108 protein-coding genes, 1 pseudogene and 1 riboswitch (1 of these 110 only partly in view) are annotated in these 114549 nt (G+C 57.2%); of the genes and pseudogenes, 53 read left to right on the top strand and 56 right to left on the bottom strand.

Annotated features, from left to right (window positions below):
- The first annotated feature begins 6 nt into the window (after positions 1–6).
- A complete protein-coding gene (locus ACCW71_RS07395) occupies positions 7–711 on the top strand; it encodes an acyl-homoserine-lactone synthase (protein ID WP_436370540.1) in 705 nt (234 codons plus the stop codon).
- On the opposite strand, the gene ACCW71_RS07400 is transcribed toward ACCW71_RS07395, so the two are convergent.
- Positions 628–1371 (bottom strand): helix-turn-helix transcriptional regulator, encoded by a 744-nt coding sequence (locus ACCW71_RS07400; RefSeq protein WP_436370541.1) that lies wholly within the window; start codon positions 1369–1371, stop codon positions 628–630. The genes ACCW71_RS07395 and ACCW71_RS07400 overlap by 84 nt on opposite strands.
- Before the next feature lie 1220 nt (positions 1372–2591).
- Here ACCW71_RS07400 and ACCW71_RS07405 point away from each other — a divergent pair.
- On the top strand, positions 2592–2777 hold the full coding sequence (locus ACCW71_RS07405) for a hypothetical protein (protein WP_436370542.1): 186 nt from the start codon (positions 2592–2594) through the stop codon (positions 2775–2777).
- 740 nt (positions 2778–3517) lie between these two features.
- On the opposite strand, the gene ACCW71_RS07410 is transcribed toward ACCW71_RS07405, so the two are convergent.
- Positions 3518–4207: a type 1 glutamine amidotransferase domain-containing protein gene (locus tag ACCW71_RS07410; RefSeq protein WP_436370543.1), complete on the bottom strand. Its 690-nt coding sequence runs from the start codon at positions 4205–4207 to the stop codon at positions 3518–3520.
- Between the two features lie 163 nt (positions 4208–4370).
- Here ACCW71_RS07410 and ACCW71_RS07415 point away from each other — a divergent pair, with 163 nt between their 5' ends.
- A complete protein-coding gene (locus ACCW71_RS07415) occupies positions 4371–5288 on the top strand; it encodes a LysR substrate-binding domain-containing protein (protein ID WP_436370544.1) in 918 nt (305 codons plus the stop codon).
- 240 nt (positions 5289–5528) lie between these two features.
- Here the strand turns inward: ACCW71_RS07415 and ACCW71_RS07420 are convergent, their stop codons facing one another.
- The 4 genes from ACCW71_RS07420 to ACCW71_RS07435 form a co-directional block, all read right to left on the bottom strand.
- Complete coding sequence (locus ACCW71_RS07420; RefSeq protein WP_436370545.1) at positions 5529–6731, bottom strand: MFS transporter; 1203 nt, start codon at positions 6729–6731, stop codon at positions 5529–5531.
- A gap of 180 nt (positions 6732–6911) precedes the next feature.
- Complete coding sequence (locus ACCW71_RS07425; RefSeq protein WP_436370546.1) at positions 6912–7652, bottom strand: nitroreductase family protein; 741 nt, start codon at positions 7650–7652, stop codon at positions 6912–6914.
- 83 nt (positions 7653–7735) lie between these two features.
- Positions 7736–9079 (bottom strand): glycoside hydrolase family 10 protein, encoded by a 1344-nt coding sequence (locus ACCW71_RS07430; RefSeq protein ID WP_436370787.1) that lies wholly within the window; start codon positions 9077–9079, stop codon positions 7736–7738.
- Between the two features lie 135 nt (positions 9080–9214).
- On the bottom strand, positions 9215–10705 hold the full coding sequence (locus ACCW71_RS07435) for a PLP-dependent aminotransferase family protein (RefSeq protein WP_436370547.1): 1491 nt from the start codon (positions 10703–10705) through the stop codon (positions 9215–9217).
- Positions 10706–10816: 111 nt separating this feature from the next.
- On the opposite strand from ACCW71_RS07435, the gene gabT reads away from it, so the two are divergent.
- Positions 10817–12103 (top strand): 4-aminobutyrate--2-oxoglutarate transaminase, encoded by a 1287-nt coding sequence (gene gabT, locus ACCW71_RS07440; RefSeq protein ID WP_436370548.1) that lies wholly within the window; start codon positions 10817–10819, stop codon positions 12101–12103.
- 84 nt (positions 12104–12187) lie between these two features.
- On the top strand, positions 12188–13597 hold the full coding sequence (gene gabP, locus ACCW71_RS07445) for a GABA permease (RefSeq protein ID WP_436370788.1): 1410 nt from the start codon (positions 12188–12190) through the stop codon (positions 13595–13597).
- Between the two features lie 320 nt (positions 13598–13917).
- Here the strand turns inward: gabP and ACCW71_RS07450 are convergent, their stop codons facing one another.
- The 4 genes from ACCW71_RS07450 to ACCW71_RS07465 form a co-directional block, all read right to left on the bottom strand.
- On the bottom strand, positions 13918–14208 hold the full coding sequence (locus ACCW71_RS07450) for a type 1 fimbrial protein (RefSeq protein WP_436370549.1): 291 nt from the start codon (positions 14206–14208) through the stop codon (positions 13918–13920).
- Positions 14209–14596: 388 nt separating this feature from the next.
- A complete protein-coding gene (locus ACCW71_RS07455; RefSeq protein ID WP_436370550.1) occupies positions 14597–15034 on the bottom strand; it encodes a bleomycin resistance protein in 438 nt (145 codons plus the stop codon).
- A 209-nt stretch (positions 15035–15243) separates the two neighbouring features.
- Positions 15244–15915: a hypothetical protein gene (locus ACCW71_RS07460; protein WP_436370551.1), complete on the bottom strand. Its 672-nt coding sequence runs from the start codon at positions 15913–15915 to the stop codon at positions 15244–15246.
- Positions 15916–16091: 176 nt separating this feature from the next.
- Positions 16092–17003 carry a LysR family transcriptional regulator gene (locus ACCW71_RS07465; RefSeq protein ID WP_436370552.1) on the bottom strand — a complete coding sequence of 304 codons (912 nt, stop codon included), beginning with the start codon at positions 17001–17003 and terminating at the stop codon, positions 16092–16094.
- A 98-nt stretch (positions 17004–17101) separates the two neighbouring features.
- Between ACCW71_RS07465 and ACCW71_RS07470 the strand changes: the two genes are divergently transcribed.
- Positions 17102–18160 carry an SDR family oxidoreductase gene (locus ACCW71_RS07470; RefSeq protein ID WP_436370553.1) on the top strand — a complete coding sequence of 353 codons (1059 nt, stop codon included), beginning with the start codon at positions 17102–17104 and terminating at the stop codon, positions 18158–18160.
- Positions 18161–18205: 45 nt separating this feature from the next.
- Here ACCW71_RS07470 and rluF read toward each other — a convergent pair whose 3' ends face one another.
- The 4 genes from rluF to ACCW71_RS07490 form a co-directional block, all read right to left on the bottom strand.
- Entirely contained in the window at positions 18206–19078 is an 873-nt protein-coding gene (gene rluF, locus ACCW71_RS07475; protein WP_436370554.1) for a 23S rRNA pseudouridine(2604) synthase RluF, read from the bottom strand.
- A 93-nt stretch (positions 19079–19171) separates the two neighbouring features.
- Positions 19172–19642: a GNAT family N-acetyltransferase gene (locus ACCW71_RS07480; protein WP_436370555.1), complete on the bottom strand. Its 471-nt coding sequence runs from the start codon at positions 19640–19642 to the stop codon at positions 19172–19174.
- 148 nt (positions 19643–19790) lie between these two features.
- Entirely contained in the window at positions 19791–21764 is a 1974-nt protein-coding gene (locus tag ACCW71_RS07485; protein WP_436370556.1) for an autotransporter outer membrane beta-barrel domain-containing protein, read from the bottom strand.
- A 177-nt stretch (positions 21765–21941) separates the two neighbouring features.
- Entirely contained in the window at positions 21942–22832 is an 891-nt protein-coding gene (locus ACCW71_RS07490) for a MurR/RpiR family transcriptional regulator (RefSeq protein ID WP_436370557.1), read from the bottom strand.
- A 485-nt stretch (positions 22833–23317) separates the two neighbouring features.
- On the opposite strand from ACCW71_RS07490, the gene ACCW71_RS07495 reads away from it, so the two are divergent.
- Together ACCW71_RS07495 and ACCW71_RS07500 are read left to right on the top strand one after the other, a co-directional pair.
- Positions 23318–25444, top strand: coding sequence for a TonB-dependent siderophore receptor (locus ACCW71_RS07495; RefSeq protein WP_436370558.1), 2127 nt, complete (start codon positions 23318–23320; stop codon positions 25442–25444).
- A gap of 43 nt (positions 25445–25487) precedes the next feature.
- On the top strand, positions 25488–26579 hold the full coding sequence (locus ACCW71_RS07500; RefSeq protein WP_436370789.1) for an ABC transporter substrate-binding protein: 1092 nt from the start codon (positions 25488–25490) through the stop codon (positions 26577–26579).
- Here the strand turns inward: ACCW71_RS07500 and ACCW71_RS07505 are convergent.
- The 5 genes from ACCW71_RS07505 to ACCW71_RS07525 form a co-directional block, all read right to left on the bottom strand.
- Complete coding sequence (locus tag ACCW71_RS07505; RefSeq protein ID WP_436370559.1) at positions 26568–27551, bottom strand: XdhC family protein; 984 nt, start codon at positions 27549–27551, stop codon at positions 26568–26570. The genes ACCW71_RS07500 and ACCW71_RS07505 overlap by 12 nt on opposite strands.
- Entirely contained in the window at positions 27548–28114 is a 567-nt protein-coding gene (locus ACCW71_RS07510) for a nucleotidyltransferase family protein (protein ID WP_436370560.1), read from the bottom strand. The genes ACCW71_RS07505 and ACCW71_RS07510 overlap by 4 nt, the downstream gene beginning before the upstream one ends.
- 86 nt (positions 28115–28200) lie before the next feature.
- A complete protein-coding gene (locus ACCW71_RS07515) occupies positions 28201–30555 on the bottom strand; it encodes a xanthine dehydrogenase family protein molybdopterin-binding subunit (protein WP_436370561.1) in 2355 nt (784 codons plus the stop codon).
- The gene (locus ACCW71_RS07520) at positions 30552–31544 is read right to left on the bottom strand and encodes an FAD binding domain-containing protein (protein ID WP_436370562.1); all 993 of its coding nucleotides are present in this window, start codon (positions 31542–31544) and stop codon (positions 30552–30554) included. The genes ACCW71_RS07515 and ACCW71_RS07520 overlap by 4 nt, the downstream gene beginning before the upstream one ends.
- The gene (locus ACCW71_RS07525; protein ID WP_436370790.1) at positions 31541–32005 is read right to left on the bottom strand and encodes a (2Fe-2S)-binding protein; all 465 of its coding nucleotides are present in this window, start codon (positions 32003–32005) and stop codon (positions 31541–31543) included. Before ACCW71_RS07525 ends, ACCW71_RS07520 begins: the two co-directional genes overlap by 4 nt.
- 459 nt (positions 32006–32464) lie before the next feature.
- Between ACCW71_RS07525 and ACCW71_RS07530 the strand changes: the two genes are divergently transcribed.
- Positions 32465–33358 carry a LysR substrate-binding domain-containing protein gene (locus ACCW71_RS07530; RefSeq protein ID WP_436370563.1) on the top strand — a complete coding sequence of 298 codons (894 nt, stop codon included), beginning with the start codon at positions 32465–32467 and terminating at the stop codon, positions 33356–33358.
- A gap of 7 nt (positions 33359–33365) precedes the next feature.
- Here ACCW71_RS07530 and ACCW71_RS07535 read toward each other — a convergent pair whose 3' ends face one another.
- From ACCW71_RS07535 to ACCW71_RS07550, 4 genes are read right to left on the bottom strand one after another with little or no spacing between them, the layout of a single operon-like run.
- Complete coding sequence (locus ACCW71_RS07535; protein ID WP_436370564.1) at positions 33366–34205, bottom strand: metal ABC transporter permease; 840 nt, start codon at positions 34203–34205, stop codon at positions 33366–33368.
- Entirely contained in the window at positions 34205–35065 is an 861-nt protein-coding gene (gene sitC / locus ACCW71_RS07540) for an iron/manganese ABC transporter permease subunit SitC (protein ID WP_436370565.1), read from the bottom strand. The genes ACCW71_RS07535 and sitC overlap by 1 nt, the downstream gene beginning before the upstream one ends.
- Positions 35066–35067: 2 nt before the next feature.
- A complete protein-coding gene (locus ACCW71_RS07545; protein WP_436370566.1) occupies positions 35068–35883 on the bottom strand; it encodes a manganese/iron ABC transporter ATP-binding protein in 816 nt (271 codons plus the stop codon).
- Complete coding sequence (locus ACCW71_RS07550; RefSeq protein WP_436370567.1) at positions 35880–36794, bottom strand: metal ABC transporter substrate-binding protein; 915 nt, start codon at positions 36792–36794, stop codon at positions 35880–35882. Before ACCW71_RS07550 ends, ACCW71_RS07545 begins: the two co-directional genes overlap by 4 nt.
- Before the next feature lie 93 nt (positions 36795–36887).
- Between ACCW71_RS07550 and ACCW71_RS07555 the strand changes: the two genes are divergently transcribed.
- From ACCW71_RS07555 to ACCW71_RS07575, 5 genes are all read left to right on the top strand, one after another.
- Entirely contained in the window at positions 36888–37211 is a 324-nt protein-coding gene (locus tag ACCW71_RS07555) for a hypothetical protein (RefSeq protein ID WP_436370568.1), read from the top strand.
- A 32-nt stretch (positions 37212–37243) separates the two neighbouring features.
- Positions 37244–37537 carry a hypothetical protein gene (locus ACCW71_RS07560; RefSeq protein WP_436370569.1) on the top strand — a complete coding sequence of 98 codons (294 nt, stop codon included), beginning with the start codon at positions 37244–37246 and terminating at the stop codon, positions 37535–37537.
- Between the two features lie 258 nt (positions 37538–37795).
- Entirely contained in the window at positions 37796–38041 is a 246-nt protein-coding gene (gene ycgZ / locus ACCW71_RS07565; RefSeq protein ID WP_436370570.1) for a regulatory protein YcgZ, read from the top strand.
- A gap of 176 nt (positions 38042–38217) precedes the next feature.
- Positions 38218–38511 carry a hypothetical protein gene (locus tag ACCW71_RS07570; protein ID WP_436370571.1) on the top strand — a complete coding sequence of 98 codons (294 nt, stop codon included), beginning with the start codon at positions 38218–38220 and terminating at the stop codon, positions 38509–38511.
- Between the two features lie 163 nt (positions 38512–38674).
- The gene (locus tag ACCW71_RS07575; protein ID WP_436370572.1) at positions 38675–38929 is read left to right on the top strand and encodes a biofilm/acid-resistance regulator YmgB/AriR; all 255 of its coding nucleotides are present in this window, start codon (positions 38675–38677) and stop codon (positions 38927–38929) included.
- 423 nt (positions 38930–39352) lie between these two features.
- Here the strand turns inward: ACCW71_RS07575 and ACCW71_RS07580 are convergent, their stop codons facing one another.
- Complete coding sequence (locus ACCW71_RS07580; protein WP_436370573.1) at positions 39353–39571, bottom strand: hypothetical protein; 219 nt, start codon at positions 39569–39571, stop codon at positions 39353–39355.
- A gap of 304 nt (positions 39572–39875) precedes the next feature.
- Between ACCW71_RS07580 and ACCW71_RS07585 the strand changes: the two genes are divergently transcribed.
- Both ACCW71_RS07585 and ACCW71_RS07590 read left to right on the top strand, forming a co-directional pair.
- Entirely contained in the window at positions 39876–40892 is a 1017-nt protein-coding gene (locus ACCW71_RS07585) for a substrate-binding domain-containing protein (protein ID WP_436370574.1), read from the top strand.
- Between the two features lie 118 nt (positions 40893–41010).
- The gene (locus ACCW71_RS07590) at positions 41011–41406 is read left to right on the top strand and encodes a (R)-mandelonitrile lyase (protein WP_436370575.1); all 396 of its coding nucleotides are present in this window, start codon (positions 41011–41013) and stop codon (positions 41404–41406) included.
- Positions 41407–42165: 759 nt separating this feature from the next.
- Here ACCW71_RS07590 and ACCW71_RS07595 read toward each other — a convergent pair.
- Positions 42166–42507, bottom strand: coding sequence for a hypothetical protein (locus ACCW71_RS07595; RefSeq protein ID WP_436370576.1), 342 nt, complete (start codon positions 42505–42507; stop codon positions 42166–42168).
- 619 nt (positions 42508–43126) lie between these two features.
- Here ACCW71_RS07595 and ACCW71_RS07600 point away from each other — a divergent pair.
- Positions 43127–43456: pseudogene (locus ACCW71_RS07600) on the top strand (SDR family oxidoreductase); the annotation flags it as partial.
- A 58-nt stretch (positions 43457–43514) separates the two neighbouring features.
- On the opposite strand, the gene ACCW71_RS07605 reads toward ACCW71_RS07600, so the two are convergent.
- The 3 genes from ACCW71_RS07605 to ACCW71_RS07615 all read right to left on the bottom strand — a co-directional run bounded on the left by ACCW71_RS07605 (position 43515) and on the right by ACCW71_RS07615 (position 45508).
- On the bottom strand, positions 43515–44255 hold the full coding sequence (locus ACCW71_RS07605) for a YoaK family protein (RefSeq protein ID WP_436370577.1): 741 nt from the start codon (positions 44253–44255) through the stop codon (positions 43515–43517).
- A 212-nt stretch (positions 44256–44467) separates the two neighbouring features.
- Positions 44468–44797, bottom strand: coding sequence for a DHCW motif cupin fold protein (locus ACCW71_RS07610; RefSeq protein ID WP_436370578.1), 330 nt, complete (start codon positions 44795–44797; stop codon positions 44468–44470).
- 18 nt (positions 44798–44815) lie between these two features.
- The gene (locus ACCW71_RS07615; RefSeq protein WP_436370579.1) at positions 44816–45508 is read right to left on the bottom strand and encodes an aspartate/glutamate racemase family protein; all 693 of its coding nucleotides are present in this window, start codon (positions 45506–45508) and stop codon (positions 44816–44818) included.
- A gap of 244 nt (positions 45509–45752) precedes the next feature.
- On the opposite strand from ACCW71_RS07615, the gene ACCW71_RS07620 reads away from it, so the two are divergent.
- The gene (locus ACCW71_RS07620) at positions 45753–46073 is read left to right on the top strand and encodes a hypothetical protein (RefSeq protein ID WP_436370580.1); all 321 of its coding nucleotides are present in this window, start codon (positions 45753–45755) and stop codon (positions 46071–46073) included.
- Between the two features lie 114 nt (positions 46074–46187).
- Here the strand turns inward: ACCW71_RS07620 and ACCW71_RS07625 are convergent, their stop codons facing one another.
- Positions 46188–47741, bottom strand: coding sequence for a methyl-accepting chemotaxis protein (locus ACCW71_RS07625; protein ID WP_436370581.1), 1554 nt, complete (start codon positions 47739–47741; stop codon positions 46188–46190).
- Between the two features lie 257 nt (positions 47742–47998).
- On the opposite strand from ACCW71_RS07625, the gene ACCW71_RS07630 reads away from it, so the two are divergent.
- The 3 genes from ACCW71_RS07630 to ACCW71_RS07640 all read left to right on the top strand — a co-directional run bounded on the left by ACCW71_RS07630 (position 47999) and on the right by ACCW71_RS07640 (position 56155).
- On the top strand, positions 47999–49261 hold the full coding sequence (locus ACCW71_RS07630; protein WP_436370582.1) for a DUF2254 domain-containing protein: 1263 nt from the start codon (positions 47999–48001) through the stop codon (positions 49259–49261).
- 160 nt (positions 49262–49421) lie between these two features.
- Complete coding sequence (locus tag ACCW71_RS07635; protein WP_436370583.1) at positions 49422–51413, top strand: BCCT family transporter; 1992 nt, start codon at positions 49422–49424, stop codon at positions 51411–51413.
- Between the two features lie 218 nt (positions 51414–51631).
- Complete coding sequence (locus tag ACCW71_RS07640) at positions 51632–56155, top strand: ATP-dependent helicase (protein WP_436370584.1); 4524 nt, start codon at positions 51632–51634, stop codon at positions 56153–56155.
- Here ACCW71_RS07640 and ACCW71_RS07645 read toward each other — a convergent pair.
- Complete coding sequence (locus ACCW71_RS07645) at positions 56139–57053, bottom strand: LysR family transcriptional regulator (RefSeq protein WP_436370585.1); 915 nt, start codon at positions 57051–57053, stop codon at positions 56139–56141. The two genes, ACCW71_RS07640 and ACCW71_RS07645, sit on opposite strands and share 17 nt — an antisense overlap.
- 95 nt (positions 57054–57148) lie before the next feature.
- On the opposite strand from ACCW71_RS07645, the gene ACCW71_RS07650 reads away from it, so the two are divergent.
- The gene (locus ACCW71_RS07650) at positions 57149–58003 is read left to right on the top strand and encodes an aldo/keto reductase family oxidoreductase (protein WP_436370586.1); all 855 of its coding nucleotides are present in this window, start codon (positions 57149–57151) and stop codon (positions 58001–58003) included.
- Between the two features lie 39 nt (positions 58004–58042).
- Here ACCW71_RS07650 and ACCW71_RS07655 read toward each other — a convergent pair whose 3' ends face one another.
- From ACCW71_RS07655 to ACCW71_RS07675, 5 genes are all read right to left on the bottom strand, one after another.
- Complete coding sequence (locus ACCW71_RS07655; protein ID WP_436370587.1) at positions 58043–59542, bottom strand: alpha/beta hydrolase; 1500 nt, start codon at positions 59540–59542, stop codon at positions 58043–58045.
- A gap of 593 nt (positions 59543–60135) precedes the next feature.
- Entirely contained in the window at positions 60136–61587 is a 1452-nt protein-coding gene (locus tag ACCW71_RS07660; protein WP_436370588.1) for a sugar porter family MFS transporter, read from the bottom strand.
- Positions 61588–62533: 946 nt separating this feature from the next.
- Positions 62534–63505 (bottom strand): ParB family protein, encoded by a 972-nt coding sequence (locus tag ACCW71_RS07665; protein ID WP_436370589.1) that lies wholly within the window; start codon positions 63503–63505, stop codon positions 62534–62536.
- Between the two features lie 7 nt (positions 63506–63512).
- Positions 63513–64712 carry an AAA family ATPase gene (locus tag ACCW71_RS07670; RefSeq protein WP_436370590.1) on the bottom strand — a complete coding sequence of 400 codons (1200 nt, stop codon included), beginning with the start codon at positions 64710–64712 and terminating at the stop codon, positions 63513–63515.
- A gap of 1556 nt (positions 64713–66268) precedes the next feature.
- Positions 66269–67198 (bottom strand): RepB family plasmid replication initiator protein, encoded by a 930-nt coding sequence (locus tag ACCW71_RS07675; protein ID WP_436370591.1) that lies wholly within the window; start codon positions 67196–67198, stop codon positions 66269–66271.
- Between the two features lie 459 nt (positions 67199–67657).
- Here ACCW71_RS07675 and ACCW71_RS07680 point away from each other — a divergent pair, with 459 nt between their 5' ends.
- Complete coding sequence (locus tag ACCW71_RS07680; RefSeq protein ID WP_436370592.1) at positions 67658–69028, top strand: aldehyde dehydrogenase family protein; 1371 nt, start codon at positions 67658–67660, stop codon at positions 69026–69028.
- A 3-nt stretch (positions 69029–69031) separates the two neighbouring features.
- On the opposite strand, the gene ACCW71_RS07685 is transcribed toward ACCW71_RS07680, so the two are convergent.
- Positions 69032–70210, bottom strand: coding sequence for an NAD(P)/FAD-dependent oxidoreductase (locus ACCW71_RS07685; protein ID WP_436370593.1), 1179 nt, complete (start codon positions 70208–70210; stop codon positions 69032–69034).
- A gap of 134 nt (positions 70211–70344) precedes the next feature.
- Between ACCW71_RS07685 and ACCW71_RS07690 the strand changes: the two genes are divergently transcribed.
- Positions 70345–70683, top strand: coding sequence for a hypothetical protein (locus ACCW71_RS07690; RefSeq protein WP_436370594.1), 339 nt, complete (start codon positions 70345–70347; stop codon positions 70681–70683).
- Here ACCW71_RS07690 and ACCW71_RS07695 read toward each other — a convergent pair whose 3' ends face one another.
- Positions 70684–71232 (bottom strand): helix-turn-helix domain-containing protein, encoded by a 549-nt coding sequence (locus tag ACCW71_RS07695; RefSeq protein WP_436370595.1) that lies wholly within the window; start codon positions 71230–71232, stop codon positions 70684–70686.
- 110 nt (positions 71233–71342) lie between these two features.
- On the opposite strand from ACCW71_RS07695, the gene ACCW71_RS07700 reads away from it, so the two are divergent.
- The 5 genes from ACCW71_RS07700 to tssD all read left to right on the top strand — a co-directional run bounded on the left by ACCW71_RS07700 (position 71343) and on the right by tssD (position 74087).
- Positions 71343–72011 carry an AzlC family ABC transporter permease gene (locus tag ACCW71_RS07700; RefSeq protein WP_436370596.1) on the top strand — a complete coding sequence of 223 codons (669 nt, stop codon included), beginning with the start codon at positions 71343–71345 and terminating at the stop codon, positions 72009–72011.
- The gene (locus ACCW71_RS07705) at positions 72008–72331 is read left to right on the top strand and encodes an AzlD domain-containing protein (RefSeq protein WP_436370597.1); all 324 of its coding nucleotides are present in this window, start codon (positions 72008–72010) and stop codon (positions 72329–72331) included. Before ACCW71_RS07700 ends, ACCW71_RS07705 begins: the two co-directional genes overlap by 4 nt.
- 402 nt (positions 72332–72733) lie before the next feature.
- Positions 72734–73093, top strand: coding sequence for a tlde1 domain-containing protein (locus tag ACCW71_RS07710; protein ID WP_436370598.1), 360 nt, complete (start codon positions 72734–72736; stop codon positions 73091–73093).
- Complete coding sequence (locus tag ACCW71_RS07715; RefSeq protein ID WP_436370599.1) at positions 73093–73587, top strand: hypothetical protein; 495 nt, start codon at positions 73093–73095, stop codon at positions 73585–73587. Before ACCW71_RS07710 ends, ACCW71_RS07715 begins: the two co-directional genes overlap by 1 nt.
- A 2-nt stretch (positions 73588–73589) precedes the next feature.
- Positions 73590–74087: a type VI secretion system tube protein TssD gene (gene tssD, locus ACCW71_RS07720; protein WP_436370600.1), complete on the top strand. Its 498-nt coding sequence runs from the start codon at positions 73590–73592 to the stop codon at positions 74085–74087.
- A gap of 89 nt (positions 74088–74176) precedes the next feature.
- Here the strand turns inward: tssD and ACCW71_RS07725 are convergent, their stop codons facing one another.
- Entirely contained in the window at positions 74177–75208 is a 1032-nt protein-coding gene (locus ACCW71_RS07725) for an AI-2E family transporter (protein ID WP_436370601.1), read from the bottom strand.
- A gap of 37 nt (positions 75209–75245) precedes the next feature.
- Between ACCW71_RS07725 and ACCW71_RS07730 the strand changes: the two genes are divergently transcribed.
- The 6 genes from ACCW71_RS07730 to ACCW71_RS07755 all read left to right on the top strand — a co-directional run bounded on the left by ACCW71_RS07730 (position 75246) and on the right by ACCW71_RS07755 (position 79983).
- A complete protein-coding gene (locus ACCW71_RS07730) occupies positions 75246–75563 on the top strand; it encodes a hypothetical protein (RefSeq protein ID WP_436370602.1) in 318 nt (105 codons plus the stop codon).
- A gap of 161 nt (positions 75564–75724) precedes the next feature.
- On the top strand, positions 75725–76912 hold the full coding sequence (locus ACCW71_RS07735) for a M20 metallopeptidase family protein (RefSeq protein ID WP_436370603.1): 1188 nt from the start codon (positions 75725–75727) through the stop codon (positions 76910–76912).
- Between the two features lie 18 nt (positions 76913–76930).
- Positions 76931–77779, top strand: a complete 849-nt coding sequence (locus ACCW71_RS07740) for a substrate-binding periplasmic protein (RefSeq protein ID WP_436370604.1) — start codon at positions 76931–76933, stop codon at positions 77777–77779.
- A gap of 6 nt (positions 77780–77785) precedes the next feature.
- Positions 77786–78511 (top strand): ABC transporter permease, encoded by a 726-nt coding sequence (locus ACCW71_RS07745; RefSeq protein WP_436370605.1) that lies wholly within the window; start codon positions 77786–77788, stop codon positions 78509–78511.
- Positions 78512–78520: 9 nt separating this feature from the next.
- The gene (locus tag ACCW71_RS07750) at positions 78521–79207 is read left to right on the top strand and encodes an ABC transporter permease (RefSeq protein WP_436370606.1); all 687 of its coding nucleotides are present in this window, start codon (positions 78521–78523) and stop codon (positions 79205–79207) included.
- Positions 79204–79983 carry an ATP-binding cassette domain-containing protein gene (locus tag ACCW71_RS07755; protein ID WP_436370607.1) on the top strand — a complete coding sequence of 260 codons (780 nt, stop codon included), beginning with the start codon at positions 79204–79206 and terminating at the stop codon, positions 79981–79983. The genes ACCW71_RS07750 and ACCW71_RS07755 overlap by 4 nt, the downstream gene beginning before the upstream one ends.
- Positions 79984–80055: 72 nt before the next feature.
- Here ACCW71_RS07755 and ACCW71_RS07760 read toward each other — a convergent pair whose 3' ends face one another.
- On the bottom strand, positions 80056–80742 hold the full coding sequence (locus ACCW71_RS07760) for a ZIP family metal transporter (RefSeq protein WP_436370608.1): 687 nt from the start codon (positions 80740–80742) through the stop codon (positions 80056–80058).
- Positions 80743–80881: 139 nt separating this feature from the next.
- Positions 80882–81454, bottom strand: a complete 573-nt coding sequence (gene mntP / locus ACCW71_RS07765; RefSeq protein ID WP_436370609.1) for a manganese efflux pump MntP — start codon at positions 81452–81454, stop codon at positions 80882–80884.
- A gap of 270 nt (positions 81455–81724) precedes the next feature.
- On the opposite strand from mntP, the gene cybB reads away from it, so the two are divergent.
- The 3 genes from cybB (at position 81725) to ACCW71_RS07780 (ending at position 84629) form a co-directional block, all read left to right on the top strand.
- Positions 81725–82249 (top strand): cytochrome b561, encoded by a 525-nt coding sequence (gene cybB, locus ACCW71_RS07770; protein ID WP_436370610.1) that lies wholly within the window; start codon positions 81725–81727, stop codon positions 82247–82249.
- 339 nt (positions 82250–82588) lie between these two features.
- A complete protein-coding gene (locus tag ACCW71_RS07775; RefSeq protein ID WP_436370611.1) occupies positions 82589–83572 on the top strand; it encodes a DUF1852 domain-containing protein in 984 nt (327 codons plus the stop codon).
- A 25-nt stretch (positions 83573–83597) separates the two neighbouring features.
- The gene (locus tag ACCW71_RS07780) at positions 83598–84629 is read left to right on the top strand and encodes a methionine synthase (protein WP_436370612.1); all 1032 of its coding nucleotides are present in this window, start codon (positions 83598–83600) and stop codon (positions 84627–84629) included.
- A 127-nt stretch (positions 84630–84756) separates the two neighbouring features.
- Here the strand turns inward: ACCW71_RS07780 and ACCW71_RS07785 are convergent, their stop codons facing one another.
- Entirely contained in the window at positions 84757–85530 is a 774-nt protein-coding gene (locus ACCW71_RS07785) for a COG4705 family protein (protein WP_436370613.1), read from the bottom strand.
- A 609-nt stretch (positions 85531–86139) separates the two neighbouring features.
- Between ACCW71_RS07785 and ACCW71_RS07790 the strand changes: the two genes are divergently transcribed.
- From ACCW71_RS07790 to ACCW71_RS07820, 7 genes are all read left to right on the top strand, one after another.
- Complete coding sequence (locus ACCW71_RS07790) at positions 86140–87390, top strand: diguanylate cyclase domain-containing protein (protein WP_436370614.1); 1251 nt, start codon at positions 86140–86142, stop codon at positions 87388–87390.
- Positions 87391–87488: 98 nt separating this feature from the next.
- Positions 87489–88607, top strand: coding sequence for an alkene reductase (locus tag ACCW71_RS07795; protein ID WP_436370615.1), 1119 nt, complete (start codon positions 87489–87491; stop codon positions 88605–88607).
- Positions 88608–88623: 16 nt separating this feature from the next.
- Positions 88624–88944, top strand: coding sequence for an ArsR/SmtB family transcription factor (locus ACCW71_RS07800; protein ID WP_436370616.1), 321 nt, complete (start codon positions 88624–88626; stop codon positions 88942–88944).
- 25 nt (positions 88945–88969) lie between these two features.
- Positions 88970–89089: riboswitch (TPP riboswitch) on the top strand.
- Between the two features lie 136 nt (positions 89090–89225).
- Positions 89226–90164, top strand: a complete 939-nt coding sequence (locus ACCW71_RS07805; RefSeq protein ID WP_436370617.1) for an FAD-dependent oxidoreductase — start codon at positions 89226–89228, stop codon at positions 90162–90164.
- Positions 90154–90351 (top strand): sulfur carrier protein ThiS, encoded by a 198-nt coding sequence (thiS, locus tag ACCW71_RS07810; RefSeq protein ID WP_436370618.1) that lies wholly within the window; start codon positions 90154–90156, stop codon positions 90349–90351. Before ACCW71_RS07805 ends, thiS begins: the two co-directional genes overlap by 11 nt.
- A 2-nt stretch (positions 90352–90353) precedes the next feature.
- The gene (locus ACCW71_RS07815; protein WP_436370619.1) at positions 90354–91112 is read left to right on the top strand and encodes a thiazole synthase; all 759 of its coding nucleotides are present in this window, start codon (positions 90354–90356) and stop codon (positions 91110–91112) included.
- A gap of 9 nt (positions 91113–91121) precedes the next feature.
- Complete coding sequence (locus tag ACCW71_RS07820) at positions 91122–92090, top strand: ThiF family adenylyltransferase (protein WP_436370620.1); 969 nt, start codon at positions 91122–91124, stop codon at positions 92088–92090.
- A 17-nt stretch (positions 92091–92107) separates the two neighbouring features.
- Here ACCW71_RS07820 and ACCW71_RS07825 read toward each other — a convergent pair whose 3' ends face one another.
- Genes ACCW71_RS07825 through ACCW71_RS07835 form a run of 3 tightly spaced genes read right to left on the bottom strand, consistent with a single transcriptional unit; the run spans position 92108 to position 94225 of the window.
- Positions 92108–92521: an ASCH domain-containing protein gene (locus ACCW71_RS07825; protein WP_436370621.1), complete on the bottom strand. Its 414-nt coding sequence runs from the start codon at positions 92519–92521 to the stop codon at positions 92108–92110.
- A 10-nt stretch (positions 92522–92531) separates the two neighbouring features.
- The gene (locus tag ACCW71_RS07830) at positions 92532–93311 is read right to left on the bottom strand and encodes a molybdate ABC transporter permease subunit (RefSeq protein ID WP_436370622.1); all 780 of its coding nucleotides are present in this window, start codon (positions 93309–93311) and stop codon (positions 92532–92534) included.
- Entirely contained in the window at positions 93308–94225 is a 918-nt protein-coding gene (locus ACCW71_RS07835) for an extracellular solute-binding protein (protein ID WP_436370623.1), read from the bottom strand. Before ACCW71_RS07835 ends, ACCW71_RS07830 begins: the two co-directional genes overlap by 4 nt.
- A gap of 532 nt (positions 94226–94757) precedes the next feature.
- On the opposite strand from ACCW71_RS07835, the gene ACCW71_RS07840 reads away from it, so the two are divergent.
- The 6 genes from ACCW71_RS07840 to ACCW71_RS07865 all read left to right on the top strand — a co-directional run bounded on the left by ACCW71_RS07840 (position 94758) and on the right by ACCW71_RS07865 (position 101162).
- Positions 94758–95027, top strand: a complete 270-nt coding sequence (locus ACCW71_RS07840; protein WP_436370624.1) for a hypothetical protein — start codon at positions 94758–94760, stop codon at positions 95025–95027.
- Positions 95028–95495: 468 nt separating this feature from the next.
- Positions 95496–96086 carry a fimbrial protein gene (locus ACCW71_RS07845; RefSeq protein WP_436370625.1) on the top strand — a complete coding sequence of 197 codons (591 nt, stop codon included), beginning with the start codon at positions 95496–95498 and terminating at the stop codon, positions 96084–96086.
- A gap of 56 nt (positions 96087–96142) precedes the next feature.
- A complete protein-coding gene (locus tag ACCW71_RS07850; RefSeq protein WP_436370626.1) occupies positions 96143–96814 on the top strand; it encodes a fimbrial biogenesis chaperone in 672 nt (223 codons plus the stop codon).
- 54 nt (positions 96815–96868) lie between these two features.
- Positions 96869–99403, top strand: a complete 2535-nt coding sequence (locus ACCW71_RS07855) for a fimbria/pilus outer membrane usher protein (RefSeq protein ID WP_436370627.1) — start codon at positions 96869–96871, stop codon at positions 99401–99403.
- A gap of 16 nt (positions 99404–99419) precedes the next feature.
- Positions 99420–100523: a fimbrial protein gene (locus ACCW71_RS07860; protein WP_436370628.1), complete on the top strand. Its 1104-nt coding sequence runs from the start codon at positions 99420–99422 to the stop codon at positions 100521–100523.
- A 111-nt stretch (positions 100524–100634) separates the two neighbouring features.
- A complete protein-coding gene (locus tag ACCW71_RS07865; protein ID WP_436370629.1) occupies positions 100635–101162 on the top strand; it encodes a sterol desaturase family protein in 528 nt (175 codons plus the stop codon).
- Here ACCW71_RS07865 and crtB read toward each other — a convergent pair.
- The 6 genes from crtB to ACCW71_RS07895 form a co-directional block, all read right to left on the bottom strand.
- Positions 101101–102030 (bottom strand): 15-cis-phytoene synthase CrtB, encoded by a 930-nt coding sequence (gene crtB, locus ACCW71_RS07870; protein ID WP_436370630.1) that lies wholly within the window; start codon positions 102028–102030, stop codon positions 101101–101103. The genes ACCW71_RS07865 and crtB overlap by 62 nt on opposite strands.
- A complete protein-coding gene (locus tag ACCW71_RS07875; protein WP_436370631.1) occupies positions 102027–103505 on the bottom strand; it encodes a phytoene desaturase in 1479 nt (492 codons plus the stop codon). The genes crtB and ACCW71_RS07875 overlap by 4 nt, the downstream gene beginning before the upstream one ends.
- Positions 103502–104662, bottom strand: coding sequence for a lycopene beta-cyclase CrtY (crtY, locus tag ACCW71_RS07880; RefSeq protein WP_436370632.1), 1161 nt, complete (start codon positions 104660–104662; stop codon positions 103502–103504). Before crtY ends, ACCW71_RS07875 begins: the two co-directional genes overlap by 4 nt.
- Complete coding sequence (locus ACCW71_RS07885; RefSeq protein ID WP_436370633.1) at positions 104649–105941, bottom strand: glycosyltransferase; 1293 nt, start codon at positions 105939–105941, stop codon at positions 104649–104651. The genes crtY and ACCW71_RS07885 overlap by 14 nt, the downstream gene beginning before the upstream one ends.
- Before the next feature lie 9 nt (positions 105942–105950).
- Positions 105951–106859 carry a polyprenyl synthetase family protein gene (locus ACCW71_RS07890; RefSeq protein WP_436370634.1) on the bottom strand — a complete coding sequence of 303 codons (909 nt, stop codon included), beginning with the start codon at positions 106857–106859 and terminating at the stop codon, positions 105951–105953.
- Between the two features lie 219 nt (positions 106860–107078).
- The gene (locus tag ACCW71_RS07895) at positions 107079–107609 is read right to left on the bottom strand and encodes a YtfJ family protein (RefSeq protein WP_436370635.1); all 531 of its coding nucleotides are present in this window, start codon (positions 107607–107609) and stop codon (positions 107079–107081) included.
- A gap of 170 nt (positions 107610–107779) precedes the next feature.
- Between ACCW71_RS07895 and ACCW71_RS07900 the strand changes: the two genes are divergently transcribed.
- Positions 107780–108010: a hypothetical protein gene (locus ACCW71_RS07900; protein ID WP_436370636.1), complete on the top strand. Its 231-nt coding sequence runs from the start codon at positions 107780–107782 to the stop codon at positions 108008–108010.
- A gap of 42 nt (positions 108011–108052) precedes the next feature.
- Here the strand turns inward: ACCW71_RS07900 and ACCW71_RS07905 are convergent, their stop codons facing one another.
- From ACCW71_RS07905 to ACCW71_RS07915, 3 genes are all read right to left on the bottom strand, one after another.
- Positions 108053–108727 (bottom strand): pirin family protein, encoded by a 675-nt coding sequence (locus ACCW71_RS07905; protein WP_436370637.1) that lies wholly within the window; start codon positions 108725–108727, stop codon positions 108053–108055.
- Positions 108728–108862: 135 nt separating this feature from the next.
- Positions 108863–110593 (bottom strand): DUF2534 family protein, encoded by a 1731-nt coding sequence (locus tag ACCW71_RS07910; RefSeq protein WP_436370638.1) that lies wholly within the window; start codon positions 110591–110593, stop codon positions 108863–108865.
- A gap of 56 nt (positions 110594–110649) precedes the next feature.
- Positions 110650–111057 carry a DUF2946 domain-containing protein gene (locus ACCW71_RS07915; protein ID WP_436370639.1) on the bottom strand — a complete coding sequence of 136 codons (408 nt, stop codon included), beginning with the start codon at positions 111055–111057 and terminating at the stop codon, positions 110650–110652.
- Positions 111058–111267: 210 nt separating this feature from the next.
- Here ACCW71_RS07915 and ACCW71_RS07920 point away from each other — a divergent pair, with 210 nt between their 5' ends.
- Positions 111268–112209, top strand: a complete 942-nt coding sequence (locus ACCW71_RS07920; protein WP_436370640.1) for a D-2-hydroxyacid dehydrogenase — start codon at positions 111268–111270, stop codon at positions 112207–112209.
- A 12-nt stretch (positions 112210–112221) separates the two neighbouring features.
- Here ACCW71_RS07920 and ACCW71_RS07925 read toward each other — a convergent pair whose 3' ends face one another.
- The 3 genes from ACCW71_RS07925 to ACCW71_RS07935 all read right to left on the bottom strand — a co-directional run.
- Positions 112222–112704: a glutathione peroxidase gene (locus ACCW71_RS07925; protein WP_436370641.1), complete on the bottom strand. Its 483-nt coding sequence runs from the start codon at positions 112702–112704 to the stop codon at positions 112222–112224.
- A gap of 86 nt (positions 112705–112790) precedes the next feature.
- On the bottom strand, positions 112791–113417 hold the full coding sequence (locus ACCW71_RS07930; protein ID WP_436370642.1) for a LysE family translocator: 627 nt from the start codon (positions 113415–113417) through the stop codon (positions 112791–112793).
- A 213-nt stretch (positions 113418–113630) separates the two neighbouring features.
- Positions 113631–114549: the 3' end of a pyrroloquinoline quinone-dependent dehydrogenase gene (locus tag ACCW71_RS07935; RefSeq protein ID WP_436370791.1), read on the bottom strand. Its footprint extends 1139 nt past the window's final position; 919 of the gene's 2058 nt are visible here — the last part of the coding sequence; the start codon falls outside the window, past its right edge; its stop codon occupies positions 113631–113633.

The raw sequence follows: 114549 nt of genomic DNA on the forward strand, positions 1-114549 counted from the left end.
CTATAAATGATAAAATTTTTTGACGTAGATTATAATGCATTAAATAAAAACAGAGCAACTGAGCTATTTTCATTAAGAAAAAAAACATTCAAAGATCGCCTTAACTGGGAGGTGCGCTGTGAACAAAATATGGAATTTGATGAGTATGACAACACGAACACCACCTATATATTTGGTGTCTATGAAGGGGTTGTCATCTGTAGTTTACGGTTTATCGAAACAAAATTCCCCAATATGATCATCAATACGTTCAAACCCTATTTTGCACAAATGCGTTTGCCTGAAGGGAATTTTATTGAAGCCAGCCGTTTATTTATCGATAAGGAACGTATTAAAGCGCTTAATCTGCAACAACACCCGGTCAGTTTACTGCTTTTTTTATCAATGATTAATTACGCAAGAAGTCAGGCCTATGAAGGCATTTACGCGATTGTCAGCCATCCGATGCTGATTATCTTTCAGCGCTCCGGCTGGCAGGTTTCTGTGGTTGAAAAAGGGCTTTCAGAGAAGCGTCAGAATATTTATCTGATCCATATGCCTGTGGATGAGCATAACCAGTCTCTGCTGACAGAACGCATTAACAAAAAATCTCTCTTACCGGATAACGAATTAAACAGGTGGCCATTTTCATTCCGTATCAGGGAGAACCGGTCTGATGAGCTTCAGCTCGACGCCAAGCCTTATGGCGTGTTTGGCATTGGTAACGCCTAGTTTTTTGACAGCATTACCTACATGATATTTTACTGTGGTGAGCTTGATCCCCAGGATAAGGGCGATTTCCTGATAGGATTTCCCCATGCTTGCCCAGTAGAGTATTTCATTCTCACGTTTAGAGAGTATTTCTTTTTGGCTTTTTTTAGCAGCCTGATTGGCATCGTTGATTTCCTGATAAAGAGTGGTCAGTTTTTCATGTGCTTCTAATAACAACATTTGCAGATCATTTTTCTTTTCGACCACCCTTTTTTCTATATCATCGTCGCAGCTCTTGTCCATAATGATCGACAGAACAACCAGATTGTGGTTATGGTCGTGAAGTACAAAGGTATACCCATTAATGACATTATAATTCTTAGCCATATCAAAAATTTTGGGCATTTTTAAACCCGAACTGATCATAATGTTTTCATCCCACAAGAAGGGAGTAAAACGATAGGATGCAGTGATCAGCACCGGATCGATAAACTGAAATTTATTCTCAGTATAAAATTCAAACCATTCTGTTCTGTTGGAAATGATAGCGAAATCATTCGGGTTTTTCTTACTCATGATGGCATAAGCGTATTTAATATTATTAAAATCTTTTAGATTTTTTTCCAGAAATTTTTTCACGGATGCATTAATAAACGCATTGTTGAAAAATGAATTGGACATCCAATTGTCTCCTTGATAAAAGCCATCGTAATCGGGCGATTATAGCATAAAACCCTGCCATTGGATAATAGTCTGGCAAGCGATAAATAGCCGCTGGATAATTACTTAACTATACTATTATCTGATAGTGGACATGATATACAGCTTTCCCCGGCATGATAATGCACGTCATTAACTAACGGGCATCCGTTTTTCCATGCCAGAGAGAAAAGAGAAGTGGCCTTCACTATTTACTTTATCAAGGCTGAATCATATAACCCTGTTAGCCTGTTATAAGATCCATTTATTTTGAAGGAAGTTATCGTTTAAATGCCAATATATTTTTACCTGAAATTAACAGCGCGACAGGCGGTTTATTGGAAGACAGGAATACGGAAAAGGTCTCACTCTTTTATAAAAGAGTGAGACTAAATTGACAGATTACTGACTATTAGCAATAATGCTAAAAATTTCCCTGGTGTTGGCCAAATTGGCGCCTGATCCTTTAAGCGGGATCAGCTTTTTCATTCATACTGCTTTATTCTTCTGTAGGAACAATAAGGTTTTTTATTAATGAATGATAGTTAGACTAAAGTACAGTCTTACACTGTACCTTTCGGGTCAGCCCTCTCGATTCCATCTTCCGAAACGGTTTTAAAAACTGACCCACCCGGCACGTCCGGTCAGTCAGCAGTGGCGCATTCCTGCTTCTCGCCTGTCGCTTATATGCCTGACATTGCCACAGGCTCCGGCGGCCACATCGCTGATAAACTGCCTGAATCTCCCAGCTTTTCAATAATCTATGCCGCTCCCGCTTACTCAATACGGCCTGAACCAGCAGTCATGCTGGCCAGAGACCCCTTAACTCTAAACAATGTGTATTCTGGCTTTCCGAGGAGGGAGCAACGTTACCGCACAGCAGTCTGCCGTCGATGCCTTGTTCCCAGGCGATAGTGTTGTGTTAAAGGGAATTGAACAATCTTTCTTCAGGACCAGAGGCGCATTTGAATAAAAATTGACGATTTGAGGCGTAATCGGGGATCTGATACTTCAAAAATGAAGCTTTGTGAGGACCAAAACGAGGCAACAATTCTGACAATAAGATCACTTTTCTGAAGCGAGTGTCAGAACAGAGCAGCCTGATGGCTGCAAACTGAAGCCCGACCACTGCGCAGCTTCATAGTAGCTAGATTCAGAGTAGCAGCACACATCAACCTGTTTCGATGGCGCACCGCTTCCTTATGAAGCCCGATAAACCATTGGCTGAGATAGAGGCGCGTCTGAAACACCCCATCATGGAAAAATGCTTCCCTATGCTGCGCTATTCCGGCCTGATGCAGGGAGATCCGCTTGATGCGCCAGCGGCGCATGCAATGATAAAAGCCCTGACTGAAACAGTCAGGGCTTTTAGGGTACAGCTGATTTAGGATTTACCATTAACTAACTTAATTGATAATAACTGCTTCGGTACTGCTATTTATGAACAGGTCCTGCGGATAATAATGAACATGGTAACGAAATGTCATTAATATTGACGGTTTTCACCGCCTGATAGTCTTTCAGGAGACAAAGACAGGTCAGGCCCGTATAAACCTGCACACCCCCGTCGCGATATAAACTTTTTGATGCGTTGCCTTACTTTCATTACGACGTTTAAACCGCAATCGTACTCTGTCGTAACGTAACGTTCAGAACTACGAGGCCTTACATCATCGCGACGCGATACTCAACTTCAACACTGATTTGTAACTTCGTTTACTACGACTCCATTAACAGGGTTATCAGTAACTTACTAACAGTCTCTAACAAACAATGTTTAACAGAACCACCGACAAATTAAAAAAGGATAAATTTATCAGTACCCGTTACGCAAACACCAGATTATTTCTGATGTATCAGCCGCGTTTTTCTCGCTGCTGATGGATATCACTCTACGCATATAAAAACCGTTGTCAACACTGGTTTTAAAGACATGTTTATATTTGCAGTAGAGAGGACGGGAAATAACGCTGCGTTGCTGAACTGTCCCCCGAATTATTATTTCAGTACCGGAAGAGTAGAGCGCAGATATATTGCTTTGCAATAATTTACCAGGTGATTATTCAGGGAAGACGTCTGTTAGTAAGAAAAAAGGCACCCGCAGGTGCCTTACACGGAGCACAGACTATCAGGCGCTCTTGTTGGTCAGGCTGGCTAACAGAACCTGTGCGGTCTCAGCTGACGATCCAGGGTTCTGGCCGGTAATCAGCAGACCATCCTGAAGGGTATAAGATTGCCAGTCATCGCCACGTGAATAGAGGCCGCCATTTTGTTTCAGCACATCTTCCACCAGGAAAGGCACCACATCAGTCAGGCCAACCCCCTCTTCTTCGGTGTTGGTGAAGCCGGTAACCTTTTTCCCCTTAACCAGTGGCGTACCATCGGCGTTTTTCACATCACGCAGCACGCCTGGCGCATGGCAGACCAGCGCAACCGGTTTTCCCGCCTGAAGGGTCTGCTCGATCAGCGCGATAGAGTGTTTGTCATTTGCCAGATCCCATAGCGGTCCATGACCACCCGGATAGAAGACGGCATCAAACGCATCCTGAGAAACTGTGCTCAGCTGAACGGTTGAAGCCAGCGCCGCCTGCGCAGCGGTGTCGCTCTTGAAACGTCGGGTGTCATCAGTCTGTGAATCGGGCTCGTCACTTTTAGGATCCAGCGGCGGCTGTCCGCCTTTGGGTGAGGCCAGAGTAATATCAGCACCCGCATCCAGGAAGGCGTAATAAGGGGCTGCGAACTCTTCCAGCCAGAAGCCGGTTTTCTTGCCGGTGGTGCCTAACTCATCATGCGAGGTCAAAACCATTAAAATTTTCATTTCCGCTCCCTATAGAGTCTGTCGAACTGGCTCAGGTTTGAAATATTTAAGCAGCGGCCTGCAAGCACCGCGTTCTCTGTTGACCCGGTCATCATGGCGGGTCCCGACATATTTCTGAAATTTATTTCTTCAATTTCAGCTATTCACCAGGCATTATAGCTCAATGAAATACGATCTGAATTTATTGCCCGTTTTGCTGGTGATGATGGAAGAGCGCAACGTCACCCGCGCCGCTGAACGGCTTGGCATTACCCAACCGGCGCTCTCTAATGCGCTGAACCGGCTGCGGGAGACGCTTAACGACCCGCTATTTATCCGCGAGCGCTACGGTATGCGCCCGACGCCAATGGCCGAGGAGATGGCCGGGGTGGTGGGTGCCGCGCTCGCTTCTATCGACAAGGTTATTCTCGGCCAGCAGGATTTTAACCCGCAGCACGCTACCCGGCTCTTCACGCTGGCACCGAACAGTTATGTCGAATTTGTCATGATGCCGGTGATTGTGGCGCGCCTGCGCGAAAGCGCCCCCGGCATACGCATCCGTCTGACCCCATTCGGTAATGACGTAACGGAAACCGGCGTCATCTCCGGCAATACCGATATGGTGCTGGGCCGGATCGTGGAGCCACCCGATAATCTGGTGGTGCAGCACCTGATGGATGAGGGACTGGCCTGCGTGGTGCGTGCCGATCATCCACGGGTAGGCGACACGCTCACTGCGGAGCAGTATGAGCAGCTCAGACATGTCAACGTGCTGCCACCGGGCCGGATGCGCGCCGGTTTACATCAGGCGCTGGAGCAACGTGGTCTGCGCCGTCAGGTTGCCGTCTCGGTGACGCACTTTCTCGCCGTACCGGAAATGATAGCGGTCACAGACTACTGCGCCACGCTGCCGCGTCTGATTTGCCAGCATCTGTCACGGGATGCGCGGCTCAGAATCGTTCCTGCGCCGGTTGATCTCGGCACTTTTCCGGTCGAGATGGGCTGGCACGCGCGTTACCGCGACGATCCCGCGCATCGCTGGTTCAGGGCGCTGGTCACGGAAATCGCGCAGTCGCTGTCGCATCCGCCAGACAGCCACTAGCGTGATCACTGTTTTCATAACATTGAGAACCTTTACCGGGCGGGATTCAGGACGAGAAAGGTGTTGAAATATGCTCAGAAAGAGCAGATACACGCTCTCTGACAAAGGCTTTTACGCCCGCCAGCCCCCCCCCGGACACTATCCATGGGCGCTAAAAAAGAAGCCGCAGCGTTATCCGCTGCGGCATCCTGACCAACCTGACTGACAAGCATCAGCCTGTTGGGCCAGCTTTTTACAGCGTCAGGCAAGACGGGCGGCGGGCGTCGCCCCGCTTCGCCACCATAAAATCAGGGCGGCCAGCGCAATCACCCCCAGCACTGCAAAGGCGGTGCTGTAGGAGTAGCGAGCGGCGATCATCCCCGTCATCGCCGGACTCAGCGCCGCCCCCGCTCCCTGCATCAGCATCACCACGCTTTGTCCGGCATTGACATGCCCGGTCCCGCGCAGCAGTGAGACGATATATCCCGGTACTGCCACCCCCAGAATACCGGCGGCGATCCCATCCAGCACCTGAACCGGTATCACAAACATCGGTCCGGCAAACTCCGCGGCGATCAGCGCGCGCAGCGGTAAAATGATCAACGCCACCATAATAAACTGGCGATAACCCTGGGTTTCAATGTGCTTTGCTACCCACAGCGCGACCGGAATCATCACCAGTTGTGAAATCACCACCGTCGCCGCGGCGTAGAGGCCAGGGCTGACCGCCGCCTGCCCCCCGGCGGAGGCGACGCGCATGCTCAGCATCGGCAGCAGCGCGGCATTGGCCAGATGAAAAAGCAACAGGGTGATCCCGACAATCATCAGCGCCGGTTTGCGCACCAGCATCATTAAACTCAGCGCCGGACCACGCTCTTCGTGCTGCTCATAACCGCGCGCCACCTCGTTGTCGATCTCATCCCCGCGAATCGCCAGGGTCGCAAAAGCCGCGAAGATCGCCATCATCGTCATTAAGATAAACACCGAGCCCATACCCCAGTACCATGCCGAGAAGCCCGCCAGCAGCGCCGCAATAGTATTGCCGCCATGGTTAAAGGCTTCGTTACGCCCCATCTGCTGGTTGAAGCCGCGCTGACCGGTGAGTCCCAGGGTGATCCCCGCCACGGTCGGTCCGATAAACGCCGCCGCAACCCCTGAGACAATCTGCGAGACCATCGCCGTCCAGGTCTGATTGCTGTACCACAGCAACAGCGTAGCCGCGGTGATCACCAGACAGCCCAGCAGCACAATCATCTTTTTATGCCGGGTGGCATCGGCAGCGACACCGGCGGGCAGCGTGGCGAGCAATCCGGCGATACCGCCGCAGGTCATGACCAGGCCAATTTCATCAGGTCGCCAGTGTCGCTCGGTGAGAAAGATCCCCAGAAATGGCCCCAGACCATCGCGGACATCGGCCAGAAAAAAACTCATTAAACAGAGCGCTGTAAGAGAACGCTGAGACATGTTATTTCCCTGGAAGGTCAGTGTTTAAAAGCGTTAGCGCTTCGGTTGAAAAAGAAAGTATGTGTTACCACACAGAAAGTGACATGGCGTTATAGTAACAAAATGAAAAAAGGCCAGCCGTGAGTTGTCACGGCTGGCCTTTTCAGGATGGGTAGCGCCCGCTACGGCAACAGGCTGATTTTATTTATCGTTGCCAAAGCCCTGCTTCAGCAGCGCGGGCAGCACATCCGGGAAATAGATGTTTTTATAGTAGCCGCTGACGCTTTCGCTCCAGCTCTCACCGTCGCTGCGACCGATATTTTTCCAGTGCTGCACCATCTCATCGTTGTAGGCGGCAATCTGCTGCTCCAGCCCCTGGGTCTGATAGGTCTCATCATGGCGGAAGGTGGCCAGTGGCAGACGCGGTTTCTGATGAGCAGGCTCATCCACATGACCAATCACCACGCCCGCCACCGGGAAGGTCAGCGGTGGCAGTTCCAGCAGAGAGATCATCGCTTCGGGATCGCGGCGAATACCGCCAATTGGCACAATACCCAGGCCTTCAGCGCGCGCCGCGGCCATTACTGACCCTAATGCAATGCCGATGTCCGTGGAGCCAGAGACGATACTTTCAATACTCTGATGAGCAATCTGCTGCTGATCAATGGCGGCCATCGCTACCGCTGATTTATGCATATCCAGCACAAAAGTAATAAAGACCGGCGCTTTGGCGATCCACGGCTGACCACCCGCAATGGCGGCAATCTGCGCACGGCGACCGGCGTCGCGCGTCACAACCACCGAGACCTGCTGTGAGTTTACTGAGGTCGGGGCGCGATAGGCGGTGCTGATAATCCGCTCCAGCACCGCTTCGTCGACAGGCTGTTCAGTAAAGCTACGTTCACTTTTATGGCTGGTAAAAATATCAATCAGTTCACTCATGGTTCCTCCCATTGAAAGCGCAAGAATAGCAGTAAGCCGCAGAGAAAAACTTAACCGCACTGGTCATGCTGTCGCCTTGCAGATCAGTTTCCCCAGCGGCTTTTCAGATAGCCCACCGCCTGCTGCGTCTGCGGCTGATTCAGGTAGCCCTCCCTGAACAGAATGGTGCCGTCGATATTGGGATGGGATTCATTGAGATCAAGCTGCTTTTTCAGCTCCGGCACGCCGCCCTGACGGCTCCAGTCCGGTTCAATTTTAGAGGGCTCCCCCACTTTATAGAGCGCCAGACCAATATAGAGCCGGGTGTTGGTCGGCTTCACCACCGCTGCCCACCAGTTCGCCAGCACGTCATAACGCGCAGCCTGGCGCGAGAAAGGCCAGTAAAGCTGCGGCGCGATATAGTCCAGCAAACCCTGCTGCACCCAGCGGCGGGTATCGGCGTAGGCTTCATCGTAGGCCGCCGCACCGCGGGTGTCGGAGCCAGCGGGATCGTGCGACAGATTGCGCCAGACCCCTGCCGGACTGACGCCAAACTCCACCTCCGGCTTCAGCTGCTTAATGGTGTGCGACACCTGCTCAATCAGCTGCTGGGTATTGTGACGACGCCAGTCCGCTTTGCTGGCAAACCCCTGACCATAGCGGCTGAAGGTCTGGTTATCATTGAGTAACGAACCGGCAGATTCGGCATAGAAGTAGTCATCAAACTGCACGCCGTCGACCGGGTAACGGGTCACCACCTCCGCCACAATGCTGGTGATCCAGTCACGCACTTCCGGGATGCCGGGGTCCAGCACATAGCGATCGCCCGCGGTGCGTATCCAGTCGCGATGCAGCACAAAAACGCTGGCCGGATGCAGCGTCAGCGTGCGGTTCAGCTCACTGACGGTCGAGGGTTTGGTATTGACCGCCACCCGGTAGGGGTTAAACCAGGCATGCACTTTGATGCCGCGCTTGTGCGCCTCATCCAGCATAAACTGCAATGGGTCATAGCCCGGATCTTCACCGATTCTGCCGGTCAGCATATCTGACCAGGGCAGGATTTTTGAGGACCAGAGCGCGGTGGCGTCAGGCTTCACCTGAAAAAAGACGGTGTTAATACCCAGGCTTTTCAGCTTATCCAGCTTGTCGATCAGTGATTTCTGCTGCTGACTGATGCGCTGGGCCGCTGAAAGGCCGTTGACCGAGGTGACCGGAGGCCAGTCGAGACGCGACACCGTGGCTAACCAGACGCCCCGCACCGGCTGCTGCACCTGTGGCTGAGCGGGCTGGCTGGCGGCGGGCAGCGGCTGTTTCGCCACCGGCGGAAAGGGCGTTACCAGCGAGCGTGGCGGTTCGGAAGCACAACTGACCAGCAGCAGCGCCGCGGTCAGCGCAGCGATACGCTTAACCACAGCCCTGGCCGGGTCAGTAAGAGGATAAAAGGCGATGATAAACTCCAGTAATCTCTGGTCGGGTCGCGAAGAGGGATATTTTCGGTGACTCTGATTAAATGTCAATGTGTTAGCCAGCCAGAAGCGGCGCGGCCGCAATGCCCGTGGCCGCGCGCAAAGGCCCCACTCCGGCTAACGCTGCGGGTTCAGTGCCACGCCAGCCAGTGACAGGCAGGCTTTCAGGGTGCCGAAGGCGTCCTGACACTGTCGCTCATTGACGCAGGCGTAGCCGAGCAGCAGCCCGCGCTGGCCCTGAGGATGCATATAATATTGCGACAGCGGCCGGACTTTAACGCCGCGCTTGAGTGCCTGCGCCGCTATCGCGACATCGTCGGTTCCTTCGGGCAGCGGCATCACCAGATGCAGCCCGGCTTCATGATTAAAGGCGGGTAAAAAGGCGGGCCCAAGGTAGCGCTCAATCAGCCGGCAGAGAAACTGCCGCCGCTGGCGGTAGAGCAGACGCATCCGGCGAATATGATCCATGTAGTGGCCCAGCCGGATAAACTCCGCCAGCGCCCGCTGGATCAGCAGATGGCCGCCGCGATAGAGTTCCGCTGCGGCGATGCGCAGCGGCTGCGCCAGCGGCTTTGGCACCACCATGTAGCCGATGCGCAGCGCGGGATAGAGCGTTTTACTGAAGGTGCCCATATAGATCACCGGCGCGTCCGCCTCCAGACCCTGTAACGAAGGATGCGGCTGACCGGAGAAGCGGAACTCACTGTCGTAGTCATCCTCCACAATCAGGCTCTGATGGCGACGCGCCAGCGTCAGCAGGGCCTGACGACGCGCCAGACTGAGGTGGACACCCAGCGGATACTGGTGTGACGGTGTCACGAAAACCAGCTTCGGCGGTGGCCCGCTGTCAGGCACCAGCCCCTGCTCATCCACCGGCATAGCCCGAATCTTCAGGCCATTCATCCGCAGCAGGTTCCGGGTGCCCCAGTAACCCGGCTCCTCCATCCAGACCCGGTCGCCGGGATCGCACAGCACCCGCGTCACCAGATCCACCGCCTGATGCACACCTTCGGTAATCAGAATCTGATCGGCGTCGGCGCGTACCGAACGCGCCACCCGCAGATAGTCGACCAGCGCATGACGCAGATCGGGACAGCCTCCGCCGCTGCTGTAGACCAGCCGGTGCACGTCAGGCTCCCGATTTAAGCGGGCCTGAATCTGACTGAACAGCTTATGGGGAAACTCTGTGACATCGGGTGCGCCGGGCACAAACGCCCCCCACTGCCAGGGGGAGGCGTTGGCGTGGCCGAGCAGACTCGCGCCACGCTTCGACAGCGTGGCGGGCCGCTGCGCACTCGCCGCCTGAAAATCTTCAATCGCATCGCTTTGCAGACAGCTCTCCGGCAGCGTCTCCGCAATCCAGGTGCCGCTGCCGGTGCGGGCGGTCACATAGCCCTGCGCCATCAGGCTCTCATAGACATGCATAACGGTGTTGCGCGACACGCCCAGCTCACGCGCTAGATCGCGCGTCGGGGGTAAACGGCCACCGCGCGGGAACACCTCTTCAATAATCGCGGCCTGCATGCAGCTCAGCAGGCGCTGATGCAACGAACCCGTTTGCAGAAACTGTAACCGCGCTAATAGATGATCTGCGTATAACAGTCGCAATTGGCTCCACCTTTCCTCTGACAATTGGCTCTGGCAACTCACCTCGCCCCACGCATAAATAAGCGTGTTTGTCGGGAATTGTAAATACGAAGTTCTACAGAGGTGGATGAAATGATCGAAAAAAATAGTCTGTTGCAACAGCGCAAAGCTCAGGCCCTGCCAAAAGGTATCGGTACGCTCTGCGACTGGGCAGTTGCCCGGGCCGAAAACGCCACCTTGTGGGATCAGGCGGGTAACAGCTGGATCGACTTCGCCGGTGGCATCGCGGTACTGAATACCGGCCACCGCCACCCGCGCGTTGAGCAGGCAATTGCCGAACAGTTAACAAAGTTCACCCATACCGCCTTTCAGATTACCCCGTACGAAAGCTACATCGCCCTGGCCGAGCGCATCAATCAGCAGGTGCCAATTGCAGGTGATGCCAAAACCGCTTTCTTTACCACCGGCGCGGAGGCGGTCGAAAACGCGGTGAAAGTGGCACGCGCCTATACCCGCCGTCACGGCATCATCACTTTTGGCAACGCCTTCCACGGCCGTACCTTTATGACGATGGCGATGACCGGCAAAGTGGCCCCTTACAAGCGCGATTTTGGTCCGATGCCGCCCTCGGTGTTCCATGCCCGCTACCCCAGCGCCGTGCAGGGGATCAGCGTGGAAGCCGCGCTGACCAGCCTTGAGGATCTTTTCACCCAGGATATTGCGCCGCACGACGTGGCGGCGATTGTGCTCGAACCGGTTCAGGGCGAAGGCGGCTTCCACGCCGCACCTGTTGAATTCATGGTAAAGCTGCGGGAACTGGCTGACCGTCACAACATTCTGCTGATTGCCGATGAGGTGCAGAGCGGTTTTGCCCGTACCGGCAAGCTGTTCGCGATGGAACATTACCCGGTGAAGGCTGACATCATCACTATGGCGAAAAGTCTGGCGGGCGGAATGCCGCTGTCAGCGATCGCCGGACGTGCGGAGGTGATGGACGCGCCCGCGCCAGGTGGCCTGGGCGGCACCTACGCCGGTAACCCGCTGGCTATCGCCGCCGCCCACGCGGTGCTGGATGTGATTGATGAAGAGCAGCTCTGTCAGCGCGCGGTGACGCTCGGTGCGCAGCTGGAGGCGGAACTGCGCCAGCAGCAGCAGCTTCACCCCGATATTGCCGAGGTGCGCGCGCTGGGATCGATGGTGGCGATGGAGTTTTATCAGGCCAGCACCGCCCAGGCGGTACAGAAGCTGGCGATGGAGCAGGGACTGTTGCTGCTCACCTGCGGTGCCAAGGGGAATGTGATCCGCTTCCTCTATCCGCTCACCATCCCTGACGCGCAGTTCAGCCAGGCGCTGACCATTCTGACCTCGGTAATTAACCAGTGCGTCGCATCCGCCGGACACCCCGTCGTCCCGGCCTGACCTCCCTGGCGCGTTAACGCAAGCCCCTTCCCTGTTCGTCCGGTCTGAAAGACCGGACGCCGACCCGGAGACGTTTACATGACGATGACTCAGAGTGCGAATGAAGATTCGCTGGCTCAAAACCTGAAACCGCGCCACGTGCGTATGCTCTCGATTGCCGGAGTAATTGGCGCCGGGCTGTTTGTTGGTTCCGGCCATGCTATTTCTGAAGCAGGCCCGGCAGTGCTGATCTCCTATGCAGCGGCCGGTGTGCTGGTGGTGCTGATCATGCGGATGCTGGCCGAGATGGCCGTCGCCTCACCCGATTCCGGCTCTTTTTCGACCTACGCGGATCAGGCGCTGGGCCGCTGGGCGGGCTTCACCATTGGCTGGCTCTACTGGTGGTTCTGGGTGCTGGTTATCCCGCTGGAAGCCAATGCGGCGGGAACCATCCTGCACGCCTGGTTCCCGCAGGTGGCGATCTGGCAGTTCACCCTCGCTATCACTCTGATTCTGACCATCACCAATCTGCTCAGCGTCAAGAATTATGGCGAGTTTGAATTCTGGTTTGCGCTGATCAAAGTGGTGGCGATTATCCTGTTCCTCGGCGTGGCGGGGGCGGCGGTGTTTGGTCTGCTGCCCGACAGCCACACCAGCGGCCTGTCGCATCTCTATGATACCCACGGCTTTATGCCCAACGGCCTCGGCGCGGTGATGGCTGCCATCCTCACCACCATGTTCTCGTTTATGGGCACCGAAATTGTCACCATTGCCGCCGCGGAATCAAAGAATCCCGGCAAGCAGATTACCCAGGCGACCAACTCGGTGATCTGGCGTATCGCCCTGTTCTATCTGCTGTCGATCTTCTTTGTGGTGGCGCTGGTGCCGTGGAACACTCCCGGTCTGGTTGAACAGGGTTCGTGGCAGACGGCACTTCAGGCGATGAATATCCCCAATGCCCGGCTGATTGTCGACCTGGTGGTCTTAATGGCGGTGTGCAGCTGTCTTAACTCCGCGCTCTATACCTCGTCGCGTATGCTCTACTCGCTGTCACGGCGTAAAGACGCCCCGGCGGCGGCCTCACGAACCAACCGGAGCGGCACGCCGTGGATTGCGGTGCTGCTCTCAACCGCGGCGGCGTTTCTGGCGGTGATTGCCAATTACCTGGCACCGAGCGTGGTGTTTGAGTTTTTGCTGGCGAGTTCCGGCGCGATTGCCCTGCTGGTCTATCTGGTAATTGCCGCCTCACATCTGGTGCTGCGTAAAAAGCGTGAGAAAGCAGGGGAAGCCCTGAGCTACCGGATGTGGCTGTTTCCCGGCCTGACCTGGGTCACTATCCTGTTTATCGTTACGGTGCTGGTGGTGATGTTATTTGATGCTCAGCATCAGGCTGAATTACTGGCAACCGGCGGTTTAACCTTGCTGATTATTACCACCAGCCTGGTACTGCGGCGTAAAAAAGAGCAGCGGCCGGGTGCTAAGTACTTTACTCAGCGATCGTCCGACCCCTCCTGACTGAATTGAGGCGGCTCTGCCGCCTCTATTTTCCTGCCAGCAAGCCTGCCTTTAACGACAATCACCTTTTCACCACGCTTTCATTATTCAGCGACTAAAAAGAAACAGAACGTCGACAGCCCGCGTTATTAGCGGATGACTGGTAAAGAGATCCCTGGTGCTGGCAAAAATAAAAGATAAAAGGTTTCTAGCGCAGACGTTAATTTAACGTCGCACTTAGCAAAATTATAATGATATGGGTGGCGACAGGCTCCAGCCACTTGCTTTTTATCATGGCGTCGCTTCAGCGACAGCCATCGCAGTAAGAGCAGCGATACCGTTTAAAGATAGTTAACGAAAATAAGCCCTTTGGTTTTCTCAGGGTTAATCCAGCTAACTTTTACCTCGATAGGTAAACCTTCCAGCGATTCCTGCTTCAGCAGATCGGCGGTGGTACTGACCATCTTGCCGCTGGCAGGATTGTAACAGTTAAATATAACCGGGTTTTGTACCACATTCATGTCGCATGAACCATTCGTCACCGCGCCCCTGAATGTTATCTGCCCGGAACTGCTGGCACTGACCGGGCCGGCCAATAGGGCTAATAGCACTAAACAGATATTTCTCATCATACTTTCTCCTTGTTAGTTATTCCCTGTTATCGGCATACCTCGCCAAAGATTCAGCAGCGCGGCGATAATTAAATGTAAATAATGGATTATTTAAACTGGTGAAGTGAATTTAAGCTAAATTTATGCGAGCAATAACCGCTGTCTCGCCAGTTAATGCGATGAAAAGATGAGAGATTGAATAAGACTTCCCCACCTCATTAGTGAAACAGGTAATTAAGGAAGCGTGAGATGAGAAAAGAAGAGGCTTACCCCACTGCCAGCAGGGAATAGAGCGCAAGCAGATTAACAGGCGTTAAATAATATTGACTGCACATTCAAAATAAAAATTGAGTTAAGTCGGGAAGTTTAATTAAGTGATAGCGAACGCTAATCTGACTCAAATCTGATATTAACTATCACTGTCAGATGATTCCAGATACTGACTGAAGCGCAGCAGATACCCGTCCGGGTCCTGTACCAGAAACTCCCGCTGACAGACGGTGGTTTCGCCGATCGCGTAATGGTTATCCCCAAGCGGGCGATAGAGCGGCACCGCGTGCTGTTGCAGACGGACTCGCAGAGCCTGAATATCCTCCACTTCGATCTGAAAATTGACGCCGCGACCCAGCGGCCAGTTGAGTTCAGCGGTGTTCCAGCCCTGCGGATGATATTGCTCAATCATCAGCTGCGCCTCGCCCAAACAGAGATAAGCGAAGTCCGGCTGCTGACGCTGGATCATCCGGGTAAAACCCAGCACCTCGGTATAGAAATGTAGCGAAACGGAGAAATCCGTTACGGTCAGTTCAGGGACCATAGGATTCCAGTAAGGTTGTTGATTATTGCTCATTCGCCACTCCGTTATTGCTACTTCACTTCAGGACCGCGCGGCGGGCGGGTCCGGCATCCGGCGACTGGGGTCAGCTGAAAACAGCCGCAGCGCAGGAGAGCGCTGCGGTGAACCCAGTCTGGCCGCAACTCGCTGGAACGCAGCGCCAGAGTGCCCGGCGACGCGCGCAGCCTGTCAGTGATTCAGACTGAAAGAAGGGTGTTCGGGCGCTATCTTTTTGCCAGATAGCGCCTGTCGTCACGCGCCTGTAACCGCGCTTCCGCCGGGGTTGGGAAAATGTAGTGAAACAGATCGCGATAAAAACTGAGGTGCCTGATTAATCCTTCCTGAATCGCTTTACTGATCTCTTTGATCAGGAACGCCTGGGTAGTATTAAAGTTAGCCACGCTGAAAAAGGTTTTGTCATAGACGTTGACTACCCCTTCCCATTTCATCACCCGCTCATCACCCGGCCCGACGTCCGAGGCGATAAAGATCCCTTTGTGGGACTTCACGCCCTGCTTGCTGACATAGGTGGTTAAGGCGTCATAACCGCGCTTGTTGCGCCAGCGGCAGAATTCGTAAGGCACTTCGTAACGCGGCAGGACAAACTCCGGGCTGCGGAAGTGTTCGTCACAGATCAGCCCATCCAGTGTGACGGTGAAGTGCAGGAAGTCATGGAGGAAATCGAACTGGCGGGTTTTGGTCAGCTGAACGTTGATGGTGTAGCGACCGGCCTGCACATACCAGTAGTTGGTGAAGCCGGTCACCAGAATACAGAACGCCTGCCAGTCACTGAGTCGTCGATCCCCCGCCAGCCCTCTGAAACGGCTGATCATCATCCGTGACTTGGGATGCTGATACGCTTTCAGCAGCGGATCGTTCATACCTTTCAGTAACATCAGGCGCACTCCTTGATAGATTGCGCTTATCCTGCCACGCCCTTATCAGGCTGAAAAGTGTCGTTGTTCTGAAAGGCGATGTCACCCCCGGCGGGCGGGCGTGTCAGAGCTTTGCCAGGGTCTTTAAAGTTTCAGGATTCTGCTGCACCATGCGAATCAATAATAGCGCCTGAGCATCAGGCCGGGCTCTGCCCTGCTCCCCGCAACGCCACCAGGACCTCGCTTAACAGCGCCACCAGTCGCCGGACTTTATCAGGGATAAAACGGGCATCGGGGTAAACAGCATAGAGATAGCGGTCGGGAAGCCGCCAGTCCGGTAACACCCGAATCAGCCTGCCGGAGGCCAGTGCCTCAGCGCCAATCAGCGTCTGTAACCCGCCAATCCCAAGCCCCGCTTCCAGCGCCTGCATTAATGCCTCACTGTTGTTAGAGCGGAACCCGCTGGCCACCGCGACAGAGACCCGCTCTGTTGCCGAGACCAGGTGCAGCGGCGCATCCGGTGCCACGCCGCTAAAACGTATATGTGGATGATGTTCCAGGTCAGAGGGAGTTTGCGGCAGGACGTTACCTGCTATCCAGTCGGGAGAAGCCACCAGCACGGTTTCAACCGTGGTCAGTGAGCGGGCAGCCAGCGTGGCGGGTGGCGATTCGCTGAGACGGATCGCCACATCAACCCCCTCGGCGATGAGATCGGACAGGCGATCCTCCAGCGCGATATTCAGACGCAGCGCGGGATGCGCCTGCTGAAAGGCGATCAGCTGCGGCATTAACCGCTGCCCTATCCCGCTCGGCAGCTGAATATGCAGTTTGCCATGCAGCCGCGGCGACGCCGGCCTTAACTGCTGCTCCAGCTCCTCCATCGCGCTGAGCAGTGGTCTCACCTGTTGCAGATAGTGCTGACCCTGCTCCGTCAGCGCCATGCTCCGCGTCGTGCGATGCAGCAACACCACCCCCAGCGCCTCTTCCAGCGAGGCGATCTGCTGGCTCACCGCCGACTGCTTCATGCCGTTTTGCCGAGCCGCCGCCGAAAAAGATCCCGCTTCCGCCACCCGGATAAAGGTCTGAATCGCGTTCAGCTTGTTCTGCATTTATTCATTTTCCTGATAAGCGTTAGCCGGATAAGGGGATTTAATCAGAATTAGCGGCGAGTGAGAATGCGGTTTCTCTCTTTAATAAGGCGGTTAGCATGAAAATGACGCAGGGTAAAAAGGTAGCGCTGGTGGCGGGCGCCAGCGGGATTGTTGGCCAGCAGCTGAGTCAGGCGCTGGTAGCCGATCAATGGCAGGTCATCGCGCTGACGCACCGCTCTGACTATGCCGTCAGCGGAGCAGAGGTTATTGCGGTAGATCTCTGCGACCGGCAACAGAGCAGGCAGCGGCTCGCCTCGCTCACTCACGTCACTCATCTCTTTTACAGCGCCTGGCTTAACGCCGCGGACTGGGGGGAGATGGTCGGGCCGAATCTGACCATGTTGCAGAATCTGGTCCGGGCCATGGAAGAGATTGCCCCTCTTGAGCATGTCAGCCTGATGCAGGGCTATAAAGTCTATGGTGCTCATCTCGGACGGTTTAAAACCCCGGCACGGGAGAGTGATGCTGGCGTGCCGGGCGCCGAGTTTAACGCCGCGCAGCTGAGCTGGCTGACCGCGCAGCAGCAGGGCAAACGCTGGCACTGGAGTGCGCTGCGGCCTGGCGTTGTCGGCAGTGACCGGCCGGGCAACAGCATGAATCTGGCGCTGAGCCTGGCGCTCTACGCCTCACTCTGTCGCGCAGCGCGGCTGCCGTTTCGCTTTCCTGGCTCGCGGGAAACCTGGCACAGCATGGTCGATTTTACCGATGCCGCGCTGCTGGCCGACGCCACGATCTGGGCCGCGCGCAGCGCTGAGGCGCACAATCAGGCGTTCAATGTTAATAATGGCGATCTCTGGCGCTGGAGTGAGCTATGGCCGGTGATAGCAGACTGGTTTGAACTGGAGATTGCGCCGCCGGTTGCGCTTTCGTTCCGGCAGATATTTCACGACTACCGGGCGTTGTGGCGGGAAATGGCCGCGGCCAGCGGGCTGGTTCAGCACGACATCCTGGCGTTAAGTGACGGGAGTTTCGCTGATTTTGTCTTCGGCTGGAACTACGACATGTTTGGCGACGGCAGCAAGCTGCGACGGGCGGGTTTTCACGGCTATCGGGCTTCAGACAGCATGTTTTGCGATCTGTTTGCCCGCTTCCGGGCGGCCCGCATTATTCCATGATGATCCGCAGAGAGCGCAGCTCGCGCTCTCTGCGTCAGGTCGGTATCAGCGCCCTTTCTTCTTACGGCCCGGCTGGGCGAAGCGCTTGCGTGACGCGCCGTGGGCGTCCGCTTTTTCCGCCGGTCTGGCGCTATTCTTCTGCGGTTTTTTGGCCGCGGCCGCTTTGGCTGGCGCTTTCTTAGCCGGTTTATCTTCCGAAGAGGAATTTTCCAGCAGCTTAAACAGCTCGATCAGTTCGTCATCGGTGAGATCGCGCCATTCACCCAGCGGCAATCCCTTGAGATTGACGTTCATGATGCGGGTGCGTTCCAGTCGGGTGACTTCATAGCCAAAGTGCTTACACATGCGGCGGATCTGACGATTCAGCCCCTGCACCAGGGTGATGCGAAAGACAAACGGCGCTTCCTTTTTCACTTTGCACTTTTTGGTCACCGTGCCCAGCATCGGAACGCCTGCCCCCATCCCGGCGATAAACTCATCGGTGATCGGCTTGTCGACCGTCACCACATACTCTTTTTCGTGGTTGTTACCGGCGCGCAGAATTTTATTCACCAGATCGCCGTGGTTGGTCAGGAAGATCAGGCCCTGAGAATCTTTATCCAGCCGGCCAATCGGAAAGACCCGCTTGCTGTGGTTGACGAAATCGCTGATGTTGTCACGCTCGCCCTCTTCCATCGTGGTGATGATCCCTACCGGCTTATTCAGCGCAATCAGCACCAGATCCTCTTCATCGCGCGGTTCGATCAGCTGACCGTTAACCTTCACCACATCGCCTGCAAATACCTGCGCGCCCACAGTGGCGCGTTTACCGTTAATGAAAACGTTGCCCTGCTCGATATAACGATCGGCGTCGCGACGGGAGCAGATGCCGCTCTCGCTGATGTATTTATTGAGACGAGTTGATGAGTCAGTCAGCATGGTTCCTCCAAAAAACGCGGACTATACCTTACCGGCGGGGGCTTGCGAAGTCTTTGCGCGGGAAACTTTCTCCGTTTGCCGCACCGGCCGCCGCTACAGATCGATCGCCATATCCACGCAGCGTAACGCGCAGCCCGCCAGCTTCGAGGGATAGAGGTTCTCCCCCAGCGGCCGGAAGCCCTGGCGCTGATAAAAGCGGGCGGCGTTTGGCGTTGAAGAGAGCGTCAGATGATGAAAACCGCGTTGCCGCGCCTCCGCTTTGATGGCGTCAAGGATACGGCCCGCCAGCCCCTGACCGGTGAACTCAGGCAGAGTGAAGATCGCCTCGACACTGGCGGCGGCAAGATCGAGTGCGCCGGTCGCGACCGGTTCTCCCTGCGGGCTATCAATCACGAAAAACGGGTTTTCACGGATCATGGCGGGAAAGCTGGCGGGCATCCGGTCAGGTGTCCAGGCCGCCAGCACCTCAGCGGAATAGACCGCCTGACAGCCGTGGCGTATTGCCAGATTTCGGATGTTCCATAACGTATACGCCTCTGCGGGCGACGCCTGTCTGACGATCATGATTCCCTCCGGTTATGATAACGTGCGTCACAGGCAGATTATCACACCCGTTAGCCACTGGCTGCGATTCAGGCGGGGATCGCTCCGCTGCCCGCAGGCCAGCCGCCGTTGAAGGGTTGAGGCGGCTGGCTGCATAGGGTCAGCAGCGTCAGAAGCGGGCGTTAAGCCCGACATTCCATGTCACCTGATGATAATCACTGTTGCCGGCGACCGTCGAAACACCGGCAAAGGCATTGACGCTCTGCCCCAGCGGCACGCTGGCCCCTGCCGCCATATCAATCCAGTTATCATCCCGTGCGGCGCCGCGGCGGGTAAAAGCGGTGCGGGTCGATTTGAGTCCGGCGGTCACGGCGGAGTCGCTGTCACCAAACTGATGGTTATAGCTGACCTCGGCCCAGGGGTTGATCGGCAGCGATTTACTGTCGATCCGCCAGCCCAGCGAACCAACCTGTGAGTGCAGTGTCTGATCGCCAAAGCGCATCGCGCTGCTGCTGTTACCCTGCTCCTGATAGCCACCCACCCGCGTGTAGTCGAGCGCGTAGCTGGCAACCGGACCGGTGGTGACATAACTTCCCAGCGGCAGATCCCAGCCGGTCTGCAACCGCATCCCCAGCACTTTGCCGCTGCTGCTGCCCTGCGCGGTGCGGGTTGCCGGCCCCAGCCGGATCTGACGCTCAATCCCATCAAAATCGAGATCCGCATAATGGGCGTCAGCGTTGATCCAGCCGCCCTCCAGATAGTTCAGCTGACTCCAGAGCGCCACCAGATTACCGCGCAAATGATAGTCGAAGCGCGATGAGGGCTGCTGGCGCTGCGAGGTGGCCGAGAGCATCGCGCCCGCCTGCCACCGATCGGTCAGCTGATAACCCACGCCCAGAGTGCCATTGGCGCTGGTAGAGTCGCCCTGCTGCAAGCTGTCGCCACGAAAATCGCGATGCTGTCCGGCGTACCCGCCGAAGACAATAAACTCACCGGCAGCGGCGGGCTGCTGGCGCTGCTGCTGGAGATGGCCTTCCAGGGTGTTCCGCGCGTCGCGTACCAGCATTGACGGTGCCTGGCTCAGCGCCGCCACCTGCAACGGCGCATTGAGCACCGACTGAATATAATCAGCGATCAGCGCGTGAACCGCCGGGCTGGGATGAAGGCGATCGGCAAACAGATATTGCTGCGCCTGAGAGAATCCCGGCGTCGCGGAGGTGCAGTCCATAGCGGAGACACCGGGCGGACAGGCCATTCCGGCGGTGTTGCTGAGACCATACAGCGCCGGATTATCGATCACCTCATTGAACAGGCCATTAATGTCGACGCGCGCAATATTGCCGCGCGCCGCCACCAGCCCCTGCTCTTCGGTCTGGTTATAGCGATCGGTCAGCGCGGCGGCCTCACGGCTCAGCAGCTGCCAGGCGGCGATCAGTTGTTGCGCGAGGGCATCCCGGATCAACGGAATGGAGGAAACCTCTGCCGCCGCCTGGGTAAGCGCGGTTTCTACCGCCTGCTCGCGCGCCGCCCGGTCGGGCGTCGGGGCGGTGCTCAGTGACTGAAACAGGGCGGCAGTGGCCGGTTCCGCCGCAGGACCCAGCACCTGCAAAATCGCCTGCAACAGTGCCGGGGTCGCCCCCACGTTAGGGACCGTCGGCACAACGACCGTACCGGCTCCGGCATCCAGCAGCTGGCTGACCTGCGACGCCGCTGCACTGGCGCTATTATCAACCACCTGAACCGCAGTAAGCGGGGAGATGGCCGCCGCCGCTAAATCATTCCCGCCAATCCAGTGAATATAGAGCCCGTCGGGATCGGCCCGCCCGCCGTGCGTCGCCAGATACTGCGCCACCTGATCCTGACTGTTATAGAGCGGATTGAGCGCAGGCACCGCCACCGCGCCGCCCGCCGCGTAGTTGCTTCCGCCCTGTGACGAGGGCTGTAACGTGTCGCCCAGCGACTGCGCGATGATGTCGTCATACAACGGATGGGTCGCTCCATCATAGGTAAAGCGACCCACGTTCCCGCCATCACTCAGGCTATCGCCAAAGACGGTGAGATCGTTCCAGGCCACGGCTGGCAGCGGCGACAGCAGGCTCAGCGTCGCACAGCAAACAAGGTAAGGCGCGTGAAGGGGTTTCATCAGCAGCTCCGCACAGAGTAACAAGGATTAAATAAGCAAAATATCAACCGGGGAAAACAGAGTAAGCGTAGTCGGCAGAGGGAAAGCGCCAGTCAAAAGGCGCGATCTGGCTCGCAAAGCGGAGAAATTTGACTTAAGGAGACCGCGTTATCGGGCAGCGCGGCCAGAAATACGAAATTACTTTTTGCCCGTGGGTTTCAGGCCACGATAGAGATCCTGTAAGCGCTTCATGGTTTTGACGGTTCGCTGCGGTAACGTCGACGCCACCGAGAGGATCACCATTTCCAGACAGACCATGATGGTGCCGTGCAGCGGAATGCGTCCGTTCTCCCCGCCGCGCGGCACATTGATCACCACATCCGCTGCGCGGGCGAAAAAGGAGTCGGTGGCGTTGGTCAGCAGGATAACCGGCACCCCCAGCCGTCTGGCCTCGCGCAGCACGGTGGTCCCTTCGCGATGGGCCGACTGCTGCGCCATCATCACCAGCACATCGCCGCGCTGCAACGCCAGCAGCTGTTCCGCCAGGGCAATACTGGCGCGATTCAGGGAAAAGGCGGGCAACCCGATGCGATTCAGCAGCCGCACGCTGTAGTCCGCCAGAATACCGGACGCATTGATACCGAAAATGGCGACCTGGCGCGCCTCGCTCAGCAGCGCCACCGCGTCCGCCATCGCCACCCGATTCTGCGGCTGCGACAGAACCTCACAGGCGCGCCGATGGCCCTCCAGCACAAAATCGATGGAGCTGTTTACATCGCTGGTCACTTCACTGACGGTAGTGATCATCTTCTCTTCGGAGGTCAGCGAGGGGCCAAACCACGCCTGTAGCGTCTGTTTGAGATCGCGCAGGCCGCTGAAACCCAGCGCCTGAATCGCGCGGATCACCGTGGCGTCGGAGGTGTTGTTCGCGGCGGCAATCTCCAGCGCGGTGCTCTCCAGCACGCTCTCCCGCTGTTGATCGATATAACGCGCCACCGCCAGCAGGCGCGGTGAGAGCTGCTTTTCGCGGGCGCGGAGGCGTTCCGCGACCACATCGACCCGGCTTCTGGCTGGTCTGGTCTGTTTCATCATCATCCTATGCTGGCTTCAAAAGGGTCGCGCCATTTCGCGGGCAGCGGGTCAGTAACCACCGCTGATTTTGCCGTGCGACAGTCGATCAGCCTGTAGTAAACAGGCGATCAGGTTTTCTTTTCCCCCACTAACAGGTGGGATTTTACAGGGCATCCCGGCGCAGAGAGATAAATATCTTCTTTTTTTTCAGTGAAATATGAAGAAGTTCCGCTGCCTGACGCCAGTGCAGAGGGCCATCATCCCATGTAGTGTTTTTCAGCTTATTTCTGTTTACTACTACATTAGCTGATGTTTGAATGATTCTCAATTACAGATGAGAAGCATTGTCGTCCGGCGAGTAATGCCGGGCACAGGGTGAGGATGCCAGACGCTCAACTTATCTGTCTGAACCACTGCACAGGCAGATGGTCGCCAGGGTAGCCCTGTCGCGCTGAACGTTTCTCAGCCGGGGGCATGATTAGCTTAAGAAACTGCATAAAAAAATGAAAAACCGATCAGACAACCGACCTCCGGTACACCCCTCTGCCCTGCTGTTCGCAATTTGCAGCAGCGCGCTGCTGCCCCAGGCGAACGCGGAAACCACCAGTACCACACCCGACCTCACCGTGACCGCCGAGGCCAGCCCGGAGGGGAACTACAGCGCCAGCCAGAGCAGCGTGGCCAGTAAAGCGTTGACCGCGCGGGTCGATGAAGCGCAGTCGACCAGCACCGTGACGCAGCAGCAGCTGGCGGACTTTCAGGTCAGCTCGCTGGCAGACGCGATGCGTTTTGTGAGCGGGATCAGCGAGGCAAACACCCTGGCCGGCACCGAAGATGGCTTTGTCCGGCGCGGCTTTGGCAGCAACGCCGATGGCTCCATTTACCGCGATGGCATCCGCAGCAGTCAGGGGCTGAATCTGGACGCCACCACCGAACGGGTCGAGGTGCTGAAAGGCTCCTCCTCGCTGCTGTATGGCATTCAGAATCCGGGCGGGGTGATCAACGTGGTGAGTAAAAAGCCGCAATACCGCTGGCACTCCAGCGTCAGCGGACGTTACGCCAGTGAAGGCGGCGGGGCTGGCACACTGGACGTAACCGGTCCGCTGGGGAACGGCTTCGCCTTCCGGCTGATCGCCGAGCAGCAGAATCAGGATTACTGGCGCAGTTTCGGCAGTGACAAACATACGCTGCTGGCACCCTCGTTGCAGTGGTATGGCGAACAGGCCAGTTTTCTGATCGCCTACTCCGATTACCGCTATGACATCCCCTACGATCGCGGCACCGCCTTTATCGACGGGAAGCCCATCGCGATCGGTTACAAAGATCGGCTGGATGACAAAGCCAATCACGCCTGGGGCCACAATAAAAGTCTGAATAGCTACTACGACTGGCAGTTCAATGATGAGTGGCACACCCGGCTGACCCTGGGCTGGAACCAGCGACGCTATGACAATAATGAAGTGCGCGTCACCGCCGTCAACGCCAGCACCGGCGTGGTGACACGGCGGGCCGACGCCAATCGCGGCTTCAACCACAAAACCAAATATGTCAGCTGGGATCTGCTGGGCAACCCGGAGATTCTGGGAATGTCACACGCGCTGGTGGCGGGCACCGACTATGAGATGAACCAGACCTATCGCGCCCACCAGTATCAGGGTAAGGTCAACCGCGACTTCAGTTTTTTCGATCCCACTTATGATCGGCTGTCGCCGGTCACCGACCAGAGCACCGAAAACAGCGCTAACGCCAATAACCTGAATCGCATTCACAGCCGGTCACTCTACGCCAAAGACAGCATTTCCCTGTCATCCGACTGGATTGTGGTGCTGGGTGGCCGTTATCAGCACTACGAACAGCGCGCCTCACGCGGCGTAAATCCGCAGGTCGAAACCCTGAACGATGCGGGCAATAAGTTTCTGCCGCAGGCGGGGGTGATCTACAAACTGACGCCCGACCTCTCTTTCTATACCAGCGTCAGTAAATCCTTCACGCCTTCCACCGACGTGGATGATGACGGCAACGTCGGCAAGCCGGAACAGGGCACCAGCTGGGAGGTCGGCAGTAAATGGCAGCTGTCACCGAAACTGTTCGCCTCGGTGGCGCTCTATCGGATTGATGAAAAGGCGATGTCACTGAGCATTAACGGCAGCACGCGCGCCATCGATAAAGCCCGCTCAAGCGGTGCCGAATTTGAGCTGAACGGTGAGATTGCGCCAGGCTGGGATCTCAGCGCCAACTACAGTTATGACCAGGCGGAAATTGTTGAGGATCGTGTGAATCCGGCCAATAACGGCAACCGTTTACAGAATGCGCCGCGCCATGCCGGCGCGCTCTATCTCAGTCATGATGTGTCGATCACCGGCCTGCCCGGTACGCTGCGGCTCGGCGGTGGAGCGCGCTACGTCGGCAGTCGCGCCGGCGATCCTGACAACAGCTTTACCCTGCCCGACTACGTGGTGGCGGACAGCTTTGTGGCGTGGAATAACCGGCTGTTCGGCGAGAAAACCGAGCTGCGTCTTAACCTGAACAACCTGTTTGATAAGCACTACTACAGTTCAAGCGGCGGCAATCTGCGCGTCCGTGAAGGTGAAACCCGTAATCTGATGGTGCAGGCCCGTGTTGAATTTTAATCTGTTACGCAGCAGGCTGCGCACGGCGCTGCTGCTCGCGCTGATGATCGCCACAGGCGCAGAGGCGCGCACCCTGACCGACATTACCGGTCGCCAGGTGACGATTCCCGATCATCCGCAGCGTATCGTGCTGGGTGAAAGCCGGATGCTCTACAGCCTCGCGCTGCTGACGCCCGGCAACCCGCTGCAACAGATTGCGGGCTGGCCGCTCGATCTGAAGAAGTATGATCCCCAGACCTGGCAGCTTTTTGCCCGCCAGTTCCCGCAGATGCGCGATATTCCGGCGCTGGGTCTGGATGGCGTCAATGACCTGAATCCTGAGCAGGTGATCGCGCTGAAGCCCGATCTGGTGATCCTGCCGCAGCTGGCGCGCGGCAGTGAAAGCGGTGCGCAGCTGGAGAGGATGCTCGCCGCGGCGCATATTCCGGTGCTGAAGATCGACCTGCGGGTGCAGCTGCTGAAGAATACCGAGCGCAGCATCACCCTGCTGGGCGAGGTCATGAATCAGCCGCAGCGGGCCGCCGACTTTAATCGCTTTTACCGCAGTCATATGCAGCGTATTGCCCGGCGGCTGGCCAGCTATCATGGCGCGAAACCGACCGTGCTGTTGCAGCTGCATCTCGGACGGCGCAGTGAATGCTGTGTCACCTCGGTGAATGGCAACCTCGGGGAGCTGCTGCGCTTTGCCGGGGGCGATAACATCGCCAGCCCGCAGGTTAAAGGGGTGTTTGGACGGCTGAGTGAAGAGAGCGTGATCGCCGCGCAGCCGGACTACTACTTTGCCACCGGCACCGGCAGCGCCGATGAGGCGGGCGCGCTGAAGCTGGGTCCGGCGGTGACACCGGCGCAGACCCGCCAGAGCCTGCTGGCGCTGACCGGTCAGCAGAATGCGTTGAAACAGCTGACGGCGTTGCGGGACGGTCACGCCGGGGCGATCTGGCACAACTTCTATCTCAGCCCCTGGCATGTGGTCGCCACCGAATTTTTTGCCACGACGCTCTATCCGCAGCTGTTCAGCGATGTCGATCCCGAACAGACACTGCGGCAGCTGTTCCGTGATTTTCTGCCGATCCCCTACTCCGGCAGCTACCTCTATCGGCTGGCACCCGAGGCAACGCCGGGGTCAGGCCGCTGACGGCCCGCGGTTTTTTACCCGCACGATGTCAGCCATCACCGACAGCGCAATCTCAGCCGGGGTTTTGCTGCCGATGGGCAGGCCAATGGGCGCATGAATACGGTCGAGTTCCGCGCCATCCATACCGCCAATCTGTTGCAGCCGCGCCCGGCGTTTTTCGCTGTTTTTCGCCGAGCCCATGATGCCGATATAGAACGCCGGGGTGGCGATCGCCTCCATCATGGTTAAATCGTCGATGCGCGGATCGTGGGTCAGCGCCACAATCGCGACGGCGGCATGCGCCCCGTTCAGCTCCAGCCAGCGCGCCGGATGCTGCGCCACCAGGGTGACGTTATCCGCGCCGCTGAAGTGCTGCTCCAGCTCGGGCAGCATCTCAGGGCGATGTTCACAGACCCGCACATGAAAGCCCAGTATCTGCCCGAGGCGGATGCACTCAAACGCCACGCTGGAGTAACCCGCCACCAGCAGTTCCGGGATCGCCCCTACCGGCAGGAGAAGCTGCTGCTCGCTGACGCTGATGGCTGGCAGCACCCGGTCGGTGGCGAGCGTTTCCCACCGGGCACGCTCGCCAGGTCCAATCAGTTTGACCAGCGGCTGCTGTCCGCTCAGCGCCCGTTGCATCGCGCTCAGCAGCGCCAGCGTGGTCTCATCGGGCGGCAGGCACTCAATCACGATCTCCAGGCTGCCGCCGCAGGGCAGGCTGACGTCAGGACGCAGCCCGCCCTCGCCGTAACGCACCCGCTGGCTGCTGGCGCGATAAGCACCGGCCGCCAACTGCGTCAGAAAATCCTCTTCGATACAGCCCCCCGACAGCGAACCGCAATATTCACCCGCCTCGTTCACCGTCATCAGGGTGCCGGGGGCGCGCGGCGAGGAGCCATAGGTGCGCAGCACGGTACAGAGCCAGACCCGCTGACCCGCCTGGCTGCTGCGCAGTGCCGCGTTAATAACACGTTGATCCAGCGTTATCATGAAAATTCCTTTAGTAAATGCAGATCAGCGGGGAAATCAATATCACACAGGCAGCCGCGATCGCTAAGCGGCAGCCGCATCGCCAGAGACTTCACCTGCGCCTGCGGCCCGGCGTCACCCTGTAAGGTGCTCAGCATCGGGTAACAGCTGCGCTGAAAACCCACCGGATGGCCTGGCTGGCCATCGACCCACGGCCTGACGATGGTGGCCTCCGCCAGCGCGGCGCTGACGGCACGGTAGCTGGCTGGCGTAACAAATGGCATATCGCCCAGCGCAATCAGCCAGCCATCATAATCGCGACTGGCCCTGACCCCCGCCGAGATAGACTCGCCCAGCCCGTGGCTGTCGCACAGCACCAGGCTGGCCGGCTCCGGCAGCGCCTGAAGCGCCGGTTCGTCCGGGCGCGTCACCACAAACAGATCAAGCCCGCTGGCGGCGGCCTGATTCAGGGTGCGCTGTAACACCGGCTTACCGCCGAGATCGGCCAGCAGCTTGTGCTCACCCGCCTGCTGGCGAAAACGACGGCTCATTCCGGCGGCCAGCATAACCAGGGCTATTTTCAATCTCGCTCTCCGACAGAAGGTGAAAAACGGGCGCAGGCATCAGCCCGCGCCCGCATAGCGGCACATCATGCAGCTGACCGCCAGGGTCAGATGATTTTATCGAGGGTAATCGGCAGATCGCGTACCCGCTTGCCGGTGGCGTGGAATACCGCGTTGCTGATCGCCGCCGCGACGCCGACGATCCCCAGCTCACCCACCGCTTTACCGCCCATGGTGGTCGCCTCAAAATCGGGCTCGCCGACGTTGATGGTGGTGATGCTCGGAATATCGCCGTTGACCGGCACCAGGTAATCCGCCAGGTTGTTATTGATCACCCGGCCGTTACGCGGATCGACGATCCCCTCTTCCATCAGCGCCTGGCCGACACCCATGATCATCCCGCCAATCCACTGGCTGCGCGCCAGTTTAGGGTTGTAGAGACGACCACTGTCGAGCGCCGCCACCATCCGTTTTACCCGGATAGTGCCGAAATCCTCATCCACCCGCACTTCCACAAACTGTGCGCTCCAGCTGTGGGCAGAAAAAGCCTCCGGGCGGCTCATGTCGTTAAGGTTGCGCACCATCCGGTCACGCTCACTTTGCGACATATCTTCCGGGAAGGTGCCACCTTTTACCGCCAGACTCTCCGCCGGGGCCTGCGCCGCCAGCTGCGCGAAGGAGACCGCCCGATCGTTGTGCTTAACACCGTCCGCCGTCAGCGTTAACTGCGACAGCGGCGTGCCTTTCAGCGGTGACGCGGGCAGTTCGCTGGCCAGCCTCAGCAGCTGGTCGCGCATTCTTTTGGCGGTATCGTTCACCGCGGCGGTCACGTTGCCCGCCAGCTGCGATCCCCCGGCCACACCCGTGCGCGGCAGTTCGGTGTCGCCCAGTTGTACCTCGATGGTGCTGGAAGCGACGCCCAGAATGTCGGCGGCGGTCTGCGCCAGAATGGTGTAGGTGCCGGTGCCGATGTCCGCACCGGCGCACTGCACCACAAATTTGCCCTGCGGCGTCAGGATGATCTTCGCTTCAGCCGGCAGCTTGTTGACCGGATAGGTGCCGGAAGCCATGCCCCAGCCAATCAGCTCGCGTCCCTCGCGCATGGAGCGCGGCGCCATGATGCGCTGATCCCAGCCAAAGGCTTCAGCCCCTTTCTGGTACGCCTCTTTCAGACGGCGCGAACTCCACGGCAGATCAAGCTGATAATCTTTATCCGCCCAGTTGCGCAGCCGCAGTTCCAGGGGGTCGATATTCAGGGCGTAGGCCATCTCATCCATCGCCACTTCCAGACCAAAGGCGCTGGGGTTTTCGCCCGGCGCGCGCATCCAGCCTGGGGTAACGGTATTGATTGGCCGGACCTGATGCTGCGCGGAGACGTTGCCGACCGCGTACATCCGGGCGGTCACTTTGCTACAGTTCTCGGCAAAGACGTCAATCAGCGAGGTTTCGCTGAAGCTGCGCTGGATAATCGCCTGAATCTTTCCGTCACGTGATGCGCCCAGCTCCAGCTGCTGAGAGGTCGCAGGGCGACCGCCCAGCCCGGTAAAGGTCTGCGGGCGGGTCAGCGAGACTTTGACCGGACGGTTCAGCGCGCGCGACGCGACGCTGGCCAGCGCCACGTGGGTATAGGGCACCGGCTTAGAGCCAAAGCCGCCACCGACATAGGGTGAGATAATCCGTACGGCTTCAACCTCAATGCCCATCCACTCGGCAATTTCCCGCTGCGCCCCCGCCACCCACTGGCTCGGCTCCCAGACTGTCATCCGGCCATCCTGCCAGTAAGCGATACAGGCGTGCGGCTCCATCGGCATATTGTATTCGCGCGGCGTGGTGTAGCGCTCATTCACCCGCACCTCCGCCTGCTGCATCGCCGTCTGCGCATCGCCCAGATCAATATCCTGCTTCGAAACCGGCTTCGGCTCGACGCCCTCGTCGGTGGCGAAAATCAGCGCCGGTGTGGTTTCATACTCAACCTCCACCAGCGAGGCGGCATAGGTAGCCTGCTCAAAGGTCTCCGCCACCACCAGGCCGATGTTCTGACCGTTATGGATAATCACATCATCCTGAATCGGGGTGTAGGTCGACTGCGCCGCGCCGCCGTCGGCAATCGCGACGGGTTTGTTGATTTTCAGCGAGTTCAGATGGGTATAGACCGCCACCACTCCGCTTGCCTGCTGCGCCTGCTCAACCGACATGCGGCTGATACGGCCGCTGGCGACGGTTGACTGGATCACCACGCCATAGAGCGGGTTTTCCGGCTGATGTTCGATGGCGTAACGCGCCTCGCCGGTGACTTTGACTTTGCCATCCCCGCGCGAACGCGCCGCGCCCAGCCCTTCCAGCGGGCTGGCGGTTTTCGGCTCCGGGGTGGCGGTGTCGCTGGCGCTCTGCGTCTCCACCGCCGACGCTGCTGCCGTCGCCCTGAACAGATCGCGGCGCGCCTGGTCGTTTACATCACTCATGCGGTCTCTCCTGCTGCCATCAGCGCACGCGCAATCACGCGCGGGGCCAGTTTTACTTTATAGGCGTTATGGGTCAGCGCCTGAGTCTGTTGGGTGATCAGTTCTGCCGCCTGGAACACCGTCTCTTCACTGAACGGCTGGCCTTCCAGCGCCTGCTCGACCGAGCGAACCCGCCAGGGTTTGGTCGCCACTCCGCCCAGCGCGATATGGACATCACGCATCACGCCGTTCTCCAGGGTGAAACCGGCGGCGGCGCTGGCGGCGGCGAACTCATACGAGCTGCGGTCACGTACTTTCAGGTAGTGGGAGTGGCGCAGAGAGGCGGTCTGCGGCACCTCGATGGCCACGATAATTTCATCGTCGCGCAGATCATGCTCACGGTCGGGAGTGTCACCCGGCAGCAGGAAGAAATCATCAATCGCCACGCGGCGGCTTTCGCCCTGCGAATTTTGCAGTAGAACAATGGCGTCAAACGCCACCAGCGCCACCGCCAGATCGCCGGGATAGACCGCGATGCAGCTCTCGCTGGCACCCAGAATGGCATGGTTGCTGTTGACCCCATCCCGTGCGGCACAGCCGGAGCCAGGATTGCGTTTGTTACAGGCGGAGAAGGTGGCCGGATCGCGGTAGTAGGCACAGCGGGTGCGCTGACGTAAATTGCCGCCCAGCGTCGCCATATTGCGGATCTGGGGTGAAGCGGCCTGCCATAAACTGCCGTAGATCGCCGGGGCGTTCTGCTGACAGTCGGGGTGTTCGGCCAGCTGGCTCATGGTGGTGAGCGCACCGGCGCTGATTTTATCTTCATCAAACCGCAGGGTTTTCAGCGCGCTCAACCCGCTGATGCCAATCAGCTGCGGCGGCGTGAAAACGCCGCACTTCATCAGGTCGAGTTGGGTGGTGCCGCCCGCCAGGATCTGGCTGCCAGGCTGCTGTTTCAGCACAGCGGCCTCTTCCGGCGACTGCGCAACTTTCCAGCTGAACTCATTCATGCGGACTCCTTCGCCATCTCAGCCGCGGCTTGTTTGATCGCGTCCACAATGTGCGGATACGCCCCGCAACGGCAGAGGTTGCCGCTCATATATTCGCGGATCTCATCGTCCGAACCCGCATGTCCTTCTTTAATACAGGCGACAGCGGACATAATCTGTCCTGGTGTACAGTAGCCACACTGGAAGGCGTCGTTTTCCACAAAACAGCGCTGCACCGGATGCAGTTCGCCTTCGGTGGACGCCAGCCCTTCTATGCTGGTCACTTCCGCGCCTTCCGCCTGGGCCGCCAGCGTCAGGCAGCTCAGCACCCGCTGACCATTGACCAGCACCGTGCAGGCGCCGCACTGTCCCTGATCGCACCCTTTTTTGGTGCCGGTCAGGTTAAGATGCTCACGCAGCGCGTCGAGCAGGGTCACGCGGGGATCGACCTGCATCTGCTGCGGCTGACCGTTGACCTGCATTGTTAGCGATATTTTTTCCGACATTGTCTGCTTCCCATTGTTGGAGGCTGAAAGATGTAATTGTTATGGGTTGGTTCTGGACGGGATAGTCATCGGGGAAAAAGCGGATAACCCTAATCTTTACACGTCTATCTCTGCCTTAAGGTTTAGCAGCTTTTTGACAATCTGGCGGGCAAGCCGGTAAAAAGTCAGCCTTATCCGAGGCGCAGAGCGGCCTGAACAGACGTCAGAATCAGTCGTGAATCGCCTGATTCCATTGAAATAGCTGGAAAAAATTATCAGGCGCTTATCGGCGCGATTAAACAGGCTTATGTGCTGATTTCATCAATGAAGGCGCAAAAGGTGAAACGACGGAGCGACCAGTCGGGTCAGATTGCAGCGCAGGTGACGCAGCCTGTCTGACCTTCATCAACGAACCTGCTGCGGCTGTTGTCTCAGGTTCAACCGGCAAGAGGATCTATGCTGAAAGAAAATTTTACCGACCTGCTCTATCTGATGGCGGTGGCGGAGGCGCGCAGTTTTACCCAGGCGGCGGCGAAGCTGGGGGTATCGCAATCGGCGCTGAGCCATGCGATTCGCGGTCTGGAGGAGCGACTCGATCTCCGTTTGCTGACCCGCACCACCCGCAGCGTCGCCCCTACCGACGCAGGTGAGCAGCTGATTAAAAATATCGCTCCACTGCTCAGCGCCATTGAGTCGGAACTGGTCAGCGTCACTGACCGTCAGGGTGCCCTCTCCGGCACCATCCGCATCAACGCCGGCGAGCATGCGCTGACCTCAACCCTGTGGCCGCGGCTTAAACCCTTTTTGCAGCGCTATCCGGGGGTGAAGGTGGAACTCTCGGCGGATAACAGCCTGACCGATATTGTCAGCGGACGGTTTGACGCCGGGGTGCGGCTGGGTGAGCAGGTGGAAAAAGATATGGTGGCGGTGCGCATCGGCCCGGACTGGAGCATGAGTGTGGTGGCGTCACCCGACTATTTCGATCAGCATGGCATCCCGATGACGCCTTACGATCTGCATCAGCATAACTGTATCAACATGCGGCTGCCGACGCTGGGCGGTCTCTATCACTGGGAATTTATGCGCGAGGGTAAACCGGTTCGGGTCAAAGTGGAGGGACAGCTGATCTTCAATTATCTCTCCTCGCGCATCGATGCGGCGCTTTCCGGTATGGGGATCGCCTGTGTGCCGCAGGATAGCGTGGCGGAACATCTTGAGAGCGGGCGGCTGGTGCAGGTGCTGGCCGACTGGTGTGAACCCTTTGCGGGCTACTACCTCTACTATCCCAGCCGCAGGCAGCACACCCGCGCTTTTGCGCTGCTGATTGACGCGCTGCGCTACCGCGGCTGAGGCAGGATCAACGGACGCTGCGTCGCTGACGTTCCAGCCGACGGGTTTTGCGGCCTGTCAGCACCAGCGTGACCATAAACAGCAGGGCAAACAGCACCACGATGGTGGGCGCTGGCGCGCTGTCGATAAAGAACGAGAGATACACGCCGCTCAGCGACACCAGCACGGCAACCAGCACCGCCACCAGCAGCGCGTAGCCAAAGCGGCGGGTGAGCAGCACGGCGATGGCACCGGGCGCGATCAGCAGCGAAATCGACAAGATAATCCCCACCGCTTTCAGCGTCGCCACGATGGTCAGCGACACCATGCAGAGCAGACCATAGTGAAGCCAGCGCGCAGGCAGACCACAGACCTGCGCCTGCTGCGGATCGAAGCTGAACAGCATAAAATCACGCCATTTCGCCGCGATAACCACCACGATCAGCACGGCAATCATCAGGGTCTGAACAATATCGGCTCCGGTGATGCCCAGCATATCGCCAAACAGAATGTGGTCGAGATGGACCTCTGGCCGGACGGCGATATAGAGGATCAGGCCCACGGCAAACATGCCGGAAAAGACAATCCCCAGCACCGTATCCTGCCTGATACGACTGTTGTCCTGCACAAAGCCACTGGCCAGCGCGCAGAACAGACCTGCCAAAAACGCGCCCGCCGCCAGCGGCGCGCCCACCATCCAGGCGAGAACGATGCCGGGAAACACTGCGTGACTCATGGCATCGCCCATCAGTGCCCAGCCTTTCAGCACCAGAAACAGCGACAGCAGCGCACAGGGAACCGCCACGATAAGCGCAATCAGCAGCGCGTGGTTCATAAAAGCGAACTGAAAAGGTTCAGATAGCCACATCAGACAGGCTCCTTTGCCACACCACTACGGGCGCGACGGCGGTTGGCCAGCAGGCCATGTTTCGGCGCGAAGACGAAAGCGAGCAGGAACAGCAGGGTCTGCGCCACCACGATAATGCCGCCCGTTGCGCCATCAAGATAGTAACTCGCCCAGGCACCAAGGAAGCTGGTGACGCTGCCGATTGCCACCGCAATTATCAGCAGGCGCGGGAAGCGATCGCTGAGCAGCCAGGCGGTCGCGCCGGGCGTCACCACCAGAGAGATCACCAGAAACGCACCGACGGTTTGCAGCGCCGCCACGGTGGAGGCCGCCAGCAGGGTAAAGAAGAGGATTTTCAGACGTTCCGGCCGCAGACCGATGGCGCGTGCGTGATTTTCATCAAAGAAGGTCACCATCAGATCTTTCCATTTGAAAAACAGAATCAGTATCGACAGCCCGCCAATCAGCGCCAGCTGAAGAATGTCGGCCGGGGCAATCGCCAGAATATTGCCGAGCACAATGGTCTGAATATTCACCGCGGTGGGATTGAGCGACACCATAAACAGCCCAAGCCCAAAAAAGGAGGAGAAGATCAGGCCGATGATCGCATCCTCTTTCAGTCGGGTGCGCTGATTCAGCAGCAGCATACTTCCCGCCGCCAGCCCGCCGGAGAGAAAAGCCCCCAGCGCAAACGGCAGCCCCAGCATATAAGCGCCTGCCACGCCGGGTACAATGGCGTGCGAGAGCGCATCTCCGATCAGCGACCAGCCTTTAAGCATCAGATAGCAGGAGAGAAAGGCGCACAGGCCGCCCACCATCGCCGAGACCCACATCGCATTAAGCATGTAGTGATAGCCAAACGGCTCAAGCAACAGTTCCATGCTCACTCTCCCCTATCAGGTGAAAGAGGCGCGGCAATAAAAGGGCGCTCATCATCGCTAATACTCCTCTCATCCAGCCCTTTCACCGCCACATGCCTCAGCATGCCGTCGAACGCACGCGCCAGGTTAGCGGCCGTAAAAGTGGTCGCGGTCGGACCGCTGGCCACAATGGTGCCTTTCACCATCACGGTGTAATCGCAGAATTCGGTGACGGATGCCAGGTTGTGGGTTGAAACCAGCAGGGTTTTGCCTTCCGCCCGCAGCTCACCCAGCAGACTGATGATTCTGGCCTCGGTCTGCACATCCACGCCGGTAAAAGGCTCATCCAGCAGGATCACGCTGCCCTGCTGCGCAATGGCGCGCGCCAGAAACACCCTTTTCTTCTGTCCGCCGGAGAGCTCACCAATCTGACGATGGCGATAAGCCAGCATGTCGACCCGCGCCAGCGCCTCGCTGACGATCTGCCGATCGTGTGACCGGGGACGGCGCAGCAGGCCCATATGACCGTAGCGGCCCATCATCACCACATCTTCCACCAGCACCGGAAACGACCAGTCGACCTCTTCCGACTGCGGCACATAGGCGATCAGGCTCTGACGCAGCGCCTGTCGGGTCGGCATGTCCAGCACCGAGATGCTGCCGCTGGCCAGCCGGACAAAGCCCATCAGCGCCTTGAACAGGGTCGACTTGCCTGAACCATTTACGCCCACCAGCGCGGCGATCGAACCGCCCGGCACGCTGAAACTGGCATCATGCAGCGCGGTGTGACCGTTGCGATAGGTCACGCTGACGCCGGAAACCACAATCGTCTCTTTCATTGCGTTTTTTCCCCCGCCCGGATGCCCTGTACCAGCGTTTCAGTGGTCACTCTCAGCAGATCGAGGTAGGTCGGCACCGCTCCCTGCGCCGGGCTTAAGGAATCGACATAGAGTACCCCTCCGTAATGCGCGCCGGTTTCACGCGCTACCTGGCGGGCGGGTTTGTCGGAGACGGTGCTTTCGCTGAATATCGCCGGAATCGCATGCTTCCTGACCTGATCGATCACCTTTCTCACCTGCTGCGGCGTTCCCTGCTGGTCAGCGTTGATCGGCCAGAGATAAAGCTCTTTCATGCCGAGATCGCGCGCCAGATAAGAGAACGCGCCTTCGCTGGTCACCATCCAGCGCTTATTCTCCGGTATCCCGGCAATCTGCTGGCGCAGAGGGGCCAGCACATCAGTAATTTTTTGCTTATAGGTGGTGGCGTTCTGACGATAGGTTTCAGCGTGGGCGGGATCGTACTTCACCAGCGCGTCACGGATGTTATCGACATAGATCAGCGCATTATCGGGCGACATCCAGGCGTGCGGATTGGGTTTGCCATTGTAAGGCCCCTCGTTGATGCCGACAGGAGTGATCCCGGTGGAAACCACCACCTCCGGCACCCCGTTCAGATGCTGATAAAAGCGCTGAAACCAGCTTTCGAGATTGAGCCCATTACTCATGATCAGCTGTGCCCCCTGCGCCCGTTTAATATCGCCAGGGGTTGGCTGATAGTTATGGATCTCCGCGCCCGGTTTGGTGATTGAGGTCACTTCAGCCGCGTCACCCGCCACATTTTTCACCATGTCAGCAATCACCGTGAAGGTGGTAACAACCTTAAATTTTTCTGTAGCATAACTGCTGCCGGTCAGGGCAGCGAATAACAGCACACCGCGTAACAGCGTCGATATTTTTCCGGTCGCGAGCATAGTGCGATCTCCAGAGGTGATTAAAAGTAAAGCAAAAATAGCCAGTGCTAATTTTTATAGCACAGGCTATATATTTGCGACAGGGTGCGGAGTGTGAAGTTTCTTCAGCGCAGCCCGCGTTATGCGAACTTTTGTAAACATCAGACGTTATCCACTGATTTAAAAGGATTTAAATTTTATGATGTCAGTTTTTTGGGCGGTGTCATTGCAGGAAAATCAGCCCGATTTTTGCAAAATCGGGCGGCAGGCAGGCTGAGGCAATACCGCGCAGCAGCAACTATCGGCTGTGGGTTGCGGGGCAACGGTCGTTTCACGTCACAGCGTCTGGTAACAGCCAGGCGGATTTTTTATTCCTCAATAGATGCTTACCCATCGGTAAAGTTAATTAAATATCGTGAAATTTTTTGCTACAGTTGAAGTCACGTACCGCAATCAATCAGGAGGAAAATTTGTATTTTTCCAGCGACGAAAAAGCGAATGTCATCATTGGCGAAGCCGCAATGAACCTGTTTAATGCTGGTCAGGAAGTGAATGTTGAGCTGCTGATCAAAGAGTTACAGGTGATGGCCAGTGCGGAAACCGACGAGACGCGTCTTGAGCAACTGCAACATGCGCGGCAGTGGCTGATGGGGTTCAAAACTATCGGTTCGCGGACCAGTGGCCCACGAACCTGGTTAGCGAAGAACTTTACCAGCGACGGTGCCAATCCTCTCTCTGCTGATGACATCCTGTTTAAACATTGACCTTTCTGCCTCCCTCCGCTGCCGACCTGTGACGCTAACAGCAGGTCGGAACGGTCCCCGATGATGGCAAAACGATACAAGAATTTGGTACAATTTCCCTGTCCTGCGCACTCTTTCTAAGTCTTTGATTTAAAATCAATAGCACTTTTTGCACAAAAATAATTCGGCTAAAAATTCAAAATTCTGTACAAGTTTTTTAAAGATGTATAACTTGCGCAACCAGAGTGCGACACATTTTAACCACCTGAGGACAACACCATGCGTCAGAACGGACAGGCCCCGGAAGCGATCAGTGATATTGCCCGTTATTTCAATCAGGCTAATTCACCCTCGCAGCAGGAGACACTGGGTTCAGTAGTGGTGGAAATTCTGCGCGCAGGTCACACCCTTAGCCGCAAAACGATCTGTAGTAAGTTGTTACGCCGCCTTGAACTGGCTGCCACGCCTGAGGAAGAGAGCCATCTGCATGAGCTGATTGCCCTGCTCTTTCGCCGCGAAAATTAATGGTATTCAGGGCTGAGATGGCATGCCATCTCAGCCCTTTGTCAGCCACTCTGATCGGACTATTTACCGCATTAACGAAGCCCTGCACTGCTCTCCCGTAACAGCCGCCTTAGATAGCGCCTGCTAATGCTACGGACTCGCAGCGTGGCCAATAATTCGTAATCTGAGAAGCCAGTATGTACAGAAGTGAAGATGAGAAACTGACAGATGTCATGATCGGTGAAGCCGTTCTGACATTACTCAAGTCAGACAAACCGGTGTCCAGCAACGCCCTGATTACACAGCTAGAACTTATGGCTGCCGATGCTGACGATGAAACGAAAGTCGCGATAATCCGCAAAGCTATCGTCGAAGTCCGTAACGGTATGGTCGCAGCCCGCAAGCGGGTGAACAGTGAAGCGGCTGAACGGGACAACGCAGCGCATCGTATGAACAGCGATGGTCCACCGGAAGGTTCCAAGAAGCACTGAGTGACCGTGCCGGGAGCCTGTCGCGTCCGGCTGGATATAAGCGAAGCGGCAACCTCAAAGAGAAAACTTTCGTCTCCGGCTGGGCAAAACGCAAACAGCGTCTACACTCGATTTTGTCTTCATCCATTGCGTCTAACACATTTTCCTCAGAGAAATAAAAAACATGCAACACTCATCATCAGATTCATCCATCATTGAGTTTTTTCGGAGCGCGGGCGATCAGCTTGCTTCGGAAACCGAACTGCTGGGCGCAGTGATTCGGGATATTGTGGCTGACCAGGGACGTGTGACGAATAAAGCCATCATCCTCTACCTGATTGCGGAAATGGAAAGCACTTCAGACGTCGTCAGACTCGATGTGGTGCGGAAAACGCTGGAAATTGTGGTGGGCCGCACCCCGGATGACGCCGGTATCTGACCCTTTACTCTGCGTTATCGCTGATAGCGCAGAGGCCCCCATCCCCTTAACCTCTGCGGCTCAGCCTGATTAATGTGACTCTTTGCGAAAGCGAACCGCTATTATTACTATTATCCGCTAACCCAGACTCTCAGCGCATGCTGCTATTTCAGACTGGCCATTTGCCTTGCTGATATTGCCCTGCCCTATGATGCCCGCCTCATCAGCCTGATAAATAACAGCAGCGGAACAGATCAGCGATTAATGATGGAAGCCGTCACCAAAAGATAGCTTCAGATATATATTTGCCTGCGCAGTGAGCGGCGTTGATTAAAAAAGCGATAAGCAGCAGGCTAATCGATAGACATTTCCGCCGCTTTTACGTGGAGGGTAGTGACACTGAATCGGGAACGGGGCTGGCGTCAGTTATCAACGCCATCAACCCTAATGCATTTTGCGGGTAAAAAAGCTGATCGCTTCCTGGCATAGCGCTTTAAGTCTGCCGTCTCGCGTCTCTTCGCTGAGGCGAAACAGGGCGTCCGTAATATCATGAAAATGAACCGGCTCTCCTGCTTTAATCAAATCACTCACTACCGCACCCACCAGCGCACGGATTTCTTTATCTTTATCGTCCTTCACACGACCTCCAGACGGTGTATGCATATACAGTCTATCATTAGCAGAAGTTAAAAAACAAAAAAGCCGTCGCCTGAGAAAATATAAGCGAAGCGGTAGGGCGGTTATTATTTATCCATGTCTGGAATATTATCCGGTCCTATTTCGATGGCAGCCAGTTTACAGAGTAGCAACCACTGAAAAACCGCGCGGTCATGACGGTAATATATTTAGGGTTTATTGAAAATCGGGCAGGTGCAATTCAGAGAAATATCTGCGCTATTGGCTGAAAGATGTTCAGAACCCGGCAGTATGATAAAACAGGGGTAACATCAGGTTCAGCGAGTCGCACATGGCAAAATTCACCCTAAAACAGATTGCCGCCCAGTCAGGGCTGAGCCTGGCGACCATCGATCGGGCGCTGCACCAGCGCGGCCGGGTCCATGCCCGCACCCAGCACCGTATTCAGCAGGCTATCGCCGACCTGGAGTTGACGCAGAAAGCGGGGCTGGCCAGGGGGAGGACAATCTATTTCGATGTGATTATGCATACCCCTGACCGCTTTCAGCCGCTGATACGCCATGCGTTCAGCAGTCAGATTGCCAGTTTTGCCGCCTTTAAATTGCAGTTACGTTTCCACTTCAGCACGCACTTCAGCACTGATGAGATCATCAGTCTGCTGAATAAAAGTGCGCTTCACAGTCATGGCGTGATCCTGAAAGTCGCCAGTTCCGAACGTCTCAATCCGGCCATCGAGGCGCTGCTGAAACAGCGCGTGCCGGTTGTTACCGTGATGAGTGATTTACCCAGTAGCGCGCGACTGCGCTACATCGGCATGGATAATTTTGATGCCGGTAAACTGGCTGCGTTTCTGATGTCCCGGTGGCTGCGGGTCGCGCGTTCGCATATCGTGGCGATCACCGGCAGTCGCGATTTCGTCGGCGAGCAGGAGCGTATCGAGGGTTTCCAGCGTGCCATGCAGCAGTTTGCGCCGCAGCACCAGGTCAGCGTGCTGGCGGGCGGTTACGGTATTGATCTGCGGATGCATCAGGCGGTGACACAGTTTCTGCAACGGCACCCGGAAACAGACGCGGTCTACACCGTCGGGGGCGGCAATCCCGGCATACTGCGTGCCTTTGCCGAACAGCACCGTCCGCTCAACGCGGTGATCGGCCACGATCTCGACAGTGAAAACCGGGCGCTGCTGGCCGAAGGCAAAATTGACGCGCTGATCGAGCATAATCTGCAACTAGATGCGCAGCATGCCTTCCGCACCCTGCTGGAGTTTCATGGCTTCCTGCCCGTTTCAGCGCCACCGGCACCCTACTCCCGGATTAATATCATCACCCGCTACAACATCAGCAGCTGAAACAGAGTCAGGGGCGATTAATGAATCGGATTCATAGCTGCTTGCCGGATGCGTGGGCTAATGACCGCCCCGACCAGCGGCTAAACTTTAGCTCTTCACTCAGATGCAGGAGTTAACAATGAAAATTATCGCCAACGGTTCACTTCCTTCCCGCCAGGGCCCCGCCGACTATTTTACCGGTACGGTAAGAATTGATGCCCCTTTCCAGGCGACAGAACCCGCTCGTGTCGGCGGCGCGACCGTGACCTTTGAACCGGGTGCCCGCACCGCATGGCATACCCATCCGCTGGGGCAGACCCTGATCGTAACGCATGGACAGGGCTGGATTCAGTGTGAAGGCGAAGCGATTCAGGTGATGAACTGCGGCGATATTGTCTGGATCCCGGAGAATGTGAAGCACTGGCATGGCGCAACGCCGGATAACGCCATGACCCATATTGCCATCGCCGAATCGGTGGATGGCAGCCCGGTTGACTGGCTGGAACAGGTCAGCGACGAGCAGTATCAGCGCTGATCAGAGCCGGAGGTGATCGATGAATGCCCGCAGCTTCGGCGCGAGGTTGTTGCGGCTGGGAAAGTAGAGGTAAACCCGATAAAGCGGGGAAGCCACTCGTTCAGCAGCCTCACCAGCTTACCGCGCCAGCCAGGGCTGAAAGGTCTCCTCCATCCCGAAACTGACCCCGCCTACGGCACAGGCGGTACGAATCATCACCCCCAGCATCCGTTCGGCAATGGACGAAATCGCCAGGGCGCTGCATGAAACTGCGTCCGGAAGTCGCTTGCTCCATGGGAATTTTGCCTATGTACTTCGTCGCAGTGAAAACATGCTACCCCGGCATATCACCATTCTGTTTTAGGGGCATACAGCCACAACAGCACTGTGGCCCAAAAGCCCGGTTATTTTCTGAGCATGCTCTTATTCCCGCCACCAGGATGATGGCGGCTTGATGTTGTTAGTTGAGAGTTATGTAACACTGCGGCCTCAAAAGCGTGTAGCGACTGACTGGCGTGCGCAAAAATAAAAAAAACCCGCCTTAGCGAGCCTTTAATTTGCATGCTAATAATTATCTTTTCAAAAGAAAATAAGACAGAGCAATGTTAATAACTTTTATCATACCAATAAAACATAAAAGCATGATTAGCACTTTAGAAATTGTTTCAGGTGCAGCAAACCAGCTTTCAAACATTACGTTTGCACCACTTAATAATGAGGCCGAGATCAATATACCTGTAAATATTGATATGCATTTTATTAGCTTAGAGTTCATTCATCTCACCATGAGCAAGTATTACTGCCGTCACAGTTACTGGAAGAGCCACTACCTCCGCCGCCGCCATTTCCGTTAGAGAAGCAATTTCCCGCAATCGCTCCACCAATCAGCCCAACAGCCAGCCCCCCGACGCCGCCTAAAGAACCAGAAATCATTCCACCAATTATGCCATTATTGCAGGTAATAACATCTGGATGGTTTGGATTAAAGGGTGTTCCGCCATGACCATTGCTACTCCTGCCGCCGCTCTGGCTCTGACGCATACCAGCACCAGCAAAAGCAGGATCATATGCACCAGATGTACCGGCAACCATCCCCCACTGCGTTTGATTCAACATTTCCATATTTTATCCCCAAAAAGATTTTCATCCTGAACTAACAACATTGCAGCATTGCAGCATTGCTGATTCAGAATATCGCTTGCAGTCATCGTTTTCAAAACTTAGTTGTGGGAAAACGGGCCCAGAAAATTGTTAATTTCAACAGTCATATTCTTCAACTTTGGTAACCTGATGACGCTCTTGTATTTAAGTCACTCTTAAAATTCGATAAAAGTTACAGAAAGTTGTGATACACGAAAAATTATTTTCCTGGTTTTAACAAAGATGAAAAGAATTCACCTCTCTTTAACTAATACAACTGACGACTCATTCATTTTTAGTTCAAAGTTTTTTATTGGCTAGCTTTTAGGTTAAATATTCAATGGGTGATTACAGGTTAGTTTCGAGGACGCAAGGCTTATCAGACCCACCATACTTATGCGTACTGGTCTCAATCTGCCGGAGCAAACACATCTTTTATCGCTTCAGATGGGACACTCCAGTGCGCAGTTGATTTTCAGCGTTAAGTGGATGCCAGAAAGCAATGATGAGCAGGTAGCGGTACTGAATCAATTACTGACAGACCGCGCCCAATAACTCACTAAAAAAAATAACAAAATCAATAGATTAAACAAAAAACAGTCATATCATGAATATTGCCTCTGTCGGCGCGCTGGCCGTCTCGCCCATCGCAGCCGTTTACTGCGCCACCCAATTTGCCGTGCGGGCGATCTCCGGTGTGTTGCGGCAGGAAAACAGTCAGCTCAGAGTCACCTGCGTGCATCCCGGTGTGGTGGAGAGCGAGTTGGCTGCAAACATCACCGATTCGACAGCGGCCGAAGCGATGCAGCACTATCGCGCCATCGCCTTACAGCCTGACGCGATTGCCCGTGCGGTCCGCTACGCCATCGAACAACCTGACGATATTGATGTGAATGAGATCGTGGTGCGGCCCCTGTGCACTCAGCAATAGCCCACTGGCCCGTTGCCTTCGCGGCATCGGGCCTGTTCCCGACTCAGGGGAGTGGCTATCAGTAGAGACTTCTTCGGGTGCGCTGAACGGTGACCGCGATGGCGGTGAGCGCCACCAGCATCAGGACGATCCCCAGTCCCACCATCGCGTTAAAACCATAGGCTTTAAACAACAGCAGACCGGCAATACAGCCGCTGAGAAAGGAGAAGACCGTGGTGAGGTGGGTGTGCAACACCTTCTGGAAAAAGCGGCGATCGTCGGTCTCAAGATGGGCGGCGTGGGAGGTGTGCGAAAAGATCCAGGAGCCGAGCGCGATACCCGCGTCAGTCAAGGTGCCGGTGATATGGGTCGATCTGACACGCCCGTTAGAGAGCTGGGTCGAGGTCGCGTTGTGAATCCCCATCAGAAAGCCCAGCATTACCAGCACTTCACCGTTGAAACTTGGCCGGTAGAAAAGCAGCTCAAAAACCGACGCCGCGGTCAGGGCCGCTCCCTCCGCCAGGATAATCAGGCAGAAGATAGTGCGGAGTTTATGTTTATGCCCCACCACCACAGCGAGTCTGGCAACGGTACAGCCCAGCACAAAGGCGACAATCAGCACCACTAAAAAAAGCATGGTGTGGAGATCGCTGGTGGTCACTTCGGCGGAGATCTGCGAAGTGTTACCGCTCATGTGCGAAGGGAAAAAACCAAACGCGCCCAGCGCCATCGCGTTAAGGATACCGGCGGTGGTCGCCAGCACCAGCGCTAACAGTCGGTCTTCGGTATGGGAACGAACTTTCTTCTTTTTTATCAGCACAGGCTTCCCCAAATCAGGTGAATGCAGAATGATCTTATAAGGATTCAAGCATACAACCTGATGGAAATTATTCCCGTCAGATCCAGATAACTCTGATGAAATAAGCCATTAATTTTGCTGATTTTTATAAAGAATATTCATTTTACTTTTAAAAGTGTCAACAACCTGATTATTCACTTACTGGCGGCGCGGTGGGTATCCTCTGCGGCCGGTCAGTCCACGATAAACAGCCGCGCCCCGGTGGGCGAAGAGGAGCGATGCGGTTCTGCGTCATCCGCGACCTGATAGCTGACTCCCGGCGTCAGTACGAAGCGACGACCATCGGCCAGCTCGGTGTGCAGCTCGCCCGACAGACACAGTAAAATGTGGCCTTTAACACACCAGTGATCGGCGATGTAGCCCGGTGAATAGTCCACCATGCGAACCCGGATCTGATTAAACTTCAGGGTTCGCCAGGTCGCGTGCCCCTGATCGCCGGGGTGAATCATTTCTTCAACCTGGTCCCACTGCGTCACACCAAACGGCAGATTATCGATTTTCATGCTGATCTCCTGAAAGCGTCAGGCCAGCGCCTGGTTCACCGCCTCTTCCGCATGGATAGAGGTGGTATCAAACAGCGGTACGCTGGCATCGGTGGCATCCACCAGCAGGGTTATTTCGGTGCACCCCAGGATAATCCCTTCTGCTCCCTGTGCCACCAGTTGCTGCATGATCTGACCAAAACGCTGGCGCGACGCAGGATGAATATGACCCAGACAGAGTTCGTGATAAATCACCTGATGGACAAAAGCGCGATCGGCCTCATCCGGGGTGAGCACCTCCAGATTAAATTGTTGCTGAAGACGCCCGCGATAAAAATCCTGTTCCATGGTAAAGCGGGTGGCCAGCAGGCCGACCTTACGCAGCCCGGCCTGCTGAATGCGCTGTCCGGTGGCATCGGCGATATGCAGCAGCGGAATCGCCACCGCCGCGTCGATCTGAGGGGCTACCTTGTGCATGGTGTTGGTACACAACAGGATAAACTCAGCCCCGGCCCGCTCCAGATTGCGTGCCGCCTCCGCGACTATTTCTCCCGCCTGGTGCCACTCCCCCGCCGCCTGTAGCTGTTCAATGCGCTGGAAATCGACGCTGAAGAGCACCAGCTGCGCGGAGTGCAGACCGCCCAGCCGCTGTTTTACCTGCTGATTTATTATGCGGTAGTAAAGTGCGGTAGATTCCCACGACATTCCGCCTAACAGACCGATCACTTTCACGCTATTCTCCTGATGCCGGGACCGGCCTTCAGCATGCCAGATCGTCCTTTAACAGTAATGCGTTTGTTAACGTTCAGGGTTGAAAGGGGATTCTGGCAAGGCGATGCGGATGTGGCGGGCAGAGTCTGAACCTCAGTTAAACATCTGTTTAACAACGTGACCGGAAAGCGGAATCTATGGCAGGATACGCACCCTGCGTCTGGCCGTATCCGGCTGACTTTTTTATATCCAACCGGTAGCTAAGATGACTAAAGTGAAATTTCTGCTCCCGCTGCTGCTGATTATTGCCGCGGCGGCCTGGTGGTTTATCCCGCACTACAGCGACGAAGACAAGGCATACTATGTTGCCGTGTTCTGCGCCATCGATCATCAGGATGAGCAGCAGTTCATTCAGCAAATGCAGAACGTTATCGAAGGCGGTAACTCTGACTACGCCCTGCAAAAAATCCGCTTTAAACCTGGCCTGGGCCGCAAAGTGGTCGGCGACTGGCAGCAGCTGACGCCCGATGAGCAGCAGCGGGCCGCTCAGGATAACCTCGCCTGCCAGCAACTGCTGACGCGCTGAGGCAGCTGGTGTAATCGGGCAGCCTTGAGTCACTGCGAATAGATCTGCCAGTCAAAAACTTAAAGCCCGTCACCCTCACAAAATAAAACCGGCAGCTCCTGCTGCCGGCTCTGTTTACGCCGGATTGTGAACGCGGAACGAATCGACCATGCCACGTAAAGCATTGGCCTGTTCCGAGAGCGACTGCGAAGCCGAGGAGGACTCCTCCACCAGCGCGGCGTTGTTCTGCGTCACGCCATCCATCTGACTCACCGCGACGCTGACCTGCGAGATGCCCTGCATCTGTTCTGACGACGACAGGGAGATATTATCCATCGCCTCTGCCAGCTCACTGACCATCCCCACGATCTTCAGAATGCTCTGCCCGGTTCCGGCGGCCACTGTAACGCCCTGCTCCACCTGTCCCACGGTCTGTTCAATCAGCGTTTTAATGTCGCGTGCGGCCGTTGCGCTGCGCTGGGCCAGAGATCGAACCTCTCCCGCCACCACTGCGAAACCGCGCCCATCTTCTCCGGCCCGCGCGGCCTCAACGGCGGCGTTAAGCGCCAGAATATTGGTCTGGAAGGCGATACCTTCAATTACCCCGGTAATATCACGGATTTTAGCGGCGCTGAGCGAAATGCCATTCATGGTCTCGGACATGCGCTGTACATCGTTTTCACCGCCACGCGCCAGCGTGGCCGTTTCGCGGGCCGACCCCGCCGTCTGCTGCGCCCCCAGGGTGTTGCTCTTCACCGTTGCGGTGAGTTGCTCCATGCTGGCAGCAGTCTCCTGCAAGGCCGCCGCCTGCTCCTCGGTCCGGGAGGAGAGTTCGCTGTTGCCGCGTGAAATCTCATCCGCCGCCAGCGCCACTGAACCTGACGCCTCTTTGATGCGGGAGACCAGCTCGCGCAGATGGGTCTGCATGCTGTCCAGCGAGGCCAGCATGCTGCGGCTGTCACCCGACCGCAACACCACTTTAGAGGTCAGATCCCCGGCCGCGATAGCTGCCGCAAGCGCCTGTGCCTGCGCCGGTTCGCCGCCCAGCTGACGCATCAGAACGCGCACCGTGAAGAGACAGGTCGCCACCGCCAGCAAGACTGATAAGCCCGCCAGAATCATCAGCACAAATCCGGTACGCGACGCGGAGGCGCTGTTAACCGCCACAGCCTGCTGACTCTCTTTGCTCTGAATCGCTGACAGCGTATTCAGCGTATCCAGCAGCGCTCGCTGAGCCGGACGAGTCACCGTCAGCAGATAGGTGGTCGCCTCCTGCGCACGGTTAGCCAGTCCCAGCTGTCCCGCCTGTTCCAGTGAGTCGAGCGTCATTTTCTCAGAGGCCAGACTCTTACTGAACGCTTCACGTGCCGCCGGTGTGGCGTCATCCATCATCCGGGCGAGCGCTTCACGGTTTTTGATGTAGAGCGCCTTCTGCGCCTGCAAACGTTTCCACTCCGGTTCCATCGCTTTAAGATCGTTCATCAATGCCATGTTGCGCACGGCAATGCCCATATCCCGTATCGCACCACGCATCTCCAGCACCTGCTGGTAACGCTGCATCTTTACATTGACCACATCGTTCATGCCGTCACGGGCTTTATTCAGGGCGTGTAACGCAATCCCGCTACAGAGAATAAACAGCAGAATGAGCAGGCCAAAGCCTGCGGAAAGGCGAGTTGAAATTTTCACTGGCGAGTCTCATCGGTTGGGTTAATAACGCTGTAATGTCTTTCTGCTATCGGCAGCCAGCCGTAAAGATGTAGTAAAATTAATCAATACAGATTTCAGATGAGAGTCACGTCACTCACCGCCAGTCCCTGCCGTCAGCAAGCTGTTTATTCACCGGTTATCGCGCTGAAGCAGGCTATCCTGTAATACCGGCTCCGGTTATTCCGGTCAGGGCATGCGTCCGGGCCGTTTTATTCATCTTTCGCAAAGGATACGATATGACCTCCAGATGGCGCTGGCTCGCGGCGCAGTTAACCCGCAGACTCTGGTTTCGCACCTCCCTGTTTGCTGTGCTGGCGGTGATCACCGCGCTGGTTGCCGCGGCGCTGAAATCCTTTATGCCGCCGCATGTCTATGTACTGGCGGGCAATCATGCCGTTGATGAAATTCTCGGCATTCTGGCCTCCAGCATGCTCGCGGTGACCACTTTCTCGCTCAATATCATGGTCTCCGCCTACAACAGCGCCAGCAGCAGCGTCACGCCACGTGCCACCCGGTTACTGGTTGAAGATCGCACCACACAGAATGTCCTCGCGACTTTCATCGGCTCGTTTTTGTATAGCCTGGTGGGCATCATTGCATTAAATATGGGGATCTACGGCAGCGAAGGCCGGGTGATCCTCTTCTTTGTCACCCTGGGCGTGATTGTGCTGATCGTTATTACGCTGCTGCGCTGGATAAATCATCTGGCGCAGTTTGGTCATATGGGTGAGACCACTCAGCGCGTGGAAGATGCCACCGCCGCCGCGCTGCGTCAGCGTCTGGAAAACCCCTATCTCGGCGCGACCCCCTGGCATGGCGAGCCGGTCACGCACGCGGCGCCGCAGAGGATATTCGCGGATCAGGTGGGCTATGTGCAGCATATCGATATGCCGCGGCTGGCCGAATTTGCCGAAAAACATCAGCTCAGCTTGTATATCCACTGCCAGCCGGGCAGCTTTGTTCACGGTGCCGCGTTACTGGCAGAGATGCTTCCCGCCAGGCCGGAGGTCGATCCTGACGAACTTCACCGGGCCTTTACCATCGGCCCGATGCGCTCATTTGATCAGGACCCGCGCTTTGGTCTCTGCGTGTTGTCGGAAATCGCCTCACGCGCCCTTTCACCTGCGGTAAACGATCCCGGCACAGCGATTGATGTGACAGGACGGGCGTTACGGCTGCTCTCGTTGTGGCGTGACCCGCAGCCGGCGCAGGAGGTGACCTATCCGCGCCTGTTTCTGCGCGGCCTGGCTTCCGCCGACCTGATTGAAGATGTCTTTGGCGGCATCGCTCGCGACGGCTCCGCGCTGCCTGACGTGCAGATACGGCTGCAAAAAGCGCTGCTGGCGCTGGCTGCCCTGAGTCCGGGGTACTTTGGCCCCGCCGCGCGGGCCTTTTCGCAAGACGCGCAGCAGAGGGCCGAAGAGAGCCTGCGCCATGAAGCGGACAGACAGCGATTACGCGATCTGTCAGGAATTCATTCCCCCTCCGTTTCTCAATAACCACTCTTTTTAGCCTGCCCTCAGGGTCAGGCTAAGCTCCCTGCTGCGGCGTCTCTCCCGGTCAACCGATTTGCCTTAATCAACGAGCTGGGACCAAAAAGCACCATTTTTCTGCCATACTATTTGCCACATTTAGAAACAATCGATTACAGGTATTTTTATGTCTTCTTCCGAGATACCGGGAAAAACCCCTGGCAGTAAAATCAATCCCCCCGTTTTTTACACCTCCGCAATATTAATTTTTGTGATCGTCGCGTTCGCCGCTCTCTTCCCTCAACAGGCTGATCGGCAACTTAGTGCGCTACAGGAGGGGATTTTTGCCAACGCCAGCTGGTTTTATATTCTGACCGTGGCCCTGATCTTAATGAGCGTGGCTTATCTTGGCGTCTCACGCTTTGGTGACATCAAACTTGGCCCGGATCACTCAGAGCCGGACTTCAGCTATGTCTCCTGGTTTGCGATGCTGTTTTCTGCCGGGATGGGTATCGGGCTGATGTTTTTTGGCGTGGCAGAACCGGTGATGCACTATATGGCGCCGCCTTCCGGCACGCCGGAAAGCGTAGCGGCCGCCAAAGAGGCGTTGCGGATCACCTTCTTCCACTGGGGTCTGCATGCCTGGTCGATTTACGCCATCGTGGCGTTGATTCTCGCCTTCTTCAGCTACCGGCATGGTCTGCCACTGACGCTGCGCTCGGCGCTGTTTCCGATCATTGGCGACAGGATCTATGGCCCGATTGGGCACGCCGTCGATATTTTTGCGGTGATTGGTACGGTGCTGGGTGTCGCCACCTCGCTGGGCTACGGCGTATTGCAGGTGAACGCCGGACTCAATCATCTGTTCGGTTTACCGGTCAATGAGACGGTGCAGGTGATACTGATCGTGGTGATCACCGGCCTTGCCACGCTGTCCGTGGTCTCCGGGCTGGATAAAGGGATCCGCATTCTGTCGGAGATTAACCTGACGCTGGCGATCCTGCTGCTGGTGCTGGTCGGCCTGATGGGCCCGACGGTACTGCTGCTGAAATCCTTTGTGGAGAATACCGGCGGTTATCTCTCAGAGATCGTCAATAAAACCTTCAATCTCTACGCCTACGAACCCAAATCCAGCAAATGGCTCGGCGGATGGACCCTGTTCTACTGGGGATGGTGGCTGGCCTGGTCTCCCTTCGTCGGCATGTTTATCGCGCGCGTGTCACGGGGCCGGACCATCCGTGAATTCGTAACCGGCGTGCTGTTTGTCCCGGCGGGCTTTACCCTGCTGTGGATGACCTTTTTCGGCAACAGCGCCATCTGGCTGATTATGAGCAAAGGCGCACGCGACCTGGCCGAAACCGTCCAGTCCGATCAGACGCTGGCCCTGTTCAACTTCCTTGAGCATTTCCCGTTCAGCTCGGTGCTCTCTTTCATCGCCATGGCGATGGTGGTGGTCTTCTTTGTCACCTCAGCCGATTCAGGGGCGATGGTGGTGGATACCCTCGCCTCCGGTGGCACCGATAACACCCCGGTCTGGCAGCGTATTTTCTGGGCTTCACTGATGGGGGTTGTCGCGGTGGTTCTGCTGCTGGCGGGCGGCATGAAAGCCTTACAGACCGTGACCATTGCCAGTGCGCTGCCCTTTGCGATTATTCTGCTTACCGCTATCTATGGGCTGTTTAAAGCGCTGCGCATCGATTACTACAAGCGCGAAAGTAAGCAGATCACCACCATTGCCCCGCCGGTAGCCCGCAGCCCGATCTCCTGGCAGCGCCGGTTACGTAATATCGCCTATTTCCCCAAGCGTTCGAACGTAAAACGCTTTATGAATGAGGTGATTAAACCGGCGATGCTGATGGTAAGCGATGAGCTGGCGAAACAGAGTACCTCCTCGCATATCGCGGATGACTCCGATGACCGGGTGCGCTTTGAGGTCGACCTGGGTAATGAGCTCAATTTCGTTTACGAAATACGCCTGCGCTCCTATATTCAGCCCACTTTCGCCCTGGCCGGGCTGGGGGATGAAAAGCAGGAAGAGCATCGTTACTACCGCGCCGAAGTTTATCTGAAAGAGGGCGGCCAGGATTACGACGTCATGAGCTGGACCCAGGAGCAGATCATCAATGACATGCTTGACCAGTATGAGAAGCACCTGCATTTCCTCCATCTGGTTCGTTAATCGGCTGTTCTGAGATCTCATCCGGTGTTAAGGCCGTGACAGGGTTAACTGTCACGGCCTTTTTTCTGCGTCGCGGCTGCCGCAGCCCCGCATCTGACAAGCCAGAGTGATGAAGATCGCAGCGGCAACCGGCCCGCCCCCGCCACAAACCGCGATTTTCACTTACACTCAACAGACTGTTTTTCTGAGCGTGATGGCTGTGTGGTGCCGTGAGTACGATGTCGAAAACCGAATCTGACAAGGCGTTATCCCTGTTTTCCCCGGCCACGCAACGCTGGTTTTCAGCCGCCTTTGCCGCCCCGACCCCGGTTCAGCAGGCCGCCTGGCAGGCCATCGCCAGCGGTCAGCATGCGCTGGTGATCGCCCCTACCGGCTCCGGGAAAACGCTGGCAGCCTTTCTCACCGCCATCGATTCGCTGATCCAGGCCCGCACCCGCCAGCCGCGCGTTACATCTGAAACCACCACCCATATTCTCTATATCTCCCCGGTCAAAGCGCTGGCGGCGGACGTGCAGCGCAACCTGGATCTGCCGCTGGCGGGGGTTTACGCGGAACGGCAGAAGCGCGGCGAGCCCGAGATCCGGCTGAATATCGGTATGCGCACCGGCGATACGCCCGCGGCGGAGCGGGCAAAGCTGTTGCGCCGTCCGCCCGATATTCTGATTACCACGCCTGAATCGCTGTTTCTGATGCTGACCTCCAAAGCGCGCCATACCCTGCAAGGGATCACCACGGTTATTGTTGATGAGGTACATGCGGTCGCTGGCACCAAACGCGGTTCGCAGCTGGCGCTGAGCCTTGAACGGCTTGATGCGCTGCTGCCACAGCCCGCGCAGCGTATCGGGCTTTCCGCCACGGTGCGTCCGGTTGAGCGAATCGCCGCCTTTCTCGCTGGCTGTCAGCCTGCGCTGATTGTCAATCCGGCCGCCGATCGCACGCTTTACCTCACCATTGAGGTGCCCGTTGCGGATATGACCGACATGGCCAGCGACGCGGAAGTATTGGGTGAGGAACCTTCCGCCACGCCCTCAATCTGGCCCGCGATTGAGGCGCGTATCCTGCAACAGGTGCTGGCGCACCGCGCCACGCTGGTGTTTGTGAATTCGCGCGGCCTGGCGGAAAAACTCACGGCTCGTCTTAACGCGCGTTATCTCGCCCGGCCGGAGGCAGCCGATGAGAGTAGCAGCGAGGCGCCGATTGCCCGCTCTCACCACGGCTCCGTCTCAAAGGAGCAGCGCAGCGGGATTGAGTCTGCGCTGAAACAGGGCGATCTGCGCTGCGTGGTGGCCACCTCAAGTCTGGAACTGGGGATAGATATGGGGCCGGTGGATTTAGTGATCCAGGTCGGCGCGCCGCTGTCGGTAGCCAGCGCGCTGCAACGGGTCGGTCGCGCTGGCCATCAGGTTGGTGGGGTCTCCACCGGCATTCTGTTGCCGCGAACCCGACGCGATCTGCTGGATGCCGCCGTGACGGTGCAATCGATGCGCGCGGGTCAGATCGAGGCGCTGTCACCGCCGCGTAATCCGCTGGATATTCTGGCGCAGCAGACGCTGGCGGCGGTGGCGATGGAGCCGTTGCAGGCCGATGCGTGGTTCAACCGGGTACGGCGCGCCGATCCATTTCGCGCGCTGTCGCGGCGGCTGTTCGATGCCACGCTCGATATGCTGGCGGGAAAATTCCCGTCAGAGGCGTTCGCTCAGCTGCGTCCGCAGCTGGTGTGGGATCGCCAGAGCGGTCTGCTGACAGCGCGGCCTGGCGCGCAGCATCTGGCCGTTACCAGCGGCGGAACCATCCCCGATCGCGGCATGTTCAGCGTCATCCTGCCGGAGGGTGAGGAGCAGGCGGGATCGCGGCGGGTGGGTGAACTGGATGAAGAGATGGTCTATGAGTCGCGGGTCAATGACATCATTACGCTGGGTGCCTCCTCGTGGCGGATTCAGCAGATCACCCACGATCAGGTGGTGGTGGTGCCCGCACCGGGCCGTGCGGCACGTCTCCCCTTCTGGCGCGGAGAAGGCATCGGCCGCTCAGCGGACGCCGGGGCCAGCCTCGGCCGGTTTTTGCGTCAGCTGAACAGTGCGACGCCGCCCGAAGCGCAACAGCAGCTGAACGCGCTGGGACTGAATGCCAATGCGGTCGCCAATCTGCTGGCGCTGCTGGCTGAACAGCGCGCCGCGACCGGGGTGATCCCGGACGATCGCACGCTGCTGCTGGAACGCTGCCGCGATGAGCTGGGCGACTGGCGGGTGATCCTGCACTCTCCATGGGGAAAACGGGTCAATGCTCCCTGGGCGCTGGCTATCGCCGCGCGTATTCAGCGCCGTATGGGGATAGATGCTGCGGTGGCAGCCAGCGATGACGGTATTGTCGCCCGCTTTCCCGACAGCGACGGCGCCCTGCCAGACGCCAGTCTGTTTCTGTTCGATGCCGACAGCCTGACCCGGACCGTGACCGAAAGTGTCGGTCAGTCAGCGCTGTTTGCCGCCCGCTTCCGGGAATGTGCGTCACGCGCTTTGCTGCTGCCGAGGCGTAACCCCGGCAAACGCTCTCCGCTGTGGCAGCAGCGGCTGCGCGCCGGTCAGCTGCTGGAGGTGGCGCGTGAGTATGATGATTTCCCGATCCTGATCGAAACCGCGCGCGAATGCTTGCAGGATGTTTACGATCTGCCTGCGCTGCATCATCTGATGGAGCAGCTGACAGACGGCAGCGTGCAGCTGAGTGAAGTCATCACCGATCACCCCTCCCCTTTCGCCGCGCCCCTGCTGTTTGGCTATGTCGCAGAGTTTATCTATGCCAGCGATGCCCCCCAGGCGGAACGGCAGGCGTCGTTACTGGCGCTCGATACTCATCTGCTGGGCGAATTGCTCGGCCAGCCCCGCAGTCGTGATTTGCTGGCACCCGCCGTGATCGCTGAAGCAGAACAGACGTTACAGCGCCATGAGCGACGCTATCAGCCGCATCACCCCGAAGGGATAATCGACCTGCTGCGCGAGCTGGGTCCGCTCTCCACCGCCGCGATTACAGCGCGTTATCAGGGCGATCGGCAGGCGGTGACGGAGGCGCTGGCACAGTTTGCCGCCGTCCGGCGGATTATCCCGGTCGTTATCGCCGGTGAGGAGCGCTGGGCGATAATTGAAGATGCCGCCCGGCTGCGCGATGCGCTGGGAACCAGCGTGCCCGCTGACCTGCCTGACACCTTTTTGCAGCCGCTGGCCCATCCTCTGCGCGATCTGGTCAGCCGCTATGCCCGCACCCATACGCTGTTTACCGCACAGCAGCTGGCGAATCATTTCGGTACAGGTGTCGCGGTGATCGCTGAGATGCTGCTTTCGCTGCATCAGCAAGGCAGCCTGCTGAATCTGGGTGCGGCAGCGGGCGAAACGGAAGCGGAGTGGGTCGCCACGGAAGTTTTTAAACGGCTGCGGTTACGTTCACTGCAAACAGCGCGTGAGGCAACCCGGCCAGTTCCCCCTGCTGCCTGGGTCAGCCTGCTGCTGGAGCGTCACGGCGTGATCCATTCCGCCACCCATCAGCGGGAACCCTTGCAGGGCAGCAGCGGCGTGCTGCGGGTTATTGAGCAGCTTGCTGGCGTGGCGCTGCCCGCCTCCCTGTGGGAAGCGCAGATTCTGCGGGCCAGAGTCAGCGATTATCAACCGGCCATGCTCGATGAACTGCTGACCGGCGGCGAAGTGATTTGGTGCGGTCACAAAGCGCTGGGCCAGAATGAGGGGGTGATCTCCCTGCATCTCACTGAGTTCGCCGATGAGACGCTGCCGATCACTGACCGTTCACTGCCGCTGACGCCGTTACAGCAGGCGATTATTGATTTGCTGGAGCGTGGCGGTGCCTGGTTTGCTCATGAAATCGCGGCGCGGCTGGATGAGGCTGACCAGCCGCTAAGCGATGTTGCTACCACGTTATGGCAGCTCGCCTGGCAGGGCTATCTCACCACCGATAGCTGGATCGCGGTACGTGGCCTGCTCAGTTCACCCGGCGCGAGCCGCTCCCGTCCGGCCCGCACACTGCGCACCCGCTTTGGTCAGCGCTTTACGCCGGGCAGTCTCCCCGCTCGTGCGCCGGCGGTAAACACCCTGGCCGGGCGCTGGTCACTGATTAACCGGCGCGACATCGCTTCTGCCCGCCGGGCACTGGCGCTGGCGGAAAACCTGCTCGATCGCTATGGAGTAATTACCCGCGGCAGCGCATTAGCCGAACCGATGCCGGGTGGATTTCCGGCGTTGCAGCCGGTGCTGCGCAGCATGGAGGATGCCGGACGACTGCTGCGCGGTCGTTTTGTGGCGGGCGCGGGTGGCGCGCAGTTTGCCGATCAACAAACCATTGCACGGCTGCGGGCGCTGGCGGATAACCCAATGGAGACCACAGCAGCGGTTGCGCTGGCCGCGATGGACCCGGCCAACCCTTTTGGAGCCATGCTGGGCTGGCCGGTCCCGGTCAGCGGCACCCGGCCTACGCGCCGTCAGGGCGCGCGGGTGGTGATCGCCGGCGGTGCGCTGGTGCTTTATCTGCCGCAGGGAGGTAAAGAGCTGCTGACCTTTAGCGGGGACAGCGCGCAACAGCAGGCCGCCGTCGCGGCGCTGGGCGTGGCGCTGAAGCGGGAAAAGGCGGCGAGTTTCACGCTGGAGAAAGTTGATGGTCTGCCGGTGTCGCAGTCGCCGCTGCTGAATGCGTTACGACACGCCGGGTTCTCGCGGGTGCCTCAGGGTTTCAGCTGGTATAGCTGAGGTTGACCTCACGCACGAAGCTGATAAACGCCTGTAACGGTGCCGGTATCAGACGCCGATCGTTGTAATAGAGCCAGGGACCGGAGAAGGTCAGCCACCAGGGTTGCAGCAGCGGCTCCAGACTGCCGCTGTTAAGCGCCGGTCGCAGCCACTCTTCAAACAGATAAATCACCCCGCTTCCGGCAATCGCTGCCTCTACCGCCAGATCCATCGCCCCGCCGATGCTCACCACCAGCGGGCCACGGGCATCGACGCTGACCTCCTCACCCTCACAGCTGAAAGTCCAGTCGGCCATGATGCCGCTGGCATATCGCCCCCGCAGGCACCGATGATGGATCAGATCGCGGGGATGTGCGGGACGGCCATACTGTGCCAGATAGGCCGGTGAGGCGGCCAGTGCGAAGCGCTGCTGGCGCGGGCCTATCGGCATCGCCACCACATCCTGTTCCAGCCGCTCTTCGTAGCGGATCCCGGCGTCGCAGTTGTCCCGGAAGACATCCTGAACGTTGCTTTCCGCGACAATCTCCAGCCGGATATCAGGATAGCGCCGCAGAAATTCGGGCACCAGCGCCGGTAAGACCAGCCGGGTGGCGCTGACCGGCACGTTGAGCCGCAGCGTCCCGCCTGGCGTATGCCGGAAGCGGTTAACCGCATCCAGCGCGGCGTTAACCTCGCTGATGGCTGGCAGCAGACGCTCCATCAGCGCCCTGCCCGCCTCCGTTAACACCACGGTGCGGGTGGTACGATGAAACAAACGTATTCCCAGCTGTTGCTCGGCGCGGCGAACGGCATCACTCAGTCGTGAGGCATTGCTGCCTGTTACGCGCGCCGCTTCACGGAATCCGCCCGCCTTAGCCACTGCCACTACCGCATCCAGTAACGCCATATCGATCGCCATTGTGCATCAGCCCGTACAGTCTGTCCCGATTCCACCGGATAGTTGCACAGCTAAATCACCATTACAATTAATCTACATTCACGCAGGAGGTTTCTATGTCAGACATCACCATGAGTTATCCACTGGGCGATCGTGAGGTCAACCGCCTTGGCTACGGCGCGATGCAACTGGCCGGGCCTGGAGTCTTTGGCCCGGTCAAAGATGAGGCGCGCGCCATTCAGGTTTTACGCGATGCCGTCGCCGCTGGCGTGAACCATATCGACACCAGCGATTTTTACGGTCCGCATACCACCAATCAGCTGATCAGAAAAGCGCTGCACCCCTATCCGCAGGATCTCTGTATCGTCACCAAAGTGGGGGCCCGCCGCGATGCCAAAGGCGGGTGGCTGGCGGCGATGGAGCCGGACGCGCTGACCCGCGCAGTGGAAGATAACCTGCGTCATCTCGGCCTGGAGAGGCTGGAGGTGGTGAATCTGCGCAGTATGCTGCATCCGGCTAAACCCAAAGAGGGTTCGCTGGAGCCTCAGCTCGAAGCGCTGCTGGCGTTGCAGGCGCGCGGGCTGATTCGACATATCGGCCTGAGTAACGTCACTGCCGCGCAGATCGCCGAGGCGCAGGCGATGACGCCCATCGTCTGCGTACAGAATATGTATAACCTGGTTCACCGCCAGGATGACGTGCTGGTCGATCAGCTGGCGCAGCAGGGCATCGCTTATGTGCCCTTTTTTCCGCTGGGTGGCTTCTCGCCGCTGCAATCTTCTCAGCTGAATGAGGTCGCCAGTTCACTGAACGCCACTCCGATGCAGGTGGCGCTGGCGTGGCTGCTGCGACGGTCGCCTAACATTCTGCTAATTCCCGGCACCTCCTCGCCAGCGCATCTGCATGAGAATCTCGACAGCGCCAGCCTGATGCTGTCGGATGAAGTGATGGAAAAGCTCAACGCGATATAGTCTGATGCCCGTCGCTGGCGGGCTTTTACCCGCCAGCCATCAGAAACGGTTCAGACACGCCGCCAGGTCGGGCTGATCACTGCAACGGATGTGGTGATCGATACGATCGATCATATAGGGGTAAAACGGATTAGAGGTGGCGCGCATAATTGAATCCAGCCCGACAATCAGTACCGCACTTTCGCCCCGCAGCGATAAGGTGCCAAAGCTGATGCCAAACTGATTTTTCTGCACCGGCTCGCTGCCATAGAGACCATCCTGTGCCGGAAAAGGAATCGCGACGTGCGACAGGGAAAAGAGCCCCGCCGGATAGTCGATCGCCAGTGGCGCGATTCGCTCAGTGGTTTCCCCGGCGTGTACGCTTTTTGTCACGGTGTTTAACGAGGTGGCAGAAGCGTTAGTGATCACGGTCGAAGCATAATGACGCCGGGCGGGAGGCAACAACTGGTTCACCGCCATGTAGGAAGAGTGACGGAATAACGGGCTGACGCTGACCGCCTGATTAATATCAAACAGCACCAGCTCGCTGCCGTTGGCTGGCAGATTGTTATATAACGCACGTATCACTGAAGGGGTGCTGACGGTGGAATCCATCACCGACTGGAAGGTCAGCACCGGCGGAAAGTCCGTTAACTGCTGCTGACGCGCCGACTGCGCAATCTCCTTTTGCAGCGCCTGGGTCAGCAGGTAGGTCTGCCGGGCGGCATGCACCGGGAAGGAGTTATATTTAAACGGGTTAAACTCCGGCACGATATTCAGCCAGGCGGTTCTGGAAAAGGCCGGAAACAGGGAAGGCAGCCCGGCAAGACCGGCAAAGCGCGCGAAGCGGGTCACACCAATCATCGGTGACAGCAGGATAAGTTGCTGCGGGCGACGCAGGCTGCGATCGCTGAGGCTGTCGAGCGCATATTTTACCGCCAGCGCTCCGCCGTTGGAAAAACCCACCAGATGCAGTGGCGTCTGGGTGCCCGCCAGCCGGGTCGCTTCACGCACCGCTAAGCGCGTAGCCGCCATCCAGTCCTGCCAGTCAACATCGGTCAGCCCTGCCGGGACCGTGCCGTGACCCGGTAATCGTAACGCCACCGCCACGTAGCCCTGCTGACGATAGACGTCCGCCACATGGCGCAGGCTGTAGGGGCTGTCAGTCAGACCATGTAACAGCACCACGGCACCGCGCGGCGTTCCGGCGGGTTGCAGGATATAAGAGCGGTTCCAGTCCTGACTGAACTGGCCCGGATAAATCATGCTCTGGGCATAGTAACGGTTAAGCGGCGTTTTCTCTTCCGCTGCCAGCTGATCGCTGACCTGCTGCTTCATCTCTGTGAACAGACGATTCTCCGCCGTGAGATAGTCACGATAGCTGCTCTGATCGAGCTGCTCTGCCGTCAACTCATGCGGAACCCATGTATGCCAGCGATGAAGCTCCGGCCCCCGCTCCGCCTCATAGATTCGGATCACTAGCAACAGCAGTAACAGTAGCCCGATACCGATAACTGAGCGTCTGGCCCAGCGCGCTACCGTTTTCAACGTCCGGTTCATAGTCCTTTTCCAGATAGAGTAAATTGCATTGGTCACCCACCTTAACGAGAGAGATCCGTTATCGCCTGCCACCTCTGATGGCTGCCCTGAACGGGTACCGAACAGGAGGCACCAACCCTGCCGCCCTGGTACAGAACATCCATACTTTCGCCATCGGGATTTCGTGGTAGTAACCGGTTTACCGGCATAATAACTGACGCGCATCCCCCCATAGCTAAACAGCAGCGAATTATCGCGCTACTGCGCCAGCCCACGGGCTCTGAGCCCAGTCAACCGCTGATTAATTTCAGCAGAAAAAAGGTTGTGTTGACCTTTCACTGACGGAAAAACTCCCCCTTTTCTGCTACTGAAGATGACCAATTTCAGCCTGAAATCGCCAACCGCGCAGGGAGAATTTCAGCCTGAAATCGCCACGGGTGCTCATAAATCAACCAGATTAAGATTACTGATTACAGTGAATGTTTGAGGGGTGTAACGCTGTCAGTCACAGTGAGAATAGCCGACGCAATAGAGAGAATAAAACCAGGAGAAAGGAAATGGGGCTGGCAGGATAAAAACCGGATTCAGCTTCAACGCTGAATCCGGTTGGGCTATTAGTGAGCTTCAGCCTCCTGAGACTTGCCACCAAACTTCTCTTTCATATGGGACTCAATCTCTTCCAGACTTTTACCGCGCGTCTCCGGCACCATGGTCAGAACGAAGATCAGTGAACCGACGTTGATCGCGGCAAAGATGAAGAAGGTGGTGCTGCCGGCATATTCCATGACGGGCGGGAAACCAAACGCCACGACTGCGTTAAAAATCCACTGGAGTGAGACAGCGCCACCGGTCAGTACACCGCGCAGCTGCATCGGGAACAGCTCCGACATCATCAGCCAGTAGACCGGCGAGATGCACATCTGCATACAGAACAGGAACAGCAGAATACAGGCGAGGGCGAGATAGCTCTGCATCAGGCTGGAGCTCATAAAGGTCAGCACGCTGCCAAGCAGTATCTGCGCGGTAACAACCAGGCATAGGCCGGTGATCAGCATGGTACGGCGCGGGAAGCGGCTGATTGCCCAGATGCCGACAAAAGTCGCCAGCACCGAGACCACGCCGTTACCGATGGTGGCGGCAATGGAGGCGCTGGTGCCCAGACCGGTCGATTTAAGGATAATCGGGGTGTAATACATAAATCCGTTGACGCCGGTGAACTGCGCGACAAAGCCCAGCCCGACCCCGATGATCATCAGCCGAATCACCCACTTCTCCCGGATCAGGGTTTTCGCATCCGGTCCGCGCTCGCTGGCCCTCGCCTGCTTTTTCATCTGCGCCATTTCATGGCGGACCTCACGCGGTGTTTCGCGCAGGTATTTAAGGATTTTTTTCGCCTCTTTCAGACGCCCCTCCGCCACCAGCCAGTGTGGGGAAGCGGGGACAAAGAAGGTGCCGATAAACAGCAGCAGGCCAGGCACCATCGCAATCGCCAGCATATAGCGCCACAGATGCTCATCATGCAGCAGATAGCTGAGCAAAGTACTGGCGACATAGGCAATCAGCTGACCGGTAACAATCATCAGTTCATTGCGGCTGACCAGCGGCGCGCGCAGGCGGGGACCGGCAATTTCAGCGATAAACACCGGCACCGTCGAGGAGCCGCCGCCGACGGCGATACCCAGCAGGAAGCGCATCGCCACCATAACGTTGACCGAAGGAGCCAGTGCGGTTCCCAGCGAGCCCAGCACAAAGATCACCGCCAGGCTGCGCAACGTAATGCGACGGCCAAAGCGATCGGAGAAGAAACCACTGAGAAAAGAACCGATGGCGGCACCGAAAACCAGTGAAGAGGCGACCAGCCCTTCAGTGAAAGAGTTCAGGCCCAGACCGCCCTGATCGGGCGGTGACGTCATATAGGGTAAGGCACCCGAGATAATCCCGGTATCGTAACCAAAGGCCAGCGCGCCCATCGTGGCAACCAGCACCACTAAAAAAATACGCTGGCGTACTGTATCGGCCGGCGCGTGATCGCCCGCATCACCAGAGTCTGGTGTATTCGTACTCATAATATCCCTGCCATTAACAAGTTAAACATCCGTCTGAATGGATTTCCGACGGAATAGAAATGGAACACATTTACCGATTGGGTAAAGAAGTGTAGACGCTATTTCTGAGTTGGCTTTAGCAGTACGGTTTTTATTGGCGTGAGAGAGGAACAAAGCAATACAGAGTGGAAACAGTCACCTGGCGTCATCTTATCACCGCCTCTCAGGCTGCCTGATTGCGCAGCAGATTTAGTCTGCAAGGCATGCGCAGATTGCCGAACCGGTTTGATCAGTGCCATCCCGCCATACACAGCAGATACAGCTAAAGCGGAGTGAAAAAGTTATCCACTTTTTCTGTGGATAACTGAGGGATAGTTTCTGAGTATCTTTTTGCACGTGGTTACTCTGGCCGGAGGCGAGGGCTTATCGGGAGGAAAGTGGGCTGTTCAGCCACTGTCCAGGCATACTGTCTGGTCTTTACCCTGGCGATTTCAGGCTGAAATCGCCACAGTCGCTGCTGTATAAACAACAGCTTAAGCCCGGATAAGCGCTGGCGACACAGATGGCGGCGTGGGTTAGCCTGAGCACTGAAAGGAGAGTGTAGTGAGATGAGCAGAAGGTCGATCAGGTTTTGTCAGGATTGGTTACTATTGAATCAGCCTCAGTCACTGGCATGGTTACAGAGATAAAGTCTGACGTTTCAGTGCGGGTGCACGGCAGCTGATTCTTAACCGCACTCAGTTATGACGGCTGGCGGCAATAGCATCCAATTTCAGGCGAAATTTCACCTTCACCTTCAAAGATAATCTTTTAAAAACAATATATTATTACTTATATCCCGACTGAAACGCTGGCGATTTCAGCCTGAAATTTTATCCATTCACCTTTTATCCCTGTGGCAGGCGTCTGTCAGGCATAAAAAAAGCCAGCGGAGGATTCGCACTGGCTTCAGCTCATTCTGACTCACTCAGCGTGACAGATATTTATTCAGCGTTTCAGCGATAACCTTGTCCAGCTCATCCTGCAACTCTTTTGACTGTCGGTTGAATTCATAACTGAACATCCGGCCACGCACCTTCTTGCGTGCGAAGCGATCTTTATCGGCAAAAGACCAAAGCGCGGTCGCCTGGGTTTTATCTTTTTCCGGCTCTTTTACCAGCGTCTGGCTGCCCTGACGCACCAGCCGAAGAATGTGATTTTTAACTTCATCCTCGGCCAGACCTTCACGGGCACAGACCACATCAATCTCGTGTGAGATCGAAGCAATCAACGCTTCAACCGTCTGACCCGATTCAGTCAGCTTGTCAGCGGCCTGCAACAGCGCTTTATAATCGGGGTAGGTTAATTCGGCATGATTAGGGAACAGCAGGATGAGATCAGCCGGTACGCTGGCGGCCTGTAGAGCGCGGGTCACTTTGGCCTGCGACAGGCCCTGATTTTCAGCAATCTCTTTCTGCGACAGACCGCCCTCTTTCAGCGCTAACAGACGCATCCCGACTTCACGCAGATTATGCTCGCGTGCAGTCTGAATATCCTGCGCCAGCCGGCGTGCTTCTTCAGGCGTGATAGCGCTCTCCGTTACCAGCACATCCAGACCCGTTTTGCAGTAGAGCGCGGCGGCACGACGCCGTGAACCGTCCAGAATCTCAATGCGATTCTCACGCATCACGCCGATAGCGGGAAAGAACTGCTGCAATTTGATGGTGCGGATAATGTCGCGCAGCGACTCGGGAGTCAGGCCCGCCTGATCGCGACCATTGGTTTCCATCGTCACGAAGGTTTTGCTTTCAACATCGCTGGCGGCGATGCGCTCGAAATGGAACTGCGCACGCTTGCCGGTCGTCAGTACAAAGGTCTGCGTGTGCTGACTCTCGCTAGCCTCATTAACCAGCGGAGTCTGGCTGAAGGTTCTGCCAATGGTGATTCTTTTTGCGCTCATACAAACCTCAGTTCAGGCGAATAAATTCGATGCGATCGAAGACGGCTTTGGCAAAGTCCTCTGCGGCGGAACGGGCATTCTTCAGCGCTTCGCTACTGCCGACGTAGGTTGAAGGATTTGCTGAGATGACGGTATCAAAGGATTCGCCACAGCGTTCGAAACCATCCAGGCGGGGCAGGGCAGCATCCAGCATATCGCCACCAAAAATCTCTTTAGCCAGGCTATGGCAGAGCTTGTGATCAGCTTTGTTGGAGAGCTTGGACATGAATCCGATATTACCCTGCACCCGACAGGTGGCACCGGAATCTTCAATAATCCCAATCAGCTCAGGCAGGCGCGTCAGATATTTCAGCGTCGAGTGGAAATCGACCTGCGCCGGTGGCACCGGCGTCATCAGCAGATCAGAAGCAGCAATGGCATTTTTAAGAAATGCATCCAGATGCGGGCCACTATCAATGAAGATGAAGTCGTAATCTTTTTTCAGTTTGGCGATCACATTGTCATACAACACCGCATGCACATTCTGCTTTGGCAGATGTTCAGCGCAGAGTTCATCCCAGCTTGAGGCAATAAACGCATCGTCGATAGAGGCGGGCAGTACATCCACCCCTGGAATAATCGAAGGGACAATAAACTCATTTACCAGCTCATCACGCGAGACGTTCTGCAACATCGCCTGCGCAGCGGTGGCTTCCACCAGCCCGACGGAACGTTCGTGATTCAGAAACATGGTGGCGGAAGACTGGGGATCGAGATCGATGACCAGAATACGCAAATCTTCATATAACAGATGCGGATGCGCGCGCAGCGCATGTGCCAGCGAAACGGTAGAAACCGTTTTAGAGACGCCACCTTTCAGGTTGCCGACAAACAGGGTGTAGGCTTCTTTATGGCGATCGCGGTACTTCGGCACGCCACGATGATGATAAATATCGATAATGTTCTGAATCGACATCGCATATTTTACGGAAGAACCGGCAGCGCGTTTATCAAACTGATAGCCGCTCTCTTCCATCTCATTGACGGCATAATCGACGCTGGCGCGTGTCAGTTTTGGCAGCTTGGCTAACGCCGCCTTTGCGTAGACCTGATAATAGGTATTTTCATGCAGCTCCTGCTTTTGCGCCTGGATCTGCTCGGTAAGGCTCAACAGCATGCGTTCCGACCGCTGCGCAACTTTCATTACCTGCCTGTCATCGTTCGCCATAAATGCTCCAAACATGTAGGATTTACGACTTTATACAGAAATGCTGCACATGAGGCAATAAATTATCTTATCAACATAAACAGCGTTTTTATGTAACAGCTCAGGTTGTAGTGAGCTTCATCACACTATTATCGCAATGCTAAATAGCTTTACCGGGTTAACTGCGAGCAACGTTCACTATAATCAGCAGGGACTGCACTACAGATTCACTGTAATGAGCATGAGCAGTCAGCCGGGTTCTGCATCAGGAAGCGGAGAAGGTTTGCTGTTAAAGGTTGAATCTGACTACACCAGCCAACTGTGACGTTCACTGTAATCAGTAAAGGAGGGCCAGATATGAAAAGCGCTTCCTTCATGATGGCGGGATTGGCAGAGGCAGCTTTCATCTGAGCGACCCGAAGCCGCGCTTTCATATTGAATCGCCTGCTTTACTGGCTGAGTCCGGTAGTAACGTTCACTGTAGTCAGTAGCCCCGAAGCCAGACAGAGCCATTCAGGCCAGAAAACCAGATGAAACATTCACTGTAATCAGTAGCGGATGCCATCTGAAGTCGCAAAGAGGGCACATCCAGGCTGAAACGTTCACTGTAATCAGCAGCTGAGTGGCTCAAGCCAGGGCGGGCAGGGGCGGTATCCGCGCTGTTGAGCTGACGGCGTAACGGCAGAGTGCTCGCTCAGCACCATCACGGATGTTCACTGTAATCAGTAGGCCCTGAGCGTAGCGAGCGTTCACTATAGTGAGCAGAAGAGGGCAGGAGTGACAACGTTCACTGTAGTCAGCAGATTCACTATCCCTTATTCCGGGGCGAAGAACCGAGAGCAGTAAACGGCCGGCACAGCTGATAGCTGGCAGGGCGGCCATCATCAGCCGTTTGATCGCCCGGCACTGACGTTCACTGTAATCAGCAGAGTGGCAATGAGTGCAGGGTGAATCCTCCAGACATTCACTGTAATCAGTAAGAGGTTCACTGCAATCAGCACTCTGTTGTGGCGTGGAAGGCCCGATTAGCCCTCCCTGCGGGCAATCTGCCGCTCTGACATTCACTGTAGTCAGCAGACAGAGCGGGCGCAGCAGGTCAGCAGCCACAAACATTCACTGTAATCAGTAACCCTGTCACCTGTTTCATCGCCAGTGGGGGGCTGGATACAGAATGGCGCTATTGCTGACAGGATAAAAATATTGATAAATTAGATGATTATCTGTTTTCATTCACTGTAGTCAGTGAGCTTGACTGTAATCAGCCGCGACGCCGTCACTGATGTTCTGCCCGAACATTCACTATAGTCAGCAGAACCAGTGGCAGAGAGCAGATAATAAAAGTTAGTAAGCACGTGCTAACTTATAAATGACTGTATTTGCAGATTAAAGATTTTCGGTGAGAAGGGGGCAGGCTGCCGATAACGTCGCGGGGTTACTGATTACAGTGAATCTTACTGACTATAGTGAACGGGTGACAAAGCTGATTACAGTGAACGGAGTAAGCGCTAGCACAACATCGCCTTAATGCAAGAAGTGACAGTGCCACGCGCAATACTGATTACAGTGAACAGTACGGGTCAATCCTCGAAATCAATCTCATCCAGTGAGTCAATGCTCTCCAGATTACCGATGCCATCCAGCTTGGGCGTCCGGCTATGAATAATAAAGAACACCGAACGGCCACGTTTGACTTCGGAATAGTCGAGATAACCGATCTCTTTCAGCTGCTCCATGGCGCGGCGTACCACATGGTTCTGCGTCGTGGTCTTGGAGCCGAGGTTAAGGCGCATCCGCAGCCGGGCAAGGGAGATAGGAGCCGGGTTGGTGGGCAGACTTTCCAGAAAGGTGTAGAGCGCCTGCGCCGACTCTTTACGCTTCAGCCGGGATATTGCCCGAAGCTGCAACAGCACCTTGTGGTCGAAGTTATACAACTCAAACAGTTTGGGATCCGCCTGAATACGCACAATATCTTTTTCACGATCGTAATAGGCTGACTGCACAAGGTGAGTATGATACGCCTTGCCGTTACCCTCAAAAGAGAGAGTGTTGGTGGCGATGCGTCGCAGGGAGGCATCGAGACGCTTGCGCAGGGCGGCCGACGAGTTTGCTGAGGGAATGCCACACATCTTAACGAAGTCGATAAACGGCAGCGTCACCGTATCGCCTTTAGTGGGATAGCGGGAGAAAGACTGAATAATGCCCGCCCAGGTTTTGAAATCGTTATCCATATCCAGCCGCGCGCCGGTAATGGTAATCTTCTCATAACCCTCCGCTTTCACCAGCGTGAGGTTTTTCAGCTCTTTGGTGGCATCCGTCGACGCCATCGCCCCGGATTTACCGCGTGCCGTCGATTTCAGGGTCGGCACAAACAATCCGAGCCGCATTAAAGCGACCGGCTGAACGGTATTATTCTTGTTGGGATGAAGCTGGATAACTTCACCACTGTTTTTGGTCACTGACAGAAAAGGTTCAAGTAACGCTTTGTTTTCGTTGTCTTTATCTGCCATGGCGTAAGATCTTCATTCTGTGGATGAAAGGGATCGTTTTCTGACTACAGTGAACATTAGCACTGTTTACAGTGAACATTCTACCTGGTACAGTGAATAAAGTACTGATTACAGTGAACACTTTACTGATTACAGTGAACACGATCACCCTTTCAGCCCTTGTGGGGTGCGGCCTGCGACGATCGGGGATCTCTTAGGATCTCTTTATGATCTATTAAGGATCGTTTTTTAGGATCTGGTCACTGTATAAGTGGATAACCGGCTCAGTCACTTCCTCTTCAGCATCAGTAACCCCTGTTAAAACCTCTAAACAGAAGCGAGTGCGTGCAGCGATAAATAACAGCATGAAATCCTCTGAATTCTCTAACCAGAAATAACTTCCTCACTATTATTCATTTTTCATCATCAATTACAGGGCGTATCGTTTCTCTATCACTTCCGCAACGAGGAAACGTCCCGATGACTGATTTCGCTATTTCAAAAAATCCTGCAACGGGTGAGATTCTTGCCCGCTACCCGCTACAGAACAGTGCTGAACTTGAACAGGTACTGGCACAGAGCGCCAGCGCTTTCTCTGCCTGGCGTCAGAGCAGCATGAGCGACCGGGTTCGCGTACTGCGTCAGTTAGCTGAACAGATCCGCCTGCGTGAAGCCGATCTGTCACGCACTATCACGCTGGAAATGGGTAAACCGATTGCCCAGGCTCGCGCTGAAGTCCTGAAATGTGTCAGCCTGTGTGACTGGTACGCAGAACATGGTCCGGCAATGCTGGCCGATCAGCCTACCCAGATTGCCGATGCCTGGCAGCGCTTCCATCCACTGGGCGTAATCCTGGCCGTAATGCCGTGGAATTTCCCGTTGTGGCAGGTTCTGCGCGGCGCGGTGAGTATGCTGCTGGCAGGCAATACCTATCTGCTGAAACACGCGCCCAACGTCATGGGAAGCGCCATGCTGATGGCTGAGCTGTTTGAAGCGACCGATCTGCCGAAAGGCGGCTTCAGTCTGATCAACGTTGACAACGAGGGTGTTTCCGTCGCAATTAAAGATGACCGGATTGCTGCCGTTGCGGTAACCGGCAGCGTTCGCGCCGGAGCGGCTATTGCAGCCCAGGCCGGCGCGGCACTGAAGAAAACCGTGCTGGAGCTGGGCGGATCCGATCCCTTTATCGTGCTGGCGGATGCCGACCTTGATGAAGCGGTGAAATCAGCGGTAATCGGGCGTTTCCAGAATACCGGACAGGTCTGCATGGCGGCGAAGCGCTTTATTATCGAAGCGCCCGTTGCTGAGGAGTTTGAAAAGCGTTTCACCGCGGCGGTTCAGGCGTTAACCATGGGCGACCCGCTGGATGAAAAGACTTTCCTCGGACCGATGGCACGCGCCGATCTGCGCGATGAGCTGGACGGACAGGTAAAAGCCACGCTCAGTGAAGGTGCAAGGCTGGTGCTGGGTGGCGAGAAAGTGGCAGGGCAGGGGAACTACTACGCGCCGACCATTCTCGCGGACGTCACCAGCAGCATGACCGCTTTCCGGCAGGAGCTGTTCGGACCGGTTGCGGCGATTGCTGTGGCGCGGGATCCACAGCATGCGCTGGAGATCGCTAACGACAGCGAATTCGGCCTCAGCGCCACCCTCTGGAGCGGTAACGAAGAGGTGGCCGATCGGCTGGCGCGGCAACTTGAAGTCGGCGCTGTCTTTATCAACGGTAACGGTGCGTCCGATCCGCGCGTCACCATTGGTGGTGTGAAGAAAAGCGGCTATGGGCGTGAGCTGTCGCACTTCGGTGTGCACGAATTCTGTAATGTGCAGACCGTCTGGAAAAACCGGCGCTAAGCCTTACTGCGCCGCCGGAAGATAAGCTGGCGCGTTTTTCGCTACCGCACTGAGCGGACGCAGCAACCGATCCGGTGTAAATGCACTCAGCATCGGTGACGCTGTGCCGCTCAGCATCTGCTCTGCCACCAGCCTGCCCAGCAGCGGAGCCAGCGTCATGCCGCTATGGCTCACCATCAGATAGACGCGATCTGACGTGCTGACATAGCCGAGCGCAGGCAGTCCGTCCGCCGGACGCGAGCGCTGTCCCGTTTCAATCCGTTCGATCCTCGCCCCTTCGCAGTTAATAAACAGCCGACGCAGGCGTCGCAGCAACTCTCTGCCAATCAGCCCATCCACGGCCACCGGCCGCGCCGGATCGGCATGCTGATCCAGATCCAGCGCCTGGAGCATCAGGCGTCCACCGCCGTCCGGCCGCACGTTCAGTTCCGGGGTGATGAGGTTGCAGTTCAACTGAACCGGCAGCGGCTGAGTAGAAGCCAGAAAACTGCATGCGACCGGATCGGCGCGATTCGCATCGGTCATCGACAGGTCCAGGCCGTACTGCGTCAGCAGTTCAGGCGCCCAGCGACCGGTGGCCAGCACCAGCTGATCGCCGCGCCATTCATCACCGCTGGCGAGGGTCAGACGCACCTCCTGAGCCGATTCGTTCAGCGCGATCACTTCATTGTTGCTAATCAGCTGGCCGCCCTGCGCCCGCAGTTCGGCCAGCAGAGAGGCGATAAACAGTCCAGGATAGAGCAGACACTCCGAAGAGAAAAACCAGCCCTGTTCTATCCGGGGATCCAGCCTCAGTTCCGGCAGGGTTTTCAGCAGCGTGGCACGGTCACGCATTTCTGCCGGATAACCCAGGGTGTGCAGCTTAGTCACGCGCAGTTCCAGTTGCTGCCGGGTCAGCGTCTTCGCAGCCCACTCCAGCGTGCCGGTCTCCAGCAGCCAGCGCGCCGCAGCCGGATGTGCCGCCTGCCAGCGTTTATGCTCGTCTATGGCGGCCGCATTCAGCTGATGATAGCTGAGGGGATCTTTGCCGTTGGCGTTAACCCAGGCATAGCTGATCTGGCTGGTTCCGCTGCCGGGGTAGCTTTTATCGAACACCGTGACCTGTGCACCACGGCGGGCCAGCGACTGTGCGACGGCTAAACCCAGCACACCTGCACCAATAACAGCAATACGTTGTGGCATATCCGGCAACTCCATAATCTGGATTTGAGTGTCAGCGGGCGTGACGCTACCCGCCGGGCTATTTCACTATTACGGAGCCACCGGCTGGCGTCAACGATTGCCGCAGCCAGTAACCGGCATGAAAAGGAGAAAAGATGCAGCAGCTTACTCTTGTCCCACGCCTGATGCCTGCGGTCAGGCAGGGCGAGAAAACATCGACAATACGGTGGCAGGAGGGCGATGTCATTACCGGTCCGCTGAGGCTGGTGAATCAGCAGGACCCCGATGACTCGCTGGTGGTATGGGTGACGCGCGTTGATACATTGCTGTTACGTGACGTTGCGGCGGCCCTCGGCAAACAGGCGGAATGGCCGGATGCGGTCATGCTGGAGGGCATGCGGGAACACTACCCGGCCATCACGCTGAACAGTGAGGTTCAGGTGATCCATCACCTGACGCCCGCGCAGACCCGGCTTAAGCTGAACACAACCTGATCAGGAATGCTCCATCACCAGCAGCGCCAGCGTATCCGCTTCCAGCGCCCGAAAAATATGAGGTTCATCGCCGGGATAGGTGATGTAATCTCCCACCTCCAGCTCCACGGCGGCGTCAACCGGGCCCACCAGCGCGCGGCCTTTAGCCACAATAATGTGCTCAATCGTGTTGGGGGAGTGGGGCTGCGAAAGACGATCGCTGCCAGGCTGCACCTCCAGCAGATAAATATCCCGCCGGGCACCGGGTGGACAGGCGGCCAGCAACGCCGCCTGATAATCGGCGAGATCAGCGGTCACGGACGGGCCTTCGCCACGGCGGATCACCTGCATCCGGCACGGTTCAGGCTCCATCAGACGCGAAAACGGGATATTGAGCGTCACGCAGAGCGACCACAGGGTTTCAATGCCCGGATTACCCAGACCCGCTTCCAGCTGCGACAGGGTCGATTTGGCGATTCCGGCACGACGCGCTACTTCAGTCAGTGACAGGCCGGAACGCTGACGTTCGCGCACCAGCGCATCGGCGATAATACTGATAGGGGTTTTCAAACGCGCTCCTGATGAAAAAATGTTTTTTAAATCGAACGTAACGTTCGGGTTGTCAAACAGGCTCACGCTGTTCATTATATCGGATTATACGTTCATTATGAGATTAGGTGATGCTTTTTCCGCAAATGCAGTTGCTGGACAAAGGAGTGATCAAAGCCATTTTTTTGGTCTGCCTGGCTGATGGAATAGTGGGGTTGTCTTATGGTTCGCTGGCCACTGCCGACGGGTTCCCGCTCTGGGTGCCGCTGGCGCTGTCGACCCTGGTGCTGGCGGGTGCCTCAGAGTTCCTGTTTATCGGGATTGTGGCGGGTGGCGGCTCTCCCTTTACCGCCGCCGCCGCCGGGCTGCTGGTGAATGCGCGTCATCTGCCATTTGGTATTGCGGTAAAAGATCTGGTCGGTCACGGCCCTGCGGGCTGGTTCGGCTGTCACATTATGAATGACGAAAGCGTGGTGTTTGGCATCTCCCAGTCACAGCTGGCGCAGCGTCGCAGTGCCTACTGGCTCTGCGGCATCGGTATTGGCTTAATATGGCCGATCAGCGTAATGACCGGGGCAGCGATTGGCCAGTTTATCCCTGACATCTCGGTGATTGGGCTGGATGCGGTCTTTCCGGCGATTCTGATCGCCCTGATCTTCCCGGCACTGCGCCAGCGCCGTACCCGGATCCCCGCCACCGTTGGCGCGCTGCTCTCACTGCTGGCGACACCGCTGGTACCGGCGGGTATGCCGGTGCTTTTCTCACTGCTTGGCCTGCTGACATGGAGATCGCGTAAATGAGCCATCAGATGATGATTATCGCGGGCATTGCCGTGCTGGCGCTGGGAACCTATCTGATGCGATTTGCAGGCGTCAGGCTGGGAAACCGGCTGCCCATCAGCGAACGAACTCAGCAGATGCTGTCAGACGCCGCGACGGTATTGCTGTTAGCGGTAGCCGCGACCTCCACGCTGTTTGAAGGCCAGCACTTCGCTGGTGTTGCCCGGGTTGCGGGCGTGGGTTTTGCGCTGCTGCTGGCCTGGCGTCGGGCGCCGCTGATTGTGATTATTCTGGGTGCCGCGATGATGACGGCACTGCTGCGGTTGCTGGGGATTCACTAGAGACCCGTTAATTTCCTGCAACAGCGGGAGATTATCGCGGTAAATATGGTGCAGAAGCCTGTTCAGTATGCCCTTTTAACGCTGAGCAGGTATCTCCACAGTCAAACGGGTCCTTTATCTGTTCTGATATTCCTCCGCTGGTGGTGTCCTGCCAGTAATAAAAAATAAGTGTTAAATCAGCCGGGCAGCATCAGCGCATTTTGGTGCTATCCAGAGACGACCTGATTTATATTCAGACAGCGTTACCGGATTCGTTAATATTCAGCCAGGCTTGATACTAATTGTCAGCGGAGGTCGTGCTTGCGGTGTCTGCCATTTAATCCTGTTTGATCCCGGTTAAAGATCGTTCAAAAGATAGAGCGTAACCTTGCCCGGATATGACACATAATAAAAGGAAAGATTATGTCGTGGGAATACAATCAACGCACCGGGATACTCAGCCATAATGGCGCTTTTTTTGCCCAGGGATATAGCGGCGCAGGTCCAGGGGAAAATAATCCGGCAATGGAGCGGGAAAGAAGCATCGGGCCTATTCCAAAAGGCCATTACAGGATCGTGGGATCGCATGACACAGTAACAAAAGTGACTATTATTTTACATCCGGTTCTCGGGACGGATACCTTCGGTCGCGATAATTTTCGTATTCACGGTGGTAAAAAGTCCGGGGTGCACGCCGCATCTCAGGGCTGCATTATTATTGATGGTGTGGCTCGCAGGCAGCAAATCGTAAACAGTGGTGATTCAATACTGGTGGTGCGGTGATGAAAAAAAGAGTCGCTTGTTGTCTTTTCTCCCTCTCTGTTTTTGCGGCTGCACATCCCACTGCACAGCAACTGACAGAGCAGATTAAGGCGAAGGGTGCCCAGACCGTCATCTCAGGTTTATATGCTAATGATGAGCAGGAATGGGAATATGTTACCGCGAAAATTGGCAAGGGAGACCAGCGCTGGCTGAACGTCGCTGCCCTGCTTGCACCGGGAAGTGATGCGGACTCAGCGGAAACGCTGAGTGAAGCAATTGGATTTGCTCTCCCTCGTAATCCTGCTGGTGTTCTGAGCATTATCACTGAACGGTATAACCCGCTTAGCCTGAAGGAAGTATGCGGCTTGCCCTTTTACAGTATGACTGAGCCGCAGCTGAATCAATATGTCGTGGATGCCATACGGGCACTTTATAAGGTGCCATCAGGAAAGGCGTGTATGGATAGGATGATCAACGTGATTGGAACCTCAGACGGATTTAACGAGGATAATTAAAAATGGCTATCCCGGTTTATTTAGTATTAAAAGACGATGGTGGTAATCTAATCAAGGGCTCTGTTGATGTAAAGGGCCGTGAAGGTGACATCGAAGTGCTGGGCCTGCACCATATGGTCACTATTCCTGCTGACAGTTTCAGCGGTAAGCTTACCGGCACACGCCAGCATATGGCGTATATGATTGAGAAAGAAATCGACTCATCTTCCTCATTCCTCTATAAAGCGTTAACGACCGGGCAGACACTTAACTCGGCAACGTTAAAGTTTTATCGCATTAATTATTCCGGCCAGGAAGAAGAGTATTTTAATGTTACTCTCGAAAAAGTAAAGGTCGTCAATCTGATGCCGGTAATGCAGGATATTAAGGATACCCGTAAAGAGAAATTTAATCACATGGAAATTGTAGAATTCCGATACGAGAAAATTACATGGCATTATCTGGATGGGAATATTATTTATGCTGATAGCTGGCAAACCCGTCCTGCGTCTGTTGCCTGAGTCATGGACTGGCCCTGAAGGGGCCGGTCATGTCTTACAAAATAAAACCCATTTTCATTACCCGCGTCACCGCTATTGTCGGGCAACCGCTACTGATTTAATTCCATCTGCTGCTCCTGCGGCGTATAGCCCGCCAGCAGGACCTTCTTTAGCAGATAGGTCAGCGGAATCGCCAGTATCCCGCCAGTTATCCCCAGTAACGCCTGCCAGAACAGAAACGCCAGCAGCTGCGTGGTCAGCGCCAGATCGAGTCGTTTACCAATCAGCAGCGGCTCAATCACCGAACTCAGGCAGAGATTCAGCACCATAAAAAAGCCCGCCACCGCCAGCGCGACCTGCAAATCAAACAGGATGTAGCTCTGAATAACGGGCGGAATGGCCGCAATAAACGATCCCAGTACCGGCACATAGTTGAACACGAACATCAGCACCCCCCAGAAAAAGGCAAACTTCAGTCCGAGCAGATGCGCACCAATACCTACGATCAAGCCGCCGAGAATACTGGTCAGGGTTTTAACCCTGGCGTAAACAATCACGCTCTGGATGCCCTGTTGCAGCGCCAGATAAAAAGCCCGATTTTTCCCCTCAACCCGCTGTTGCAGCGCGGTTTTCAGCAGCGGCATCTCATAGAGCATAAACAGCAGCATCAGGAACACCATGATCCACCAGGAGATGACTCCGGGGATCTGGGTCAGAAAAGCGGTCACGACGCGAACAAGGGCACCTGCATCAACAAAGGTCAGCAGCTGATCGGGCGTGATACCCCCATCCAGCCGGGAGAAAGCCTGCGTCAGCTGCTCCAGCCGGGCCGCGAGCAGCGCCGGTGCCTGACGGCTAAGCTGCACCAGGTCAGGCGTCAGGGCGGTGAGTTTCAGGGTAGTGAACACCAGGATCAGCAGCATCAGAGCAATCATCAGCAGCGACGAGAGCAGACGCGGTATGCGCTGGCTATCCAGCCGGGAAATCAGCGGATCGAGCATGATCGCCAGCATCACCGCCAGTAACACCTGATTAATGAGCGGGGCGGCCAGATAGAGGCCGGTCAGCACGATAGTCAGCGAGGTAAGAATAAACAGCACCCGTGCCAGGGGCGGCCAGAGCGTAAGCCAGCGCAGTTCCATGTCGGGACTCCTTCAGCAAAGACAGGGTGCAGTATAGATGACGCGCTGGCATCATCACCTTGCGTCAGGTCAGAGGGCAGAACCGGCAGCGCACTCTTTTTGTTCAGGTTTTTGTGCGGCGAGGTCCGGCGCACGGCAGACGCAGGCTGATGACGTGCCCTTCCTGCTGAGCAGCAAAAGTCAATCTGACCGCTATTTTATGTCCGCTGAACACGCTACTCGTTTCAACGAAAATAATGTCTGGAGACCAATGGAAAAAGGAAATTTCAATCGCTTCAGTAGCGAAAGTAATTTCATACAAGGGATTATTAATATTATTGCTGATGCAGGGTTATCTCATACGGCTTTCCAATAAATAATTCTATCTTATTGATTTTTAACTCTCTCTCACCGGTTATTGCGCGTTGCTTTCTGCGACGTGCTGTGAATAAATAAACGGTCATAAATACCCGACATCAGGGTGAGATAAAAATTTGGGTCTGCAAAGGTTGCCGACCTCATATTGCCGGGGCTGCTATGAATCAGGAAAAAGCACTGCTGGCCAGGGAAATAAAAGCCAGAGTTAATGAACTCGAATCCCGGTTGGTGGCGATACGACGCGACATCCACGCGCACCCGGAACTGGGGTTTGACACGCTGCGTACCGCCAGCCTGGTCACGCAGTATCTGCATGAGCTGGGACTGACGCCGCGCACCGGCGTGGGCCGCAGCGGGGTGGTGGTTGATATAGAGGGGGCGGAGCCGGGCAAGACGCTGCTGCTGCGTGCGGATATGGATGCGCTGCCGATCCATGAACAGACCGGTTTGCCCTTTGCCAGCCGCTATCCCGGCAAAATGCACGCCTGTGGTCACGATATTCATACCGCTACGCTGCTGGGCGTAGCGACGATATTGCCGCACTATCGCCAGCAGCTTAAAGGCCGGGTCCGGCTGATATTCCAGCCAGCTGAAGAGACGCCTGAGAGCGGCGCAGCGGCGATGATCGCCGATGGCGCGGCGGATGGCATCGACTGGGCCGTGACCCTGCACAACAAACCGGAACTGGCCGCGGGTGAAGTAGCGCTGACGCGGGGAGCCAGCACCGCCTCCAGTGACGAGTTTGACGTGACGGTGCATGGCGTATCGACCCACGCGGCGCGTCCGCATCTGGGCAGCGATCCGATTATCGCCGCCGTCCACCTTATCAGCCAGCTGCAAACGATTATTTCACGCGAACGCGATCCCGCCCATTCCGCTGTGTTAACCATCGGACACATCCAGGGCGGCACCACTCACAACATCATTCCTGACAGCTGCCTGTTCCAGGGCACTATCCGTACCAAATCGCCCGAGGTGCGCGCAGCGATGGAAGCCTCGTTTAAACGGATGTGCGAAGGCGTCGCGCTGGCGCAGAACGTGCGCGTGGAGGTGAACTTTCAGCATGGCGTACCGCCGTTGATGAACGATGACCGCCTGATTGACGCCCTGGAAACGATCCTGTCGCATCAGTTTGATCAGCCGATTATCGCGCAACCCAGCGCCAGCTTCGGGGCCGAAGATTTTTCACTGTTTACGGAACGTGTGCCGGGCTGCCAGATCCACATTGGATCGGCTACGCCGGGCCGTGACGATCATCTGCATAACTCCGACTATCAGCCGGACGAAAGCAGCATTGCCGCCGGGACGCAGGCGCTCACCCGCCTTGCCATTGATCTGCTCTGTTAATAATAAAATGAGGTTTATATGATGATGCGTAACCGTCTGTTCACGGCTTCCCTGACCGTGGCGCTACTGGCGACATCCGCCTTCAGTCAGGCGAAAGATTTCGGCACCCTGAAGTTCGCCACCGAAGCGGCCTATCCGCCGTTCAACCAGACCACACCGAGCGGCAAAATCGTTGGCTATGAGCCCGATATGGTGGCGGAGCTGGCAAAGCGCGCTGGCTTTAAATATGAAATCATCGCGCAGAAGTGGTCAGGCATGATCCCCGGACTGATTGACGGCAAATATGACGCGGTGGTCGATGCAGTGACCGTAACGCCGAAACGCGCCGAAGCGATCGATTTTACCCATCAATACACCGTCAGCATCTCCAGCTTTGTCACCGGGAAAAAGAGTTCACTGGCAACGCTGCCCGGCAGCGGCACGGTTGTGGCGGCGGATGATGAAGCCGGGATGAAAAAAGCGATCGACGACCTGAAAACCACCTTCAAAGGCAAAACCATTGCGGTGCAGGTCGCCACCATCCAGGCGGACTTTTTGCAGAAATATCTCGCAGATGTCGCCACGATCCGCACCTATCAGGCTGGCCCTGAGACCTTTGCCGACCTGATGAATGGCCGGGTTGACGCGGTGATGGCTTCACGCACCAACCTCAACGCCTTTGTGAAAAAACAGAGCGAGGCGATCAGCAGCAGCGGCTACGGTTTCACCGGTGGCGTGCTGGGCGCGGGCTCCGCGATTGGCCTGCGTAAAGGTAACAGCGAACTGCAACAGGCGCTGAATCAGGCGCTGGAGTCGATGATCAAAGACGGGACGCTGAGCAAACTCTCAATTAAGTGGTTTGGCGAAGATGTCGCGCCAAAAGCGTAACGGCTGATGCTGATGAATATTGACTGGCAGATGCTTGGCTTTGGTGACGAGGGCTGGGGCGGGGTGCTGCTGAACGCGGCCGCCGTCACCGTCAGCGTATCGCTCTGCGCCTGGCTGCTGGGGGCGTTGCTGGGCAGCGTGCTGTGCTGGATGCAGATTGCCGGTTCGCGCTGGCAGCAGCGGCTGGCCGCGGGCTACATCACGCTGTTTCGCGGCGTACCGGAGCTGCTGGTGATCTACCTGTTCTACTTTGGTGGCCGCCAGGTGGTCTCCACCGTCGGCACCGCGCTGGGCTTCCAGGGACCGTTCGATGTGAACGGTTTTGTCGCCGGGGCGATCGCCATCGGGCTGATTTCCGGGGCCTATCAGAGCGGGGTGTTTCGTGGCGCGTTCTACGCCATTCCGGGCGGCACGCTGGAGGCGGCAACCGTGACCGGCATGGGACGGCTGATGATGTTTCGCCGCATCATTGTGCCGCAGGCGTTACGCACCGCGCTGCCAGGCATGGGCAACCAGTGGCAATCGGTCATCAAGGAGTCGGCGCTGGTCTCCGTTACCGGGCTGGTGGAAACCATGAATCAGGTCTCAACCGCGGCCAACTCCACCCAGATGTCTTTTTTCTTCTACAGCGTGGGGGCGGTGATCTACCTGATTATCACCACCTGTTCCGATATGGTTTTCCGCTACGTGGAAAAATTTGCGATGCGCGGTCAACAGCGCGTGAAGGGGTAAGGAGTCCACGTGGATATGATCTTTTTACAGCAGACGCTGCTGGCGCTGCTGAAGGGGCTGCCGCTGACGGTCAACCTGGCGCTGCTGTCGCTGCTGGGGGGTGGCGTGCTGGCGCTGCTGCTCAACCTGCTGCGCATGACGCGCGTCGGCAGCCTGTTCTGCCGCTTCTACGTCTGGCTGTTTCGCGGCACGCCGCTGCTGATCCAGATCTTCATGGTCTATTACGGACTGGGCAGCTTACCGGCGGTGCGCGAGAGCCTGTTCTGGCCGCTGCTGCGTGATCCCTACTGGTGCGGCTTGCTGGCGCTGATCCTCAATGATGCCGCCTACACCTCGGAGATCCTGCGCGGCGGGCTGCGTGCCGTCAGTCAGCAGTCGCTGGAGGCCGCAAAAGTCTCCGGCATGTCGTCGTACAAGATCTTCACCCGCATCACCTTACCGATTGCCATCCGTCAGGCGCTACCGGCCTACAGCAACGAAATCATCTCAATGATTAAAGCGACCTCGCTGGTCAGCACCATCAGCCTGATGGAGATGACCGGCATTGCCGACTCGATTGTCTCTTCCACTTTCCGGGCGCTGGAGGTGTTCCTGAGCGCGGCGGTGATCTATCTGATCCTCACCATGCTGGTCAGCAAAGGGGTATCGATGCTGGAACGACGCTTATCACCTTACTATTTTGGAGCTCGCTCATGACCGCCCCTACTATCATGCTGAGTCATCTCAGAAAGAGTTATGCCGGCCATGAAGTGCTGCACGACATCAGCCTGACCGCGCAGGATGGCGATGTGATTTCGCTGATTGGTGCCAGTGGTTCGGGTAAAAGCACGCTGCTGCGCTGCATCCCGTTTCTTGAAGTGCCGCAGGCGGGGGAGATCGCGGTAGGTGAGGTCAGCGTGACGCTGGATAACGCCGAAGAGAAACTGAGCCGCGAGCAGCGCCGCCGCATCAAGCTGATGCGAATGCAACTCGGTTTTGTGTTTCAGAGCTTCAACCTGTGGCCGCATAAAACGGTAATGCAGAACATCATCGAAGCGCCGGTGCATGTGCAGAAGCGCAGCCATAAAGAGGCACTCGAAGAGGCTGAAGCCCTGCTGCACAAAGTGGGTCTCTATGCGAAGCGCGATGCCTGGCCGTCGCAGCTGTCCGGCGGACAGCAGCAGCGCGTGGCGATAGCCAGGGCGCTGGCGCAGCAGCCCAAGGCGATTCTGTTCGATGAGCCCACTTCAGCACTCGACCCGGAGCTGGTAGGCGAAGTGCTGCGGGTGATCCGCAGCCTGGCGGAAGAGGGGCGTACCATGATTATCGTGACCCATGAAATGGGCTTTGCCCGTGACGTGTCGAATAAAGCGGTGTTTCTGCATCAGGGCATCATTGAAGAGTCAGGTTCACCGGAACAGGTGTTTCTCGACCCGGTGTCGCCACGCTGTCGTGCCTTTGTCAACAGCCACTTCGAGCGCAATGCGGGCTAACGAAAAACGGGCTGTCGCCGCCGATACGGGCGGCGACAGCTATCTTCCCGCTAAACACCTGAAGGCCCGGCGTCAGATCCCCTCCTCAATCAGCATCAGGATCATAAATCCGGCAAAAAACATGGCGGTGCCCAGCGGGGTGTCGCGATCGCCCTGGTGGGCTTCAACCAGCAGCTCTTCCGTCACCAGATAAAGCAGCGCGACCAGGCCAAATGAGAGGAAGTAGGTCAGCCAGAACTCGCCCAGATGCGCCACCGGCGTGCCCAGCATCGCCCCTATCGGCAGCAGCAGTGCGATACCCGCCACCGCCAGAAGCACCTTAACCTTGCTGCCCAGCATCGATTTCAGATCGTCCACCACCGACAGCCCGAGAAAAAGGATTTCCAGCGTGAGGGCCAGCGTCAGCATGATGCCGGTTCTGGCACCCGCTGCGAAACTGATCCCCAGCACCAGGCCATCGATAAAAATGTCGATGCCAATAGCGATCAGCATGCCCGATTTACTGGCTGCTTTCTCTCCGTAGTGCTGGATCAGCATCATCAGCGCCACACCGGTCATGCCGCCCGAGACCACAGCCAGCATCGAATGCTGTTTCAGGCCGGGCAGCACTTCGGTCGCTGCGGCGCAGAAGATCACGCCGGCGGTAAAATGGTGGATCAGGCTCATGGTTTTTTCACCGGGCTGGCGAAACAGTGCCGCCCCGGCACCGGCGATCGCGGCACTGACCGGGAAGAGGGTATAAAGCAACGTCAGAAACATGGGGTGATCCCTGGCAAAAAGTGAGTGGTGGGGTAAGAGATGGCAGAATGAAAGGGCAAAAAGCGGGGCGCAGCATAACCGCGCCCGCGATCGATTCCCCTGTGGGGATCTGTCAGCCCGAAAGCGAAAGAATTCGGCTTTAGTTCAGTAAACCCAGATGCTCGACCAGAATTGAACTGCCGATACCAATCAGCACAACGCCGCCCAGGATCTCTGCCCATTTGCCGATTTTCGCGCCGAGGAACCGGCCCAGCAGCATCCCGCTTGCCGCCATCAGCGTCGTCGCGGCGCCAATCGCCAGTGCCGTCACCACGATATTGACCTGGAGAAAGGCAAGGCCTACCCCTACGGCCATGGCATCAAGGCTGGTCGCTATGGCGGTGGTCACCAGCAGCCAGAAACCGTGGCGACGGGGTGCCGCTTCCGGTTGCTCAGCCTCTTTACTCAGACCCTCAACGATCATCCGAACACCCAGCACGAACAGCAGCGTAAACGCTACCCAGTGGTCCCAGTTCATAATGAACTGGCTGGCCGCCAGCCCGATGCCCCAGCCGATAAGCGGCGTAATGGCTTCGATAACGCCGAAGATCAGACCGGTGCGCAGCACCTCTTTCATCGGTGGGCGATGCAGCGAGGCACCTTTACCTATTGCGGCGGCGAAGGCGTCCATCGACATGCCAAAGGCCAGAATGATCACAGCATAGAAGCTCATAACAGGTTTCCGGGCGGCTCCTCAACGGGAATGAAGGAGCACTAAGTTTCAGAAGGGCGCTATCCTGCCATAAATCATCCGATATAAAAACTTTTAAATTCAAGGTGATATAGCAACATCTAACTTTGATAGCCAGTGCTATACCAGTCGGGAAGTGAACTGAACAGACCGCGAAATTATCCAGTGCAATGCGGAAGGAGGCAGGGAGTTAATCTTCGCCTAAGAATTGCCGGTTATGATGAGCCAAAACCTGTTGATAGGACCAGACGGATGCTGAACAAATATGCACGCTCACAGATTTTCTTTCACTGGCTGACGGTGCTGCTGCTGATTATCGCTTACGCTACCATTGAACTGCGCGGGCTGGCGGAGAAGGGGACATGGCAGCGAAACGCGATGATGATTACCCATTTTTCCGCCGGCTTTAGCGTCATGATTATTATGCTGGCCCGCCTCTATCTGCGCAGCCGTAAAACCACGCCTCCGGTTACGCCGCCGCTGGCGCGCTGGCAGACGGGGTTGTCCCATCTGGTACACACCCTGCTTTATGCGCTGTTCATCGTTTTACCGGCGCTGGGCCTGACCTCACGTTATCTGCGCGCTAAAGAGTGGTCACTGTTCGGGCTGAATATGCCGGTGGCGGCGACGCCCGATCCCGCTACCGCCTCAATGCTGATTAATCTGCATGAAACGCTGGCCCCGCTGGGCTACTGGCTGATTGGCCTGCACGCGCTGGCTGCCCTCTTCCACCACTATTTCCTGCGGGATACCACCTTACGCCGCATCATGCCCTGAGCCTTTAGCCGCTCACCCGGAACGGGAGAGGCAGCGTTTGCCTGTCCCGTTATGCCCGCCCGCTGCACCCTGGGCTCCCGCTTTTGCCACATCGGTCATTGCTGGCCAGTGAAATGCCCCATCCCGGCCATGAGAAAAGCAGCTGTCATCCCGCACCAACATGAAGAAAGTTCAAGTTCGGTGAAATTAAATCACTTTTTTTCACCCGGAGAGTCAGGCATAAAGTATGAATTGTTAATAACATTAAAGAATATGAAGGCTTGTGAATGAAAAGGCGGATGTGAGAAGCCCTGGAGAGCAAGAATAAACTTCATATTAACTATCAGGAAACAGACGGCGATGATTAACGACTTTCCCTTTACGCTTAAGCGCATTACTTTCGACGAAAACTACAATCCCGCGAAAAGCACCCGCGCGACCACGAACTTCGCTAACTTAGCGCGTGGCGAGAAGCGCCAGGAAAACCTGCGCAATGCGCTGGCGATGATTAACAATCGTTTTAACGCGCTGGCACAGTGGGATAACCCGAAAGGCGATCGTTACGCTGTTGAACTTGAAATTATTTCTGCTGAAGTGAATCTTGATGCGCAAGGGCAGGGCGAAACCTTTCCGGCCATTGAAATCTTAAAAACCACTATCGTTGATCATAAAACCCAGACGCGGGTTGACGGCATTGTCGGTAATAACTTCTCTTCTTACGTGCGTGATTATGATTTCAGCGTGGTGCTGGCGGAGCACAATAAAGGCAAGAGCCACTTCAGCACGCCAGAGAATTTTGGTGTTCTGCACGGCAACATCTTCAAAAGTTTTGTCAGCTCAGCCGCCTACAAAGAAAATTTCCAGAAATCGCCGGTTATCTGCCTGAGCGTTTCCAGTAAAAACACCTATCTGCGCACCGCCAATCACCATCCGGTGCTGGGGGTGGAGTATCAGCAGGATGAGCCGTCACTGACCGATTACTATTTCGGCAAGATGGGGCTACAGGTGCGCTTCTTTATGCCGGCTGGCAGCGTTGCGCCGCTGGCGTTCTACTTCCACGGTGATCTGCTGAATGATTACACCCCTCTGGAACTGATCGGCACCATCAGCACCATGGAGACGTTCCAGAAGATCTACCGGCCTGAAATTTATAATGCTAATTCCGCCGCGGGTCACTGCTATCAGCCGACCCTGAATCATCGGGATTATTCATTAACGCAAATTGTTTACGATCGCGAAGAACGTAGCCGCCTGGCGGTTGAGCAGGGGAAATTTACTGAAGAGTATTTTATTAAGCCTTATCAGACTCTTCTTGCACAATGGTCCGCTGAATCCGTTCTTTGATTAACGAAAATAAAGGTCACCTGCTATGAAAAAATTATTACCTACCTCGACGGCGGGCAGTCTGCCAAAACCTTCGTGGATTGCGCAGCCAGAAGTGCTCTGGTCGCCGTGGAAATTACAGGATCAGGAATTAGCGGACGGCAAAAAAGATGCGCTGCGCCTCTGCCTCGACGATCAGCTGCGGGCCGGTATCGATATTGTCAGCGACGGTGAGCAGACCCGTCAGCACTTTGTCACCACCTTTATTGAGCACCTCAGCGGCGTCGATTTTGAAAACCGTCAGGTGGTGAGAATTCGTAATCGCTATGATGCCAGCGTCCCCACCGTGACCGGCGAGGTGAGCCGCCAGAAGCCGGTTTTCGTTGACGATGCCCGCTTTTTGCGTCAGCAGACCGATCAACCGATCAAGTGGGCGCTGCCTGGCCCGATGACGATGATCGACACGCTGTATGACAACCACTACAAAAGTCGCGAAAAGCTGGCCTGGGAATTTGCCAAAATTCTTAATCAGGAAGCCAAAGAGTTAGAGGCTGCCGGTGTTGATATTATTCAGTTTGACGAACCGGCGTTTAACGTCTTCTTTGATGAGGTGAACGACTGGGGTATCGCCGCATTAGAACGCGCCGTGGAAGGGCTGAAGTGTGAAACGGCGGTCCATATCTGCTACGGCTACGGCATTAAAGCGAATACCGACTGGAAAAAGACGCTGGGCACCGAATGGCGGCAATATGAAGAAGTCTTTCCACGGCTGCAACGCTCAGCTATCGATATTATCTCACTGGAGTGTCAGAACTCCCGCGTCCCGATGGATCTGATCGAGCTGATTCGCGGCAAGAAAGTGATGGTGGGCGCGATCGATGTGGCCACCAACACTATCGAGACACCGGAAGAGGTCGCCAGCACGCTGCGCAAGGCATTGCAGTTTGTCGATGCTGACAAACTCTATCCTTCAACCAACTGCGGCATGGTTCCTCTTTCCCGCCAGGTTGCCAATGGCAAACTGCATGCGTTAAGCGCTGGCGCCGGGATTGTGCGCCGGGAAATTCTGGGTCAGTAAGCGAAGGCGGCGCGGTGATTTCACCGGCTGCCAGGCATCTTCTGACACGCACTGAAAAGGCCGCCCATCATGGGCGGCCTTGTTGTTTTGTTCCCTGGTGTGGCTAAAAAAGAGTGAAGCGTATTTTTTATTGGGTCGCCGCCACTTTCGCGGCCGGGCGCTGGGGCAACAGCCAGAGAAAGGCGATGATGATCAGCGCCAGTACCAGCGAGGCGCTGTAACGGCTCAGTGCCATTCCGCCATCTGCAATCGGTTTATCGAGGAAGTCGCCGACCACCGCACCCAGCGGACGGGTCAGAATAAACGCCGCCCAGAACAGTGCCGTACGTGAAAGCGAGGTAAAGCGACTGGCGGCCCAGATCATTGTCAGCACCCCAACAAACAGCAGGATCCCACCGGCATAGCCCAGGCCTTCGCTGTCCGCGGTCCAGTCACCCAGCGCCGTACCCAGCGTCTGGGAAAACATAATGGTTACCCAGTAAAAACTTTCTGACACTTCGTTGTTAACCGACGTGACGGCGATGGTGCCGCAGGTGATGTGCCAGATAAACAGAGACAGGACCAGCAGGGTACTCAGCAGCATCACCCCGCCCGGATACCCTATTCCCAGCGAGCGATCGGCAAAATCGGCCAGCGTGGTGCCGACGGTAGTGGTCGCCACTACGGTCAGCCAGTAGAGCCATTTGTTGAAATTCTGACTTTTAATCTGCGCCACCACCGCGACCAGGAAGATGAGGGCGAAAATCAGCGTTCCGGTGAGATACCCCAGATTCATCGACATGGTCACGGCATCACCGCCGGTTTCACCCAGGGTGGTGGCGGCGATCTTGGTCAGCCAGAACGCCGCAGTCACGGCAGGAACTTTACTCAGGGTAGAAGAATCAGTGGTCTTGATTTGCATGGGGTTAGGCTCCGGGAAACCCGATATGGGTTGATACAGGGGCGAGGTTATAGGATTAATCTTAAGAAATAGTTAAGCGGAAAAGATGTTCTGATGAGTTTTTGATCGGCTTCACAAAGCGGCTTTCTGAACAGGATATCTGGGTTCAGATTGTATTAGCTGACTTCATTCGCCCGTTAGCGCTGCCTGGCGTCAGGTGCCGGCGGGGCAGGCACTTAAGCTGAATTTATGCGACTCATCATCATGGGGCATAGCGCGAAGGGGACGGGCTGGTCAGTCTCCGCAGCAATGCGGCCACTGCCAGCCAGAGCGCGACGCGAAAAAGCCGGTTAATTAAAGAATCTGTGTCGATCGGCCGATAAATAAGGAGAAAGAGTGACTATCCTGAATGTTAACTCTGCCCGCTTCCCGCCGATTTTCGCCTGCGTTATCTCCCCAGGGAGGCGGCTGCCCCAGGACGACAGCAACATTCAGCACCTGTCATCAGGAGTTGTGGAATGGAATTCCCCGCCGAATCCTTATCCGGTTCAGAGGTGAATCACCCTGGAGATAGTTAACCACCCGCATCAGGCCATTTAGCCTCGTCAGCACACCACGGAACCGACCACTATGAGCATTGTGATCAAACCTACTTTTTCCGCCGTTTGGTCCACAGACGCACAGGGCATATGTGTCGCCAGCCACGAAAGCCCGGCGGGGCTGATACCCGCCCTGAAGGGGGTCTCGCTGCGTGCGTGGCTGAGGTTCGCTCAGGCTGACGATGATGCACTGATCGCGCTGCAACTCACGGCGGCGCTGGAAGGCGTGACGCCTTTTCATATTGAAGTGCCGATCCACTGTCTGGACGGGACGACGCGACGTGTGCTGGTTTCCGGGCTGCCGGAGAGCCCGCCGGGGAGTGCCTGCCAGCAATATAACGGCTTCATTCTGGATATTTCCGGGCAGCGTAAGGCGCTGGAAGATGCGCTGCGCACGGCGGCAGAATACCGCCTGCTGATTGAAAACAGCACTGACCTGATCGCCCATTGCGATAATCAGGGCCGCTACGTTGCCATCTCGCCCTCTTATTGCCAAATGATTGGCTGGTCAGCCGCGGAAGTGGTAGGCAAACGGGTAGTGGATTTTTTGCATCCTGACGACCGGGCATCCGCCACCGAAGCGCTGGAACATCTCTTCAGTGGCGGCGCGCTGCCGGACGTGGTTGAGGTACGTAAACTGCATCGCGACGGCCACTATCTTACGCTGGGCACCAAAGCCTGCGGCGTCACCGACCCTTCCACCGGCCAGAACATCGGGGCGGTGCTGGTGTCACGCGACATCACGCGCGACAAAGAGCGGATGCGCAGGCTTGAAACCCTCGCCACCCGTGACACCTTAACCGGCCTGCATAATCGCGCCTGGATTAACGACCAGGTAAACGCCATGCTGGCGCAGGAGGACGATCGCGCTTATACCACCGTGCTGTTTATCGATCTGAATGGATTCAAGGCGGTGAATGATTCGATGGGGCACGCCACCGGCGATGCGCTGCTGCAACTGATCAGCGAGCGACTCCAGCGCGCTATGCGACCGGGCGATTCAGTGGCACGTCTGGGCGGCGATGAGTTTGTGGTTGCTGCGAAGTGCGATAATCGTGACGCGGCATCGGCGATCGCGCAGCGCATCATCGACACGCTGAAAGAACCCCTGGTGATTAACAGCATGGAAATCGCGATTGGCGCCTCAATCGGTATCAGCCTCGCCCGGTTCGGAACGACCCCGGCCAGGCTGCTGCTGGACCAGGCCGATGTCGCCATGTATCAGGCGAAAGCACGACGCGAGAGTTCCTATCAGTTTTTCGAGTCAGCCGTCCAGCCATAGCGGGAGTGATTACGCTGCCATCCAGCACAGATTACATATTTACAAATTTAAATGTGTAAATATAATGACGCCTCTTTGTTTCATTGAGGATTTTCGTTATGCCGTCTCTTTTCTCCCCTCTGACGCTGGGTGATTTAACGCTTCGTAACCGTATCGTACTGCCGCCGCTGACCCGCTGTCGCAGCGAGCAGCCGGGAAATATTCCCGGCGACAGGATGGTGGAATATTACCGTCAGCGCGCCGGCGCGGGGCTGATGATTACGGAAGGCACCCAGATTGAACCGCGCGGCCAGGGCTATGCCTGGACACCGGGTATTCACAGCGAAGAACAGGTGGCTGGCTGGAAGCGGGTCACTGACGCCGTTCATGAGCAGGGCGGCACGATCTTCTGCCAGCTTTGGCACGTTGGCCGGGTCTCACATACTGAACTTCAGCCAGGCAAACAGCCGCCGGTTGCCCCCTCAGCCGTGGCCGCGACCCAGGTCAGGGTCTTTATTGAAACCGGGCCCGCCGCCGGGATCTTAACCGCACCCAGTGAACCGCGTGAACTTACCACGGCCGAAGTGAAAGAGGTGGTCGGACTCTACCGACGCGCGGCGGAAAACGCCAAAAGGGCGGGTTTCGACGGCGTCGAGCTACATTCCGCCAACGGGTATCTGATCAATCAGTTTATCTCTGAGCACACCAATTTCCGCAGCGATGAATATGGCGGCTCGCCTGAAAATCGCCTGCGTTTCCTGCGCGAAGTGACGGAAGCGGTCAGTTCGGTGTTTGGCAGCCACCGCGTCGGCGTCCGGTTTGCGCCGCTGTTTTCCAGCACGGATGAGGAGCGCGTCTATCTGGGACTGGTCGAAAGCGATCCGCACGCGACCTACATCGGCGCCGCACAGCTGCTGAATGAGCTGGAGGTGGGGTATCTCTCCATCGCGGAAGCGGACTGGGATAACAGCCCTGAGATGCCGGAGAGTTTCCGCGCGGCGCTGCGGGAAACCTTCCGCTCACCGATCATCTATTCTGGCCGTTATACCCAGGAAAAAGCGCAACGCATGCTGGAAAAAGGGTGGGGCGATCTGGCGGGCTTTGGCCGCACCTTTATCGCCAATCCCGATCTGCCGGAACGGCTGAGAGCGGGCCATCCGCTCAATGCGGTGGATCACAGCTCCCTGTATGGCGGTGATGAGAAAGGATATACTGACTATCCTTTTTACTCATCCTGATATTTTGTGAGGCGGCATGTCACCGGAAAATGCCCTTAAGTTACTCGCCAACCCTACCCGGGTGGCCGTGCTTAAGTGGCTGAAAAATCCTGAAGAAGCGTTTGCGGGCTATTCTCAGCTCTTTCCCTTCGATCAGTATGGCGTCTGTGCCAGTCTCATTCAGGATAAGGCGGGCCTCTCGCAGCCCGCCACCTCGCTCTGTCTGAAGGCGCTGCACAGCGCCGGGCTGGTTGAGGCCAGCAAAGTGGGCAAGTGGACCTACTACCGCCGTAATGAGCAGCGTATTAACGCAATCACCGCGGCAGTGGCCCAGGCGCTGCAAGAGCTCCAGGCTTGACGAAGCTCCTCACTTCACTTACAACTAAAGCCGTCAGGGGAGTCTCGCCGGAGAGACTGAGAGGCTAATAGCGCACCGCGCGGCTTAGCGACCCTTAGAACCTGACCCAGTTGATACTGGCGTAGGAAGACGGGTATCGCTGTTTCTGATACTTGCCGCAAGGGCGCGTTCACCTCGCTCTCGCCTTTTCCCTTCTGGTATCACGGGTCTTCGCATCGTTATGACGAGGCCGCTATGACCCACAACTCCCTGAATTATGCATCTCCCGTCCGGTGGACATCATGAGCCGTTGGTCGGTACTCGGCAGCGGCGTTGCCGGGCTCTGTGTCGCTACGCTGCTGGCGGAACGCGGAGAAACTGTCGAGATCGTGACCCGCCCCGACTGTCGCGCGGCCTCCCACTGGGCCGGAGGGATGCTCGCCCCCTGGTGTGAAGCGGAGAGTGCGCCGCCGCAGGTGATTGAATGGGGACAGCATGCCGCAGGCTGGTGGGCCAGGCGCGTCGAGGGCGTGGTGCAGCACGGCACGCTGGTGGTGGCACCACCTCGCGACAGCCGGGAACTGACGCGCTTCGCCAGCATGACGCAGCAGCATCAGTGGGTTGCACCCGCTGAGATTGAGCCGGAGCTGGAAAACCGCTTTGCCCGTGGCCTGTTTTTCGCTGCTGAGGCGCATCTCGATCCGCGCCATGCCATGCAGCAACTGCGCGATAAGCTGCAACAGGCGGAGGTGGCGATCCACAGCGGTCAACCCAGCGGGCAGATTATCGACTGTCGCGGCATTCACGCCGCTCAGCAACAGCCCGCCCTGCGGGCGGTGCGCGGTGAGATGCTGATCCTGCATACCCCCGAAATCCACTTTTCCCGTCCGGTCCGGCTGCTGCATCCGCGCTTTCCCTGCTACCTGGTGCCGCGTGCGGACGGGCACTTTATGCTGGGCGCTACCATGGTTGAGAGCCATGACAGCAGCGCGATCAGCGCCAGGGCGATGATGGAGCTGCTCAGCGCGGCGTATACGCTGCACCCGGCGCTGGCCGAAGCGCGAATCGTGGAGAGTGGCACCGGTCTGCGTCCCGCCTATCACCACAATCTGCCAGAAGTGCGCTATGAAGAGGGCCGTTTTTCACTGAATGGTCTCTATCGCCACGGCTTTTTGCTGGCACCGATCATGGCCGAAAAATTAATGCAGCAACTGACTCAGGAGGGTAATCATGCAAGTTGAACTCAATGGCCGCGCCATCGAAACCGGAGCCAGCACGCTGGCGGAGCTGATGCAGGAGCAGCAGATCGATCCCCGCACGGTCGCCACCGCGCTGAACGGTGAGTTTGTGCCGCGCAGCCGTTATGCCAGCCAGAAACTTGCGGCGGGCAACCAGCTTGAAATTCTGTCACCGATGCAGGGAGGTTAACCATGTTCTATCAGTTTGCCCCGACATCCCGCTTCCTGCTTGGCACCGCTGGCTACCCTTCGCCGGAGATCCTGCAACAGGCGATAGCGCGCTCAGGCGCGGAGATTATTACCGTCAGCCTGCGGCGGGAAGGCAGCGACGGCGGCGCTTTCCGCAACCTGCTGCAACAGCTCAACACGCGAATCCTGCCCAATACCGCTGGCTGTCACACGGTGAAAGAGGCGGTTACCACGGCGCAGATGGCGCGTGAACTGTTCGATACGCCCTGGATCAAGCTGGAGGTGATCGGCCATGCCGACACGCTGCAACCCGATCCTTTTGCGCTGGTCGAAGCCGCCCGCATCCTCTGCGCCGACGGATTCCAGGTGTTTCCCTACACCACGGAAGATCTGATTGTCGGCGAGAAATTACTGGAGGCGGGCTGCGAAGTGCTGATGCCGTGGGGCGCGCCGATCGGCTCCGGCCAGGGATTACGCAACATCGAGGGGCTGCGGGCGATGCGGGCCTGGTTCAAAGATGTGCCGCTGATTATCGATGCCGGTATCGGCGCGCCGTGTCAGGCGGCGCAGGCGATGGAGATGGGCTTTGATGGCGTGCTGCTTAACACCGCCGTGGCGAAAGCCCGCGATCCGGTGCGGATGGCCGGTGCCTTTGCCGGTGCTATCCACGCCGGGCACGAGGCGTTTCAGGCGGGGCTGATGGAGCAGCGTGAGATGGCATTCGCCTCCACCCCGATTTTTGGTCTGGCAGAGTTCAGTTAAGGAGTGGTGATGACACGTTATCAGCGACAAACGATGTTGCCGGAGATTGGTGAAGCGGGACAGCAGCGCCTGAGCCGGTCGCGGGTGCTGGTGGTGGGAGCGGGCGGTCTGAGCGCCACGCTACTGCCGCTGCTGGCCGGGGCTGGCGTCGGCTTTATCCGTCTTTACGATGGCGATTCGGTTGAACTGCACAATCTCCATCGGCAAACCCTGTTTGGCGTTGATGACGTGGGTCAGCCGAAAGCGCTCTGCGCGCAACGTGCGCTGGCGCAACGCAACCCGGAATGCGTGGTTGAGGCGCATCCACACCGGCTGAGCGCCAGCCAACTGCCCGACGCGCTCGCGGGCATCGATCTGGTGGTGGATGCCGCCGATAACTTCGCCATTACCTATCAGCTCTCTGACGAGTGCTATCCGCGTGGACTGCCGCTGATCTGCGCCTCGGTGCTGGGGCGAAAGGGCTATGTGGGGGGCTTCTGCGGCGGTGCGCCGGGCTATCGCGCACTGTTTCCACAGCTGCCCGCGGCGGCGGGAAACTGCAACACCGCCGGAGTCATGGGACCGGCCGTGGCGACGCTGGGGGCGATGCAGGCGCAGATGGCGCTGAGTCAGTTACTGCAACTGACGCCGTCGCCGCTTGGTTGCATGATCCACTGCGATTTTGTTGACTGGCATCTGCGTCAGTTCCGTTTCGATGACGCACCTGAACCGGAAGAGCCGGCCATTCCCTTTATCGATCGGGCGATGCTCACCGCTGAGGATTGCATTGTGGAGCTGCGCTCGCCGGAAGAGGCACCGGAGAGCGTGGCCGAGCGGGTGGAGCGGATCCTGCCGCCGCAGATTGCGGCATGGCAGGCCCCGACCGATCGGCGCATTGTGCTGGTCTGCGCCAGCGGGATGCGTGCGGCGCAGGCGGCGGAGAAGCTGGCTGGCCGGGGAATTACGCGGCTGGCGCTGATGGCCGCCAACACCCTTTAGCCAGCGCAGCGGTCGCTTTACACCACCTCCACGAGCTGAAAGGTCTCGAACACCAGCTCCATTTCAGTGTGGAAATAACCGGCGCTCTGAAAAAAGCGCTGATGCTCCTGCTGCCAGTAGTCGAGGCTGAGATCGCCTTCGCCCTCCAGCATCGCCATCTCTGGCGTCACGCGGTCAAAGCGTGTCAGGAAGAGACCCGTGGTGCGGATCACGCAGACCGGCTGCTGTTGACCGTTCAGGATAATGCTGTATCCGCCCGGTTCAGGTCGGGTTTCCTGCGCCTGCCAGCTGTGCAGCGCGCCACAGCTGGCGACTTTCTTACCCGCAATGATCAGCGTGGCAAGCTGGTTAGCTAACTCAGGGGAGTCGCCAAAGGCATCGGCGGGCGCGCCGGGATATTTTTCCTGTAATTGTTCCAGCGTCATGGCCATCAGCATCTCCTCAGTGAATGGCGTGCTTATGCCGGGCGTAGCGTCGGGTCAGCGCCAGACAGCCCAGCGGCAGCGGTAAGGTAAACAGCAGCAGCAACCACAGCAGGATATAGACCGCATCCACCCCGTCGTTCTGCAAATTGTTGTACAGCTTAACCGGCATCCCCTGCGGAAAATAGGCAAAAATCATCACGATACCGAATTCGCCAATCGCCCGAACCCAGGCCAGCGCCACTGCGGTCGCTAAACCGGGCGCGGCCAGCGGCAGGGCCAGACGCCAGAAACGCTGCCAGGGTGACGCGCCCAGTGTCTGTCCCGCCTCCAGAATCGTCACCGGCACCCCGGCAAAAGCCGATCGTGCGGCCATAACAAAATAGGGCAGTGCGCCATACCACTGCGCCAGCACAAACGCGGCGGGATTATTAACCAGCGCAATACCCACCCGCGCCAGCAGCGAGCCCGCCGGGCTGTAGGGTCCCCAGGCGCTGACCAGCAGAATCCCCATCGCCAGCGGCGGTGTCAGGAGCGGGATCAGCACCAGCGTCTCAGCTATCAGGCAGGCTTTGCCGTGCGCCTGTGACAGCCACCAGGCCAGCGGCAGGCCGCTTACGATCACCAGCAGCAGCGAGACCGCGCCCAGTCCCAGCGAGGTGACAATCGCGTGACTGTCGCCCCAGGCCAGCTGAAAATGACGCCAGTGGGTCAGGCCGATCAGCGTAATAAAAGGGATCGCCAGCATCAGCAGCGCGGGCTGCGACAGCCACATCGCGAGAGCGGACTGGCGTTTCATGGCACCAGATCATCCCCTCTGGCGGCGGCATAGCCATATTGCTGGAACTGTTGTTCTCCCTGCGGGCTGCGCAGAAAATCGATAAACGCCTGGCCGGTTTGCTGACCGTGCGGGGCGTTTTTCAGCACCGCCGCGTAGTAGACCAGTGGCTGGCTATGCAGGGTTTTATCCTGACCCTGACTATCTTTGAGGGTGAAGCTGACGGTGTCATACCACTGTTTCGACTCAGCCGGGTTGCTGAGATTAATGGTGTCCGGCAGCGTCAGATAGGGCAGATGGGCTGAGCGCACTTCGCTTTCATAACCGGCGGCGGCGTCGATCTGCCCACTCTCCAGTCGCGTCAGCAGACCGCCCTCCAGATTCACCTGAGCCGGATTCTGCACGCCACCCATAATCTGATCGGCGATGCCTGGCCGGTGGTAATACTTCTCAGCCAGCAGCAGGGTAAAGACAATATTCTGGCCTTTCGGGTCATTGGCGGGATCGGTGCGGCCAAACTTCAGGCCGGGCGTTGCCAGCAGGTCCAGCCAGCCGCTGTCGTGGGTGTCAGCCGCGGCAAACCGGGCGGCATATCGACCTTTGGGATTATAGGCAATGACCATACTGGTGCTGGCGACCGGAACGGCACGGTCGATCAAACCCGCCTGCTTAAGAATATGCATCGGGCCAGGCGTGATTGACACAAAGACATCCGCCGTCAGCTTTTTGCTGGCCAGCAGCCGGGCCATACCGTAGGCACCCTGGCCCTGTCCCTGATAATTGCCGCCCTGCTGACGGGCAAATGCCGGACCGAGACCCTCGTCCATCACTTTGCCCATAGACCCGGCGTAGGTGACATGAATATCGCTGCCAGCCAGCGCCGAAATGGTGACGCCTAATCCCAGCGCCAGTGCTGCAAATTGAAATTTACGCATAATTATTCTCGTTATATAAAAGAGTAGATAGCGATTATCGAAACTCTCGCGGGTGCGGGCAAGCGGGAAATCATTGCGAAATATGGCCAGCCGGGGGGCAGGGGTTCTGGTGTGAGGCGGCCGGGGCTGCGACTGTTTTATGAAAAGCGCGCACCGAATCGCACCAGTCAGGTTTTTAAAAGTCATTCACTGTTTCAGGGCCACGCGAGAATAGATAGCCTTCACAGGCTGCGCGGAGCGGAACGGCTGGCCGGTTAACCCCGCTTCGCTTCAGCACCGCAGTCAGCGAATAACCGGTTGTTATTGGTATAAAAATCAGCAATCAGTCTCTCTTTCCTCCTATAACAGGCGACAGGCAGGGCCAGATCTGGCTAAACTCAACGGCTTTAAGATTCTTAACAGGTGGTCCGGCAGAAGGATAAAGAAGCCGCTATAGTTATCAGCAGATTTATTTTTCATCAGGCTGAAGCCATTTTGCCTTTACTCTGCTGGTGATCAGCCCGGAGCCGATAAGCGTTAAAAGAGGTTAATTTTGTATACAGATCTCACCTGGAAAACTCTCCATCAGATTATTAACCAGACGATTTCTGACATGCTGGATGAACAGCAGACCATTAACGTGTTATCGCTACGCGCCCGGCTGCGCGAATTGGCTGAAAAGGAGGAGGATGAGGTGATGCTGCTCTGTTACTGGCAGGCAAGCAAAATCCTGATGCGTCTGCCCCCGACCGTCACTGCCAGTCAGTTGATGACCGCGGCGCGTCACGCCTTTCGCACTCCGCTGAGCTTCGACCAGCTATAAACAGAGATACATTGCGTGCCAGCCTTAACGCCGTCCGCGAAACGGGGATTGCCGCGTTAATTTTTCACCCTGCATCTGGCTGCAACCGCGAAACTTCTTTAATAAAGCCGCCTGTCTCTTCTTATTTTTTACCTGCAAGAAAAGTATATTCTATTTTGGGAATGATAATATTCAATGTGTGAATATATTGTTTGCTTAAGTTAAAAGTAAACGCCTGGTAAACCACTGGCCTTTTTTTTGCAGGGTCAGACCCCGTCACACCGTTGATTCACGACAAAATAACTAACAATAACGCTCAGTGAATTAATAATGCGCCATCTCGTTTAACTTCTATATATGAAGCAGGTAATAATATGCAGCCTCGATAACAGCCCTGGGTTGTTATATTGCCGCATTTCTTAAATGTCGTTCTACCTATCAGGTGGTTAATTTCAGCCACACTGCATGCATTGAAAAGAGACAGAGTTAATGAATATCAAAAAACATATTCTGCCAGTCGCGCTGGCGGGGCTTATGGCTTCAGGAAGCGCCTTCGCCACGGCTGTTGACGGTGCTTCACCAATGGATACAAACCCAGGCTCAACAGCGGGAACGCAGGGTGCAGGTGGCGAAATAAAATTCACCGGTTCAATTACGGATGTTTCCTGCAACGTCTCTGAAGCCAGTAAGACTCAGAGCGTGGATTTAGGAAAGTGGGCGAAATCTTATTTTGAAAGCCGCACTGAAACCACCGAAACGCCGTTCACCATTTCCGTTTCGGATTGCCCTGAATCCGTTAGCAACGTGGCGGTACTATTCGATGGCGATAAAGATGCAGGCGACAGCACCCTGCTGAAAGTGGACAGCGGTGGCGCAACCGGCGTAGGGATCAAGCTCTACGAAGCTGACCGCAGCACCCAGGTGGCTATCGGTTCCATCTCCGAAGCGGTGAAAGTGACTGATACGGACAACGGCGGCATTGCGGATCTGAATTTCTACGCCGCCTATAAAAGTGATGGCGCAGCGATTACTACCGGTGCCGCAAATGCAGTTTCTAACTTTGTGATGGTTTATAACTGATTCATAGCAGGGGCAACCCTGCTTTTATTTTCGAAACATCAATAGCGTAACTCACTATGTTCAGGGTAATAAGACTTATTTCACTCCTCTCAGCCGCGATGCTGAGCGTCACTGCCCATGCCGGTATTGTCATGGGTGGCACACGGATTATTTTCGTCGAAGGGAAAAAGGAAGCCTCACTCTCTGTGACCAATCAGGATAAAAATATTCCCTATCTGGTGGAGTCATGGATAGAGAATTTCGACCAGAATAATCATGCCCGCGTGCCGTTTATTGTCACGCCTCCGCTGTTCCGGCTGGACGCGGGAAAAGAGAGCCAGCTAAGAATTAATTATCTCGGTATGGCGCTGCCTGAAGATCGGGAATCGGTATTCTGGCTCAACGTAAAATCTATCTCACCCACGCCACGTGATAAAAATAATCAGCTTCAGGTCAATATCAAATCAAAATTTAAGCTTTTTTATCGCCCTAAAGGATTAGCGGGAAATCCGGCTGACGCCTGGCAGCAGATCACCTTCCACCACGAAGGCAATCAGCTGGTGGGACACAACCCAACGCCTTACTTTGTCTCCTTTTACTCGCTCAGCGTGAATCATCACCCCATCAATGACCCAGGCATGATCGCGCCTGGCGAAGATCGTCACTGGAACGTCGCGCAGACAGGGGCGGTGAGCTGGTCAGCCATTACCGACTACGGCGGCGTGACCAAAGAAAAAACGCGCGGATAGTTCGGTTTTCGTCATTTGATTCTCGATTTTTAGCTGGTTGCCGGGGCATTAAACGTGAAAGTGACTCACTACTCTCAGACAGGAAAAACAAGGGAGATAAAGCCGTTCTATCTCTTTCCCTGGCTGGCAGGAGTACCCGGTCTGGCGCTGCTGATCTTATGTCCGTTGAGAGTGGCGCGTGCGGATGACTATTTTAATCCGGCGGCGCTGGAATTTTCTTCCGACCAGCACAACGCGGCCGATCTGCACTATTTTGCTCGTGAGGGCGGACAGCAGCCCGGCAGCTATCATGTGACCCTGCTGCTGAACAATCAGGTGGTTGATAGCCGCGATATTACCTTTGTCGCGGGCAAAGCGGGGCTGATCCCCCAGCTCACCGTGGCTCAGCTGGCTGCGTTAGGCGTAAACGTGCAGGCCTTCGCCGCTTTTGCCCATCTGCATCAGGATGAGGCGATTGGTGAAATCGGCGATTACATCCCGGATGCCTCCACCGACTTTGATTTTGCCCAGCAGCAGCTGAATATCTCGATTCCGCAGATCGCCCTGACCCTGAAAGATCGCAATTATGTTGATCCCGCCCGCTGGGATGAAGGGGTCGCGGCCGCTTTTGTGAACTACAACCTGACCGGCACCCAGACCCGCAGTGACAGTGACCGCTGGAGTACCACGCTGCTGAGTCTGCACAGCGGAGCCAATCTCGGTGCCTGGCGGCTGCGCAACAGTGCTAGCTGGCGCTACGATCTGATCAGCCACTGGCAGTCACAGACCACCTATTTAGAGCGGGACCTGAAGGCGCTGAAAAGCCAGTTTCGCATGGGGGATACCTACACCTCCGGGGATGTGTTTGACAGCGTGCAGTTTCGCGGCCTCCAGCTGAACTCTGATGAAACCATGCTGCCTGAGAGTCAGCGCGGCTTTGCACCGGTGATCCACGGTATCGCCCACAGCAACGCGCGCGTTACCGTAAGCCAGCATGGTTATGTGATCTATGAAACCGTGGTCGCGCCCGGTGCGTTTGAGATCAAAGATCTCTATCCCACCGCCCAGAGCGGCGACCTGGAAGTCACTATCAAAGAGAGTGATGGTTCGGTGCGCAGCTTTACTCAGCCTTACGCCGCGGTGCCTTTTATGCTGCGTCAGGGGCACCTGAAGTACAGCCTCAGCGCCGGTCGCTATCACTACGCCAGCGAAAACACCCCGCGCTCGCCGGAATTTGTCCAGTCGATGCTGTTTTATGGCCTGCCGCGGGATTTCACCGCCCTGGGTGGGGTGCAGCTGGCGCAGAACTACCACGCTTTCGCCGTCGGCATCGGTAAAAGTCTGGGCGACCTGGGTTCGCTGGGCGGCGATGTCACCCTGGCAAAAACCGTGCTGCCGCAGGGGGGAAGCCGCAGTGGTCACTCAGTGCGCGCCCAGTACCAGAAGAATTTCGCCTCCACCAATACCACTTTCAGCATGGCGAGCTATCGCTACTCCTCCAGTGGTTTCTATACCTTCAGTGAAGCCAACGCGATGACCGCCATAGCCAGCGACGTCACCAACAAACGCAGCCGTTCAGAGATCTCATTCGCCCAGGGGATCGGCGATTATGGCAGCCTCAGCGCCTCCGCCTATGTGCAACGCTACTGGCGTTCGAACCGCGAGGATCGCACCCTGCACCTGGGCTTTTACAGCAGCGTCAAAGGGATCACCTGGGGTGTCGGCTATTTTTACACCGACTCCAGCAGCGCCAGTAAAGCCGATCGCGCGGTCTCCTTCAATATCTCGATCCCGCTCAACGCCCTGCTGCCAGACAGCTCTGTCAGCTACAGCATGAACGCCGGTCACAGCGGCGATGTCTCGCAGCAGGTAAGTCTGTCAGGCAGTGCGCTGGAAGATAATAATCTGCACTACAGCCTGCAACAGGGTCATGACAGCCAGGGCAAAAACCTCAACAGCAATGGTTCACTGGACTATCGCGGCAGCCAGGGCAGCGTCAACGTCGGCGTCAGTCACGACCGCCACAGCAGCCAGTTTAACTACGGTCTGGCGGGCGGCATTGTGGCGCACGCCCACGGTATTACGCTGAGTCAGCCGCTGGGCGATACCTTTGCCATTGTCCGGGTGCCAGGCGCCGCCAATGTCGGCATCCAGAGCAACAGCAAGGTGGTCACTGACAGCCGGGGCTATGCCATTGTGCCTTCGCTGTCGCCCTACCATGAAAATAACATTGAACTGGCCACCGACACCCTGCCCGACAACGTCGATGTCGAGCTGGATGGACAGACGGCGATTCCGACCCGTGGCGCGATTGTCATGACCGACTACGCCACCCACGTCGGTAATCGGGTGCTCTTTACCCTGAGCTATCAGGGTGCGTTTCCGCCGTTTGGCGCCGCCGCGCAGATCGCTGCGCAGAGCGGTGACAGCAACACCAGCGGCATTGTGGCCGAAAACGGTGAACTCTACCTGAGCGGCGTGCCGGCAGAGGGCGTGGTGGTAGTGAAGTGGCAGGAAGAGGGTGAACAGAAAAGCTGTCGCGCCCCGTTCCGCCTGCCCGCTGCCTCGTCAGTTAATCCGGTCAGAATGATCGCCGCCCGCTGTCAGTAACCCACAGGAATTTATGATGAAATCTCTATCGTGTGTAATGAAAGGGCTGCTGCTCAGCCTGGCGACACTCTGCTGTCTGCCCGCGCTGGCGCAGGAGAACTGCCAGGGCGTCAGCCAGATGGTGGTTCAGGTCAGTGATGTGAACTACCTGCCGGGCGCGACCGATGGCACGCCTATCTCGGCGCAGATGCCGATGCAAAGCAGCAACGCTTTTACCTGTAATAAAAATCAGGGTGAGGCGGGCTACAACTATAAAGATCTGGGGTTTGAGATCGACGCGGAAGAGTCGGGCCTGCAAACCACAATGACAGGCGGTCACAATACCCCGATCTACCAGGTGCCCGGCGTCAACGGTGTTGGCTTTGCCATTGGCTTTAAAGAACCGACCTATTGCAGTTCCTTTACCGACTCCAGCGGCAAAGGAAAAACCAGTTCAATCTGTAACTCCCGTATCAATCCGCAGTTAAGTTCGGCCAACACCATGACGCTCCAGTCCTATGTGGTGTTTTACAAAATTCCCTCGCAGCAGTCACCGCTTAACCCCGGCGATCAACCGGCCAGTATCGGCGAGACCACCATTGGTTCAACCAGTTTAAAAGTGGGTGACAGCGAGGCCAGCAGTCAGTTTATCAATGACCGACCGCAGATTGCCTTCTCCAGCTTTACGGTACGACGCGGCAGCTGTGCGGTGGTCACTTCCCAGTCGGCGATCAGTGTCGACATGGGAACGGTGAGCAAAAGCGAGTTCAGTGGCGTCGGCAGCCGGGCCGGTAGCGAGAAAGCCTTTCAGATCCAGGTCCAGTGCGATAACAACGCGGCGGTCAGAGTCGGTTTCTTTGGCATGGCGACGGCCGGTGATAAAGACGCGATCGCGCTGACGCCGCAGAGTAACTCCGCCACAGGCGTCGGCATCGCCCTGACCTATGGCGCGGGTTTGCAGGTGGCGGAAGGGCAGCGGGTGCCGCTGAATACCCCGACCGATCAGCTGCCGGTGCTGACCTCAATTTCCGCCAATCAGACGGCCTCGATAGGGTTTAACGCGCAGTATATTCAGACCGACGGGCAGGTCGGGGCAGGCAAAGCGGACGGTAACGTCACCTTTAATCTGGTCTATAACTAGGTGCGACGCGCCATGCGCTGAGTCCCGACACAGCGGGCCCGCTGTTTTCTCCAATCTCTGTTAAAATTGAACCTCTGCACCACTTAGCAGGCTGCACGTTCGGGAGAAACTATGTTGTGGATTTGGAATGCCCTGATTGTTCTGGTCACCGTGATCGGTATGGAGATAACGGCTGCGCTGGCGCACAAATATATTATGCATGGCTGGGGCTGGGGCTGGCATCTGTCACATCATGAACCGCACAAAGGCTGGTTTGAGGTTAACGACCTCTATGCCGCGGTGTTTGCCTGCTTGTCGATTTTGCTTATTTATCTTGGCAGCGTCGGCGTCTGGCCGTTGCAGTGGATTGGCGCAGGCATGACGCTCTACGGGCTGCTCTATTTTATGGTCCACGATGGTTTGGTGCATCAGCGCTGGCCATTCCGCTATATCCCGCGTCGCGGCTATTTGCGCCGCCTCTATATGGCGCACCGGATGCATCACGCGGTACGCGGCAAAGAGGGGTGTGTCTCCTTTGGTTTTCTCTATGCGCCGCCGCTGTCAAAGTTGCAGGCGACGCTGCGCGAGCGCCACGGTGCTAAATCGGCCGCTGCCAGAGGTGAGCGGGGCGGGGAGCATGACGTGTCAGCCGGGAAGTGATCGCCTGGCCGGATGCGGCCACCAGCAGCGCCAGCTTCTCCGGCGTGCTGGTGGACTGACGCCGATCCCAGGCCTGCGGACCGGCATCCACTACCTTCATACCAATTTTACGGTACACCTGCTGCGCGGTGGCAATCGCCCACGCTGAGCGCAGCGGTAAGCCGGGCAGCCCGGCGGAGGCTGAACGGTAGTAAGGTTCAGCCGTTTCAACCAGCCGACGGGCGACGCGGCTCAGAGCCGGGCGATGCTGCGGTGCGGCCAGATTATCGCGGCTCAGCCCCTCCGCCGCCAGCCACTCCGCGGGCAGATAACAGCGTCCCGTTTCAGCATCCTCCACAATGTCGCGCGCAATGTTAGTGAGCTGAAAGGCCAGACCCAGATCGCAGGCGCGATCCAGGGTGGCGTTATCGCGTACTCCCATAATCTGCGCCATCATCAGGCCGACTACGCCCGCCACGTGATAGCAGTAGCGCAGCGTATCATCCAGCGTCTGATAGCGCGTTTCACGCACGTCCATGGCGAAACCCGCCAGATGATCAAAAGCGTAGGCGGGCAGGATGTCGTGAGCCATCGCCACCTCCTGAAAGGCGGCAAACGCGGGCTCATGCATCTGCGAACCGGCGTAGGCCTGACGGGTTTTGATCTCCAGCTGGGCCAGTCGCTGTTCAGCTGACTGCGCTGAGGGCGTCTCATTACTGAAACCCAGCACCTGATCGTCAATCACATCATCGCAGTGGCGACACCAGGAGTAGAGCATCAGCACGCTGCGTCGGGTTTTGGCATCAAACAGTTTCGACGCGGTGGCAAAGCTCTTTGACCCCACCTCCATGGTCTCAACCGCATGATCGAGCAGTGACGGACTATTCAAGCCAGGTCCTCCAGCATTAAGCCTGCGGTGGCTTTGGCCGAACCGATAACCCCCGGAATGCCCGCGCCGGGATGGGTGCCCGCGCCGACCAGATAGAGGTTATCAATATGCTTGTCGCGGTTGTGTGGCCGGAACCAGGCGCTCTGAGTCAGAATCGGTTCCACTGAGAAAGCCGAGCCCTGGTACGCATTCAGCTCATCGCGGAAATCAAACGGGGTAAAGATGCGATGCGTCACCAACTGGCTGCGCAGGCCGGGCATGTAGTGCTGCTCAAGGTAGTCGAAAATGCGATCGCGCAGGCGCGGTCCCTCTACCGCCCAGTCAATACTGGCGGTGCCGAGATGCGGCACCGGAGCCAGCACGTAGTAACTGCCGCAGCCTTCCGGGGCCAGCGAAGGGTCGGTGACGCAGGGCGCATGCAGATAGAGGGAGAAGTCGTCGGCCAGGCCGTCATGGTTAAAAATTTCATCAATCAGCTCGCGGTAGCGCGGCCCGAAGCAGACCGTGTGGTGCGCCAGCTGATCGTGGTGGTGATTGAGGCCAAAGTAGATCACAAACAGCGAGTTACTCATACGCTTGTTCTGAAGCGAGCGTCCCTGCGCCGCGGAGGCGGGATGCCGGGCCAGCAGATCACGATAGGTGTGGACCACATCGGCGTTCGAGGCGACGGCGTTGGTCGGCAGTACGCGGCCATCCTCCAGCTCGACGGCGGTGATTTTGTTATCGTGGGTCTCCAGCCGGGCAACTCTGGCGTTCAGCTCCACTTCGCCGCCCAGATCCTCAAACAGCTTCACCATCCCCTGCACCAGCGCGCCGGTGCCGCCGCGCGGGAACCAGACCCCCCATTCCCGCTCCAGCGCATGGATCAGGGTGTAGATTGACGAGGTTGCGAACGGATTGCCGCCCACCAGCAACGAGTGGAAAGAGAACGCCTGACGCAGATGCTCATCTTCGATGTAGCTGGCCACCTTGCTGTAGACGCTGCGCCACGCCTGCAATTTTGCCAGCTGAGGGGCGGCGCGCAGCATGTCGCGGAAAGATAAAAACGGCACGGTGCCGAGCTTCAGGTAGCCTTCGGCAAACACCGCGCGGGAGTAAGCCAGAAAGCGCCGATAGCCTTCGACATCGCGCGGGTTAAACGCCGCGATCTGCGCTTCAAGCGCGGGCTGATCGTTGTCATAGCTGAAGACTTTGCCCGACTCCCAACAAAGACGATAAAAGGGCCGCACCGGCAGCAGCTCCACATAATCGGAGAGGTTTTTGCCCGCCAGGGTGAACAGCTCTTCGATGGCGCTGGGATCGGTAATCACTGTCGGACCGGCATCAAAGGTGAAGCCCTGATCCTGATAAACGTAAGCCCGGCCGCCCGGTTTGTCGCGCTGCTCCAGCAGTCGGGTGGGCGTGCCTGCCGCCTGAAGGCGGATCGCCAGCGCCAGGCCACCAAAGCCTGCGCCAATTACCGTAGTTCTTTTCATTGCATCGCCTGTTGACGGTGAGGAGTCATAACAGCCTGTAACGCCGCCAGTACGGGAACCGGCGGCTTGCCGCTTAAAATGCGCAGCCGATCAGGCAAAGTGAGTTTTCCCGCATAGAAGCGGGCGATCAGGCCCTCTGGCAGACCATAAAAGCGCTGCATCACCTGCCAGCGCTGGTCAGCCGGACCGGCCAGAAACAGCATCCGGTTTAACATGCGGAAGAAACGCTGCTGCTGCCAGCTCTGGCTGGCAAAGCGCTGAATCGTGGCGTGCAGCGTTTCAGAGGTAAAAGTGTTCATCTCTGCCAGCCGATCGGCCAGCGCCACCGCCAGCGGCAGCGAGTAACCGGTGGTGGGATGAAACAGTCCGGCGCGCAATCCGCTGCACGGCAGGGCGCGGTTCTGCCAGAAGCGGTCCACGTCACCGGTCAGGGTAATCGGCAGCGCGCCCTGCTCCTCGCGCAGCAGTCGCGCCAGCTGCCAGCCCTGCTGTGCCGCGTAGTCGTGGATATTCTGGCGGGCGCGATCGCCCTCCAGCGTGGCGTGATCAATGTAGTGGGTATCTTCAATCAGCAGGGTATCGGCCGAGAACGGCAGGCTGTAGACAAAACGGTAGCCCGCCTGCTGATCAACGGTGGCATCCATGATGATCGGCATCGTCAGGCCGTGCGGCTGACTCAGCTGCCACTCCTGACCGACAAAAGATTGAAAGCCCATGCGCAGCGCCGCATCCGGCTGGTAGCCACGGCCATCAATGATGGCATCCGCTTCCAGCACGCGGCCATCGGCCAGCGTGACTGAACGTGAGGCGAGGCTCGCGACCCTGGTGTTCAGCAGCAGGTGCGGTTCAAACTGCGCGCGTATCACCTGGCCGAAACGTTCAGCGGTGACACAAAAGTAGCCGCTGTTCAGGCTGCGGGTACGCTGCGGAAAACGCACCTGATACCCGGGCCAGTGATGCACCACCAGCGGGGCGATCCAGCGGTGCTGCGCCTCGGTGAGATCCTCGGCATGAAACGACCAGGTATGATGGGCGCCGGGTTCACTCTCCGCCTCGATCAGCAGAATGCGCAGTGACGGCTGCTGCTGGCGCAGGCGCAGGGCGATAAGCCCGTTAGCCAGACCCGCCCCCACCAGAATCAGATCATACTGCGACATACTCTCTCCCTGTGACCACCGGCTGGCGGGTCCGCATCGCCTGCTCAACAATGTCCGCCGCCAGCGGCGTGCCACCCGCCTGACGCAGCGCTGTGCGCAGGGTCAGCATCTGCTGCTGGTAGAGCGGATCGGTGAGCAGGGTAGTTAACTGCCGCGCCATTGAATGGCTGGTGGTAAAGCGGGACGCCCGGCGTCCCACGCCGTGATAGATCACCCTGGCAGCGACGCCCGGCTGATCAAACGCCAGCGGGATAGTCAGCAGCGGCGTCAGATGGTTAATCGCATCCAGTACCGTGTTCATTCCGCCGTGGGTGATGGCCAGATCGGCCTGCGCCAGCGCTGCGGCCTGATCGGCAAAGTCGACCACCTGCACATGGCTGGCCTGCGCCAGCTTTTCCGCCTGAAACGGCGACAGTCGGCCGCAATGGGCCAGCAGCAGCTGAGCGTCAATCTCCTGACAGGCGCGGACAATGGTTTTAAACAGGCCATAGCGATGACCTTGCAAGGTGCCGAGCGAGGCAAAAATGCGAGGCCGGTCGCCGTGCGGAAAGTAACCTGGCTGCGGCGCAGCCGTTTTTTCTTCGGCACGCAGCGGGCCGACCGCATGAAAATGGTCCGGCAGCGCCTGACGGGGAAAATCGAATTCGGGGATTAGCTGGCTGATCTGCGCCAGCGGTGAAAAGCAGTGATGCAGCTTTTCACGCGGCGTCAGCCCCATCGCATGGGCGTGACGGGCAATGACCCGGTCGTGACGCCGCATCAGCCAGTCATAGATTTTTTCACTGGCGCGATAGCGTTCCCTGGCCTGATCGCTTTGGGCATAGTCAAACGGCATCACCGCCAGCGGAAAATCGGCTTCGCGGTTCAGCGGCAGCGCACAGGCAACCGAGACATAGGGGAGATCCAGCGCTTCCGCCGCCAGCGCACCGGCCGGCTCCATCTGATCGACAATCACGCCATCGATCGCCAGGGTTTGCAGCACCACCGGCAGTTCGCGGCAGAGCATATCGCTGCTGCGGGCCATCTCGTTGATCAGTTTCAGCATCGACGGCCCGAGCGGATGTGCCGCCAGTTGCAGGGTATGCGCCAGGCTGCCCGCCGGATGCGAGGCCAGGCCAACCGGAAAGAAGCCGATGCGACGGTCGGCGAGTAACGCACTGACGTCACTCTGCTGGATAAAGGTCACGCGGTGTCCGCGTGCCATCAGGTCCTGGCTAAGATGCTGTAACGCCTGCACATGGCTGTAGAAGGGCGGTGCAATCACCGCAAAGTGGCTCATGCGGCATCCTTACCTGACGGCAGCGAGTTTTTTCTCAAACCAGGCCTGAACAAAATGATGGGTGGCGTAACCGTCCTGACAGGCGGAGAGCAGATGTTCACCGGCGTAGCGCAGGTGGTCGCGCAACTGCATCTCTACTGCCTGCGCACCCAGCAGATTGACCAGCGTCGATTTTCCGTCATCCTGATGCGCGTCTTTGCCGGTATCCGCCATGCCGTCGGTTAAATCGTCCAGCAGCTGGAACGCCTGGCCGAGATTAAGCGAAAAGCGGTGCAGCTGCTCGCGGGTGTCGTCGGGGGCTTCGGCGACAATCGAGGCCATCTGCATTGAGGCGCAGAACAGGGTGCTGGTTTTGAAATGATTGGTGGTGAGAATGGCGTCGGCGCTGCGCGGCTTATCCCCTTCAGAGAGATCCTTAAACTGCCCCTGCACCAGCCCCTGCATACCGATAGCCTGCGAAAGCTCCGCCACCGCCTGGGTTCGGGCGCTCGCCGTTAATCCCTCTGCGACCGCAATCACGCCAAAGGCTTTACTCAGCAGCGCCACCGCCGCCAGAATGGCCACATGTTCGCCATACTGACAGTGAATCGTCGGGCGTCCGCGCCGCTGCTGCGCGTCATCCATGCAGGGCATGTCATCCAGAATCAGCGATGCGGCGTGCACCATCTCCACCGCGCAGGCCAGATCCAGCAAGCCGTTCGCACTGGCCTGGCAACCGAGATCGCGGGCGGCCAGCAGCAGCAGCAGCGGGCGAATGCGTTTTCCCGGTGCCAGTGCGCCATCACGCATGGCGGCCCCCACTAAGTCACGTTCACTTTCCACCGGCAGCAGCTGGTTGAGCCGCTGCTCGATAGCATTCAACAGAGTGGCTGCATCGCTGTGTATCTCATTGACGTGTTGTTCTGCACAGGCCGTCATCAGGGCTGTCCTTATCTACAGAGGAAGTCACAGCAGGTCGAAATGCTTCGATGCCATCTTCAATCATCGTCCCCGACTGCCACAGCATAGTTGGCAGGTTTTCAAAGAACGGCGGGTAAATCCATTGAAACAATAATAGTTCAGGATGATAAAAATGTCGGGAAATTCAGCGGCATTCCGCCATCACACCCCGCTGAACCGGCCGCGGTGCCGCTTCGTCTATCCCAGCAGAGCGCGCAACTGATCCATTACGTGGCTGACATCCTGCGAGGATAGGGCTCCCTCTTTCGCGAAGCGCACAATACCCTGTGGGTCAACCACAAACACCGCGGCGCTTTCGGGTTTCAGCTGCCAGCTGTGCGCGGTCACACCGCTGGTATCAATAATAAATTGCTGCCACGGCGACGCCTTTTTGCTGGAGGCGATGCTGCGGACCACAAAGATGGCGCTGCCAGGCAGCGCGTCATCGGTATTGATGATGGTGGTGGTCTGGAAGCGGTCGCGCGGAAAACTGGCCTGCTGGATCGCCCTGATCAGCGGCTCACTCTGATCTTTTGCTGAGAGCCGGCCCGCCACATGGATCACCAGCCGCACCTTACCGGTCAGCCGCTGACTGTTCCATCCCCGGTAATCGATCTCATTCTGATCCATCACCATTTCGCCTTTGTCGGCGATAAACACCCCCGGCACCGGCTGACCGGGGATCAGCGTATGCGCAGCGGCAAAACCGGAGAACAGCAGGGCTATCATCAATCCATAATGGCGCACGGGTTCCTCACTTCTGTCTCGGTTTTGGTTGGCAGGAAGAACAATTCATTAACAGGCATGAGATTAGTACCACATCTTTGCCTCAGATCAATAAAAGCATTTAAGAAATGGCCTGAAATTGAAGTGGTGATTTTTTGAGCAGGAGGTGGAAAATGAGTACCGCATTAATGACGCTACCCGAATTTGCCCGTTACATCGGCATCACAACCCCGACGCTGGCGCGCGCCTTCTGCTGCCGGGGTTCACTGGCGGGGGTTCCGCTGCCGCAGGCGCTGGATGACGCGCCTCTTACCCAGCGCCACTGGCTGCGCGACGATGTGCGTCAGTTCAATCATGTGTTTAAACGGGTTCAGGCGATGCAGCAGCATCACCCTCAGGCCTGATGACGCACCCAGTAAAAAGCGCGGGGAGCGTCCCGCGCTTTTTTACGCCTGATCGGGTTTGATCAGGAAGCAGACCAGGCAGGCATCGCGATCGCCCTCTATCAGGGTGCCCGCATCGAGCCCGCTGACTGCGTCCCCGCGTCCGAGCCGCTGATCGCCGATGCGGATAACCCCGTCCAGCACCGTGAGATAGGCGATAAAGCCAGGCTGCGACGGCACATCCAGCGTCTGGTTACGCTCCAGCAGGGTATCGTAGATATAGGCTTCCTGGCGCAGTTCCAGCGGCGCGTCGGACTCTTCCGGTCCGGCCAGCTCGGTCCAGCCGTTGCTCATAATGCCCTGATCGCGCTCCAGCACCTGGGTCATCGCTTCACCGCCGGGCTGCGCAGGCCGGATCACCGCCTGCAACAGCTCCGCCTCATAGAGCGGCACCGACTCTTCATACTGAACACCCTCACCGGCGTTTACCACCATCACCCGTTTCGCCGAGAGCGCGGTGCGCTCGCCGTTGCTGTCCTGGTGCAGCATGGAGCCGCGCCACAGGTAGGTGAACACCTCTTCATCCTGATGCTGCTGCATCGGAATGCGGGCATCCAGTTTCAGCGTCATCAGGTCAACGCTGACCAGCGGGCTTAACGCTGCGCCTGGTCGCTGGCGACGGACGGTAAACGGCCCGTATTCAAACAGTTGTTCAGGATTAGCACGCACGATGTTCATGATTTTCTCTTATAAAAAAGGGGTCGATGACAACGATCATAGACCTTACGCGGGGAATGAGAAGCCGGCAGCGTTGCCGGGCTTCGTCATTTTTTTTGAATAACTCGCAGCCGAGCGCGATGACCGGCCGTGGGTTTATTTGCCCTGTTCGTCGCTTTCTCCGAGGAAGAAATACCAGAGGGGAATCGACAACAGTCCGGTAAAGACCGTGGAGTAGAGCAGGATCATCATCGCCTGGGTGATGTACATGGTCAGCGACCAGTGGCTGAACGGGATCTGATACTGGTCGATCACGCCGCCAATCATCGCATTCGCCATCACCGTAATCACAATCAGCGCCAGCACCGTGACGCTGCGCAGAAAGTAGCGCATCTCTTTGCGCTTCTCAGCGAAGCGCGACTGGACGATCGCCAGCGGCGACTGCTTATCCGGCGCGGTGTCAACGCGGGCGACACGGGCCCGGTGGGCGCTGCGCCAGCGCTGAATATCCAGTAACACCAGCAGCAACAGGCTGATGCCCATGACCGGCAGCGCATAACCCAGCGCCAGGATGACAATCAGGCTGCTGCCCTGCGCATAGCGCGGCAGCGCCAGCCAGGCGTCGAGCAGCGTCTGTGACGGGTTAAGCTGCGGCACGGCCGGACGACGTATCCACCACATGCGGTAGCCCAGCACGATCATCGCGCAGAGTCCGAAGCCAAAACAGGCGAGGATGATCTGATTCGGCAGGCCAAACAGGACCCCCATATGGGCATCCACGCCCCAGCGGGTCAGCTTTGCCACCAGCGGGAAGTCGGCGAACGCCACCCGATCGACCACGCTGAAATTTTGCGGATTGAGTGAAACCGCATCAACCTGACTCGGCCAGCGACGATCGATCTCCGAGACGGTCCACGCCTGACCGCTGTTTTTCGGCTGGCGCAGCTCCAGCCTGCTGGCCTGGAGTCCGGCCTGGCGTGCCGCCGCTAACGCCCGATCCCAGCTGGCATCAGGCTGATTGCGCATCACCGGCGCGGCGGTTTTCGCGGGCATCGTCATCTCTGACATCGACATGCCTTCCATCGCACCACGGTGATCGGCATGGGGATCGGCCGGTGCCGCGGGCGCGTCACCATTCAGCGCGGTATTGACCTGCGGCGTTTTCCAGCCAAAGTCACTGCGCATCTTCTCAATGTTATTGCCTGCCCACTGCGACCAGGTCAGGCCGGTTACCGAAAAGAAAACCAGACCAGCAGCCAGCAGCAGACCCAGCGAGAGGTGCCAGTGACGCACGGCGGCGAAGCCGGTGCGGGCTTGGTTACGGCTGCGTTTTGGGCGGGTGCCGAACCACAACACGATGCCGCCCAGCGCCGCGACCCACAGCCACGAAGCCGCCAGCTCGCTGTAGTTCCGTCCAACGTCACCCAGCAGTAATCCGCGATGCAGCTGATCCAGCCACATGCGCAGTGGCAGTACGCCGCTGGTGCCATAGACCGTCATATCGCCTTTCACCTGGAGGGTGTAGGGATCGATAAACAGCGAGCGCGACTCAGAGGGGCCAAGCCGCGGATCGGCGAACTGTACGCGAGTGGTATCCTGCGGGCCAGGCGCCGGGCGCACCGCATAGATGCGCGCCGATTCGCCAGCGCGCTCGCGCGCGGCGGCAATCTGCGCCGAGAGCGGCTGTGGGCTGCCCTGGGCGTCGGTGGTCAGAGCATCGTGATAAATCGCCTGTTCAAGCTGTGGCGTCAGTACATAGAGCGTGCCGGTCAGTGCGGCGACAAAGATAAATGGCGCGATAAACAGACCGATATAAAAATGCAGGCGGCGAAACAGATTAAACAGCGTGCCGCGCGGTGCAGGGGATATTTCCGGTGAAGAGGACATAGCATTCCACACTAATCGAAAAAAAGGGTGATACCGTGACATTGTCACGCATCAGGTCATAACGCAGTGGGTGTTACTGTGGAATGGGGAGGCGCGCGCGGCCGATGCAGGCGCAGCGTCTGTCGCCGCCGGGGTGGCGAAATAGCGGGCGGCGGCGGGGCACGACGCACCCGACAGATCCAGCAGATAAACGGGACAAATACCCAGAGCAGCAGCGGAACGTGGATCAGTAAATCGCAGTAGCCGCAGGCTAATCCCGGGTCCGCCATCATGGTGTGATCGGCCATCATCATCTCGCCATGATGTGCCATCATCGGCATCTCCATGCTCATGGCGGAGAAGCGCTGCATGCTGGCGTGATGCTCCGCCAGATTTTTCGAGACCATCGGCGCGACAAACAACAGCAGCACCGCCAGTATCGCAATACCGGCGGTGAGTCGTTGTCTGAGTGAAGATCTCGGCATGATTAACACGGGCTGTCATGAGGTCACAATTCGGGTCGGCAGTGTAACGCGAAGGGGATATAAGGGTTAAATAAAGTGGCGTTAATTGCGAAAAAATTCGCACTCTTTGAACAAATTCACTTTAATTTCAGCATGATTTAACCTGATTGTTACTCATCAGGCACATGTAAGTAACATCATCGTGGGCCGCCATTGAATAAAGGACAGAGGATGAAAATTGTAATGCTGGATGGTGACACCCTGCCGGTCGCTTTGCCTGTCTCAGAGGAAGAAGGGGAATGGCAGATACGGGCGCAGACGGCACCGGATAAAATTGTTGCGGCGCTGGCGGGAGCCACCGTCGCCATCACCAACAAGGTGCCGTTGCGCGCTGAGACGCTGGACCAGCTGCCCGCGCTGCGCTTTATCTGTGTGGCGGCGACCGGTTATGACTGTATCGATCTGGATGCCTGTCGCGCCCGCAATATTGTGGTGAGCAATGTGCCCGGCTACTCCACCCGGAGTGTCTCGGAGGCGGTGATCGCGGCGATTTTTGTGCTGCGCCGTCAGCTGCTCGATTATGCCAGCACGACCCGGACTGAATGGCCACAGGCAGAACACTTCTGCCTGCATCGCCAGCTGATTCAGGATATTGGCGGTGCTGTGCTGGGGATTGTCGGCCGGGGTGAGATTGGTCAGGCGGTGGGCCGGCTGGCTGAGGCGCTGGGAATGCAGGTGCAGTTCGCCGAGCGTAAAGGCAGCGCGCAGGTGCGCGATGGCTATGTCAGCTTTGAGCAGATGCTGGCGACCAGCGATATTATCTCACTGCACTGCCCGCTGAGTGACCAGATCCGCCAGCTGATTGACCGCGAAGCGCTCAGCAAAATGAAGCCGCAGGCGCTGCTGATTAACACCGCCCGCGGCGGGCTGATTCACGAAGCCGATCTCGCCGCCGCGCTGGCGCAGGGGAAGATTTCGGGTGCGGCGCTGGATGTGCTGAGCAGCGAACCGCCCGCGGTGGATAACCCGCTGTTGCAGGCATCGTTGCCGAATCTGCTGCTGACGCCGCACATCGCCTGGGCGAGTCAGAGTGGGGTGCACAATCTGGTTGCCGGCATCCGGGCGAATATCGCCGCCTTCCGGCACGGCAAGCCGGTTAACGTGGTGAGCTGAATCCCGGCTCAGTCAGCTTTGCAGCGCAGCAAGGATAGCCGCTTCCATTTTTTCTGGCGTGGTTATCGGCGCAAACCGCTTAAGGGGTTTGCCATCGCGGCCGACCAGAAATTTTGTGAAGTTCCACTTGATGCGCTGGCCCAATATGCCCGGCAAAGCCTGTTTCAGCAAACGAAACACCGGGTGCGCGCTACCGCCGTTGACCTCGACCTTTTCAAACATCGGAAAACTGACACCGTAGTTGATTTGGCAGGTGTTGGCGATCTCGTCGGCACCGCCGGGCTCCTGCTTACCGAACTGGTTGCAGGGAAATCCCAGGATCACCAGCCCCTGGTCGGCGTACTTTTTGTAGAGCGCCTCAAGGCCTGCGTATTGTGGCGTGAATCCACAATGGCTGGCGGTATTGACCACCAGCACCACCTTGCCCGCGTAATCGGCCATCGGGGTCAGCTCACCATGCAGGCGGGTGGCAGTGAGTTGATAGAAAGCGGTCATAGCGGGCTCCTCAGAATGGCTCACACCACAGCGGTAAGCGGACTAAAAAAGAGCCGCCATCAGGCGGCTCAGTGACCTGTTGAAACTTATGTGATGCTTTTACGATAGAGCGCAACCGACCCGGCGATCACCAGCAGAAACGATCCACTGACGCGATTCATCCAGCGGATGCCGCTGGCTTTCCAGAGGTGAACCGACTTCTTACCCAGGGTGGCATAGCCGAGCATTACCGCCACATCGATTGAAACGATCACCGCCGCCAGGCTGGCATACTGCGGTAACGCAGGCTGCGAGGTCGTGACAAACTGCGGCAGCAGGGCGGTCATAAAGATGTAGTATTTCGGGTTGCTCATCGCAACGAAGAAGCTTTTCAGGAATAGCGCGCGGCGGGTCGGCGCTGTGGTTTCCGCTTTGCCCGGCAGCGAGGCATCAGAAGACAGCAGCATACGCAGCCCCATATAGGCCAGCCAGGCGGCACCGACCCATTTCAGCGTAACGAACAGCGTTTCAGAGGTGGCCAGCAGAACCCCCAGCCCCAGCCCGACCAGCGAAACCAGCAGCACATCGGCCGCCGCCGCGCCCAGCATGCCCCAGGTGGTGCGCCGGATACCAAAGCGGGCCGCGTTATTCAGTGCGAGCAGAACCGTAGGACCGGGTGTGACGATCCCGGCAGACATAATCAGTGCAAACGTAAAAAGTGAAGTCAGAGACATACAGAAATCCTTGCCAAAAAAGCAGTATATCAGCCACCGAAGGCTGGCAGGAATAGCGTTGTAGCCTGAATCGGTTAATGAAAAAGCCGTTGGGATAGCAGGTGCACGATTTTAGTGCCTGCCTCAGGCCCGGCAGATTCAGCAGCCAGATCGGATAAAAAAATGGGGCGCTCAGGCCCCATCAGATTTTAACCGCGCTGTTTTCAGAAACCGCTACTCAGGCAGCGCGTAAACCACCACCTGGTCGCCCACCTGATCCTTCAGAATGGTATTACCCCCGGCGACGAACGCCACATACTGACGGCCTTTATACTCATAGACCGAGGGGTTCGCGACCGCCGGGGCTTCCGCCTGATCGGACCAGAGCTCTTCACCGCTCTCCACCGAGTAGGCGCGCACTTTGGCATCCATCGAGGCGCCGATGAAAATCACCCCGCCCGCGGTCACTGCCGGGCCGCCGATGGTCGGCGAGCCCCAGCTTTCCGGCATAAAGAAGCCATACTGCTGCGAGGCACCCACCGGGCGACGCCATTTTACGTCACCGGTATGCATATCAATCGCCACGATTTCACCAAAGGGCGGCTGCCAGCATGGCATTCCCAGCCAGTTATTCGCCACCATCAGACGCAGCCCGTAAGGTGCTCCTTCCTGCGGCGCAAACCCGTTTTCATTACCGGAACCACTATCCGCTTTTTCGTAATCCTTGCGGTTATAGAGCTTCACGTACTGCACGATGTGAGAGGTGTTGACGATCGCAATCTGTTTCTGTGGATCAAACGCCACGCCGCCCCACTGCACGCCACCGGCACTGTCGGGATAGGTCAGCGCCCCTTCGCCTTTGGTGGTCGGCGGGGTGTACATGCCTTCATAGGTCAGCTTATCCCACAGTCTTGAACACTGACCGGCACCGACCAGATCCGCCAGCTTCCAGATCGCGGGCTTTTTCGATTGATCGAGCAGCGGCGCAGGTTTGGTCGGGAAGGGCTGGGTGGGCGAGAGCACTTCACCCTGCACGGAACCATCGCCCTGCGGCACCGGACGCTCTTCAATCGGCCAGACATCTTCCCCCGTCAGACGGTTGACCACAAACAGGAAGCCCTGCTTGGTCGCCTGAATCAGTGCCGGGATCTGC

The sequence above is a fragment of the Pantoea sp. C2G6 genome (assembly GCF_051336815.1).
In the GTDB taxonomy this organism is placed as follows: Bacteria; Pseudomonadota; Gammaproteobacteria; order Enterobacterales; family Enterobacteriaceae; genus Pantoea.

Bases quoted from the DNA above. Each gene is read 5' to 3' on its own strand.
- ACCW71_RS07395 (WP_436370540.1), top strand. From the start codon at position 7: ATGATAAAATTTTTTGACGTAGATTATAATGCATTAAATAAAAACAGA.
- ACCW71_RS07400 (WP_436370541.1), bottom strand. From the start codon at position 1,371: ATGTCCAATTCATTTTTCAACAATGCGTTTATTAATGCATCCGTGAAA.
- ACCW71_RS07405 (WP_436370542.1), top strand. From the start codon at position 2,592: ATGAAGCCCGATAAACCATTGGCTGAGATAGAGGCGCGTCTGAAACAC.
- ACCW71_RS07410 (WP_436370543.1), bottom strand. From the start codon at position 4,207: ATGAAAATTTTAATGGTTTTGACCTCGCATGATGAGTTAGGCACCACC.
- ACCW71_RS07415 (WP_436370544.1), top strand. From the start codon at position 4,371: ATGAAATACGATCTGAATTTATTGCCCGTTTTGCTGGTGATGATGGAA.
- ACCW71_RS07420 (WP_436370545.1), bottom strand. From the start codon at position 6,731: ATGTCTCAGCGTTCTCTTACAGCGCTCTGTTTAATGAGTTTTTTTCTG.
- ACCW71_RS07425 (WP_436370546.1), bottom strand. From the start codon at position 7,652: ATGAGTGAACTGATTGATATTTTTACCAGCCATAAAAGTGAACGTAGC.
- gabT (WP_436370548.1), top strand. From the start codon at position 10,817: ATGATCGAAAAAAATAGTCTGTTGCAACAGCGCAAAGCTCAGGCCCTG.
- gabP (WP_436370788.1), top strand. From the start codon at position 12,188: ATGACTCAGAGTGCGAATGAAGATTCGCTGGCTCAAAACCTGAAACCG.
- ACCW71_RS07450 (WP_436370549.1), bottom strand. From the start codon at position 14,208: ATGATGAGAAATATCTGTTTAGTGCTATTAGCCCTATTGGCCGGCCCG.
- ACCW71_RS07455 (WP_436370550.1), bottom strand. From the start codon at position 15,034: ATGAGCAATAATCAACAACCTTACTGGAATCCTATGGTCCCTGAACTG.
- ACCW71_RS07460 (WP_436370551.1), bottom strand. From the start codon at position 15,915: ATGTTACTGAAAGGTATGAACGATCCGCTGCTGAAAGCGTATCAGCAT.
- ACCW71_RS07465 (WP_436370552.1), bottom strand. From the start codon at position 17,003: ATGCAGAACAAGCTGAACGCGATTCAGACCTTTATCCGGGTGGCGGAA.
- ACCW71_RS07470 (WP_436370553.1), top strand. From the start codon at position 17,102: ATGAAAATGACGCAGGGTAAAAAGGTAGCGCTGGTGGCGGGCGCCAGC.
- rluF (WP_436370554.1), bottom strand. From the start codon at position 19,078: ATGCTGACTGACTCATCAACTCGTCTCAATAAATACATCAGCGAGAGC.
- ACCW71_RS07480 (WP_436370555.1), bottom strand. From the start codon at position 19,642: ATGATCGTCAGACAGGCGTCGCCCGCAGAGGCGTATACGTTATGGAAC.
- ACCW71_RS07485 (WP_436370556.1), bottom strand. From the start codon at position 21,764: ATGAAACCCCTTCACGCGCCTTACCTTGTTTGCTGTGCGACGCTGAGC.
- ACCW71_RS07490 (WP_436370557.1), bottom strand. From the start codon at position 22,832: ATGAAACAGACCAGACCAGCCAGAAGCCGGGTCGATGTGGTCGCGGAA.
- ACCW71_RS07495 (WP_436370558.1), top strand. From the start codon at position 23,318: ATGAAAAACCGATCAGACAACCGACCTCCGGTACACCCCTCTGCCCTG.
- ACCW71_RS07500 (WP_436370789.1), top strand. From the start codon at position 25,488: ATGATCGCCACAGGCGCAGAGGCGCGCACCCTGACCGACATTACCGGT.
- ACCW71_RS07505 (WP_436370559.1), bottom strand. From the start codon at position 27,551: ATGATAACGCTGGATCAACGTGTTATTAACGCGGCACTGCGCAGCAGC.
- ACCW71_RS07515 (WP_436370561.1), bottom strand. From the start codon at position 30,555: ATGAGTGATGTAAACGACCAGGCGCGCCGCGATCTGTTCAGGGCGACG.
- ACCW71_RS07520 (WP_436370562.1), bottom strand. From the start codon at position 31,544: ATGAATGAGTTCAGCTGGAAAGTTGCGCAGTCGCCGGAAGAGGCCGCT.
- ACCW71_RS07525 (WP_436370790.1), bottom strand. From the start codon at position 32,005: ATGCAGGTCAACGGTCAGCCGCAGCAGATGCAGGTCGATCCCCGCGTG.
- ACCW71_RS07530 (WP_436370563.1), top strand. From the start codon at position 32,465: ATGCTGAAAGAAAATTTTACCGACCTGCTCTATCTGATGGCGGTGGCG.
- ACCW71_RS07535 (WP_436370564.1), bottom strand. From the start codon at position 34,205: ATGTGGCTATCTGAACCTTTTCAGTTCGCTTTTATGAACCACGCGCTG.
- sitC (WP_436370565.1), bottom strand. From the start codon at position 35,065: ATGGAACTGTTGCTTGAGCCGTTTGGCTATCACTACATGCTTAATGCG.
- ACCW71_RS07545 (WP_436370566.1), bottom strand. From the start codon at position 35,883: ATGAAAGAGACGATTGTGGTTTCCGGCGTCAGCGTGACCTATCGCAAC.
- ACCW71_RS07550 (WP_436370567.1), bottom strand. From the start codon at position 36,794: ATGCTCGCGACCGGAAAAATATCGACGCTGTTACGCGGTGTGCTGTTA.
- ycgZ (WP_436370570.1), top strand. From the start codon at position 37,796: ATGCGTCAGAACGGACAGGCCCCGGAAGCGATCAGTGATATTGCCCGT.
- ACCW71_RS07570 (WP_436370571.1), top strand. From the start codon at position 38,218: ATGTACAGAAGTGAAGATGAGAAACTGACAGATGTCATGATCGGTGAA.
- ACCW71_RS07575 (WP_436370572.1), top strand. From the start codon at position 38,675: ATGCAACACTCATCATCAGATTCATCCATCATTGAGTTTTTTCGGAGC.
- ACCW71_RS07580 (WP_436370573.1), bottom strand. From the start codon at position 39,571: ATGCATACACCGTCTGGAGGTCGTGTGAAGGACGATAAAGATAAAGAA.
- ACCW71_RS07585 (WP_436370574.1), top strand. From the start codon at position 39,876: ATGGCAAAATTCACCCTAAAACAGATTGCCGCCCAGTCAGGGCTGAGC.
- ACCW71_RS07590 (WP_436370575.1), top strand. From the start codon at position 41,011: ATGAAAATTATCGCCAACGGTTCACTTCCTTCCCGCCAGGGCCCCGCC.
- ACCW71_RS07595 (WP_436370576.1), bottom strand. From the start codon at position 42,507: ATGGAAATGTTGAATCAAACGCAGTGGGGGATGGTTGCCGGTACATCT.
- ACCW71_RS07610 (WP_436370578.1), bottom strand. From the start codon at position 44,797: ATGAAAATCGATAATCTGCCGTTTGGTGTGACGCAGTGGGACCAGGTT.
- ACCW71_RS07620 (WP_436370580.1), top strand. From the start codon at position 45,753: ATGACTAAAGTGAAATTTCTGCTCCCGCTGCTGCTGATTATTGCCGCG.
- ACCW71_RS07630 (WP_436370582.1), top strand. From the start codon at position 47,999: ATGACCTCCAGATGGCGCTGGCTCGCGGCGCAGTTAACCCGCAGACTC.
- ACCW71_RS07635 (WP_436370583.1), top strand. From the start codon at position 49,422: ATGTCTTCTTCCGAGATACCGGGAAAAACCCCTGGCAGTAAAATCAAT.
- ACCW71_RS07640 (WP_436370584.1), top strand. From the start codon at position 51,632: ATGTCGAAAACCGAATCTGACAAGGCGTTATCCCTGTTTTCCCCGGCC.
- ACCW71_RS07645 (WP_436370585.1), bottom strand. From the start codon at position 57,053: ATGGCGATCGATATGGCGTTACTGGATGCGGTAGTGGCAGTGGCTAAG.
- ACCW71_RS07650 (WP_436370586.1), top strand. From the start codon at position 57,149: ATGTCAGACATCACCATGAGTTATCCACTGGGCGATCGTGAGGTCAAC.
- ACCW71_RS07655 (WP_436370587.1), bottom strand. From the start codon at position 59,542: ATGAACCGGACGTTGAAAACGGTAGCGCGCTGGGCCAGACGCTCAGTT.
- ACCW71_RS07660 (WP_436370588.1), bottom strand. From the start codon at position 61,587: ATGAGTACGAATACACCAGACTCTGGTGATGCGGGCGATCACGCGCCG.
- ACCW71_RS07665 (WP_436370589.1), bottom strand. From the start codon at position 63,505: ATGAGCGCAAAAAGAATCACCATTGGCAGAACCTTCAGCCAGACTCCG.
- ACCW71_RS07670 (WP_436370590.1), bottom strand. From the start codon at position 64,712: ATGGCGAACGATGACAGGCAGGTAATGAAAGTTGCGCAGCGGTCGGAA.
- ACCW71_RS07675 (WP_436370591.1), bottom strand. From the start codon at position 67,198: ATGGCAGATAAAGACAACGAAAACAAAGCGTTACTTGAACCTTTTCTG.
- ACCW71_RS07680 (WP_436370592.1), top strand. From the start codon at position 67,658: ATGACTGATTTCGCTATTTCAAAAAATCCTGCAACGGGTGAGATTCTT.
- ACCW71_RS07685 (WP_436370593.1), bottom strand. From the start codon at position 70,210: ATGCCACAACGTATTGCTGTTATTGGTGCAGGTGTGCTGGGTTTAGCC.
- ACCW71_RS07690 (WP_436370594.1), top strand. From the start codon at position 70,345: ATGCAGCAGCTTACTCTTGTCCCACGCCTGATGCCTGCGGTCAGGCAG.
- ACCW71_RS07700 (WP_436370596.1), top strand. From the start codon at position 71,343: ATGCTTTTTCCGCAAATGCAGTTGCTGGACAAAGGAGTGATCAAAGCC.
- ACCW71_RS07705 (WP_436370597.1), top strand. From the start codon at position 72,008: ATGAGCCATCAGATGATGATTATCGCGGGCATTGCCGTGCTGGCGCTG.
- ACCW71_RS07710 (WP_436370598.1), top strand. From the start codon at position 72,734: ATGTCGTGGGAATACAATCAACGCACCGGGATACTCAGCCATAATGGC.
- ACCW71_RS07715 (WP_436370599.1), top strand. From the start codon at position 73,093: ATGAAAAAAAGAGTCGCTTGTTGTCTTTTCTCCCTCTCTGTTTTTGCG.
- tssD (WP_436370600.1), top strand. From the start codon at position 73,590: ATGGCTATCCCGGTTTATTTAGTATTAAAAGACGATGGTGGTAATCTA.
- ACCW71_RS07725 (WP_436370601.1), bottom strand. From the start codon at position 75,208: ATGGAACTGCGCTGGCTTACGCTCTGGCCGCCCCTGGCACGGGTGCTG.
- ACCW71_RS07730 (WP_436370602.1), top strand. From the start codon at position 75,246: ATGACGCGCTGGCATCATCACCTTGCGTCAGGTCAGAGGGCAGAACCG.
- ACCW71_RS07735 (WP_436370603.1), top strand. From the start codon at position 75,725: ATGAATCAGGAAAAAGCACTGCTGGCCAGGGAAATAAAAGCCAGAGTT.
- ACCW71_RS07740 (WP_436370604.1), top strand. From the start codon at position 76,931: ATGATGATGCGTAACCGTCTGTTCACGGCTTCCCTGACCGTGGCGCTA.
- ACCW71_RS07745 (WP_436370605.1), top strand. From the start codon at position 77,786: ATGCTGATGAATATTGACTGGCAGATGCTTGGCTTTGGTGACGAGGGC.
- ACCW71_RS07755 (WP_436370607.1), top strand. From the start codon at position 79,204: ATGACCGCCCCTACTATCATGCTGAGTCATCTCAGAAAGAGTTATGCC.
- ACCW71_RS07760 (WP_436370608.1), bottom strand. From the start codon at position 80,742: ATGTTTCTGACGTTGCTTTATACCCTCTTCCCGGTCAGTGCCGCGATC.
- mntP (WP_436370609.1), bottom strand. From the start codon at position 81,454: ATGAGCTTCTATGCTGTGATCATTCTGGCCTTTGGCATGTCGATGGAC.
- cybB (WP_436370610.1), top strand. From the start codon at position 81,725: ATGCTGAACAAATATGCACGCTCACAGATTTTCTTTCACTGGCTGACG.
- ACCW71_RS07775 (WP_436370611.1), top strand. From the start codon at position 82,589: ATGATTAACGACTTTCCCTTTACGCTTAAGCGCATTACTTTCGACGAA.
- ACCW71_RS07780 (WP_436370612.1), top strand. From the start codon at position 83,598: ATGAAAAAATTATTACCTACCTCGACGGCGGGCAGTCTGCCAAAACCT.
- ACCW71_RS07785 (WP_436370613.1), bottom strand. From the start codon at position 85,530: ATGCAAATCAAGACCACTGATTCTTCTACCCTGAGTAAAGTTCCTGCC.
- ACCW71_RS07790 (WP_436370614.1), top strand. From the start codon at position 86,140: ATGAGCATTGTGATCAAACCTACTTTTTCCGCCGTTTGGTCCACAGAC.
- ACCW71_RS07795 (WP_436370615.1), top strand. From the start codon at position 87,489: ATGCCGTCTCTTTTCTCCCCTCTGACGCTGGGTGATTTAACGCTTCGT.
- ACCW71_RS07800 (WP_436370616.1), top strand. From the start codon at position 88,624: ATGTCACCGGAAAATGCCCTTAAGTTACTCGCCAACCCTACCCGGGTG.
- ACCW71_RS07805 (WP_436370617.1), top strand. From the start codon at position 89,226: ATGAGCCGTTGGTCGGTACTCGGCAGCGGCGTTGCCGGGCTCTGTGTC.
- thiS (WP_436370618.1), top strand. From the start codon at position 90,154: ATGCAAGTTGAACTCAATGGCCGCGCCATCGAAACCGGAGCCAGCACG.
- ACCW71_RS07815 (WP_436370619.1), top strand. From the start codon at position 90,354: ATGTTCTATCAGTTTGCCCCGACATCCCGCTTCCTGCTTGGCACCGCT.
- ACCW71_RS07820 (WP_436370620.1), top strand. From the start codon at position 91,122: ATGACACGTTATCAGCGACAAACGATGTTGCCGGAGATTGGTGAAGCG.
- ACCW71_RS07825 (WP_436370621.1), bottom strand. From the start codon at position 92,521: ATGGCCATGACGCTGGAACAATTACAGGAAAAATATCCCGGCGCGCCC.
- ACCW71_RS07830 (WP_436370622.1), bottom strand. From the start codon at position 93,311: ATGAAACGCCAGTCCGCTCTCGCGATGTGGCTGTCGCAGCCCGCGCTG.
- ACCW71_RS07835 (WP_436370623.1), bottom strand. From the start codon at position 94,225: ATGCGTAAATTTCAATTTGCAGCACTGGCGCTGGGATTAGGCGTCACC.
- ACCW71_RS07845 (WP_436370625.1), top strand. From the start codon at position 95,496: ATGAATATCAAAAAACATATTCTGCCAGTCGCGCTGGCGGGGCTTATG.
- ACCW71_RS07850 (WP_436370626.1), top strand. From the start codon at position 96,143: ATGTTCAGGGTAATAAGACTTATTTCACTCCTCTCAGCCGCGATGCTG.
- ACCW71_RS07860 (WP_436370628.1), top strand. From the start codon at position 99,420: ATGAAATCTCTATCGTGTGTAATGAAAGGGCTGCTGCTCAGCCTGGCG.
- ACCW71_RS07865 (WP_436370629.1), top strand. From the start codon at position 100,635: ATGTTGTGGATTTGGAATGCCCTGATTGTTCTGGTCACCGTGATCGGT.
- ACCW71_RS07875 (WP_436370631.1), bottom strand. From the start codon at position 103,505: ATGAAAAGAACTACGGTAATTGGCGCAGGCTTTGGTGGCCTGGCGCTG.
- crtY (WP_436370632.1), bottom strand. From the start codon at position 104,662: ATGTCGCAGTATGATCTGATTCTGGTGGGGGCGGGTCTGGCTAACGGG.
- ACCW71_RS07885 (WP_436370633.1), bottom strand. From the start codon at position 105,941: ATGAGCCACTTTGCGGTGATTGCACCGCCCTTCTACAGCCATGTGCAG.
- ACCW71_RS07890 (WP_436370634.1), bottom strand. From the start codon at position 106,859: ATGACGGCCTGTGCAGAACAACACGTCAATGAGATACACAGCGATGCA.
- ACCW71_RS07895 (WP_436370635.1), bottom strand. From the start codon at position 107,609: ATGATAGCCCTGCTGTTCTCCGGTTTTGCCGCTGCGCATACGCTGATC.
- ACCW71_RS07900 (WP_436370636.1), top strand. From the start codon at position 107,780: ATGAGTACCGCATTAATGACGCTACCCGAATTTGCCCGTTACATCGGC.
- ACCW71_RS07905 (WP_436370637.1), bottom strand. From the start codon at position 108,727: ATGAACATCGTGCGTGCTAATCCTGAACAACTGTTTGAATACGGGCCG.
- ACCW71_RS07910 (WP_436370638.1), bottom strand. From the start codon at position 110,593: ATGTCCTCTTCACCGGAAATATCCCCTGCACCGCGCGGCACGCTGTTT.
- ACCW71_RS07915 (WP_436370639.1), bottom strand. From the start codon at position 111,057: ATGCCGAGATCTTCACTCAGACAACGACTCACCGCCGGTATTGCGATA.
- ACCW71_RS07920 (WP_436370640.1), top strand. From the start codon at position 111,268: ATGAAAATTGTAATGCTGGATGGTGACACCCTGCCGGTCGCTTTGCCT.
- ACCW71_RS07925 (WP_436370641.1), bottom strand. From the start codon at position 112,704: ATGACCGCTTTCTATCAACTCACTGCCACCCGCCTGCATGGTGAGCTG.
- ACCW71_RS07930 (WP_436370642.1), bottom strand. From the start codon at position 113,417: ATGTCTCTGACTTCACTTTTTACGTTTGCACTGATTATGTCTGCCGGG.